Origin of the sequence: Pseudomonas sp. 22085 (genome assembly GCF_052045815.1) — a bacterium.
In the GTDB taxonomy this organism is placed as follows: Bacteria; Pseudomonadota; Gammaproteobacteria; order Pseudomonadales; family Pseudomonadaceae; genus Aquipseudomonas; species Aquipseudomonas glycinae.
In genome coordinates this window covers 1-111132 of the sequence record NZ_JBQEQA010000006.1, presented here as the reverse complement: position 1 = coordinate 111132, position 111132 = coordinate 1, and the positions used below count along the sequence as shown (strand labels likewise).

Below are 111132 nucleotides of genomic sequence, written 5' to 3'. Positions count from 1 at the left end.
CCTTCGCCCGTCGCTGGGCATCCATCAAACACAGTCTTTCTGTTTGCTCTCTAAGCCACCGATCAGAGCCCGTCATGGGGCCTGTGTGCTGGTCTGTGGGAGCGAACTCAGAGAGCAAACAAAAGGAAATCATGAAATGACAATCGACATCCAACACAAGCACGCCTCCCACGTCATCATCATCGAGGGTCAGGCCTTCAAGGCTAACGACTTCGGTATGTGGGATTTGACTGACATCTGGCAGACCTTGAAGCTACCCAAGGGTAAAGCACCAGCACAGTGGCGAACCAAGCAAGCTCAGCGGTTTTTAGACATGCAAAATTTGCAGGTCATCCAAGGCCGTGCTGCTCAGACCCTCGCGACCAAACGAGCAACCATTGAGTTCGCTGGCTGGGTCTCCGATGAATTTAAGGACATGGTCTATGACGCCTTCGAGGCGATCCTTGAGATGCCTGAGGTTGCCTTGCTGGTGGCCGACAAGATGCGCAGCATGGGAAATGACCATAGCGCTGCAATCCTTGATCGCCATGTATTCAATGATCGCTGTGACTGGAAGGCCCTTAAGGTTCCCCACAAGAACACCCAAAAGGGTCTGCATGCTGCTGTAGCAAAGGGCAACCTGACACCGGCACGAGCAGCTCAGCTTGGCCTCAAGGCCATCTAATCGAATCCCCCAAGGAGAACCTAATGGACAACCTACAGGCTGCCTACTGGGTCTGCGTTGTTGTTCATGTGGTCTACTGGCTGTACGGGCACTTCAAGGCCTCTTAATGAGAATCTGACAGAAAAATCTGAAAGACCACCTCATTCATACTGACTGCCAAGGTTCCCCCGTAGACCCTCGCACAGGCCCGCACAGGCGCCATAGAGACCCTCATAGGCGGACGATAGAGACCCCAGAGCTGGGACAAATATGGCGCAAAGCTGTTACAAAACGGGGTCTTAGCGTGCTAGGCTCAGGTCTCCTAACGTGCCTCATCTGGTCGGTGTAAGGATCGTATCCTTCGCCTCTGGCAGCATCTCTGGATAGTCCAGCGTGTAGTGCAGACCCCGAGATTCCTTGCGTTCCATCGCTGACTGGATCATCAGTTCAGCTACCTGAGCAAGGTTCCTCAGTTCAATCAAGTCTCTGCTTACTCGGTAGTTGCTGTAGAACTCGTCGATTTCATCCAGCAGCAAACGCACCCGATGCTGTGCCCGTTGCAGGCGCTTGTTGGTGCGCACGATGCCCACGTAGTCCCACATGAAGCGCCGTAATTCGTCCCAGTTGTGGGCGATGATCACGTCCTCATCGGAGTCGGTCACCTGGCTGGCGTCCCAAGCGGGCAGGGCACGCGGGATGGCGACGTCGGGCAGTTGCTCAAGAATGTCTGCTGCCGCCGAACGGGCGTAGACGAAGCATTCGAGCAGCGAGTTGCTGGCCATGCGGTTGGCGCCGTGCAGACCGGTGAAGCTGGTTTCGCCGATGGCGTACAGACCGGGCACGTCGGTGCGGCCCTGTTGATCGACCATCACGCCTCCGCAGGTGTAATGCGCAGCCGGTACGACCGGAATCGGTTGCTTGGTGATGTCGATGCCGAATCCGAGGCAGCGCTCGTAGACGGTCGGGAAGTGCGATTTGATGAAGGCTTCGGGTTTGTGACTGATGTCGAGGTAGACGCAATCGATACCCAGGCGCTTCATTTCATGGTCGATCGCACGGGCGACGATGTCCCGTGGCGCCAGTTCTGCGCGTGAGTCGAAACGTTGCATGAAGCGTTCGCCGTTCGGCAGCTTCAAATGAGCCCCCTCGCCGCGCAGTGCCTCGGTTACCAGGAAACTCTTGGCTTGCGGGTGGTAGAGGCAGGTAGGGTGGAACTGGTTGAATTCAAGGTTCGCCACCCGGCAGCCTGAACGCCAGGCCATGGCGATGCCATCACCGCAGGCACCGTCGGGGTTGCTTGTATAGAGATAGACTTTGGCGGCGCCGCCGGACGCCAGGATCACGAAGCGTGCGCCGAAGGTATCGACTTCCCCGGTTTTGCGGTTGAGTACGTAGGCGCCGAGGCAACGTTCGCCTTCCAGCCCCAGCCTGCGTTCGGTGATCAGATCGACCGCTACCCGCTGTTCGAGCAATTCGATGTTCCGGCGTTTTTTGGCTTGGGCCAGCAGGGTCGTGAATATTGCAGCGCCAGTGGCATCGGCTGCGTGGATGATCCGTCGATGGCTGTGACCGCCTTCTCGGGTCAGGTGGAATTCGAAGCCGCCGTCTTCGGTGCCGGACTGTTCGTCGCGAGTGAACGGCACGCCCTGGTCGATCAGCCACTGGATCGCCTCTTTGCTGTGCTCCACGGTGAAACGCACCGCGTCTTCATGGCACAGGCCGCCGCCAGCATTGAGGGTGTCATCGACATGGGATTCGACGGTGTCGGTGTCGTCCAGCACGGCCGCGACGCCACCCTGTGCCCAATAGGTCGAGCCGTTGGCAAGATCGCCTTTGCTCAGGACGGCGATACGCAAGTGACCGGGCAGGGTCAGCGCAAGACTCAAACCGGCAGCACCGCTGCCAATCACCAGGACATCGTGTTGAAACTGTTGGCTCATTTCAGGATTCCGCTCAAAGCGACCCGGGTCGGGGTTGGCGCAGGACAGGCGGATGGGCGAGTCGAGACAGCCACACAGCCCACTAGTATATAGAGGGGTGGGGCGGCACAATAGCCGGGCGGATATGGCATTGTGAGACTACTGCGACGGAAAAATTCTGACGCTTTGTCGGAAGTTTTTTTCAGCGACTTTGGAAAAAAGCGACTGTATCGCAGATGAAACACGCTTTTTCCGCTCCCGGTTGCACAATGTCGACGCGGCACGTCTATAAATATTTGGAACTTTTGCCAGAGGCCCAAGATCAATAGACAGTTGCCCGAAACAAGGGACAGTGTCGGCTTCAATGCGGAACCTGCGGTTGGGTTCTTGCCGGCGAGCCGATGACAAGATTATTCGCGCAGCCGGTTCATCCCGCGCTGCGTTTTTCGTGCGTGCCAAATCAGAGCCCGCAGGAAACTTGCTTGGAGGGGGAGAACTTTTGCGAAAAGCCCGAGTCTATGTTTGCAAGTCCGGTCGTTTGGCCATGCAAGACTCCTCCGAGTTTATCGAGGAGTGTTCATGCTAACCCAGGAAGAGGATCAGCAGCTGGTCGAACGCGTTCAGCGTGGCGACAAGCGAGCTTTCGATCTGCTGGTGCTGAAGTATCAGCACAAAATTCTCGGGTTGATCGTGCGTTTTGTGCACGACACCCATGAAGCCCAGGACGTCGCACAAGAAGCCTTCATCAAGGCTTATCGAGCGCTTGGAAACTTCCGCGGCGACAGTGCGTTTTATACGTGGCTGTACCGCATCGCCATTAACACGGCGAAAAACTATCTGGTTTCACGCGGCCGCCGGCCGCCGGATAGTGATGTAAGTTCCGAAGATGCAGAGTTCTACGACGGCGATCACGGCCTGAAGGATCTCGAGTCTCCTGAACGAGCATTGCTGCGGGATGAGATCGAAGGCACCGTCCATCGAACCATTCAGCAACTGCCAGAGGATTTGCGTACGGCATTAACTTTGCGCGAATTTGATGGTCTGAGTTACGAGGACATCGCGAGCGTCATGCAATGTCCGGTTGGTACCGTGCGCTCCCGGATTTTCCGCGCCCGGGAGGCCATCGATAAAGCCCTGCAGCCGTTGCTGCAGGAGAACTAAAGACAGCGGCGACAGCCAAGAGAGGAACGCCATGAGTCGTGAAGCCCTGCAGGAATCGCTGTCCGCAGTGATGGATAACGAAGCGGACGAACTGGAATTGCGTCGAGTGCTTAACGCACTGGACGATGTTGAAACCCGTGAAACCTGGGCTCGTTACCAGATCGCTCGGGCAGCCATGCACAAGGATCTGTTGCTTCCGCGTCTGGATCTCGCTGCGGCTGTTTCTGCTGCGCTGGAAGATGAAGCCACCCCTGCGAAAGTGTCTCGCGGCCCATGGCGCAGTCTCGGTCGTCTGGCCGTAGCCGCTTCGGTGACCGTTGCAGTTCTGGCGGGTGTTCGTCTGTATAACCAGGATGAAATCGCTGGCGTTGAACTCGCCCAGCAATCCAATCAGCCTGTCCTTGCAACTCCTCAGGTCAAAGGCCCGGCGGTATTGGCAGGTTACAACGAGAGCTCCGAAGCTACTGGCCCGATGGCCAATGGCGTACTGCAAGGTCAGCCAGGCTGGCATGATCAGCGTCTGCCGGGTTACCTGCGCCAACACGCTCAACAGGCTGCCCTGAAAGGCACCGAGAGCGCGCTGCCTTATGCACGTGCAGCAAGTCTGGAAAACCGTTAAGGGGGATCATGCGCGCCATACCTCTACTTACGCTTCTGCTTAGCGGCTGGTTCATTGTTCCAGCCCACGCCGACGAGGCTCAGGACTGGTTGACCCGCCTGGGCCAGGCCGAGCAGCAGCAAAGCTTTCACGGCACATTCGTTTACGAGCGTAACGGTAGTTTTTCTACCCACAACATCTGGCATCGCGTCCAGAATGGTCAGGTCCGCGAGCGTTTGCTTCAGCTCGACGGTTCGGCTCAGGAAGTTCTGCGCATTGATGGGCACACTCAATGCGTCAGCGGCACCCTGATTGCGGGTCTGGGGGATTCACCCAACTCTGCCGCCCGTCCGCTTGATCCTAAAAAGCTGAAGAACTGGTATGAGCTTGCCGTCATTGGCAAGTCGCGCGTGGCCGGGCGTGAAGCAGTGATTGTATCGCTGACGCCACGTGATCAGCACCGTTACGGCTTCGAACTGCATTTGGATAAGGAAACGGGTCTGCCGCTCAAGTCGCTGCTGTTGAACGACAAGGGGCAGTTACTCGAGAGATTTCAGTTTACGCGGCTGGATACCTCTGAAGTTCCCTCCGATAGGGACCTGCAAGCCAACTCCGATTGCAAGCCAGTCAATCTCGACAGCGACAAGGCTTCTGCGGTCAAGACCGCGCAGGTCTGGCGCTCTGACTGGTTGCCTCCTGGCTTCGAACTGACCAGTAGTTCCTCGCACAAGGATCCGGAAACCAAGACACAGGTCAACAGTCTGATGTATGACGATGGTTTGGCCCGATTTTCGGTGTTTCTCGAGCCGTTGAACGGTGCAACCGTCACCGATACCCGGACTCAGCTGGGCCCGACCGTTGCTGTATCCCGCCGCCTGACAACGCCTCAAGGCGAAATGATGGTGACGGTAGTCGGCGAGATTCCAATCGGGACCGCCGAACGGATTGCCCTGTCGATGCGCAATGATGGCGCTGCAACCAGCAAACAGTGAGCTGATTCCAGCTATCTCCACTTCGTCTTCGAGACGTGAAATGTTTGCTGAGCATTTTCATTTGCAAAACACCCGAAAATTTTTTATAGGTCAGAGCCTCTCGGCTCTGGCCTTGTTTGTTGTTCCCGGAACAAAAATGCCGGCCTGTGGTTTCCGGTGTTCCTTGCTCCATATCGCTTAACCCTGCTCGTCGTAACGGGAGCTGTATGTCGATACCAAGCTTGAAGTCTTATCTCTCCATTTTCGCCACGGTGCTGGTGCTCGGTCAGGCTGTTCCTGCAGTCAATGCGGCTGAGGCGGCCAGCCCGGCCAACCTGCCGGATTTCACCCAGCTGGTCGAACAGGCCTCGCCTGCGGTGGTGAACATCAGTACCACGCAAAAGCTGCCGGATCGCAAAGTGAACCAGCAAATGCCCGACCTGGAAGGCTTGCCGCCGATGCTGCGCGAGTTCTTCGAGCGCGGCATGCCGCCGCAACAGCGTTCTCCGCGTGGTGATCGCCAGCGTGAAGCGCAGTCGCTGGGGTCGGGCTTTATCATTTCGCCGGATGGCTACATCCTGACCAATAACCATGTGATCGCCGACGCCGACGAAATCCTCGTCCGTCTGGCTGATCGCAGTGAAATGAAAGCCAAGCTGATCGGCACCGACCCACGTTCCGACGTGGCGCTGCTGAAAATCGAAGGCAAGGATCTGCCAGTGCTGAAGCTGGGCAAATCCCAGGACTTGAAAGCTGGTCAGTGGGTGGTGGCAATCGGTTCGCCATTCGGCTTTGACCACACCGTGACCCAAGGCATCGTCAGTGCCGTCGGCCGCAGCCTGCCGAACGAAAACTACGTGCCATTCATCCAGACCGACGTGCCGATCAACCCGGGTAACTCCGGTGGCCCGCTGTTCAATCTGAACGGTGAAGTGGTCGGGATCAACTCGCAGATCTACACCCGTTCCGGTGGCTTCATGGGCGTGTCGTTCGCCATCCCGATCGACGTGGCCATGGACGTTTCCAATCAACTGAAAAGCGGCGGCAAGGTCAGCCGTGGCTGGTTGGGCGTCGTCATCCAGGAAGTGAACAAGGATCTGGCCGAGTCGTTCGGTCTGGACAAACCGGCCGGTGCGCTGGTTGCGCAGATTCAGGATGACGGCCCGGCTGCCAAGGGCGGCCTGCAAGTGGGTGACGTGATCCTGAGCATGAACGGTCAACCGATCGTCATGTCTGCTGATCTGCCACATCTGGTGGGTGCATTGAAAGCTGGTGCCAAAGCCAATCTCGAAGTGATTCGTGACGGTAAGCGCAAGAATGTCGAGCTGACCGTAGGCGCCATTCCGGACGAAGACAAGGAGCTGGATGCCCTGCCTAAATCCGGTGCTGAAACCAACAGCAATCGTCTGGGTGTTTCGGTTGCCGAGCTGAGCGCCGAGCAGAAGAAAACCTACGACCTCAAAGGTGGTGTGGTGATCAAGGAAGTGCAGGATGGTCCTGCGGCCCTGATCGGTCTGCAACCGGGCGACATCATCACGCACCTGAACAATCAGGCCATTGGTTCTTCCAAGGAGTTCGCCGAGATCGCCAAGGCGCTACCGAAAAACCGTTCGGTGTCGATGCGCGTTCTGCGTCAGGGCCGTGCCAGCTTCATCACCTTCAAACTGGCTGAATGATCCAGTTGTCCAGGCAGTAAAAAAAACCGCCTCGAAAGAGGCGGTTTTTTTGTATCCGGAATTTGTCTTGGCGCGGGCTTAACCCATCATGTCCTTGACCATACGCTCTTGCTCCATCAGCTCGCGCTGACGGGCATCGATACGCGACGACAGCGGGAAGTTGCTGCCAGCCTTGCGCTTGGCGAAGTCCAGTTGCTGGATTGCCTGGCGATAATCGCCGACCAGCGCGAAATACTCGGCACGGGCCTGATGCAAGCCAATGATGTTGCCGGACAGTCCGCGGGTTTCTGCAACCTGGTACCAAACGTCTGGATCGTCCGGACGCGATTTCAACAAGCCCTCGAGTGCCTTCTCTGCATCGGCGGTGCGGTTCTGTTTCAGCAGCAGATCGACGCGTACCTGGTTCAGCGGATAGTTGCCTGGGTACTGACTGAGCATCCGGTCAACGCGGGACTGGGCATCGGCCAGCTTGTTGTTGGTGATGTCCAGATCGACCTGCGCGAGGTTGTAGATGATCTCGTTCGGCGATTTGGCCAGCAGTTGCTTGAGATTCTCTCGTGCCTCGTTCAGCTGACCGCCCTTGATCTGGGCGATCGCCAATCCGTAACGGGCCACATCGTTATTCGGATTATCGTCCAGTTGCGCGCGAAAGCGCTTGGCACCAAGGCCCGGCGTTTCTTCATAGGTCAACTGCACCCGCGCCCGGATCAGTTGGTAGCGCTTGCTGTCTTCGATACCGCCGGGTTTAGCCTGTTCGGCGCGGTTGCGGGTGTCGGCGATCCGCGATTCGGTGACCGGGTGGGTCAGCAGGAATTCCGGCGGTTTGCCATCGAAACGATACTGGCGCATCAAACGCTCGAACATGGTCGGCATCGAGCGCGGATCGTAGCCGGCCTTTTCCAGGTTAAGGATGCCGATGCGGTCGGCTTCCTGCTCGTTCTGACGCGAGAAGCGTCGTTGTTCCTGAATCGCTGCCGCTTGGGTGCCGGCAATCGCTGCAATCCCGGCATCGCCTGCGCCTGCCGCAGCGATCACGATACCAGCCAGCAGCGCTGCCATCATCGGTACCTGCATGCGCTGCGACGCCTCGACGCCACGAGCGAAGTGGCGCTGGGACAAGTGAGCCAGTTCGTGAGCCAGTACCGAGGCATATTCGCCTTCGGTCTGTGCATTGAGGAAAAGACCGCCGTTGACCCCGACAATCCCGCCCGGTGCGGCGAAGGCGTTCAGCTGCGGGCTGTTGATCAGGATGAACTCCAGGCGTCGGTCATTGACCTGGCTGGTTTCCACCAGCTTATAGACGCTGGACTCTACGTAGTCTTTGAGCTGTGGATCGTTGAGCTGCGAAACCTGGCTGCGCAGCAACGCCAGCCAGGCGCGACCCAATTGATATTCCTGTTGTGGCGAGACGATGGCAGAGCTGGCGTCACCGAGTGACGGCAGGTCGTCGGCGAAGCCCGGTGAGGCGAGCAGGCAAGCGAGCGTCAGCAGGGTAGGGCGCAGAAATGTCATGCACAAAGCCTTAGTCGACAAAGACCTTACTGTAGCCGGACACCGGGCCTGCGACCAGATATTCTAGGCAGCCTGACCACCTGATTCGGAGTGACGCATGACCGACGCTGTAGCCCATGACTGTGAACTGGACGCCAGTGGCCTGAATTGTCCGTTACCGTTGCTCAAGGCCAAGATGGAACTGAACAAGTTGCCCAGCGGTGCAATACTCAAGGTGATTGCCACGGATGCTGGCTCGCAACGCGACTTTCGCACCTTTGCCAAGTTGGCCGGTCATACGCTGCTGCGTGAAGAAGACGAGGCGGGTGTCTACCGTTACTGGCTGAAAAAAGCCTGAAACCGACCGCGTAAATGACCTAAGGAAAATTGATGTTCAAAGTGTTGCGCGACTGGATTCAGCGCTACTTCTCCGATGAAGAAGCGGTGGTGCTGGCGGTGCTGTTGTTTCTCGCCTTCACCGCTGTGCTCACGCTTGGCGGAATGCTTGCGCCGGTGCTGGCCGGCATGGTGCTGGCGTATCTGATGCAGGGGTTGGTGCTCACGCTCGAGCGCCTGCGTGTGCCCGGTGGCGCGGCGGTCGGTCTGGTGTTTGCGTTGTTCATGGGCGTGCTGATGGTGTTCATCGTCGTGGTGCTGCCGCTGCTCTGGCACCAGTTGATCACCTTGTTCAACGAGTTGCCGGGCATGCTCGCCAAGTGGCAATCGCTGCTGTTGCTGCTGCCCGAGCGCTATCCGCACCTGGTTTCCGACGAGCAGGTGCTGCAAGCGATCGAAGCGGCGCGGGGCGAGATCGGCAAGTTCGGCCAGTGGGCGCTGACGTTCTCGTTGTCGAGCTTGCCGCTGCTGGTGAACATCATGATCTATCTGGTGCTGGTGCCGATCCTGGTGTTCTTCTTCCTCAAGGACCGGGCAATGATCGGCGAGTGGGTGCGCGGCTATTTGCCGCGCGAACGGGCGCTGATCACCCGGGTTGCCGAGGAAATGAACCGGCAGATCGCCAACTACATTCGCGGCAAGGTCATCGAGATCGTGATTTGTGGTGGCGTGACCTACATCGCGTTCGTCGCGCTGGGGCTCAATTATGCGGCGCTGCTGGCCCTGTTGGTGGGCGTGTCGGTGGTGGTGCCGTATGTCGGTGCGGTGGTGGTGACCGTACCGGTGCTGCTGATTGCGCTGTTCCAGTGGGGCTGGAGCGATCAGTTTATCTATCTGATGGCGGTTTACGGGATCATCCAGACGCTGGATGGCAACGTGCTGGTGCCGTTGCTGTTCTCCGAAGCGGTCAACCTGCACCCGGTGGCGATCATTTGTGCGGTGCTGTTGTTCGGCGGGTTGTGGGGATTCTGGGGAGTGTTCTTCGCGATTCCGCTGGCGACGCTGTTCAAGGCTGTGCTGGATGCCTGGCCGCGCAAGGAGCCGGCGGTAGCGCCGCTGCTTTGAAAATGGAGCGGCGCCCGCGAGGGCGCCGACAGCATCAGGCCTTGTTCAGCGCCTGAGCAGCAGCCAGCACTGCATCCACATGTCCTGGCACTTTCACGCCGCGCCATTCCTGACGCAGTACGCCGTCCCTGTCGATCAGGAACGTGCTGCGATCAACACCCAGGTATTCCTTGCCGTAGAGTTTCTTCAGCTTGATCACGTCGAACAGCTGGCAGACGGCTTCGTCCTTGTCGCTGATCAGCTCAAACGGAAATTCCTGCTTGCACTTGAAGTTCTCGTGGGACTTCAGGCTGTCGCGGGAAATCCCGAAGATTTCCGTGTTGGCAGCCTTGAATGCCGCGTATTGATCGCGAAAGCCCTGGCCTTCAGTGGTGCAGCCCGGGGTGCTGTCCTTCGGATAGAAGTAGATCACCACTTGCTTGCCCTTGAGGGCCGAAAGGCTGACGGTCTGCCCGCTGGTGGCAAGTGCTTCGAAATCCGTAACCGGTTGGTCGATGACAACGGCCATGAAAGCTTCCTTACATTGGGTTCTGTGGGCGCCACGGTTCGATCAGTGCATCCAGGTTCATGGCGTCGGCGAAATCCAGGAACTGGTCGCGCAGCCAGCTGATCTGGGTGCCGGCGGGCAGGGTCACGGTGAACGTGGCGTTGAGCATGGTGCCGCCGGTCTGCGGTGCCTGATAGGTATCGCACGTCAGGTTTTCCAGCTCGACGTTGTGATCCATGAAGAACTGGCACAGCTCGTTGATGATGTCCGGACGGTACGCCGAAGACACGTAAGCCACGTACGGCAGGGCTTGCGGACGGTTTTCCAGGGCGGCGCTGCGCACCACGTTGACGGTGAACGCATGACGCTTGGCCAGCACCGGCAGGCTGCCTTCAAGGCGTGCCAGGGCGTCCCAGCTGCCGGAGACTTCGAGCACCAGCGCGCTGCACTCGCCGTGGCGGGTCAGGCGCGAGGTAACCACCGCGCAGCGGTTTTCATGGCTGGCGCGGCACAGGACGTTGGTCAGCTCCATGGGATTGGCGCCGAGGGCACTGATGACAAGGAATTGTTCGCGAACTGTGGGGGTGGACATGCAGCATTCCTAAAGCGATGAGCGGTCGGTAGGGAGAGGGCGTTGATTGCCGGGGCAATGCCTGTCCGGAAGGCCCGGTTCGTGTGGCGCTACGGCTTCATGAACAAGCAAGCGTACGGCAACGATACTGGAACGGGGCCCGGGAGGCCGAAACGGGAGGCTGGAACCCGGCGTACAAGCTGATCAGTACCGATCAAAGTCTGAAGGGTAGCGAAAAGCGGCGCCAAGGGGAATGGCGGCACAGTACTTCGCTTGTGCAAGCATCTTGGCGCCAGTACCATTACCGCTCTCTTTTTCCGGCAGGAGCGGTTTCATGATTGCGGGCAGTATGGTGGCACTGGTCACTCCCATGGATGCACAAGGGCGTCTTGACTGGGACAGCCTCAGCAAACTCGTGGACTTCCATCTCAAGAACGGCACCCATGCCATTGTCGCGGTCGGCACCACCGGCGAGTCGGCAACCCTTGATGTAGAAGAACACATCGCCGTCATCAAAGCCGTGGTCAAACAGGTCGCCGGTCGTATTCCGGTGATCGCCGGTACTGGCGCCAACTCGACCCGCGAAGCGGTCGAGCTCACCCGCAACGCTAAAGAAGCCGGCGCCGATGCCTGCCTGCTGGTCGTCCCGTACTACAACAAGCCGACCCAGGAAGGCCTGTACCAGCACTTCAAGCATATCGCCGAAGCGGTCGACATCCCACAGATTCTCTACAACGTTCCCGGCCGCACCTCCTGCGACATGCAGGCCGAGACCGTGATCCGCCTGTCCACCGTGCCGAACATCATCGGCATCAAGGAAGCGACCGGCGACCTGAAACGTGCCAAGGCGATCATCGACGGCGTGAGCAAGGACTTCATCGTGCTGTCCGGTGATGATCCGACCGCAGTCGAGCTGATCCTGCTGGGCGGCAAGGGCAACATCTCTGTTACCGCCAACGTCGCCCCGCGCGAAATGGCCGACCTGTGCGAGGCCGCGCTCAAGGGCGACGCCGAGACCGCACGGGCCATCAACGAAAAACTGATGCCGCTGCACAAGGACCTGTTCATCGAAGCCAACCCGATTCCGGTGAAGTGGGCTTTGGTCGAAATGGGCCTGATGCACCAAGGCATCCGCCTGCCGCTGACCTGGCTGAGCGCTCCTTGTCATGAAACGCTGCGCTCGGCCCTGCGCCAGTGCAACGTCCTGGTTTAATTGAGGAAGTACAACGCATGAAGCGAATGGCCGGACTTTCCGCACTTGCCTTGATTATCTCCAGCACCAGTGGCTGCGGATGGGTCTGGGGCCCGGAAGGTTATTTCCGTGACCGTGGTAGCGATTACCTGGAAGCGCAACAGACTGCACCGATGCAACTGCCACCGGACGTCAGCACCTCCAAGCGCCTGGATCCGCTGCTGCCGATCCCGCGCAACGTGGCCGACGACACCGCCAAGGGTGAATACATCGTCCCGCGTCCTCAACCGCTGTCGACCGTTGCCGATGCCAGCGACTACTCGCTGCAGAAGAGCGGTGATTCCCGTTGGGTCATGGCCCAGCATCCACCGGCCGAAGTCTGGCCAGTGGCGGTGCAGTACTTCCAGGACAACGGTTTCCGTCTGGATGAACAGCGCCCGCAAACCGGCGAATTCACCACCACCTGGCAGCATTCCGACGAACTGTCCGCCGCCATGGCCAAGCGCCTGAGCGCCGCGGGCGTCAGCACCGACAGTGAAACCCGCGTGCGGGTGCGCATCGAGCCGGGCGTGCAGCGCAACACCAGTGAAGTCTACGTGGTCAGCGCCGAGCGTCCTGCCGGCAGCACCGCCAATGTCGATTTCACCAACCGTTCGGTCAACACCGGCCTCGACGCCGCGCTGGTCGACGACATGCTCGCGAGCATGAGCCGTACCTCCGAGAAGGGTGGTTCGGTGTCGATGCTGGCTTCGCGTGATTTCGATACCCCGAGCCGTGTCAGCCTGAGCGAAGACGGCAGCGGCAACCCGGTACTGAACGTCGGTACGGACCTGGATCGTGCCTGGTCGAGCGTCGGTCGTGCGCTGGAACAGGGTGAATGGCGCGTTGAAGACATCAACCGCAGCCTGGGTCTTTACTACATCAACTTGTCCGAAAAGGCCGAGAAGAAAGACGAGAAACCTGGTTTCTTCAGCAGCCTGTTCGGCAGCGCGCCGACCAAGGAAGAAGTTGAAGCCCGTGCCGAGCGTTATCAAGTTCGCCTGAGCAAGGTCGGCGAAAACGTTCAGGTGACCGTCGAGAAAAACATCAATACCGTTGCGCCGGCCGATGTGGCCCGCAAAGTGTTGAGCGTGATTCAGGACAACCTGGGCTGATCCAATGCGTTTTGCCGTTCTCGGCAGCGGTAGCCAAGGGAACGGCACGCTGATCGCCAGTGCTGATACGTATGTGCTGGTGGATTGTGGTTTTTCCCTGCGGGAAACCGAAAAACGCCTGTTGCGCCTGGGTGTGAACCCGGCGCAACTGAGCGCGATACTCGTAACCCACGAACATGCCGACCACGTGCATGGCGTGGGTTTGCTGTCTCGGCGCTACAATCTGCCTGTCTACCTCAGTCGCGGCACACTGCGCGGGATGCGCAAACCGATTGAACCTGCCGGTTTCGTGACCGGTGGCGAGCAACTGCAGATCGGTGCTCTGAGCATCGGGGTCATTGCCGTGGCCCATGATGCGCAGGAGCCGACCCAGTACGTATTCAGCGATCAAGAGCAGCGGCGCTTCGGCCTGCTGACCGACCTGGGTTCCTACTGCGAGCGGGTGCTGGACGGTTATCGGGACCTCGATGCGTTGATGATCGAGTCCAATCACTGTCGCGACATGCTGGCCCGTGGTCATTACCCGTACTTTCTCAAGCAGCGGGTGGGCGGTGAGCTGGGACATTTGAACAACCATCAGGCGGCATTCCTGGTGGCCGAGTTGGGCTGGCAAGGCCTGCAACACCTGGTCCTGGCCCATCTGAGCAGCAAGAACAACCTGCCGCAGCTGGCCCGGCAATGTTTTGTCGACACCCTCGGGTGCGACCCGGACTGGCTGCAACTGGCCGATCAAGATTCAGGGCTCGACTGGCGCCACATCGCCTAGCCCATCTACTTAGCAAGCGGAGCCCATCATGGAAAAACGTGAAGAACTCTACCGCGGCAAAGCCAAATCGGTTTACAAGACCGACGACGCTGACCGCTTGATCCTGCTGTTTCGCAACGACACTTCGGCGTTCGACGGCAAGCGCATCGAGCAGCTCGACCGCAAAGGCATGGTGAACAACAAGTTCAACGCCTTCATCATGCAGAAACTCGAAGCGGCCGGTATTCCGACCCAGTTCGACAAGCTGCTGGCCGACAACGAAGTGCTGGTGAAAAAACTCGACATGATCCCGGTCGAGTGCGTCGTGCGTAACTACGCCGCCGGCAGCCTGGTCAAGCGTCTGGGCGTCGAGGAGGGCATGAAGCTCAACCCGTACACCTTCGAACTGTTCCTGAAGGACGACGCCAAGGGCGACCCGTTCATCAACGAATCCCACGTCGTGGCCTTCGGCTGGGGCACCGCCGAGCAACTGGCGCGCATGAAAGAACTGTCGCTCAAGGTCAACGAAGTCCTGAGCAAACTGTTCGACGACGCCGGCTTGCTGCTGGTGGACTTCAAGCTTGAATTCGGCGTATTCAGTGACGGCTCGATCGTCTTGGGCGACGAGTTCAGCCCGGACGGCTGCCGTCTGTGGGACAAGGACACCAAGAAGAAGATGGACAAGGACCGCTTCCGCCAGGGCCTCGGTGACGTCATCGAAGCCTACGAAGAAGTCGCCAACCGTCTGGGCGTACCGCTTTAATCGACGCAAGCATCTGATAGCACGGAAAAAATTTCGTCTGGGGGTTTCCCATTCAGCGAAAGTGTTGTTATGATGCGCGCCGTTGGAGAGATGCCAGAGTGGCCGAATGGGACGGATTCGAAATCCGTTGTACCTTCACCGGTACCTAGGGTTCGAATCCCTATCTCTCCGCCATACATAGAAAAAGCCCCGTAGCTGAGAAGCTACGGGGCTTTTTCGTTTCTGAGGTTTTTTACCTGGATCGTTTATTTACGCATCAGAACTGGATCTCTAGCTCAATTCTGATTGGTAAAAACTTAGCGATCCAGTCATTCGCGCCCTCGGAGAGATGACCCTACCTTGGCGCGATCCTTTCCAGAGAGGTTGAGTTGGCGCCGAGAGTGCCAAGACCCTTTGTCGCCTGAGCTTTCGAAGTGATTTCATTGAGCTATCATCGTTGGAAAAATGGAGGTCTGTATGAAAGAGGTTTTTTCTGTAGCGGTTATAGCAATCACCGTGGCGCTATCAGGGAGTGTTCACGCACGCGGGAGCGGCTTCGGCAGTCATTCTTCGTTCAAGTCCAGTTACTCCTACGGAAGTCGTTCCGACCATTCGGTTAGTGGATATACGCGAAGCAATGGAACGTATGTTCGCCCCTCTCATGCTACAAACCCAGACTCCACCAGAAACAATAACTACAGCACCAAAGGTAATGTGAATCCGTACACAGGAAAGTTCGGCACTAAACCTCGTGATGGCATGTAGTTATGAGGCTGCCAGAGAAGGTATTTTATTCAATTATGCTATTTGTCTTGATGCAGGGGAGTACAACAACTCTCGCAGCCACATTTGATGGCTACGAATGTACGGATGATTGCTCAGGACATCAGGCCGGTTATGAATGGGCCGAGGAAAAGGGAATTTACGATGAAAATTCCTGTAGTACCCCATCTGAGTCCTTTAACGAAGGCTGTCAGTCGTTTATCGAAGGAGGCGCAGGCGTTGTTTCAACGGACGATGATGATGGTGATGAAGAAAGCGACGATGACGAATGACGGCTCACCAAAACGGCCCCGTAGCTGAGAAGCTACGGGGCTTTTTCGTTTCTGATCCAACGCAATTCGACACCCCAACTACTTCTGCCCCAAATCCACCACCTCCCAACTATCATCCGGATCAAACCGCTTCATCGCCTTCGCCACTTTCTCCCCATCCGGCCCGAGGTCCTTCTGAAACACTTGGCCCTCATGGCTGATCATGAAACTCATCACCCCGGTGTCGGCATATTTCGCTGGCCACGCGATCAAGGCGAATCCGCGACTCATCTTGTCTCCAATCAGATAGCTATAGGCGCCGCCCGGGGCTGACGGGCCTTGGGCGTCGAGGATGCGGAAGTGGTAGCCGTGCCAGTCTTCGTCGTTGATAGCCTGGCCGAAGGCGGGGCCGAGGGGGCTGATCTGGCCGCTGTCGTCTTCTGGCCAATAGAGGCCGTCGTGTTTGCCGGGGGAGCTGAAGATTTTCTGTGCGTATTCGAGGGCGCCGTCGCCGTCGCGGTCTTCCGAGGCGTAGTCCATTTGCGCGTCGTGGTAGGCCAGCGCCGATTGCACTGCCGCCAGTTCGTTGCGGCCGATGCGACGGGCACGGATTTCGACCTGCGCAGCTTTCATGTCGAAGCGCCAACCGGTTTTGTCTTTGATGAGCGGGATGGGCAGCGTCCAGTGATCGGGCCCGACGGAGAGTACGGCCTTGTTGTCGCCGGTCTTTTCCAGGGTGTGCTGTTCGCGGTATTGCTGGAGGAAGGCATCGACATCGCTGCGCTGCACGCCTTCACGGGGAATGAAGCTGTGCCATTCCTCGCCCAGCAATTCAGTCAGGCGTTTCTGATCGGCGTGTTGCGTACCGAGGGCTTCGACAAAGGCGTCAGCGGCTTTTTCCGGGGTTGGAAACACTTGCTGGGCCGAGGCGATACTCGAAAATGCGAGGCCGGCCGCGAGGGTCAGGCAGTTTTTGACCAGAGAATGGATGTTCATCGACGGCCACCTCCTCTCTGACGCATGCCCCCGCCGGATGGCCGGCTGATCTGATGTCCGGCGGCGCGTGAGGGGTTGGGACGTTGCGCAGAAATCTGGCTGGCCCGGCCGCGATCAGCCTGGACGCGGGTCTGTGACGGGGAGCGCGCGCCTGCGAAGGCGTTGTTCCGCGCACTGCCCGCGGCGGTTCGGGCATGGGACGCACGGTTGTCACGTTGATTAACGCCCGGTTGCCGCGCCTCCCGCGTGTTGCCTTGAGCGCGGTCGGCGGCTCTAGGCCTGTCCGCGCCGCCTTGCATGCGATTGCCAACATTGGCGGATTGCGCTTCGCGGACTTGATTCCGGGCTTCCCGATTGCTGGTGGCGGGACGCTCGATACCGGCTTTGTCCATCGAGTTGCGAGCTCGCTCCCGGGCTTGTGCCCGCTGCGCGTTGTCGCCGCGATAGGCGTCACGCTGAGCCGCGCCGTCCAGCTGCCGGCCATACTGCGCGCGACTGCGGTTGTCACGATAAGGCACGCCATCGCGATGCACGGTGTTGTGCTGCCACTTGTTCTGGTTGTTGGTGATGCGGTTATTGCCGTTGATGTTGTTGTAACGGTTTACATCGATGTCGATATCGTTATTGCCCCAATCGCAGTCGCCCCACAACGACGCGACAACCGCCACGCCCGTACCGAAGGCCAGCCCGGCCACGAGTGCCTGACCCGGGTAGTAAGCGGGCGGCGGCGGGTAATACACCGGCGGCGAGGCCGGATAAGGCCAGGTGCCATAAGTGGTGGTCGGGTTATAGGTCGGAACGTAGACCACCTGCGGATCGGCGGGCTGAATGATGATGGTCGTGTTGTCGGCCGGCTTGGTTGTCCCGGCAGAGATGGGCGGCGTTACGTTCTGCACTGTCACATTCTGATATTGATTGCTCTGCAGATTGCCCGCCGCCTGGGCCTGACGCCGCAAGCGCTGAACGCCGGCCATGAGTTCGTCAGGCTGGGCCAGAAAGGCATCCCCCAGACGTTGTACCCAGACCGGGTCCTGCCCCAGAGTCGCCAAGACTTGCGGGAACGCCACCAAGGCCTGCACGCTCGGATCCCACGTCTGGCTGGCCACTTGCTTGACCGCATCATCGCCCTTGGCGTCTGGATGCGCCTTGGACCAGCCCGCGGCTTCGGCAACTTCTCCCGGATAAGTGGCGGCCATCAGCACTTGAGCGAGCAGTGGGTCGGGATACAGGGCAATCGACGCGAGCATCTGGTCGAGCTGCTCTGTGGTAAACACGGCATCTTTGGCAGAAGCGGTGGCCGCCGCCGGAGCCGCAGGCGCAGGCGCATCGGCGGCCTGCAACAAGAGCGGTGCAGCGCTCAAGGCGAGCAGGAGCGACGCGGCGCGCAAGAGCGAACTGTGCATGACCTCTTCCCCACATCCAGATGGCAGGTTTGCAACACGCCAGGCATCAACGGCCGACATCGGACGTTGCGCCGTGATGGAGAATGGTTGGCGATTGGCATTCCGTCAAAAGTTGTACAGGCTTTTTCGAAATAAGCACGTTGCCTGTGAGTTACCGCACGTTTGCTTGCGTTTTGCGATAAATGACTAAACTTTCCGGTTCCAGGCCATGCAATGCCAACGAGCCTGGCTGTCGCTCCAACCCGAGAGGTCTGGTCATGGCAAAGGGAAAGAAGAAAGACTCGCCCCGAGAAAAACCTGACGAACATACAAAGCTGTCAAACAAGGACTACCTTGCCGAGCTGCGCCGCCTGCATATCGAACTGGTGAAAATGCAGGAATGGGTGAAGGCCGAATGCATCAAGATCTGCATCATCTTCGAAGGCCGTGACGGTGCGGGCAAGGGCGGCACCATCAAGGCGCTGACCGAGCGGGTCAGCCCGCGCGTGTTTCGCGTCATCGCGTTGCCGGCCCCGACTGATCGCGAGAAGAGCCAGATGTACCTGCAGCGCTATCTGCCGCATTTGCCGGCCGCTGGCGAAGTGGTGATCTTCGATCGCAGTTGGTACAACCGCGCCGGTGTCGAGCGGGTAATGGGCTTTTGCACGGACAAACAGGTCGAAAAGTTTCTCAAGACCGTGCCGCTGGTGGAGCGCGCAGTTGTCGGTTCGGGGGTGATCCTGCTCAAGTACTGGCTCAATGTCAGCCAGGAAGAACAGACCCGGCGCCTGGAGGCGCGGATTGTCGACGGGCGCAAGATCTGGAAACTGTCGCCGATGGACCTCAAGTCCTACAGCCGCTGGTATGACTACTCCCGGGCGCGGGACGACATGATCGAAGCGACCGATACCGATTACGCACCATGGCTGGTGGCCAACTCGAACGACAAGCGTCGGGCGCGGCTCAATATCATTTCCGACCTGCTCAGTCGCATCCCCTACAAAGAGGTGCCGCGAGAGAAGGTGAGATTGCCCAAGCGGCAGAAACCGGGGGGATACAAAGAGTCGGATTATCCCTTCAGGCACATTCCCGAAAGGTTCTGAAGCTACTTCAGAAGTCGCCGGAGCTGCCAACTCAGGCAGCCCGGCGTCCTGGACAGTCCTCAGATCTCCTTGACCGGCGTATCCCCCTGCACACCCTTGATCAATTCGATCACGTGCAGACAATCCGCCTTGTTCACATACGATTCGCCACTGGCGACCGTCTCGTGGTTGCCCGCGCGTAGCCTCCAGCGCCATTGGCCTTTGCCGGTGCTCGGGGTGCCTTTGGATTGCCTGTAAATCTCGAAATACATTCAGTTCGCTCCATGCGATTTATGTGCGACAGCCTGTGTGACGCCTCGACGCAAGCCTAGCGGAGCGCGGTTTTTTGGCTATCGGGGATTTGTTTCCAATCGTTCGTGAATGTTTCTGGAAGGCGCGGGCCAGAGCGCAGGGAACGTCCTCCGGATTGGCCGGAACGCCCTCGTTTCACCCTTGCATGACATTCCGGGCTGCTGCTTAATACGGTGCGGCTCATGGCGTCGAACAGCGTTCGGCGACCGACAATCACTATAAGAAAGAGCAGTCCATTGACCCATCCGCACGGAACGCAACACGCGGGCCCGGTGAAGTTGTCGCTGGTGATCCCCGTATTCAATGAAGAGGACAGCCTCGACGGCTTTCTCCTGCGCATTCGTCAGGTGTTCGCGCAAGAGACGCTGGTCGAACTGGAACTGGTGTTCGTCAATGACGGCAGTTCCGATGCAACGCTGGAACGTTTGCTGCATTGCCAGCAGAGCGATTCGCGCATCCGCATCGTCGATCTGAGCCGCAATTTCGGCAAGGAGGCGGCGCTTTCCGCGGGTTTGCAGATGGCCACCGGGCAAATCGTGGTGCCGATCGATGTCGATCTGCAGGATCCGCCCGAGGTCATCCTGCAAATGATCGAGCGCTGGCGCGAAGGTTTTGAAGTGGTGCTTGGCCACCGCATCAGCCGGCGCAACGACTCCTGGGCCAAGCAGACCTCTGCCAGTTGGTTCTATCGCCTGCACAACAAAATTGCCGAACAGTCATTGCCGGAAAACGTCGGTGATTTCCGACTGATGGATCGCTGCGTGGTCGACGCGCTGCTGACATTGCCCGAATCCCGGCGCTTCATGAAAGGCCTGTTCGCCTGGGTCGGATTTCGCACCACCCAGGTCGAGTACGAACGCCCGGAGCGGGCGGCGGGGCAGAGCAAGTTCAATGGCTGGCGACTGTGGAATTTCGCCCTGGAGGGCATCACCAGTTTCAGCACCGAACCGCTGCGGATCTGGACGTATCTGGGGGCGCTGGTCTCTCTGGTGTCGTTCGCCTTTGCGATGTTCATTGTGCTGCGCACGCTCATTCATGGCGTTGACTTGCCCGGTTACGCCTCGCTGATGGTTGCCGTGACGTTTCTCGGCGGCTTGCAATTGATCGGTATCGGCGTGCTCGGCGAGTATCTGGGCCGCACTTATATCGAAGCGAAGCGCCGGCCGGTTTTCCTGGTGCGCCGCATTTACGAATCCAAGGACTGACAGATGGATCTCAAGGAAACCGACATCCTCGGCGACAGCATCGGCGAGCATTGGTATTACTGCTCCAAAGCGGCCGCCACCCACCGCTTGCTGGGTGAAGCGCCGATCAAACGAATTCTCGACGTCGGCGCCGGTTCAGGATTTTTCTCCCATCACTTGTTGACCCACACGGCGGCGCGCGAAGCGTGGTGCGTGGACATCAGCTACCCGGCCGATTCAAGCGCCACCACCGTCGGCAAACCGGTGCATTACCGTCGCTCGATCGACAACGTCGACGCTGATCTGGTGTTGCTGATGGATGTACTGGAACACGTTGATGACGACCTCGGTCTGCTCAAGTCGTACGTCGACAAAGTGCCGTCCGGCAGTCGCTTTCTGATGACCGTGCCGGCGTTCCAATTCATGTGGAGCGGGCACGATGATTTCCTCGAACACAAGCGTCGCTACACCTTGAAGCAATTCGAGGCTCTGGCGGGTAACGCCGGATTGACGGTGGAGCGGGGCGCCTATTACTTCGCAGTGGTATTCCCGCTTGCGCTGGCGTCGCGCCTGTTACCCCGCGGCGCTCGGGGGGCGGCCCCGCGTTCGCAGCTGAAAAAACACCATCCGCTGGTCAATATGCTGCTGAAAACCCTGTGCAGTCTTGAGTTGCCGTTGATGGGCATCAACCGTGTGGGCGGTCTGAGTGTGTTCGTGCTGGCGCGCAAGCCGTGACGATACCCCAGAGATCCGCTTTGATTCAGCGCGGCCTGCGCTTCGCCGTAACCGGTCTGTTCGTTACGGCGCTGCATGCTTTGGTGGCGGTGCTGTTCATCAACTTCGTCAGTCCACAGCCTCCGTTGGCCAACGGCGTGGCTTTTGCCGTGGCAACGGTGGTGTCCTACGTGATCAACACCACCTGGAGTTTTTCCGCCCGGTTGCACGGCAAGACCCTGCTGCGTTTTCTGATGGTTTCGGCGGGCGGCTTTCTGTTGGCGATGTTCGTGGCTTGGGCGGCGCAGATGGCCGGGCTGCATTATCTGGCGGGTATCGGTGCGGTGGCGCTGACGATTCCGGCGTTCACGTTCGTACTGCATAACTTCTGGACGTATCGATGAAGGATTCACGCGAGCAGCCGGCTCTATTTCTATTGCCCTTGTTATTGGGTGTTCTGGTGTTTTTTCTGGTGGTCGGGCCGCAGGCGCTGAACCCCCAGAACATCGCCTGGCTGGAGCAGGGCGATCCGGCGACGCATTATCTGGGCTGGGCTTTTTTCCGGCATTCGCCGTGGACTTTTCCGCTCGGGCTCAATCCTTCTTACGGTTTGGAACTGGGTAGCGCGGTCATTTTTTCCGACTCCATTCCACTGCTGGCGCTGTTGTTCAAACCATTCAATGCCTGGTTGCCGGACACCTTTCAGTATTTCGGTTTGTGGCTGTTGGCGTGTTGCGTGTTGCAAGCCTGGTTTGGCTGGAAACTGATTGGGCTGATGACGGCCAATCCCTTGATTCGACTCCTGGGCGCAGGGCTGCTGGCGTTCTCGCCAGCAATGTTCTTGCGCATGGGCGGGCACCTTTCATTGGCCGGCCATTTCCTGATCCTGGCCGCGCTGTACCTGACGCTGTTGCCAAATCTGCGCCGACGGCGCCTCGCCTGGGGAGCCTTGCTGGCGGTGACGGCATGGGTACACGCCTACCTGCTGGCCATGGTTGCGCTGATCTGGGTGGCGGATCTGCTGGGCAAGACTTTCAATCAGTCTTTGAGTCGGCGTCAGGGGGTGATCGAGGGCGGTACGCTTTTCGCTCTGGTGAGCGTGTGTTGCTGGCAGGCCGGTTATTTCAGCATTGCCGATGGTGCGGCCTCCGGCGGTTTTGGTTTGTACCGGATGAATCTGTTGTCGCCCGTCGACCCGGCTGGCTGGTCATTGATCCTGCCCGATCTGCCGAAGGGAGGCGGGGACTACGAAGGTTTCAACTACCTTGGCCTGGGCGTTCTCTTATTGGTGCCGCTGGCGCTGATGGCCTGGTTTCGAAATCGCCACCCCTTGCGGGATCAGGTGCGCGCACGTCCATGGCTGTTGCTGGCCCTGTTCGGTTTATGGCTGTTCGCGCTGTCGAATCAGATCGGCATCGGGGCGTGGAACCTCGATTATCCGCTGCCGAAAAGTCTTGTCGCGCTGGCCAATATCTTTCGTGCCTCGGGCCGGATGTTCTGGCCGGTTCTGTACGTCTGCATCCTGGCTGCGATTTTTCTGGTGGTGCGCGGTTATCGACCGCGTATCGCCATTGGTCTGCTCGCGGTGGCGCTGTTGATCCAGGTCGCCGACAGCCGCAACGGCTGGATGGGCCTGCGGCAGGGAAAATTGGTGGCGCCTTCGTCGGTCTGGGCCAGCCCGATGACGGATCCTTTCTGGGCAAGTGCCGCTGCGCGTTATGCCAATGTCCGCAGCCTGATGCCACAGAACCAGGGTGAGCGCTGGCAGATGATCGCCGGTTTCGCAGCGACCCACGGGATGAAAACCGATGCGGTCTATCTGGGACGCATGAGCACTTCGGCGCTGGCGCGGGCACAGCAGAAAGCACGCGCGATGCTCGATTCGGGGCAATACGACGCGGACTCTCTGTACCTGCTGGACGACGATGCGCTGGTCGATGCCGCCAGAACCATCAACAGTGAAACCGATCTGCTGACGCGCGTGGATGGGGTCGCGGTGCTGGCGCCGGGCTGGAAACGGTGTGTGCAGTGTCTGCCCGTGCAGGATGAGGGGCGGCGGATGTCACTGATCCCCCTCACTCGCCCGGGACAAACGCTCACCTTCAATTATCGAAACCGACAACTGGTCAGCGGCTGGTCGACGCCGGAAAACTGGGGGACGTGGACGGAAGGGCAGCAGGCGAAGATGGAGTTGCGGGTCTTGCCTCCAGTGAGTTCGATCGTGATCGACGCATTGGCATTCATCCAGCCCCGGCACCCCGGCCAGCGGGTAATCGTCAGTCTGAACGGTCAACAGGTACTGGAGACCCGTTTGACGCAGTTTCAAGGCAATCGCCTGGAAGTTCCGATCAGCGCCGCGCTCAACCAGCGCCTCGGCAATGATGACCGGCTCGATATCGAATTACAGTTGCCGGATGCCGTCAGCCCGCGGCAACTGGGTATCAACGACGATTCGCGGATGATGGGCCTGGGGCTGAAGACGTTGACGGTGCAATGACGCAGCGTTTCGATGGACGCCGCCCCCGCGGCCTTTCTACACTGCGCCCAATCTGGGGATCGGGGGGCAATGGATGAACCGCAATGAACTACGCAAGGCCGACATCAACCTGATGGTGGTGTTCGAGACCTTGATGCTCGAACGCAACGTGACCCGGGCCGCCGAGAAGCTGTTTCTCGGCCAGCCGACCATCAGCTCGGCGCTCAACCGTCTGCGCACCATGCTTAACGATCCTTTGTTCATCCGCGTCGGTCATCGCATGGAGCCGACCGCCCGTGCCGAAGACATCTATCGCCATCTCAAGCCTGCGCTCGACTCGTTGTCGGTGGCCCTTAGCCTGACTCGGGATTTCGATCCCGCCGTCAGCACCATGACCTTTCGCATCGGGCTGTCGGACGACGTTGAATTCGGGCTGCTGCCACCGCTGCTGCGCGCTTTGCGCCAGGAAGCGCCGAGCGTGGTGTTTGTGGTGCAGCACGTCGATTACTGGCGGATTCCCGATCTGCTGGCCGCCGGCGACATCACCGTCGGCATCAGCCAGACCCGTGGTCTGCCGGCCAATGCCAAGCGCAAATTGCTGCGACACATTCAGCCGAGCATCCTGCGCGCCGACAAGTCCGACACGCCGCTGACCCTCGATGAATATTGCGCACGTCCCCACGTGCTGGTTTCCCACACCGCCAATGTCAGCGGCTATGCCGATGAGTGGCTGGCGGACATCGGTCGCACCCGTCAGGTGGTGCTGTCGGTGCCGCAGTACAGTTCGTTGCCGGCGCTGCTGGCCGGCACCGATCTGATCGCCAGCCTGCCGGACTACACCGCCGACGCCATGGCCGCGTCCGGCCTGCTGTTCAAGGAGCCGTTCCCCTTCAAGACTCCGACCCTCGATCTGTCGATGGTCTGGCTCAGCCACGTTGACAGCGACCCGGGCGAGCGCTGGCTGCGTTCGCGGCTGGAGCAATTCATGAGTGAGCGGCCGGTGATGTCGTCGCTGGAGTGAGTCAGGCATTGCTGTGTTATATGTACGACCTTTCCGCCGAACCACTGGAGCACCGAAATGCCGCACCTGCACCTGGAATACACCGCCAACCTGCCGCAACTGAACGCCGATGTTGCGTTGATCCGGCTCAACAACACCCTGGTGGGTTCCGGTCAATTCGGGGCGGAATTCGATATCAAGAGCCGTGCGCTCAAAGTTGAAACCTTCAAGGTCGGCACCGCCATGAACGAGCGCGCCTTTGTCGCGGTCAGGCTGGCGCTGCTCAGCGGTCGATCTTCGGAGATCAAGAAACAACTGTCGCAGAACCTGTTGGCGGTGTTGCAGGACCTGTGCGAATGGCCGGTCGGGGTCGAGGTGCAGTTGAGTGTGGAACTGCTCGATATCGACCGCGAGTCCTACAGCAAAGTCGCCATCGGCGTGTAGGACTCAGGCCGCTTCCAGCTCCGCGCAGGTCTTGATGACCTGCTCGCGCAACCAGAGGTTGGCGCTGTCCTGATCGACGTTGTGGCTCCACTGCATGTCGAGGGTGAAGCCCGGCAGACCATTGGGCGCCTCGCAGTGCTGGAACACCGCGTCGTTGGTCAGCAAACGCTGAATGCGCCGGGGCAGGGTCAGGATGAAGTCGGTGCCGGTGATCATCTTCAGCGCCGCGCTGTAACTGTTGGAACGGGCGACGATCTGGCGTTTCTGCGCCTGCCGCGCCAGCCAGCCATCGACCATGTTGGTGGTCGACGTCCACGGTGTCGGGAACACATGCCGGCGTTCGGTGAAGGCTTGCAGGCTCAGGCGCGGTTCCAGCGGCGTGGCGCGTTTGTCGAAGACGCAGACCAGGTCATCTTCCAGCAGCATGCGTGATTTCAGGTCGGCGTGACTGCGATGGAAGTTCGGACCGAAACAGATCACCAGATCGAGACTGCCGTCGCGCAACTCTTCGACCGGCACGTCGGTCTCGAACTTGTGCATGTTGATCATCACCGGCAAGTCATCGAAGTCGAAGCGTTTCAACATTCGCGGCAGGATCAGTTGTTCGAAGTATTCCGGTGCGCAGATGTTGAAGGTCACCGCTTGTGCCATCGGGTCGAAGGTCGGGGCGCCGGCGTGGCACAGGTTGATGCTTTCGAGGATTTTCTGCACATGGCCGTACATGCTGCTGGCCTTGTAGGTCGGGCGCATGCCCGTGCGGGTGTTGACGAACAACTCGTCCTCAAAACTGGTGCGCAGTTTTTTCAGGCAGTAACTGACGGTGGACTGGCTGACGAACAGCGCCTCCGACACATCGGTGACGCTGCTTTGCTCATACACGGCGACAAACACCATGAGATCCTGCATGTCGAGCTTTCTAAGCAAGTTACTGTTCAGCATCCGTTCCGTCTCGCTGTGCTCCTTGCGCCGAATCCGCGCAAACGTGTGCGCATGATCGTAACGGAACGATGGTGCCAGGAGAAAGCCCTGTAGGACGTTTCACGGTCAGTTGTGGGACAGAAAGTTTTAGTAACACGACGTGCCAACTTAAAGCCGGTGAAGATGGCCAGAAGCCTTTATCCAGACGGGTCGGCCAGATTATTCCATGTGTTGCGCGTAATGCCGTGGGTTGAAGCGCAGCACCATCAGCAGCATAAGCACCATCACTGCCGTCAGTGACCACCAGGCCCACTCGAAGCTGCCCAGTCGATCGCGAACCACCCCGGCCATCAGCGGCGACAGCCCGGCAATCAGGTAACCGATTCCTTGTACGAATGCGGTCAGCCCGCCGGCACGTTGCGGTTCGTCGAGGTGATCGAGGGACACGATCAGGCTCATCGGGAATAGCCCGCCGATGCCGAGTCCGAGCAGGCAGGGCCACAGCAGGCTCAGGTGCTGCGGGCTGAGGATCAGCCCCAGGAATCCGGCGATGATCAGGCCGAGCAGGGTGCCAAGCACCAGGCGTCGGTCACGGCTGCGATTGGCGATGGCGGGCACTACCAGCCCGGAAATCACCTCCATGGCCGTCAGAAAACCCAGCATCAGGCCGGCGTTTTGTTCGCTCCAGCCCTTTTCCACGTAGTACGGCGCCAGCCAGGCCAGCACGCAGGTGTAGGACGCGGTGCCCAGACCGAAGAAGATCGCGAGCAACCAGGCGCGGGAATTCGTGAAGAAAGATTCTTTTCTGACTACGGCCCGGGTGGTGTCCGGTGACGTGGCGCGGGTTGCCCACCACACAGGAATGGCGAGCAGTGCCAAAACCGCCCAGACGGCAAGCCCTGCCCGCCAGTTACCGGTTTGCATCAGCACCCATGGTGCGAACGAAGCGGCCAGCGCCGCGCCGCCCATGATCGAAGTGACGTAAAGCCCCATGCACAGCGCCACGTTGTCAGGAAACCGCGATTTGATCAGCGCGGGCATCAAGGCCTGGATCAGGGCAATGCCGATCCCGGCCAGCACGGCGCTGGCGATCAATCCTCCCGCCGAGTCGAGAAACAACCGTGACAGCGTCGCCAAGCCAATGATCAGCAACGACAGCAGTACCGTGCGGTGTTCACCGAGGCGCCGACTGACCGTCATGCCGAAAAACATCGCCAGCCCCATCGCCATCACCGGCAGCAGGGTCAGCAATGCTGCGAGACTGAAACTCAGCGCCATATCGCCGCGAATGGCCGAGAGCAAGGGCCCGACCGCCGCCATCGACGGGCGCAGGTTGAGGGCGACCAGGATGATGCCGAGCATCAGCCAGACAGCGGGGCGGGCAGTGGCGCGTACGTTTTCCATCGTCAGACCTTTGAACCAGAGGCTGCCGATTAGGCGGGCAGGCGAGCGGGGCGGCAAATCAGAAAGTCGGGAGCGCTATCGAGAAATTCGATACCGCGTTTTCGTTGCCCACGACTGAACCACAGCTGAACCATTCTCAAATACTCCAAAAGTTTCATGGTTATTTCATGGGCCAACTAATCGTTGGCTTCTTTTTCACAAAAAATTGATGGTTGCGTGCTTAAAGTTTGTGTGGTCTGAGTCAATGAAATTTTCACAATTGACGACGGCACTTCTTTCAAGGAAATCGCCCCTCGCCATGCTCAAGTTAAAAGCCGTGCGCCCGGAATGGGTGACGTTGTTTGCCAGCGCCTTTCTTTTGGCCGGATTCAATTTCGTTCTCTGGCAGCACCTGTTCGATATTACCGCTGCGGACGGCAAGGGCATTGCCATGCGCATTGCGTTCGGGGTGATGATCTTCGCGGCGTATAACATCGTGCTGACGTTGCTGGCGTTTCGACCCGTGTTGAAACCGGTGTTGACGTTGTTGTTCATGGTCAGTGCCGGCGTGGCTTATTTCATGAGCCAATACGGGGTCATGATCGATGCCGGCATGTTTCGCAACTTTGCCGAAACCAATGCCACTGAAGTGCGCGACCTGCTGTCTTTGAAGTTGCTGGCTTATATTGTTTTTCTAGGTGTCTTGCCGTCCTGGTTGTTGTGGAAAGTTCCAGTCAACTATCGTCGTTGGCATCGCGAGTTATTAAGTAAAGTTGTGGTGAGTGTGGCGTCGGTTGCAGTCATTGGCGGCGTGGCGCTGGCCAATTATCAAGGGCTGTCGTCGCTGTTTCGCAATCACCACGAAATTCGCTTGATGCTGGTGCCGAGCAACTACATTGGCGCCTCGGCCGGTTATCTGCGTGAGCAGGTGGCCTCGGTGCATCAACCGTTCGTCACAATCGGTGAAGACGCCCAGCGCAACGCCGCCGTGCAGAACCATCCGCGCAAATCCCTGACGGTGCTGGTGGTGGGGGAGAGTGCCCGGGCGGAAAACTTCGGCATCCTCGGTTATGGCCGCGACACCACACCGAAACTGGACAAGGAAGCCGGCCTGATCGCTTTCACCGACGTGCATTCCTGCGGCACGGAAACTGCCGTGTCGGTGCCGTGCATGTTCTCCAACATGGGCCGCAAGAATTACGACGCCAGCAAGGCAAAGAATGAGGAAGGGTTGCTGGACGTGCTTAAACGGGCCGGGATCGACGTGATCTGGCGCGACAACCAGTCGGGCTGCAAAGGCACCTGCGATCGTGTCACCCTGCAGGATGTCAGCAATCTGAAAGATCCGGCGCTGTGCGCCAACAGCGAATGCCGCGACGAAATCCTGTTGCAGGGCCTGCAAAGCTTCATCGATCACCTGGACAAGGACACCGTGCTGGTCCTGCATCAGATGGGCAGCCACGGCCCGGAGTATTTCAAGCGTTATCCAAAGGAATACGAACACTTCACTCCGGTATGTGAGAGCAACGCGCTGAACAATTGCAGCCGCGAGAGCATCGTCAACGGTTACGACAACACGCTGGTGTACACCGACCATGTGCTGTCGAGCCTGATCGATGTGTTGCGCAGCAATCAGGACAAGGTCGATACCGCCATGCTGTACCTGTCCGACCACGGCGAGTCGTTGGGTGAGTACAACCTGTTCCTCCACGGTACGCCGTACATGCTGGCGCCGGAGCAGCAGAAACACGTGGCGATGCTGGCCTGGTTCTCCGACAGCTATCAGAAGTCCTACTCAGTCGACACCCATTGCCTGCAAATGAGCCGCGACAAGCCATTGAGTCAGGACAACCTGTTTCACTCGATGCTCGGTCTGCTGGAAGTCCAGAGCAAGGTCTACCAGCCCGATCTGGACATGTTTGCCGGCTGCCGGGGCGCGGTGATCGACGGGGTGTTGGCCAAGGACTGAGCCGGCAGACTCACTCTGTAAGACTATTCTTTCCCACAGGCAGGAGATTTCATCAAGCTCTTGCCCTGTAGAGGCGCGGAAAGCGCCGGTGGCGATATATACTGCGCGCCATTCTTGAAGGGAGAGCCGTGTGGCCATCGATATTCACTGGATTCGCGACAACGATAGCCTCGCGCAGTTTTGCGCCGAGTGGCAGCAGCTGCCGTTCGTTGCCCTCGACACCGAATTCATGCGGGTCGACACCTTCTATCCGATTGCCGGCCTGTTGCAGGTTGGCGACGGCAAACGCGCCTACCTGATCGACCCGCTGACCATCAACGCCTGGCAACCCTTGGCCGCGCTGCTGGAAAACCCGGCGGTGCTCAAAGTCCTGCACGCTTGCAGCGAAGACCTCGAAGTCCTGCTGCGCCTGACCGGCAGCCTGCCGGCGCCGCTGTTCGACACCCAACTGGCCGCTGCCTACCTGAACCTCGGGTTCTCGATGGGTTATTCGCGTCTGGTGCAGGAAGTGCTGGGCATCGAACTGCCGAAGGGCGAAACCCGTTCCGACTGGTTGCAGCGTCCGTTGTCCGACACGCAAATCAGCTATGCCGCCGAAGACGCCGTGCATCTGGCGGAGGTTTTCGTACAACTGCGCCCGAAATTGTCCGACGACAAATTCGCCTGGGTGCTGGAGGACGGCGCCGAACTGGTCGCCAACCTGCGCCGCGAGACCGATCCGTACGAGGTGTATCGCGAGGCCAAACTGGCGTGGAAGCTGTCTCGCGCCCAACTGGCTGTGCTGCGCGAATTGTGCGCCTGGCGTGAGCGCGAGGCCCGCGCCCGCGACCTGCCGCGCAATCGCATCGTCCGTGAACACTCGCTGTGGCCGCTGGCCCGGACCCAACCGGACAACCTCAGCGCGCTGGGCAAGATCGAAGACATGCACCCGCGTACCGTGCGTCAGGACGGCGAGTTTCTGCTTGATCTGATCAAGCGCTCTGGCAGTGTGGGGCCTGATCAATGGCCGCCAGCCGTGCCGGAGCCGTTGCCGATCGAAGCCGCCGCGCTGATCAAACAGCTGCGGGCGCTCGGTCAGGCCGAAGCTGAACGTCTGGGCATCGCGCCGGAACTGATGCTGCGCAAGAAAACCCTCGAAGCGCTGGTCAAAAGCGGCTTCCCCGAGGGCCCTTACCAATTGCCTGATTCGCTGCGTGGCTGGCGCCGCGAATTGATGGGCCAGAAGCTGCTCGACAGCCTGGCCACCGCCGGAGAACAGCCTTGAAACGTATTTGTTCCATTTATCAAAGTTCGAAGAAAAGCGGCATGTACCTGTACGTGCTCAAGAGCGATGCGCTGGAGCGCGTGCCGGAAGGCCTGATGGCGGCGTTCGGCAAGGCCAGGCATTCCTTCGATCTGGTACTGACCCCCGAGCGCAAGCTGGCCAGCGAAGACATCGCCGTGGTCCTGGAAAACCTCGAAAAGCAGGGCTATCACCTGCAAATGCCACCGGCCGAGGAAGAGTACATCGAGCACTTGCCCGAAGAGTTGCTGCGACGCAACGATCCGGTCTGATCCGCGAGGCCCTGTCCTGGGCCTCTGGTAACCCCTGGAACGGTTTTTACGGCGACGGCTGCCACGAAGTGGACGGCCGCCTGCACGGTTTGCGAAAGGTTTGAAGATGCGCGTTCTGATTGCTGAACACGACCACGCGATATACGCCCGACTGCTGCGTCAGGCGGCCCCGGAGCTTGAAGTACTGACCAGCGGCGACTCCGCCGAACTGGCCCGCCAGGCCGTCGATTGCCCGGTGTGGCTGGGCCAGCCGGATCTGCTGGCGACCCTGCTGCGTCAGGGCCATCAGCCCCAATGGCTGCAATCGACCTGGGCCGGGATCACGCCGCTGCTGGCCGACGGCCTGCGCCGGGATTACCGCCTGACCCGGGCGGTCGGCATTTTCGGCCAGGTGATGGCTGAATACGTGCTGACCTACATGCTCGGCCACGAGCGCGAAGTGCTGGCGCGGCTGGTCAGCCAGGTCGAGCGCAAGTGGGACAACCGCACCGGCCAGAGTCTGGTCGGGCGCAAGGTGCTGATCGTCGGCACCGGTGACATCGGCCAGAGCGTGGCGCAGTTCCTGCTGCCGTTCGGCGTCGAGTTGTACGGCATCGCCAGCAGCGCCCGCGAGCAGGCGCCGTTTGTCGAAGTCGGTTCGATGGCGGACTTGCCGCGGCTGGTCGGCGAGGCGGATTACGTGGTCAACCTGCTGCCCAACACCGAGCACACCCACGACATTTACGATGCGGCGCTGTTCAAGCAATTCAAGCCGACCGGTTTGTTCATCAACGCCGGACGCGGTGTCGCGGTGGTCGATGCGGATCTGGTCGAAGCGTTGAAGGAAGGTCATCTGGCGGGCGCGGTGATCGATGTCTGCCGTCAGGAACCGTTGCCGCAACGGCATCCGTTCTGGACTGCATGGGGCTTGTTGCTGACGGGGCACAGCTCGGCGCCGACCTCGCCGCCGATGATGGTGCAGTTGTTTCTGGATAACGTGCGGGCGTATCAGGCGGGCGAAGCGTTGCGTGGGGAAGTGGATTTCGCACGCGGTTACTGACTAGAGATCGTTCCCACGCTCCGCGTGGGAATGCAGCCCGTGACGCTCCGCGTCACTGGACGCGGAGCGTCCCTTGAGGCATTCCCACGCAGAGCGTGGGAACGATCAAACGGGGCTTAGAGGGTGAAATCGCCTTCAGCCGCCAGTTCGCTCAGCGGACGACGCGGGCTCGGCGTTTCCCGTGCTTGCAGGTAATCCGCCAGGGTTGCCTTGTCACCCAGCTTGCCCACCGCTACGGCGGCATGCAGCGCATAACCTTCTGGAATGTTCAGCTCCTTGCGGGTCAGCTCCTGATCGAAGCCGGCCATGCCGTGGGTGTGCCAGCCGCTCAGGCTCGCTTGCAGCGCCAGATGGCCCCAGGCGGAACCTGTGTCGAAGGTGTGCCACAGCGCCGGTGTTTCCTCGGTCGCGCCCGGTGCGGTGAAGGTGGTTTTCGAAATCACGATCACCAGCGCCGACGCGTGCTGCGCCCAGCTGCGGTTGAATTCATTGAGCAGGCCCAGGTAACGCTCCCAGTTCGGCGTGTCGCGACGGGCGTAGAGAAAACGCCACGGCTGCGAGTTGTACGCCGACGGCGCCCAGCGTGCGGCTTCGAAGAAGCTCAGCAGGGTTTCTTCCGGGATCGCTTCGCCGGTGAAGGCGCGGGGCGACCAGCGATCAGTGAACTGCGGGTGAATGGCGTATTCGGCAACGCGAGGGTTGGCACTCATCGAAAGATTCCTTGCTACGTTTGAGGACAGGTTGGAAGCGAAACCCGGCGGGATCAGTTGGGCTGAACGATGGGGTTGTGGCGCAAGCCTGCAGATCACCGGATGCAACGCGGTCGAGCGTTTATGGCATCCGGCAAAGGCCTGGTGTGACCGGCAAAGCTACTTGGCCGCGCAAAAACTGACAAGCCCCGCACAACCGGCAGTCGCCAGCGCTTGGATCACGGGGCCTTGGGCACTAGACTGGCGGCCTTTTCACCACCTGATGTTGATGCTTGAGCCATGGCCGCCAAAGTCGAACCGTTCTGGATACGCAAAACCCTCGATCAACTCGATCACGAGGAATGGGAATCGCTGTGCGACGGTTGCGGCCTGTGCTGCCTGCAAAAGCTCGAGGATGAGGAAGACAACAGCGTCTATTACACGCGCATCGCCTGCAAACTGCTGGACCTGAAAACCTGCCAGTGCAGCGATTACCCGAACCGCATGAAGTTTGTCCCGGACTGCATCCAGCTCACCCCGGGCCAGGCGGAAGAATTCAAATGGCTGCCGCCGACCTGCGGTTATCGGCTGGTCAGCGAAGGCAAGGATCTGCCGCTGTGGCATCACCTGGTCTGCGGTGATCGCGACGCTGTACACCACGAACGGATTTCCCAGTCCGGGCGCATGCTCGCCGAAGGCAGCGTGCCGGAAGACGACTGGGAAGATCACCTGATTTTTCGCGCAGGCTGACGATTGACCCAGGAGCAGGTATGGCGACGGGATTGCGCCGGGCGCTGATCGTCACGCTGCTGGCGCTGAGTGCGCCGGTGTGGGCGGCGAAGAAAGTCGATCTGGATTATCAGGTACGCCTGCTGCCGCAGAGCGATCAGGCCGAAGTGCGCCTGACCCTGGCCAAGGGCGAAGTCGTGCGCAGCCTGGATTTCGACCTCGGCGACGGCAGCCACTACAGCGACTTCAAGGCCGACGGCCAGTGGCAACTGACGCCGGGCAAAGCGGCGCACGGGGTCTGGCGCCCGACGGCGGACAAGGCCAGCCTGACCTACCGCGTACGCATCAGCCACGGCCGCAAGAACGGCAGCTTCGACACGCGCATGACCCCGACCTGGGCGCTGATGCGCGGCGATGAACTGGTGCCGCCGGCCAGGCTTGATCAGCAGGATGGCATCGAGCTGGTCGCGCGCCTGCACTTCGAATTGCCCGACGGCTGGAAAAGCGTCGAAACCGCCTGGCCGCGCATCGGCAAGAACAAATTCCGTATCGACAATCCGTCACGCCTGTTCGACCGCCCGACCGGCTGGATGCTCGCCGGCCACCTCGGCAGCCGCCGCACGCGGTTGGGGGAAACCGAAGTCACGGTGGCCTCGCCGCAAGGGCAGGGCATGCGCCGGATGGATGTGCTGACGCTGCTGACGTTTGTCTGGCCGCAGGTGCAGGCGGTGTTTCCGCGCCATCCGAGCAAACTGCTGATTGTCGGCGCCAACGACCCGATGTGGCGTGGCAGCCTCGCGGCGCGAGAGTCGATCTACCTCAACACGCGGTTGCCGCTGGTCAGCGAAAACGGCAGCAGCGCCCTGATGCGCGAGCTGGTGCAGGTGTTCGGACGGATCAACGACGAGCAGCGCAGCGACTGGATCAGCGAGGGTTTTGCCGAGTATTACGCCATCGAACTGGTGCGCCGTGCCGGGGGCATGAGCGACGAGCGTTATCAGGCGTTGCAGGCGAAACTGGCCAAGGACAGCCAGAAAGTCACGACCCTGCGCGGCGAGCAGATTAGCCCCGCGCAGCTGTCGAAAGCGGTGCTGTTGTTGCAGGAGCTGGATGGCGAGATTCGCCTGAAGACCCGCAACAAGCGCTCGCTGGATGATGTCCTGCGCGGGGCGATGCACCTGGGGACTGTCGATACAAAAGAATTCGTGCAACTCGCCGAAAGCATTCTCGGCGAGTCGTCCAAAGTCCTTGATACCGGGTTACTGCAGTAAAACCGCCTTCGCGAGCAAGCCCGCTCCCACAGGTTCTAGCGGTGAGCACTGATTTTTTGTCCCGCCCAAATCGGTTTGTGGGTTGGGCACTGATTTGTGCCCAACTCAAAACAGTGTGGGAGCTGGCTTGCCAGCGATGAGGCCATCAGCCTCAAGGCAAATCCAGGATCAAACCCCGGCTTTCGGCGATTTCACCGAGTCATTGCCGGTCACGGTGGCGGTCTTGGTCGCCGCCTCGGCATTGGCCTTGAGCTTGCTCAGTTCTTCACCGGCCCGCTCGATCTTCGCCCGCACGTTGTTCATGTCCTGACGGCTTTTCTCCAGCAGGCTTTTCACCGAACTGTGACCGGTAATGCCGCGGGCCATGGCCACGCCGCCAATCGCCACCTGAATCAGCCCGAATACCCCGCCACGGCGCAGGCCCTTACCGACCATGATCACGCCGCCGGCCAGCGAGCCGATGCGCTCCCAGCCTTCGACGTTCTGCTCAGGACGGCTCTGAAACGGGGTGGATTCGATACGTTCGACGCGTTTGAGCTCGGTCATGATCTTTCTCCAGGCAATGAGTAATGGATAAACAAGCTGACTGCGCAGGCGGTCAGCTCGTTCCATCGGATGTGCGGCGTTTCAGCGGAATTTCGGCCCGGAGCGGGTATTCAGGCCTTTGGCCATGCGGTCGTAGAGCACAACGTTGACCGTGGCGGCGAGGTTCATGCAGCCGGTGGTCGGGATGTACACGACATCTTCGCACCAGTCGCGGATCTCCTGATCCAGCGAGCCGTCTTCGGGGCCGAAGATGTACAGGGCGCGATCCGGGTGGGTGTATTCCGGCAGCGGGCGGGCGCCATCGACCAGTTCCACGGCGACCGGGACGCAATTGAGCGGCAGGATCTTTTTCAGGTCGTCGATGCCGATCAGCGGGATGTCGTAGTGCACGCGCTTGGTGTCGGTGACGAAGTCGGCGGCGCGTTCATAGCGCTTGCCGGTATAGAACACGGTCGACACGCCGTAGCAGCCTGCGGCGCGCATCACCGAACCGACGTTTTCCGGTGATTTGGGGTTATACAAACCAATGCAGCTGTACCGTTTGTCTGCCACGAGCGGGGTGCCTTCGGGAAAAAGAGGGCGATTATACGGGGATTGGGGGAGGGCGGGCAGATTCAGGATCTGCGGTGCTGATCGTTCCCACGCTCTGCGTGGGAATGCCTCAATGGACGCTCTGCGTCCGCTTTGGGACGCGGAGCGTCCCGGACTGCATTCCCACGCGGAGCGTGGGAACGATCGGAGTGGTGGCTCAGTCTTCTTTCTTCATCAACCCGGCCAAGGCAGCAAAAGGGTTATGCGTAGCCTTGGCGATTTTCGGCGTGCTCAGCGAGCCTTCGCCGAAGTACTGCTGGTCGGTGTAGCGCGAGTGTTCGTTGTCGTGGCAGTACAGGCACAGCAGTTCCCAGTTGGAACCGTCCTGCGGGTTGTTGTCATGGTTGTGGTCACGGTGGTGCACAGTCAGCTCGCTCAGGCGCTTGCCGGAAAACTCACGGGCGCAGCGGCCGCACACGTGCGGGTACATCTTCAGGGCCTTGTCGCGGTAGCCCATTTCCTTGTCGCGCTGGTTGTCGGCGAGGATGCGATCCAGCTTCGAAGTGTTGGTCGGGGTGGACGAACTCATGGGTTCACCTTTGCAGAAGACTAATGACGGTTAGGGGGCAAGTTTAGCTCAGCCCTTGAGCTTCTCGGCAATCCAGATCGTGTGGCGCGTGCCCTTGTTGCCGTGGGCGAAGACCTGCACTTCCTCGGCCTTGAAACCGGCTTTCTTCAATTTGTCGGAAAACTGCCGGTCGGCGCTGGCCGACCACACCGCGAGCACGCCTTTGGGCCGCATCGCTTTGGCGCACGCGGCCAGGCCTGCGGCGGAATACAGCCAGCTGTTGGCCTTCTGGGTCAGGCCTTCGGGGCCGTTGTCGACGTCGAGCATGATCGCGTCGAAGCCGTTCGGCTCGCTTTGCAGCACCTTGGCCACGTCTTCCTGACGGATCACCGTGCGCGGATCGAGCAACGGACGTCCGGACTTTTCACCGAGCGGACCACGGTTCCACTCGACCACGCCGGGCACCAGTTCGGCGACCACCACTTCGGCGCTCTTGCCCAGATGCTTGAGCGCGGAGGCGAGGGTGAAGCCCATGCCCAGCCCGCCGATCAGCACCCGCGAGTCCGGCCGACCGGCGACCTTGCGGCACGGGATCTCGGCTAGCGCATCTTCGGAACCGTGCATGCGGGTGTTCATCAATTGGCCGCCGTCGCCGCCCTGAATCTTGATGACGAAGTCCTCGCCATACTCGAACAGGCACAGGGCGCCGCCGTTGTCAGGGATCGGCGTGGTGTCGAGCAGAACGAAACGTTTCATGGAAATCTCTACAGGGGGGAAGGCAAGCCGGCGCGTTGGGAGTAGCCTGAAGGCAGACTTCAGGCCAACGGAGCCCTTGATGAAGCGCACCATTCTAACGGTCATTACCCTGGCCGCGCTCTCGATAACTGCCGTACAGGCGCAACAGACGATTCCCGTCAGCCCGACACCGCAACCGGGCTCGCCCGGCACGGCGACGCCAACCCCGTATCCGCAGATCAGTCCTGTGCCGATTCCCAAGGCCGGCCCCGGCAGTGGCGGCCCGCCGCTGGTGCCGATCGAAATGCCCAGCCCGCCGACCAAGGATCAGCCCTTGCCGGGCCTGGAACAGAACGACAGCAAACCGAAATCCCCGGGAGGCTAGATCTGCTGGGCGGCGAGCTGGCCGTCGGCCATGCGCAGGCGTTTGGACAGGGAGACGGCGAGGGCGCGGATTATCTTGGCGGCGATCTTCGGCGCGTCATTGAGCATTTTTTCCAGTGAATCCTTGCCGAGGTTGAGCAACTGACAGTTGCTCGCCGCCACGCAGGTCGCCGAGCGGCGTTCGCCGTCGAGTACGGCCATTTCGCCGAACGCCCAGCCGCTGCGCAGGGTGGCCATGGTCACGACCTGACCGTCGCCACCGGTTTTCTGCACGGCCACCTGGCCGGTGTGGATGATGCACATGAAACTGCCGGCATCGCCTTCGCGAAAGATCGCTTCGCCTTCAGCCACGGTGCTGATGCTGAAGTAGCCCGAGGCAGCGGCAAAATCCGCCAGTTGCAATTGATCGAACAGGCCGCAGTCCATCAGCCAGTCGCGGATTTCGTTGTTCAGTAGGGTTGGTTCTGACATGTCGTCACAGTCTTTTTGTTTTCACGGTTTCCGCGCGTTACACATTCCTTGTGGGAGCGGGCTTGTCCGCTCCCACAGGGTTCTATGTGTATCGGCTCTTAATGTCTGGAATTAAGACCCAAGTGACCGGCGGAGTTCCTCAGGCGATGCCCAGAACCTTGAAAACAAATGCATATTCGAGCGCTACGTCACGTAATCCCTGATAACGACCACTCATGCCGCCGTGGCCGGCGCCCAGTTCGGTCTTGAGCAGCAATGGATTGTCATCGGTCTTGGTCGCGCGCAATTTCGCCACCCACTTGGCCGCTTCCCAATACTGCACGCGGCTGTCGTTGTAGCCGGCGATCACCAGTGTTGCGGGATACGCCTGCGCGGTGACGTTTTCGTACGGCGCATAGGCCTTGATCCGCTCGTAGACCTCCGGTTCTTCCGGGTTGCCCCACTCGTCGTATTCGGTGACGGTCAGCGGCAGATCCGGGTCGAGCATGGTGTTGAGCACGTCGACGAACGGCACTTCGGCAATCGCCACGCCGAACAGATCCGGACGCTGGTTGAGCACCGCGCCGATCAACAAACCACCGGCGCTGCCACCGCTGATCGCCAGTTGTGGCGCGGTGGTGATGCCGTTGAGGATCAGGAATTCGGCACAGGCAATGAAGTCGCTGAAGGTGTTGTGCTTGTGCTCCTGCTTGCCGGCGCGGTACCAGGCTTCGCCCAGTTCACCACCGCCGCGAACGTGGGCGATGGCGAACGCCATGCCGCGATCCAGCAGGCTCAGCCGCGCGTGGGAGAACCACGGGTCGAGGCTTGAGCCGTAGGCGCCGTAACCGTACAGGTACAGCGGCACCGCTTTGCCGACCATTTCCCGTTTCATCACCAGACTGATCGGCACCTGGGTGCCATCCGGCGCAGTCGCCCACAGGCGCTGGCTGACGTAGGCGTCGGCGTCGAACGGGCCGAGCACCGGGGTTTCCTTGAGGACGGTCTGTTCACCGGTGGCGAGGATCAGTTGCCGAACCTGAGCCGGACGATTCAGCGCTTCATAGCGCAGGCGAATGCGGTCGCTTTCGAATTCAAGGCTGTTTTGCACGTAGAGGCTGTAGGCCGCGTCCGGCAATTGCACGCGATAAGGCGCCAGACCGTGTGGGCGAACTTCGATGATCGGCAGACCACCTTCACGCAGGCTCAGGGTCAGGGCTTCGGCGTTGAGGGTCACGCCATCGAGCATCACCGAATCACTGTGCGGAATCAGGTTCTGCCAGTCGGCTTCGCTCGGTGCAATACCGGTGTCCGGCGCTTGATACAGGGCGAAGTTGATGCCGTCGCGGTTGGTGCGGATGAACCAGGTCCACTCGCCATCGAGCTTGCCGTGATCGACGTCGTATTCGTGATCCTCGACCCGTGGCGCCAGGCAAGTGAACGGCTGCTGCGGCTGATTGGCGTCCAGTGCCCAGACTTCGCTGGTGGTCTTGCTGCCCAGCGACAACAGCAATTGCTGCTCGGAGCTGGCGCGGTAGCAATGCAGGAAGAAACGCCCGTCCGGTTCGTGGAATACCTCTTCGGCGGCGGTGCCGTCCAGGCGGTAGCGGAACAGTTTGTGCGGGCGATGGGTGTCGTCGAGCACGCCGAAGAACAGGGTCAGGCTGTCATTGGCCCAGGTCATGCTGCCGTCGCAGTCCTGGAATTCCAGTTCGCTCACACGCTCGCTGGATAATTCCTTCACGAACAGCGTGTAAATCTCGTCGCCCGAGGCATCAACGCTGTAGGCCAGGCGCTGGTGATCCGGGCTGATGCTGAACGCGCCGAGGGAGAAAAAGCCGCCATTGGCCAGAGCATTCGGGTCGAGCAGCAGCTGTTCGCGGCTTTCGTCGAGGGTCAGACTGTCGTCGGCCGGACGCGGGCAGCGGTAGTGGCGGGCGTATTCGTCGCCTGCGGTGGTGCGGGTGTAATACAGGTACGGGCCCCATGGCGAGGGCAGGGACAGATCGGTTTCGAGGATCCGGCCCTTGATCTCTTCGAACAGGGTTTCGCGCAGTTCGGCCTGATCGGCGGTCTGCGCCTGCTGGTAGTCGTTTTCAGCCTTGAGGTAGTCGAGCACCGCGTCGGTGTCGCGTTCCTGCAGCCAGGCGTACGGGTCGTGACCGGCGGCCTTGTGGGCAATCGGGGCGCTGATGACGTTGGCGGATACGGGCATGGAAAGCTCTCGGACATGACAAATAAGGGCCGCACGGACGGCGGGGAAGCCTGACGTGCGAAAAGTCGTTACTATAAGCGTCTCTGTGCGACACGCGTAGCGTGTCTTCAAGACTTCGAGGTGGATGGTCATCTTGAAGGGCTGTTTGATTACAGCCAAGGCTGGAGTACCCAATCTCCGGAATAAAAATCCATCAAAGAAGTCCATTGCCGTCAAGGACTTACCGTTGCGGCGGGGCATCCCCACAGTCGATCAGCATTCGACACAATCGACTGGGAAAGGATCTTTTTCTTTCTAGAATGCATCCTCATCTTCGGTTCTCACAGAACCTCACCCCAGCGGGAAAGAATCCCCGCAAGGGTTTTCTCCTGCTTCCGAAACAGGAGGAAGCACTTTTCTAAGCATGCTGACTCTGTCAGTTCCTGCTTATCCCTTTGAAGACTCGAGCGAAAGCTTTGTCTGTCATTGTCCATCCAGCTTGCTTGCAAGTTGGCAGCGGACTCGTTGTACGACCAACGATAGCCTAGGAAGACATGCGTCATTGGCAACGATGAGGTGTGAAGCTTTTCTAACAACGTAGCCCCTGAAAAGGTCTGCAGCCGCCGTGAGGGGATGTAGAGATGCTCGGAGCTGAACCGGGTTGAGGCGCCAGGCTGGTTGGCATGGGCAACATATGTGAACTGCTGATAAACGTCGTAATTATAAACAAGCCAAAACAGCTGTCAGGCTTGAGCCAAAAGGTAAAGTGATCGGATATCTCTGTAGAGGCTGGAGATACGTCGTCATCAGGATCACCGGCGAAAAGGCAGGCCCTAAACCAATCGTGTGACAGGCAGGGAACGTGGTAAGCCCGTATGGCTGCCTTCGGGCAGGTGAACCGCGAGGGGATCTGTTGGCTGTGCGGGTATGGGATCGCAGAGAAAGCGAAAGTCGATCTGTAATGGGTCGAATAGGGGTTGGAACATCACCCCACGGGAAACCGGGCAGACTTCTGCGTGGTCTTTCGTCGCATGAACTCTGACTGAGTCTGTCTCAATAATTCAGAAACCTGCGGTTGAGGTTTCCCATTAATCCAGCCCTGACGGGACGTCCATTCCCGTCAGGGGATGCGTACGTCTTCAGCTCAGGCAACTTGAGAGGAAGGCAGCATGAAAGTACACAGCCCCACGGCCGTGTCTGCGCCTTCCGGCGCTCCGCAACAATGGCATGACATCGACTGGTGGCGTGTTCAGCGGAATGTCCGGGCAATGCAGTTACGGATTGCGAAGGCTTGTCGGGAAGGCAATTGGCGCAGGGTTAATTCCCTGCAACGAATGCTGACCCGCTCTCGATCGGCCAGATATTTGGCCGTTCGGCGAGTCACTGAAAACCAGGGCAAGCGCACGGCGGGAGTCGACCGCGTGCTCTGGGATACACCCGATGCCAAATGGAAAGCGGCAAACGGGTTGAAGCGCCACGGATACAAACCACGGCCTCTAAGGCGTGTGTTCATTCCGAAGTCAAACGGGAAGGAGCGCCCACTAGGCATCCCGACCATGACTGACAGGGCCATGCAGGCTCTATACCTGCTAGCTCTGGCGCCCATTGCAGAAACCACCGGAGATCCGAACAGCTACGGCTTCAGGATCGAGCGCTCTACCGCAGACGCAATGGGACAGCTGTTCATCTGCTTATCCAAGAAGGTTTCGGCCGAATGGGTACTGGAGGCGGACATCAAAGGCTGCTTTGACCATATCAACCATGACTGGCTGATCGCCAATGTTCCTACGGACAAAACGATCCTCCGGAAATGGTTGAAGGCTGGAGTGATTCATAAAGGCCAGCTTCAGGCAACGGATGCCGGTACGCCACAAGGCGGGATCATCTCGCCGACTTTGGCAAATATGGTGCTGGATGGATTGGAGTCACAGCTCAAGCGACACTTGGGCGTGACGAAGGCCAAGAAGCTGAAAATCAATGTGGTGCGCTATGCGGATGACTTTGTGATTACCGGAAACTCGAAAGAGATGCTGGAAAGCGAAATCAGACCTTGGGTGGAGCAATTCCTCGCTGTGCGAGGATTGCAGCTGTCACTCGAGAAAACCCGCGTGGTTCACATAGACGAAGGCTTTGACTTTCTGGGATGGAATTTCCGTAAGTACGATGGAAAGCTCCTGATCAAGCCAAGCAAGAAAAACGTGAAAGCGTTCTATCGCAAGGTGAAGGACGTCATCAGTACCAACAAAACGGCAAAGCAAGAGGATCTGATCCAACGGCTGAACCCGATACTGCGTGGCTGGGCGATGTACCACCAGCCAGTGGTTGCCAAGAAGGCGTTTAGCAGAATGGATAACTCTGTTTTCCATGCTCTTTGGCGTTGGGCGAAAAGGCGACATCCAAATAAATCGCTGGAATGGGTTAGAAGGGGTTATTTCCAACCCCATGAAGGCAGAAGTTGGGTATTCGCCACCACGACGATGAGGACGGACGGGACGAAAGCAATAGCTCCCCTGTACTCAATAGCGAGCACTGCGATCGAGCGGCATAGAAAGGTGAGCGGGGAATACAACCCCTTCGATCCCTCCATGGAGGAAATGGGAGAGAAATTGCGAATGGTGCGAATGCTTAAAAAGCTGAAGTATCGGAAACAGATCGTAAGTCTCTTTCAAAGCCAAAAAGGTCTATGTCCGCTGTGCAAGCAGCCGATTACCAAGGAAAGCGGGTGGCACGACCATCATGTAATCCACCGCTCCCAAGGCGGTGGAGACACCTTGGATAACCGAGTACTATTGCATCCAGTTTGTCATCAGCAGCTACACAGCCGTGGATTGACAGTAAACAAGCCGGCTCCAACCGGGGCTTTCTAAAGACTTGAGCCGTATGCGTTGAAAGGCGCACGTACGGTTCTTAGGGGGAGGCAGACCAGTAATGGTCTGTCTCTACCCGACTTGCCTGCCTTGCCATGGACACCATGACCGAGAACGACTATCTGATCGCCTGGGGCCTTTACGCCTTTGCCGCCGTGGGCTGCCTGCTGGTGTGGATGCGCATGACCCGCTGGATGTGGCGCTGGCTGCGCGAGCCGCTGCGTGTGCTGATGGCGGTGTTGCTGTTCAGCCCGACCATCATTGACCCGGTGAAGGAAAAATTCGCCCCGGCCATCGCCATCACCGCGCTGGATCTGGCGTTCAAGGTTGGCAACAACGCCTGGCGCGCCATTTCCGAACTGCTCATGTATGCCATGATCGCGTTCGGCCTGTACCTGATTTTCGTGCTGATCCGTTTCCCGATCGAGCGCGCTTCGAACGCTCGCAAGGAACAGGCCGAAGCGGCTCGCGCAGCCGCCCGTGCCGAAGACGAGCGTGACGCCGATCAACCGTTCGGCGGCGCCGGCGATGACCGCTACGGTCGCCCGCCGGTACCGAGCAATCCGCAGCGCATGCGGGTCGAGCCGCGCCTGTAATCACGAGAGTCCGCACATGTGTGAATTACTGGGCATGAGTGCCAACGTGCCGACCGACATCGTGTTCAGCTTCACCGGGTTGATGCAGCGCGGTGGTCGCACCGGGCCACACCGCGACGGCTGGGGCATTGCCTTCTACGAAGGGCGCGGCTTGCGCCTGTTCCAGGACCCGGCGGCCAGCAGCGAGTCGGAAGTCGCCAATCTGGTGCAGCGCTATCCGATCAAGAGTGAAGTGGTCATCGGTCATATCCGTCAGGCCAACGTCGGCAAGGTCTGTCTGTCCAACACCCACCCGTTCGTCCGCGAACTGTGGGGGCGCAACTGGTGCTTCGCGCACAACGGCCAGCTCGCCGATTTCACCCCGATCAAGAGTTTTTACCGCCCGGTCGGCGATACCGACAGCGAAGCGGCGTTCTGCGATTTGCTCAACCGCGTACGTGCAGCGTTTCCGGAACCGGTCGATATAGAAGTGCTGCTGCCGGATCTGGTCGCGGCCTGCGCCGAATATCGCAGCAAGGGCGTGTTCAACTGCCTGCTGAGCGACGGCGACTGGCTGTTCTGCTATTGCTCGACCAAACTGGCGCAGATCACCCGTCGTGCACCGTTTGGCCCGGCGCGGCTCAAGGACGTCGATGTGATCGTCGACTTCCAGGCCGAAACCACGCCCAACGACGTGGTGACGGTGATTGCCACCGAACCCTTGACCGAAAACGAAACCTGGACCCGCTACGAACCGGGCCAATGGAGCCTGTGGCGACGCGGCGAATGCGTCAGCCAAGGCACGACCGAATAAGGATTGCACCCCCATGTTGCTCAGTTATCTACGGCTGGTGTTGTTTGCGGCGGGCCTGTTGATCGGTGTCCAGGTGCCGGGCTTCATCAACGATTACGCCAAGCGGGTCGAAGCGCACCTGATCGAGGCGCAGACCGGTCTGCGCGGCTTCCAGGGCACCGCCGAGCAGTTCTTCAAGGGTGATATCCAGGCGCTGGTCGCCCATTACCGGGCCAGCGAAGATCCGGTGTTTCGCAGCGATGCCGACAGCTTGAGCACTTTGCTCAACCGTCAGCTGGCGCTGGACAAGCAATTCCAGGCGATGCAGGGCCCGTGGTACATCCGCTTCCTGCAGGTGGTGCTGGCCGCCGATCCGGACATCCGCAAGGAAACCTGGAATGGCTACAGCTACCAGATCCTGCTGACGCCTGAGGCGATGATCTGGGGCATGAGCGGCGCGTTGCTGCTGTCGTTCGGCCTGGAGTGCCTGTTCCGTCTGATCGACTGGGTGGTGCTGGGCGGCAAGCGCCTGCGCCAGAGCCGGCCGATCGAAGACCGGGATGTGCGCGGGCTCTGAGCCTTATGAAGATCGTTCCCACGTCGAGGCGTCGAACCGTTTGCGTGGGAATGCCTCAACGGACGCTCCGCGTTCGGCTTGCGAGGGACGCGGAGCGTCCCGGGCTGCATTCCCACGCAGAGCGTGGGAACGATCAAGGGGCGAGCACGATGTAGTTCTCGCCCACTTTCTGTGTATACCCCTCCAGCACCTGCTGACACAGCGTCACAATCTCCTCGACCCATTCCACACCGACCCGCCACGACACCACGACCTGCAGGTTCGGCGGGCGTTGTTCGATGTCGAGCAGGGTCAGTTCGCCCCGCGCCAGCTCCTCGGCCACCAGCACCGGCGGCAACGCGCCAATGCCGAACCCGTCGCGTAACAGCCGGGTAATCGCCGACACCGAATTCACACAGTTCAACCGTGGCGCCAACACACCTTGGGCCTGCATCAACGCCAGGATGTCCTGGTGCGGCCGGGAGTTTTTCGAGTAGGTGATGATCCGTTCCTGGGCCAGGTCGGCGAGGCTTTGGTAATCGCGGTTGTAGATCGAGTTGCTGGCGACGATCCAGCCGATGGGGTGGCTGGCCAGCTCCAGGCTGCGCACGCTTTCCTGGCGCACCAGATCGGTTTGCAGGATCAGATCGAGAAAGCCTTTTTGCAGCTGATCGCAGAGGTTCAGCGAGGTATCCGCCACCAGCTCGATTTCCACCCGTGGGTACAGATCAGTCATCTGCGCCACCAGCGGGCTGAGCCAGGTGTGGATCACCGTATCCATCACCCCGATCCGTACCCGGCCGACCTTGCTCGATCGGGTCTCGATCGACTGCTTCAGCGCCTGCATCGTGTCGAGCATCTGCTCGGCATAGTCCAGCACTTTCAAACCTTCGGGCGTCAGGCTGACGCCGCGTGAATCACGCAGGAACAGCTTCACCCCGAGCTCGCCTTCGAGCACCGCGATCCGGCTGGAGATCGAGGCCTGGGTGGTGAACAGCTTGTCGGCGGTCAGGCGAAAACTTTTCAGCCGGGCGACCCAGACGAAGGTTTCGAGAAACTTCAGGTTCATGGCAACAAATTTTTCTTATGTCTTGGGCGGGTTTTTATTCGTTGGACGCGACCGGGTGACGCACCCAAGAATCGACGCATCCGGTTCCCACGATAGGCGTCGTCGGAGCTTCGAACAAGACCAATAAAAGCCTGCGGAGACATGCCATGAGTGCGCCCGACACCCTCGACCTCCCCAAGACTGCGGCCCGTCCCGGCCCGTTCGACTGGTATCGCAACATCAATCAGCAGGAGCGCCGGACCTTCTGGAGCTGCAAGATCGGCTACGGTCTGGACGGCATGGACACCCAGATGCTCAGCTTCGTGGTGCCGACCCTGATCGCGATGTGGGGCATCACCACTGGCGAAGCCGGCCTGATCCACACCAGCACCCTGATCGCTTCGGCCATCGGCGGTTGGGTGGCGGGAATTCTCTCCGACCGCATCGGCCGCGTGCGCACCCTGCAACTGACGGTTCTGTGGTTTGCCTTCTTCACTTTCCTCTGCGGCTTAGCTCAAAACTACGAACAGCTGCTGATCGCCCGCACACTGATGGGCTTCGGTTTCGGTGGTGAATGGACCGCCGGCGCCGTGCTGATCGGTGAAGTGATCCGCGCCAAGGACCGCGGCAAGGCGGTGGGCATGGTGCAATCCGGCTGGGCGCTGGGTTGGGGGCTGACGGCAATTCTCTATGCGCTGCTGTTCTCGGTGCTGCCACCGGAAGATGCCTGGCGCGCACTGTTCATCCTCGGCATCGTGCCGGCGGTGTTCGTGATTTTCGTCCGCCGTCTGGTGAAGGACCCGGAGATTTATCGTGAAGCCAAAGCCAAACAAACCCCGGAAAGCCCGTCGAAGTTCTACGAGATCTTCGCCCCCGGCATGCTCTTCACCACGATTCGCGCCTCTTTGCTGACCACCGGCGCCCTCGGCGGTTATTACGCGATTACCTCCTGGCTGCCGACTTTTCTGAAGAACGAACGCGGTTTGAGCGTACTCGGCACCGGCGGTTATCTGGCGATGGTGATCATCGGTTCCTACGCCGGTTATGTGATCAGCGCCTATTTGACCGACCTGCTGGGCCGCAAGAAGAACTTCATCCTGTTCGCGGTCGGCTCGTTCACCATCGTTCTGCTCTACACCCAATTGCCGGTCAGCAACGGCGTGATGCTGTGGCTGGGTTTCCCGCTGGGCTTCTTCGCCTCTGGGATTTTCAGTGGCATGGGCGCGTTTCTGACTGAGTTGTTCCCTACGCGGATTCGCGGTTCGGGGCAGGGCTTCTGCTACAACATCGGCCGGGCGCTGGCGGCGTTGTTCCCGCTGCTGATCGGCCTGCTGAGCCAGAAAGTGCCACTGAGCGTAGGTATCGGTGCCTTTGCGGCGGTGTCCTACGGCGTGGTCATTCTCGCGGCGTTGAGCCTGCCGGAAACCCGTGGCAAGCAACTGGACGCGCAGTAACTGATAACCTGCGACAACTGTCCTACAGCACAAAAAGATAACAGCTACAGGAGTGTTCACCGTGAGCCGCCTGCTATTGAACTGTGACATCGGCGAGAGCTTCGGCAGCTGGACCATGGGTCTGGACGCGGAAGTCATGCCTTTCATCGATTGCGCCAACATTGCCTGCGGTTTTCACGCCGGCGACCCGGGCATCATGCGCAAGACCGTCAGCCTGGCCCTGAGCCACGGCGTGCAGATCGGCGCGCATCCGGCCTATCAGGATCTGGTGGGGTTCGGCCGGCGCTCCATGGCGTACACCGCCCAGGAACTGCAAGACATCCTGCATTACCAGATCGGCGCCCTCGACGGCATTTGCCGTGCCCAGGGTGGCAAAGTCAGTTACGTCAAACCCCACGGCGCGATGTACAACGACATGATGGCGAACCCGGCGCAGTTGCGCGCGGTGATTCAGGCCATCGCGGCTTACGATCGCAGCTTGCCGTTGATGCTGATGGCCACCCGCGACAACACGGCAGCCCAGCAACTCGGTGACGAATACGGTGTGACGCTGTGGTTCGAAGCCTTCGCCGACCGCGCCTACGACAGCGCCGGCCGACTGGTCTCGCGACAACTGCCGGGCGCGGTGCACCACGATTGCGAAACCATCATCGGGCAAGCGCTGACCATCGCCCGTGGCGACAACCTCACCGCCAGTGACGGCAGCGCGCTGCACCTGCAAGCCAACACTTTGTGCGTGCACGGCGACAACGCCAGTTCAGTGGCGGCCGTGCAGCGCATTCGTCAGGCCTTGAACGAGCAGAGCGCACCATGAATCCGCGGGTGGAAGTGGTGGCGCTGGATTGCCTGATGCTGCGCCTGTTCGATGAAATCGCCGAAGCCAACATGCCGTGGATGCTCGCCGCCAGCGAGCGGCTGCGCGCGGTGTTCGCCGGGCATCTGATCGATCTGGTGCCGTCGTACACCACGTTGATGGTGCATTACGACCTGACCGAATTGAGTCCGAGTCAGGCCCGGGAATTGATCGCCGAAGCGCTGATCGACCTGTCGCCGAATGCGCGCACCGGCGGCCAGTGTCATGTGCTGCCGGTGTGGTACGACCTGAGCGTCGGCCCGGAATTGAGTTTGCTGTCTCAACGCAGCGGCTTGGCAGTAGAGGAGGTGATCCGCCGCCACAGTGCCCGTGAATATCAGGTGTTCGCGCTCGGATTCGCACCGGGGTTTGCCTTCATGGGCCTGGTGGAAGAAGTCCTCGCGGCACCGCGTCTGAATACCCCACGCAAGAAAGTCGCCGCCGGCAGCGTCGGCATCGCCGAACGGCAGACAGCGGCGTATCCGGTGGTCTCTCCCGGTGGCTGGAATCTGATCGGTCGCACGCCGGCAAAACTGTTCGACCGTGAACGCGATGGCTACAGCCTCATGCAGCCCGGCGATACCGTGCGTTTCGAAGCGGTGAGCCATGCCGAATTCATCCGCCTCGGCGGTGACGACACGCCTCTGGAGGCCCTCGCATGAGCCGACTGACGATTGAAGCGAGTACGCCGTTGTGCCTGTTGCAGGATGCCGGACGGTTTGGCGTGCGCCATCTGGGCGTGACCCAGGGCGGCGCGGCGGACTGGCGGTCGATGGCCTGGGCAAACTGGCTGCTGGGCAATGGCCTGGACTTGCCGGTAATCGAAATTACCCTCGGCGGGTTTACGGTGGTGGCTGAAGAAGATTGCTTGCTGGCATTGGCCGGCGCCGATCTTGGCGCGCAGATCGATGGCGAGGCATTGGCGCCGTGGCGCAGTTTCAAGCTGCGCAAAGGGCAGACCTTGAAGTTCACCCAGCCGTTGCTGGGCGCGCGGGCCTATCTGGCGGCGCCCGGCGGTTTCAGTGCGCCGCAAGTGTTGGGCAGCAGTGCCACGGTCGTGCGCGAAGAACTCGGCGGGCTCGATGGTTTTGGCCTGCCGCTGGCCAAGGGCGCTTCGCTGAGTTATCAGGGTGAAACCCTGTTGGTGCGCGAGGTGCCGGCGGAGCATCGACCGGATCTGCACCTCGACGCGCCGCTCGATCTGGTGCTCGGCGCGCAGATCGGTCAGTTCAGCGGGCAGAGCCTGTTCGATGCATTCAACAGTGCCTGGACGCTGGACAGTCGTGCTGATCGCATGGGCATTCGGTTGCTGGGGACGGCGTTGCAGTATCAGGGTAAACCAATGATTTCCGAGGGCATTCCGCTGGGCGCGGTGCAGGTGCCGCCGGACGGGCAGCCGATCGTATTGCTCAATGATCGGCAGACCATTGGCGGCTATCCACGATTGGGCGCATTGACACCGTTGGCGCTGGCCCGCCTGGCACAGTGTCTGCCGGGGGCGAAGGTCAGGTTGCGCCCGGTGGTACAGGACGTCGCACACCGGGAACACGTCGAATATCTGCGCCAGTTCAAACAACGCTAAAAGCATCGCTGGCAAGCCAGCTCCCACAGTGTTCGGCGGTGCTCACAAGATTTGTGTTCACCTCGATCCCTGTGGGAGCTGGCTTGCCAGCGATGGCGTCAGTCCAGACAACGAATTACTTGGACAGAAACCGCATCCCTTCTTCCAGCCCGCGCAGGGTCAACGGATACATCTGGTCCTCGATCAAATCCCGCACGATATTCGTCGACGAGGTGTAGCCCCACGTATCTTTCGGGTACGGATTGATCCAGATGAGCTTCTTGTATTTCTCCATGAAGCGCTGCATCCACACGTAACCCGGCTCTTCGTTCCAGTGCTCGACGCTGCCGCCGGCCTGGGTGATTTCATAAGGCGCCATGGCGGCGTCACCGATGAAGATCACTTTGTAGTCGGCGCCGTACTTGTGCAGCAGGTCCTGGGTCGAGGTGCGCTCGGAGGTGCGGCGCATGTTGTTCTTCCACACCGACTCATAAATGAAGTTGTGGAAATAGAAGTACTCCAGATGCTTGAACTCGGTCTTGCAGGCCGAGAACAGCTCCTCGCAGATCTTCACGTGGGCGTCCATCGAGCCGCCGATGTCGAACAGCAGCAACAGCTTCACCGTGTTGCGCCGTTCCGGGCGCATCTGGATGTTCAGCAGGCCGGCGTCCTTGGCGGTGTGGTCGATGGTGCCGTCGATGTCCAGTTCTTCCGCCGCGCCCTGACGCGCGAATTTGCGCAGGCGGCGCAGGGCGACCTTGATGTTGCGGGTGCCCAGTTCCACGGAGTCGTCGAGGTTCTTGTACTCGCGCTGATCCCAGACTTTCACCGCTTTGCCCTGGCGTTTGCCGGCATCGCCGACCCGAATGCCTTCCGGGTTGAAACCGCCGGAGCCGAACGGGCTGGTGCCGCCGGTGCCGATCCATTTGTTGCCGCCGGCGTGGCGTTCCTTCTGTTCTTCCAGGCGTTTCTTGAACTCTTCGATCAGCTTGTCCAGACCGCCGAGGGACTGGATCTGCGCGCGTTCCTCATCGGTCAGCGAGCGCTCGAATTCCTTGCGCAGCCAGTCTTCGGGGATCAGCGCCTGCAAGTGGTCGTCGAGTTTTTCCAGGCCGTTGAAGTAGGCGCCGAACGCACGATCGAACTTGTCGAAATGCCGTTCGTCCTTCACCAGAATCGCCCGGGACAAGTAGTAGAACTCGTCCATGTCGGCGAAGGTCACGCGCTGTTTCAGCGCGTTGATCAGGTCGAGCAGCTCGCGCACCGACACCGGCACCTTGGCTGCACGCATTTCATTGAACAGGTTGAGCAACATGGCGTCAGCCTCTTAGCGGGTGCCGCGACGGCTCATGAACGCCAGGCGCTCAAGCAGTTGCACGTCCTGTTCGTTCTTCACCAGCGCACCGGCCAGCGGCGGGATGGCTTTGGTCGGATCGCGTTCGCGCAGCACCGCTTCGCCGATGTTGTCGGCCATCAGCAGCTTCAGCCAGTCCACCAGTTCCGAGGTCGAAGGCTTCTTCTTCAGGCCCGGCACCTTGCGCACGTCGAAGAACACGTCCAGCGCTTCGCTGACCAGATCCTTCTTGATGTCCGGGTAGTGCACGTCGACGATTTTCTGCAGGGTGGTGCGGTCGGGGAAGGCGATGTAGTGGAAGAAGCAGCGGCGCAGGAAGGCGTCCGGCAGCTCTTTCTCGTTGTTGGAAGTAATGATGATGATCGGACGCTTTTTGGCCTTGATGGTCTCGTCGATCTCGTAAACGTAGAACTCCATCTTGTCGAGTTCTTGCAGCAGATCGTTGGGAAACTCGATGTCGGCCTTGTCGATTTCGTCGATCAGCAGAATGACCCGCTCTTCGGACTCGAACGCTTCCCAGAGCTTGCCCTTCTTCAGGTAGTTGCGCACGTCGTGGACTTTTTCATTGCCCAGTTGCGAGTCGCGCAGACGGCTGACCGCATCGTACTCGTACAGGCCCTGATGGGCCTTGGTGGTGGACTTGATGTGCCAGGTGATCAATTTGGCGCCGAACGATTCGGCCAGTTGCTCGGCGAGCATGGTCTTGCCGGTGCCCGGTTCGCCCTTGACCAGCAGCGGCCGCTCCAGGGTGATGGCGGCGTTGACCGCCAGCTTCAGGTCATCGGTGGCGACGTAGGCCTGGGTGCCTTCGAACTTCATCTGCTAATCCTCGAACGGTAACGCCGACCTGAACGGGCAGGGCGGGGGCGAAATAATCGGATGCCCGACTATAACGCGCGGCCCGGTCGACTGTGAACGCAGACGGCTTATTCAGTCTCTGAATGGGGCGTCACATGTTGACTCAGTTTCGGCACGAGGCCAGTATTCAGGTATCGCCGATTTGGCGATAGCCTTCGGGCATGACTACCAAATACCGATTTCGCGATAAATACCGCATTCAGTTGCGCGAGACGGATCACCCGCCACCCCATGTTCACCTGACCGGTGGCGGAGTGGATGTGATGCTGAGCCTGGAAACCGTCGAGGTCATGATGGGCAAGGCACCGCCACTGATCGTCAAGGAAGCGTTGGCGTGGGTTTCGGCCCATCAGACGCAATTGCTGGAGGACTGGAAACGATGTTACCCATGAAGCGGCCTAGATTGGCGGCGGTGCAGGCTATTGGCGATGCTTGTCTGTCGTTGACCTTTATTGATGGCCAACGGCTGAACCTGGACTTGAGCCGCGATCTGCAAACCTATCCGGGGCTCGCTCCGCTACTGGACGCTGAAGTGTTCGCAAGCGCTGAGTTGGGTGACGACGGCTGGAGCGTGGAGTGGCTGGAGCCGGATATCCAGATTGGTGCCGATACCTTGTACCGGGACGCGCTCGCGCAAAATGCGCCCGACGAAAACACACGGATTTTCATGGATTGGCGCGCTCGCACCGGTCTACCGTTGAATGAGGCGGCCGAAGCGCTGGGTGTCAGCGCCCGCAGCATCAGTCGCTACAGTAATGGTCGGGAAGCGGTGCCGCGATCATTGGCCCTGGCCTGTCTGGGTTGGGATTCGTTGCAGGAGAAGCCTGCACTGATCGCGGCAGAGGATACCGGGCACTACATCGTCAACCGAAAAACTTAGCCCGCATCCGGCTTCGGCCGTTCATACCGGGCATTGAAGGCCTGGATGAACCCATTGCGCAAAATCTGCAAAAACGCTTCGAACGCGTTGATATCTTGCTGGTGCACGCTGCCGCTGAGTTCGACTCGGGTGGCAAACTGGTTCTTGCCCTGGTTTTTCAGCACGGTTTCCGTGCCGCCGACCAGTGCTTCCCAGATCGAGCGGAAGATCCCCTTGTTCTTGTTCTCGACATCTTGCTGCCAGTTGAACACGTCCACGTCGCGCAGCAGCGGTTTGATGTAGCCCTTGAGCTGGCCCTTGTTGGCGGCGGCTTCGATGACCACGTCGCCGTGGCCGGCGTTGAAGTCGAATTTGCCGTAGGCCGAGGCGAAGTCGTTCATGCGCTTGAGTTCGATGTCGCGGGCCCGCAGGCGAAATTCGAAGTCTTCGAAATCGCTCAAGGGGTCGAAGGTGGCTGTGGTTTCCAGCGGGGCATGCCCCAGCAGCAGGGCCTTGCCTTCGAAGCGAGCGTCGCGTTTGCCCTCCTTGTCGACCACGTTGGTCAGGTTGTAAATGCTGGCGTCGACGTTGGTTGCATTCATGTTTACCGGTGGTTTGGAGTTGAAGTTGCGAAAGCTGATCCGCCCATCGCTGATCTGCACTTCGTCGAGCGTGATAGGCAACAGTTTGCCCAGTTGCTCACGCCAGTCGGTGCCCTGACCGGTCTGGGAGTTCTGCTTGTTGGCACCACCATCGACGAAGTTAACCTGAGGTTTAAAGAATTTAACCTGTGCCACGACAGCATGGTCGTACCAAAGCGAGTGCCAACTGACAGACAGGTCGATAACCGGCGCATCGACGAATGGCACCGGCACCTTGCCGTCGGCCTTGACGATTTTCAGGCCATTGATCTTGTAGGCCCCGCGCCAGAGCGCCAGGTCCACGTCGGTGATCTGGCCGCGGTAATCGCCCATGTTGGCCAGTTTGTCATTCAGATAGTCGCGCACCAGATAGGGCAGGGCGATGTGCAGGGCGATCAGCAGAACAACGGTGGTGGCAAGAGTCCACAACGGCCAGCGGTAGCGACGCTTCATGGCAATAGATCCCGAACGGTATAAGGCGGTTGACTGCCGCCTGCCGCAGACGTTCGACCGAACTGGACTGACAAAGGCAACAGGCTTACCTTGGAGAGCTGAATTCAACGCTGCACAAGGACCCAGCCATGAGCCGTATTTTTGCTGACAATGCCCATTCCATCGGCAACACGCCGCTGGTGCAGATCAACCGCATCGCGCCCCGTGGCGTGACCATTCTGGCCAAGATCGAAGGTCGCAACCCGGGCTACTCGGTCAAGTGCCGGATCGGTGCCAACATGATCTGGGACGCCGAAAGCAGCGGCAAACTCAAGCCGGGCATGACCATCGTCGAGCCGACCTCCGGTAACACCGGCATCGGCCTGGCCTTCGTGGCGGCCGCTCGCGGTTACAAATTGCTGCTGACCATGCCGGCCTCGATGAGCATCGAACGGCGCAAGGTGCTCAAGGCGCTGGGTGCGGAACTGGTGTTGACCGAGCCAGCCAAAGGCATGAAGGGCGCGATCGAAAAGGCCGCGGAGATCGTCGCCAGCGATGCCGGCAAATATTTTATGCCGGCCCAGTTCGATAACCCGGCCAACCCGGCCATTCACGAAAAAACCACCGGTCCGGAAATCTGGAACGACACCGACGGTGCAGTCGATGTGCTGGTAGCGGGCGTCGGCACTGGAGGAACCATCACTGGCGTGTCGCGGTATATCAAGAATACCGCAGGCAAACCGATTCTGTCGGTGGCGGTGGAGCCGGTGTCTTCGCCGGTGATTACCCAGGCGCTGGCCGGCGAAGAGATCAAGCCGAGCCCGCACAAGATTCAGGGCATCGGTGCCGGTTTCGTGCCGAAGAACCTTGATCTGTCGATGGTTGACCGGGTCGAGCTGGTGACGGATGACGAGTCCAAGGCCATGGCGCTGCGCCTGATGCAGGAAGAAGGGATCCTGTGCGGCATTTCCTGCGGTGCGGCCATGTCGGTGGCGGTGCGTCTGGCGGAGACCCCGGAAATGCAGGGCAAGACCATTGTGGTGGTGCTGCCCGACTCCGGTGAGCGTTATCTGTCGAGCATGCTTTTCAGTGATCTGTTCACCGATCAGGAGAACCAGCAGTAAGGGGCGCGTTGATTCAGGTCAGCCAGGGTTCAGGATCGTTATGTTAATAAGTGCTTTGTTGCGCAATTCTTAACACTGAATCTTGAGTCGGGCGGGTTTTTCCCGGAGCCGGTAGTGTTTATCATGGCCGGCCGCCATCTCGGGCAAATGACGTGGCGTGGCGTTGTCTTATTTCAAGGAGTTGTTGATGACCTTTTCGTTAGCCGCCAAGGTGTCGGTGTTGCTGCTGTTTGTGGGCAGCATCCTCTACGTGCATTTGCGCGGCAAGGCGCGTTTGCCGGTGCTGCGGCAGTTCGTCAACCATTCGGCGCTATTTGCCCCGTACAACGCCTTGATGTACTTGTTCTCGGGCGTGCCATCCAAACCGTATCTGGATCGCAGCAAATTCCCTGAACTGGACGTGTTGCGCGATAACTGGGAAACCATTCGCGACGAAGCCATGCATCTGTTCGACGAGGGCTACATCCGCGCGGCCGAGAAGAACAATGACGCCGGTTTCGGCTCGTTCTTCAAGAAAGGCTGGAAGCGTTTCTACCTCAAGTGGTACGACAAACCGCTGCCTTCGGCCGAAACCCTATGCCCGAAAACCGTGGCGTTGGTCAGTGCCATTCCCAACGTCAAAGGCGCGATGTTCGCGCTGTTGCCGGGTGGCAGTCATTTGAACCCGCACCGCGATCCGTTCGCCGGTTCCCTGCGTTATCACCTGGGCCTTTCGACGCCGAACTCCGACGACTGCCGGATTTTCGTCGACGGTCAGGTCTACGCCTGGCGCGACGGTGAAGACGTGATGTTCGACGAGACTTACGTGCACTGGGTTAAAAACGAAACCGAACAAACCCGCGTCATCCTGTTCTGCGACATCGAGCGGCCGTTGAGCAACCGCCTGATGACCCGCATCAACCGCTTCATCAGCGCCTGGCTGGGCCGCGCCACGGCACCGCAGAACCTCGACGACGAACGTGTTGGCGGGATCAACCAGGCTTATGCGTGGAGCAAGAGTTTCAGCGACAAGTTCAGTGGTGCGGTCAAACAGTGGAAACGCCGCAATCCAAAGACCTACCGCGTAATGCGGCCGGTGCTGGCGGTGGTGGTGTTGACGTTGCTGGGGTATTGGCTATTTGGTTGAGGCTGGATTTAAAAGCATAAAAAACCGCTCGTTTGAGCGGTTTTTTTGTTTTCGGAATCAGGGACGGCCAGCAAGTAAGCTTGGTTCATCGATAGCGGTGCCGGTAGCAATGATCTGTAAGAGCCGTCGTTGACTGGCTGTCAGAACCGTTGGATCAGATTCACCCCTTATTGCATGCACTTTTTTCTTTCTGGGGGACTTTTTTATTTCTTTGCGCATATTCCCACCTTGGTTGATCAATATTTGAGCGTTTTTCACAATACTAGGCTCCCTACTGTTTTGACAAGGCGACCCTCGTTATCCAAACCGAAGCCGAGCTGTTAGTAAATTGGTAGTGCTCCCTGGAATGGTTCTTGAGCCTCGATCAAGCTACTGCCAATGATGCGGGCGTATTGCTCAATTGCCAGAACGGATAGCGGTGCAACACGGTTCTTCAATGGATGTGTTTCTCTTGGCCGCCCCTCCAGTCGTACGATTCGGATGCGTTGTCGACTTTTATTCGGGTTGGCAAAGCAAAGTCCGCACAGTTCAGATTCAAACCAGATTGCGATGTCGAGAGCGAGAGGTTCGCGCGCTTTCCATCCAATGACTTCTTCCCATGAAAAATGCGGGCTCTCCCAACACTCAAAAGCACTCAGCGCCAACGAGTCGATGGGTTCGAAACGTACTTTCGAAAGGTCAAGCGTTGTGGGACCAGCCATCTCCAGGTCAATCTGGAGTTGAGTCGTGGCAAGGCGGGCAAGCTTCCTGGCTTGCGATTTGTACAACTGATACCGCAGATGATTACGTTCCCTTGGCATATGATCTCGCGCATTCCATGTCCCCCATCAATGGTCGTTGCAATTGCAAACGAGCCTATGCGCCTGCCTCCTGCCTGTCGCTACTGGCCCTTTGTCCAATTCATTGCAATCCATGTCGCGGGCTGGTTATAGTCGGCGCTCGTGGGTCCCACGACTCACCTTTCAACCCTTCAAAAAAGATCAGCCCAGATGCCTGCATCCCTCATCAACGCGGTAGTCGATTCAGCGGTCAACGCTGGCGTCGTGCCGTGCGGGAATCAGCAGCCTGTGCAGATCAGTCATTACCCTCCACCTGTCAGTAGCACGCCGGTGTGCGCAGTCGTATCACCGCCGGGCGTTGGTGTTTCGGGCTGATCAGCGTTTCCTGCTGACCCCTGTGCCCGCCTGAAAAAAACTACTGAATTTCAGCTTCGGCTGAGTTGGCTATTTGCCTGACTACAGGTGGTATTCATGTTTGTCCTTTCGAAAAAGTCCGCGCTCGCGGCGGCGTCCACAAGCCTGTTCGTTCTGCTGTGGAGCAGCGGGGCGATCTTCTCCAAGTGGGGGCTGGCCCACGCTTCGCCCTTTGCCTTTTTGCTGATCCGTTTTGTGATTGCCCTGTGCGGGCTGGCGCTGCTGGTGCCGTTGCTCAAGTTGAAGTTGCCCAAGGGCGGCAAGCCGATGCTGTATGCGATGGCCACCGGCGTGGTGCTGTTGGGGGCTTATCAGATCTTTTATCTGCTGGCGCTGGACCTGAAGGTCACCCCCGGAGTGATGGCGACCATCATGGGCGTGCAGCCGATCCTTACGGTGGTGATCATGGAGCGGCAGCGCTCGGCGAGCCGGATCTTTGGTCTGGCGTTGGGATTGGCCGGTCTGATCATGGTGGTTTATCAGGGCATCGGTCTGGCCGGGATGTCGCTGGCGGGGATGTTGTTCGGGCTGCTGGCGCTGGCGAGCATGACCTTCGGCTCGATCATGCAAAAACGCATCACCGACAATCCCCTCGGCACGCTGCCGGTGCAGTACCTGGCCGGTCTGCTGCTGTGCGGGATTTTCGTGCCGTTCCAGCCGTTTCACTTCGAGCACAGCGCCGGTTTCATCGTGCCGGTGTTGTGGATGGGGCTGGTGGTTTCCGTGCTGGCGACGTTGCTGCTGTATCGACTGATCGCGCGGGGCAATCTGGTAAATGTCACCAGTTTGTTCTATCTGGTGCCGGCCGTGACGGCGGTGATGGACTACCTGATCTTCGGCAATCGCCTGGCGGCGTTGAGCGTGCTGGGGATGCTGTTGATCATCGTCGGTCTGGTGTTTGTGTTCCGTAAGTCGGCGTAGACCGCCGCGCATGAAAAAGGCCCGGGAGGAAACTCCCGGGCCTTCGTGCATCTGCAAATCAGCGAGTGGCGATTTCTGCCGGTTTCAACACCAGCCACAGCGCAATGGCGATCAACACCCCGCCATACACGTGGGCCATCGACAGCGGCTCATCGAGAAACAGCGCTCCCCACAACACGCCGAACGGCGGAATCATGAAGGTCACGGTCATCGACTTCACCGGCCCGATGGAGCTCAGCAGGCGGAAGTAAATGATGTACGCAAACGCGGTGCAGCCCAGACCCAGGCCCAACAGCGACAGCCAGACATTCCAGCCACCCCAGCTCACCGGCGGCGCAGTGATGACGCTGTACCCGAAAAGCGGCAACAGAAACAGGGTCGCTCCGAGCATGCTGCCCAGCGCCGACAGACGGCTGTCGAGCCCGCCGGCCTGATCCAGCCAGCGTCGGGCGAGGAACCCGGCGAAGCCGTAGCAGGTGGTTGCGAGCAGACAGGCAACCGCACCCATCAGCAGCTGCAGATCGAAGGCGACCGGCCCGGCGCGAGTCAGCACGCCCACCCCGAGCAGGCCGAGGAACACCCCGGCCAGTTTGGCCAGCGTGAGTTTTTCACTGAAGAACAAACCGCCGATCAACACGCCCATCAACGGGGTGGTGGCGTTGAAGATTGCCGAATAACCGGCGGGCAGCACCTGAGCGGCGACGGAGTACAGCGTCGCCGGCACGCCGGAGTTGATCACGCCCAGCAGCATCACGGTCTTGAGCTTGCCTTTGAAATCCCAGCTGATACGCATCAGCCCGAGGATCACCAGCAGGCCGACGGCGGCAATCGAAACACGGAAAAATCCGGTGGGAATCGTACCGATCGCCGGAGCGATGATGCGCATGAACAGGAAGCTCGCGCCCCAGATGGCGGCCAGCGACAGCATGCGGAATATATCGACAGGGCTCACGGGCCACTCCTTCCTTCATCGGGACGAGAGTGTTGCCGAGGGCCCCGGCGATGGCAACCGCTAATCGGGCATTTAATCTTCTGATCAGATCACGAAGCGCGTCACCAGAGCGTTCAGGTCGACGGCCAGCCGCGACAGTTCCTGACTGGCGGCAGACGTCTGGGTGGCGCCGGCAGCAGTCTGGGTCGACAGGTCGCGGATGGTCACCAGATTCTGATCGACTTCCCGCGCCACCAGCGCCTGCTGCTCGGCGGCGCTGGCGATCACCAGGTTGCGCTGGTTGATCTGCGAGATCGACGCGGTGATTTTCTCCAACGCCTGACCGGCGCTGTTCGCCCGACGCAGTGTGTGGCTCGCCTGTTCGGCACTGCTTTGCAAAGCCCCGACAGTGGCACCGGTGCCTTGCTGGATGCTGCTGATCATCAGCTCGATTTCTTCGGTAGAGTTCTGCGTGCGCTGGGCCAGCGAGCGGACTTCATCGGCGACCACCGCAAACCCTCGTCCGGCCTCGCCGGCCCGCGCGGCCTCAATGGCCGCGTTAAGCGCGAGCAGATTGGTCTGCCCGGCGATGCCGCGAATCACCTCCAGCACCTTGCTGATGTCCTGGGCCTGAGTCGCCAGGCCCTCGGCCTGTTCGGAGGCGCCGAGCACGGCGCTGACCAGTTCCTGAATCGAACTGATGGTCTCGCTGACCTGTACATGCCCGTGCTTGCTGTCCTCGTTCGAGGCTTCGGACGCTTCGGCACTGGACACCGCATTGGCGGCCACTTCATCGACCGCCGTGCTCATCTCGGTGACCGCCGTGGCAGCCTGTTCGATCTGGTCATTCTGCTGTTGCAGGCCGCGGGTGCTCTGTTCCATCACCGAACTCATTTCCTCGGCAGCGGAGGCCAGTTGCTGGGCCGACTCGCTGATGCCGCGAATGGTCGAGCGCAGATTGCCCTGCATCTCGGCCAGAGCCGTGAGCAACTGCGCCGCTTCATCGCGCCCCGCGCTTTCGATACGACCACTGAGGTCTCCCGAAGCAATCCGTCGTGCCACGTTCAGCGCCTGATTGATCGGCGCGGTGATGCTGCGGGTCAGCAACCAGGCCAGCAGCAACGTGGCAATCAGCGCGACGACGATGATTGTGGCGACGATCCACAGCGCCTGCTGGTACATCGCCGCCGCGGACTTGGCGGCGGTATCCGCGCCTTGTTGGTTGAGCGTGATCATTTGCTCCAGAGTCTTGTCGAGCACCGTGCCCTGGGGCGCCAGTTCATTGGTGAGGCGCGCGTAGGCCTGATCGTTTTGTCCAGCGTCGATCTGTTTGATGATCTGGTCGAGGATGCTCAGGTACTTGGCGGTGTCTGCGCTCAGGCCTTCCAGCATCGCCCGCTCTTGATCACTGGCAATCAGGCCTTTGTGGTCGTCGAGGCGCTTGAGCAATTCCTGGCGTTGCGCCGTGAGAAGGCCTTTGCTGCGTTCGCGCACGGCAGCCTGGGTGCTGGTGATCAGGCGCAGGGACTCAAGACGGATGCTGGCGATGTTCGCCGCCGCGTCATGGATGCTTTCGATGCTGGGCATCCACGATTCCTCGATCACCGCCGCGCTCTCGCGCAGGGTTTTCATCTGGCCCAGACCGAACAGGCCGACCACTACCAGCAGACTGGCCAGAACGGCAAAACACAAACTGGCGCGCAAACCGATGCGCAGATTCCGGATAGACATCAATGTGCTCCTTGGGCTTTGGGGGAGAGAGGTCGTCCTCGTGGGCCGAGGATCTTGTTGTGAGGCGGGTGATGGCGGGCTGTATATCAAAGTGCCACTATCTTGGTAAGACCAATCATTGGCTATTGGCAGATGGAAAGGACAGGGATGAACAAGCCGGGCAAAAGTGCGAGCTAGAGATGTCGCCGTTGAATTGGATCCGAAACCCCGACAAATCGCGGGCTGACGCCCAGTGGCGGGGAGAACCCCAAGGGGCGTTTACTGACCGAACGGTCGATTAAAAAAACTTTGATAAAAACTGTGTCGTTGTACAACCCGCAAGAGGATCTGGCCGAAATTGCTCTTCTCCTGCAGCCGCTTCCGTGGCTAAGCTCAGGCCTTCGAGCACAGATTCTCCAATTCCCGCAGAGGTCTCATCCATGCCGCAGCAATGGCCAGCCACCGACATCGCCCGCCTGATCCTCGATGGCTTTGACGATTACCGCGAGCATTTCCGGCGGATCACCGACGGCGCCCGGGAGCGCTTCGAGCAGGCCCGCTGGCAGGACACGCAAACCGCGTCGGCGGCCCGGATCAACCTCTACGAAGAAAAGGTCGGTGAAACCGTCGCCCGCCTGCGCGAGTATTTCGAGCCGGACACCTTGATGGACGTCACCTGCTGGCCGCTGGTGAAAAGTGCCTACATCAGCATCATCGACCTGCGCTTCGACGATGAACTGTCCGAGACCTGGTACAACTCGATTTTCTGCGGCCTGTTCAGCCACGACCTGATCAGCGACGGCTGCATGTTCATCCACACCACGCGCCCGAGCCTGCGCCGCGCGCGGGCCGCACAGACCCGCACCTACAAGCCCCATGGACAGATCTCGAGCATGCTCGCGAGCATCTTTGCCGATTATCGCTTCAGCGAGGCCTACGCCGATTTGCCCGGCGACTTGCAGCGCCTGGAAGCGCAACTGCGCGAGAACCTGCCGGACTGGGTGTGCAAGGATCCGGAGCTGAGTGTCGAGCTGTTTTCCTCGGTGCTCTACCGTAACAAGGGGGCGTACCTGGTCGGGCGCATCTACACCAGTGACGATCAATGGCCGCTGGTGATTCCGCTGCTGCACCGCGAAGGGCGGGGGATTCAGATCGACGCGTTGATCACCGACGAAGCGGAGGTGTCGATCATCTTCTCCTTCACCCGTTCGTATTTCATGGTGGATGTGCCGGTGCCGGCGGAGTTTATCGGCTTCCTCAAGCGCATCCTGCCGGGCAAGCACATCGCCGAGCTGTACACCTCGATCGGTTTCTACAAGCACGGCAAGTCCGAGTTCTACCGCGCCCTGATCAATCACCTGGCCAACACCGATGACCAGTTCATCATGGCGCCGGGCGTGCGCGGCATGGTCATGAGCGTGTTCACGCTGCCGGGCTTCAACACCGTGTTCAAGATCATCAAGGACCGTTTCTCGCCGTCGAAAAACGTTGACCGTGCCACGGTGATCGAGAAGTACCGATTGGTGAAAAGCGTCGATCGGGTCGGGCGCATGGCCGATACCCAGGAATTCGCCGACTTTCGTTTTCCCCTGAGCAAGTTCGAGCCGGCGTGCCTGGCGGAACTGCTGGAGGTTGCGCCGTCCACGGTGTCGCTGGAAGGTGAAACCGTGCTGATCCGCCACTGCTGGACCGAGCGCCGGATGACCCCGCTCAATCTCTATCTGGATAACGCCAACGAAGCCCAGGTGCGCGAAGCACTGGAGGATTACGGCCTGGCGATCAAGCAACTGGCGGCGGCCAACATCTTTCCCGGCGACATGCTGCTGAAGAACTTCGGCGTCACCCGCCATGGCCGGGTGGTGTTCTACGACTATGACGAGATCTGCTTCCTCACCGAAGCGAATTTCCGCCACATACCGGCACCGCGCACGCCGGAGGACGAAATGGCCTCCGAACCGTGGTACTCGATCGGTCCGCTGGATGTGTTCCCCGAGGAGTTTCCGCCGTTCCTGTTTGCCGATGCGGCGCAGCGCAAATTGTTCGATCAGTTGCATGGCGAGTTGTATAACGCCGATTACTGGAAGGGGCTACAGGAGGCGATTCGGGCGGGGAAAGTGATTGATGTTTTCCCGTATCGGCGCAAGGGCCTGGATAACGAATAACCCGTTAATGATCGTTCCCATGCTCTGCGTGGGAATGCCTCACCGGACGCTCCGCGTCCGCTTTTGGGACGCGGAGCGTCCTTGGCTGCATTCCCACGCAGAGCATGGGAACGATCACAGTCAGGCGTAAATCTGCGACAATCGCGTCCTTGCGCCACTAGACGACCGAATTGCGTACCCGATGACCGACGAATCGCCCTCCATCGACAAACTGCTGAAAAACCTCGATCACGCCATGCTCGCCGACCGCCACCGGCTGCGGCGGCAGTTGCTTGAGCTGCGCAAGAAACCCGACGAAGCCAAACTGGTCCAGTGGGTGGCGCGGATGCAGGCGTCCTGCGATCAGGTGCTGGCGCGCAAGGCCAGCCTGCCGGTGATCCGTTACGACGACAGCCTGCCGATTGCGGCCAAGCGTGACGAAATCAAGAAGGCCCTGGAAAAGCATCAGGTGCTGATCATCGCCGGCGAAACCGGCTCGGGTAAAACCACCCAGTTGCCGAAAATCTGTCTGGAGATCGGTCGCGGCCAGCATGGTCTGATCGGCCACACCCAGCCTCGGCGAATTGCCGCGCGCAGTGTGGCCAGCCGGGTCGCCGAAGAACTCGGTACGCCGCTGGGCGCGCTGGTCGGCTATCAGGTGCGCTTCGAAGACCAGAGTGATTCCAACACCTTGATCAAACTGATGACCGACGGCATCCTGCTGGCGGAAACCCAGAACGATCGCTACCTCGAACGCTACGACACGATCATCGTCGACGAAGCCCACGAACGCAGCCTCAACATCGACTTCCTGCTCGGTTACCTGAAAACCCTGCTGCCGCGTCGTCCGGATCTGAAAGTCATCATCACCTCGGCGACCATCGATCTGGAGCGTTTCTCCAGGCATTTCGACGATGCGCCGATTGTCGAAGTGTCTGGCCGTACTTTCCCGGTGGACACCTGGTATCGCCCGCTGACGCTTGAGCAGGACGAAGAGGGCAACCGTGTCGAAGACGACCTGACTGTGGATCAGGCGATCCTCGCCACCCTCGACGAAATCGCCGCTTACGAGCGCAGCGAACGTCGCAGCCCCGGCGATGTGCTGGTGTTCCTGCCCGGCGAGCGTGAGATCCGCGACGCCGCCGACATGCTGCGCAAGGCCCAGCTCAAACACACCGAAATCCTGCCGTTGTACGCGCGCCTGTCGCCGGCCGAGCAGCAGCGGATCTTCCAGTCGCATCCGGGCCGTCGCGTGGTGCTGGCAACCAACGTCGCCGAAACCTCGCTGACCGTGCCGGGCATCCGTTACGTGATCGACAGCGGCACCGCGCGCATCAGTCGCTACAGCTACCGCGCCAAGGTTCAGCGGCTGCCGATCGAAGCGATTTCCCAGGCCAGCGCCAACCAGCGTAAAGGTCGCTGCGGCCGGGTCGAGCCGGGTATCTGCGTGCGCTTGTACAGCGAAGAGGATTTCCTCGGTCGCCCGGAATTTACCGATCCGGAAATCCTGCGTACCAACCTCGCTGCGGTCATCCTGCAGATGCTCCATCTGCGCCTCGGCGAGATCACCGATTTCCCGTTCATCGAGCCGCCGGACGGCAAGGCGATCAGCGATGGTTTCAACCTGCTGCAAGAACTCTCGGCGGTGGATCGCAACAGTCAGCTGACCCCGCTCGGCCGCCAGTTGGCGCGCCTGCCGGTGGATCCGCGCATGGGCCGCATGCTGCTGGAAGCAGCCAAGCTCGGCAGCTTGCAGGAAGTGCTGATCGTCGCCAGTGCCATGTCGATTCAGGACCCGCGCGAGCGTCCGCCGGAGCGTCAGCAAGCCGCTGATCAGGCCCACGCGCAGTGGAAGGACGCCGATTCGGACTTCGCCGGGCTGGTCAATCTGTGGCGTGGCTTCGAAGAACAGCGCCAAGCGTTGACCGCCAGTCCGCTGCGCAACTGGTGCCGGAAGAATTTCCTCAATTATCTGCGCCTGCGCGAGTGGCGTGATTCCCACCGTCAGTTGAGCCTGATCTGTCGCGACTTGCAGCTGAGCCTGAACAAAGAGCCAGCGGATTATCCGAAGCTGCACAAAGCGGTGCTGGTCGGCCTGCTCAGCCAGATCGGCCAGAAAACCGAGGACGGCGACTATCTTGGCGCCCGTCAGCGGCGGTTCTGGATTCACCCGTCGTCGGGCATCGGCAAGAAGCGCCCGCAGTGGGTGATGACCGCCGAACTGGTGGAAACCACCAAGCTCTACGCGCGGATGGTGGCGAAGATCGACGCCGACTGGATCGAGCCGCTGGCCGGGCACCTGATCAAGAAGAACCACTTCGAACCGCACTGGGAGAAGAAGCGCGGCCAGGTCGTGGCGTTCGAGCAGATCACCCTGTTCGGCCTGATCGTGGTCGGTCGCCGGCCAGTGCATTACGGCCCGGTGGATCCTGTGGTTTCGCGGGAGCTGTTCATCCGCGAAGGTCTGGTGCGGGGCGAGATTCAGTCCCGGGCCAAGTGCCTGACCGCCAACAAGCAATTGCTCGAACAGCTCGACGAACTGGAAGCCAAGGCCCGGCGTCGGGACATTCTGGCCGACGAGGAAACCCTCTTCGGGTTCTATGACGCGCGACTGCCGGCGGAGATTCACCAGACCGCGACGTTCGATAGCTGGTATCGGGTCAACAGCCAGAAAGATCCGCAACTGCTGATCATGCGCGAGGAAGACGTGCTGGCCCGCGAAGCCAGCGAAGTCACCGCCCAGCATTATCCGGACACGCTGCACATCGGCGATCTGGAACTGGCTCTGAGTTATCACTTCGAACCGAATCACCCGCGCGACGGTGTGACCCTGCGTGTGCCGGCGCCGTTGCTGCCGATGCTGCCGCCGGAGCGCCTGGAGTGGCTGGTGCCGGGGCTGATCGAAGCCAAATGCATTGCGCTGGTGCGCAACCTGCCCAAGGCATTGCGCAAAAACTTCGTGCCGGTGCCGGACTTCATCAAGGCCGCGCTGCAACGCATGACCTTTGCCGAAGGTTCGTTGCCGCAAGCGCTGGGCCGCGAGCTGCTGCGCATGACCGGTGCGCGGGTCAGCGATGAGGCTTGGGCCGAAGCGGCGCAGCAGGTTGAAAGCCACCTGCGGATGAACCTGGAAATCGTCGACGGCCAAGGCAAGTTCCTCGGCGAAGGCCGGGATCTGGCCGAGCTGACCGCGCGTTTCGCCGAAGCCAGCCAGGCTGCGTTGGCCGTGCCGCAAAGTGCGAAGAGCCAGCAACCGGTGGAGGCCAAGGTCTTCGCGCCGGTGGCGGAAAAGACTCAGCAGAAGATCGCCGGGCTGTCGATGACGGTCTATCCGGCGCTGGTGGAAGAGGGCGGCACGGTCAAGGAAGGTCGTTTCTCGACCCCGGCCGAAGCCGAGTTCCAACACCGCCGCGCCTTGCAACGCCTGCTGATGCATCAACTGGCGGAACCGGCCAAATTCCTGCGCGGCAAGTTGCCGGGCCTGACCGAACTGGGGTTGTTGTATCGCGAACTGGGTCGTGTCGATGCGCTGGTCGAAGACATTCTGCTGGCCAGCCTCGACAGCTGCATTCTCGAGGGCGAAGACCCGTTGCCGCGTGACGGCGCAGGTCTGGCGGCGCTGGCCGAGCGCAAGCGCGGAAGCTGGACCGAACACGCCGAGCGCGTGGCACGCCTGACGCTGGAAATCCTCAAGCTCTGGCACGGTCTGCAAAAACGCTTCAAGGGCAAGATCGATCTGGCTCAGGCCGTGGCGCTCAACGACATCAAGCAGCAGCTCAGCCATCTGGTGTATCCGGGCTTCGTCCGCGAAACGCCGATGCTCTGGCTCAAGGAGTTACCGCGCTATCTGAAAGCGCTCGAGCAGCGTTTCGAGAAGCTGGGCGCGCAGGTGCAGAAGGATCGGGTCTGGAGCGGCGAACTCGCCGGGCTCTGGACGCAATACCAGACCCGCGCCGCCAAACATGCTCAGGAAGGCAAACGCGATCCGCAACTCGAGCTGTATCGCTGGTGGCTGGAGGAGTATCGGGTTTCGCTGTTCGCCCAGCAGTTGGGGACGAAAGTGCCGATCTCCGACAAGCGGCTGAACAAACAATGGACGCAGGTCGAACCCTAGCGAGTGCCTGATCGCTCCCACGCTCTGCGTGGTAGCGCTTCCCCGGACGCTCTGCGTTCGCTTTTGGGACGCGGAGCGTCCCTGGCTGCATTCCCACGCGGAGCGTGGGAACGATCAGCAAACTTGAGAATGGGGCCAAAACCTTGGGTTTATGGCAAACTTCGCCACCATAAATGCCGTTTTCGCGTCCCAGAGCCTTTGCCGGGCCGCGCAGCGGAATAAAGCGATGCCTGGTTTTTGCGTCCCTTGATACGGGAATGGACCCTTTGCGTGTTGGCACGTCGGTGCCAGCACTTTCTGCCTGAACAGATTAGAGAAACGACCATGCATAACGTCGTCATCAGCGGCACCGGCCTGTACACCCCGGCCAACAGCATCTCCAACGAAGAGCTGGTGCAGTCCTTCAATACCTACGTCGCCCAGTTCAATGCGGACAACGCCGAAGCCATCGCCAGCGGCGAAGTCCAGGCCCTGACCGAGTCCAGCGCCGCGTTCATCGAAAAAGCTTCCGGCATCAAGAGCCGCTTTGTCATGGACAAGGATGGCATCCTCGACCCTGCGCGCATGGCGCCACGCCTGCCGGAGCGTTCCAACGACGAATGGTCGGTGCTTTGCCAGATGGCCATCGGCGCTGCCGAGCAAGCCCTGCAACGTGCCGGCAAGACTGCCGCCGACATCGATGGCGTGATCGTCGCCTGCTCCAACCTGCAGCGCGCCTACCCGGCCATCGCCATCGAAGTCCAGGAAGCGCTGGGCATCCAGGGTTTCGGTTTCGACATGAACGTTGCCTGCTCGTCGGCCACCTTCGGCATCCAGCAAGCCGCCAACACCGTGCAACTGGGCCAGGCCCGGGCAATCCTGATGGTCAACCCGGAAGTCTGCACCGGCCACCTGAACTTCCGTGACCGCGACAGCCACTTCATCTTCGGTGACGCGGCCACCGCCGTAATTATCGAGCGCGCCGATCTGGCAACCTCCAAGCACCAGTTCGACGTGGTCAGCACCAAACTGCTGACCAAGTTCTCCAACAACATCCGCAACAACTTCGGCTTCCTCAACCGCGCAGCGGAAGAGGGCATCGGCGCCCGCGACAAACTGTTCGTGCAGGAAGGCCGCAAGGTGTTCAAGGATGTTTGCCCGATGGTGGCCGAACTGATTGGCGAGCATCTGGAAGAGAACAAGCTCAATGTCGGTGACGTAAAACGCTTCTGGCTGCACCAGGCCAACCTGAGCATGAACCACCTGATCGTGCGCAAGCTGCTGGGCCGCGAAGCCACCGAAGAAGAAGCCCCGGTAATTCTCGACACCTACGCCAACACCAGCTCCGCCGGTTCCGTGATTGCGTTCCACAAATATCAGGACGATCTGGCGGCCGGTTCGCTGGCGGTGCTGAGTTCGTTCGGTGCCGGTTACTCGATTGGTAGCGTGATTCTGCGTAAACGTTAAGAGCGAGTTCATTTCCTCTTAATCGCGCTGACGTTTCCTACATCCGAATCGGCGCGAACGCTGTAATTTTCGAACGTGGCGGCAGGCGAATAGTCCTGCCGCTATTCTTTCGAAGACAGAAAAAGGGGAATGATGGATGGCGGTAGACGACACCCGACTGCTTGAGCGCCTGCTCGCCGGTGAGCAAAAGGCATTCAAGGAACTGGTCAGTACCTATCAAAGCCCTATGCGCGCGGTCGCGTACGCGATTGTCGGCCAGCGCCATGTCGAAGAAGTGGTGCAGGATGCCTGGCTGTCGGTGGTGCGTCATATCAGTCGCTTCGAAGGGCGCTCCAGCCTCAAGACCTGGCTGCTGACCATCACTGCCAACTCGGCCAAGAGCCGCTACAAACTCAATCGTCGCGAAGTATTGCTGGATGATCTGCCGTCCCCCCACGGCACCATCGACGACGATCGTTTTTCTCCCGGCGACGGCCACTGGCTGGTCGCACCGTTCGCCTGGCACCAGGACACCCCCGAGGCATTGCTGACCGAAGGCGAGCTGCGTGAATGCCTGGAGCATACGTTGCTCAGTCTCTCCGAACTTCAGAGCAGTGTGCTCACGCTGCGCGAGCGCCAGGGCCTGGAGCTGGAGGAGATCTGTAATCTTCTGGAGATCTCGCTCTCCAATGTCCGCGTGCTGCTGCATCGGGCGCGTTTGAAGGTCTTTGCGACCGTGGAGCATTTTGAGGAGACGGGAGAATGTTGACCTGCAAGGAGCAAGTGGCGCGATCCAGCGATTATCTTGATGGCCAGTTGAGCTTTCGCGAGAAACTGATGGTGCGTCATCACCTGATGTTCTGCCGCAATTGCCGGCGATTCATTCGCCAGATGCGTTTGATGCAGGCGACTTTGCGAGCGATACCGCAAAAGCCTGAAGAGGGCGTGGACGCCTTGGCCGAGCAGCTGGCAGAGCTGCGGCGCAAGGATCGATCCTGAAAACACAGACTGGCGCGGCCGCAGCGAACGGATGATNGGATCGCTGCGGCCGCGCCAGTCTGTTGAACAAAAGCTGCTTCAAGCTGCAAGTGAGGCATTCACTTGCAGCTTGAAACTTGCAGCTTGTCGCTGATTTTTTAGAACTTCGCTTCCGCATCCAGCTGCAGGGTGTTGGTGTCTGCATCACGCTGGGTACGGCTGGAGAAGTCGGCCTTGGTCAGGAAGTAAGTCGCGCCAATGGCGAAGTTCTTGTCGATGTCGTAACCGACCTTGAACTTGTGGCCACGGGAACCGGTGGTGCCGTTGGCGAAGTCCGAATCGGTGAAGGCGCCGACCACAGCGTTACGCTGCACGTCACGATAGTTGTAGTCGAGGTTCAGGCCGAAGACTTTCGATTTGGCACCGACCAGCCACGCGGTGTCCTGATCGGTCACTGCATCGTTGTTCTTCACGTACTGGCCATAGAACGAAAGCGGCATTGGCAGGCCGCCGATGTCTACCTGGCTGAAGCCTTCATACAGACGGAATTCGTTGTTCGCCGAGTTGCCGTTGACGGCCAGGGCGCACGGCGTGGAGGTGCCGGTGCAACGGCTGTCTTCGTCGTTCTGGTAGGCGTAGACGCTGCCGCCCAGGGTCAGTTTCAGGTTGTCGGTGATGGCGAAGCGGCTGCCCAACTGACCGGCGGTCAGACGCAGGTCATGACGGAATTGCACGCCGTCGCCGTCCACGTTGTCCTTGAGATTGTAGTTACCCAGGCTGCCGAACAGCTCGACGCTGCTGCCCAATGGATACTTGTAGGTAACGGCCAGACCTTCCGGGTTGATGTCGCTGTCCCAGATCACGTCGCCCATGCTCACCCACGGTTGCAGCATCTTGCCGCCGATGATGTGCAGGTTCTTGATCTGATCCGGGTGGTAGTCGATGTAGCCCAGGTCGAGCCAGATCTGCTTCTTGTCGAAGTAGTTGTCCTGGTCCTGGTTGGTCGAACGGGCGTCGTCGCCGCCGCCGGTGGCGATGCGGATGCCGGTGTCGACTTGCGGGTTGATCTCGGTGTAGGCACCCAGACGGGCACGGATGCGCTGGCGATCCTTGTCGCGGCCGCCGTTATTCGGCTCGCCATCGATCTTGATGGTTTCCTGACGGATACGCACGTCGCCCTTGAACTGGGTCTTGGCGGCCCAGGCCAGTTTCTGGTCGAAACTGCTGAGCTCGTTGGTTTTCTTCGCGGTCGCCGCGATTTGCTCGTTGGTCTCTTGCTGCGCCTGCTGCGCGATTTGCTGGGCCTTCTGATCCTTGGCCAGTTCAGTTTGCAGTTCAACGTACTGCGCCTGGGAAATCGAACCGTTAGCCTTGAGCATGTCGAGCAGTTTGGCGTCGACTGCGGCACTGGCCGGTACACTCATGGCCAGCAACAGGCCACCGCACAGGGCCGCCGCAGTTTTCGTGGAAGCAAGACGCATAGCAATCTCCGAAGATGAAAAGGGGATGGCTGAACCATCCTGGGCACAACCGACGGTTTGACGGTCGGAAAACAGTGTCCGGGGTAGAACCCGGCGCTCTAAAAACAGGCGCCAGTATCGCGATGGTTTATGACAGAGCAGTGGCACGATGATGGCAGGTTGATGACGATACAAAATGGCCGTGAACTATTGATCCAGAGCGCTGTCGCGCAATCTGACGTGGGCAACGCCCGGCCGATCAGCGATACTCGCCGGGCGTTCACGCCCGAAAGTGGAGAGGAAAATGCCGCTGCAACGTCTGCACAAACTGTCGGAAATTCCAGCGTCCGACTGGGATGTTCTGGTCCCGCAAAACCAGCCGTTTCTGCGCCATGCGTTTCTTTCTGCGCTGGAGGACAGCGGCAGCGTCGGCCCGCACACCGGTTGGCAAGCGGAGCATTTGCTGCACGTCGAAGCGGGGCGGGTGATCGCGGCGTTGCCCGGTTATCGCAAATGGCATTCCTACGGCGAATACGTGTTCGACCACGGCTGGGCCGATGCCTGCGCCCGGGCCGGCATCGATTACTACCCCAAATTCTTGAGCGCGGTGCCCTTCAGCCCTGTCAGTGGTCCACGGTTGCTGGCAGCGAATGTCGAGGACGGATTCGAACTGCTCAAGAGCCTGCCGGGGTATCTGGAAGTCGAAGAGCTCTCCAGTGCTCACATCAACTTCACCGACGCGTTCACCGATGCCGCCATGGCCGAGCAGCCGGGCTGGCTGCAACGCATCGGCTGTCAGTACCACTGGCAGAATCGCGGCTACCGCGACTTTCAGGATTTCCTCGACGTGCTCGCCTCGCGCAAGCGCAAGCAGATGCGCAAGGAGCGCGAACAAGTGGCGGGGCAGGGCTTCGAGTTCGAATGGCTGGAAGGCCGCGAGCTGGACGAGGCGCAGTGGGATTTCGTCTACGCCTGTTACGCCAATACTTACGCGGTACGCCGGCAGGCGCCGTACCTGACCCGGGAATTCTTCAGCCTGCTGGCCGAGCGCATGCCGGAATCGATTCGCGTGGTCCTGGCCCGACAGGGCTCACGGCCGGTGGCGATGGCGTTCAGCCTGGTGGGCGGCGACAGTTTTTACGGACGCTATTGGGGATGCCTGGCCGAGTTCGACCGGCTGCACTTCGAGACCTGTTTCTATCAGGGCATGGACTATGCGATTGCCAATGGATTTAAACGTTTCGATGCCGGTGCCCAGGGTGAGCACAAACTGATTCGCGGTTTCGAACCGGTGATCACCCATTCCTGGCATTACCTGCGCCATCCCGGTTTGAAAGCCGCGGTCAAAGACTTCCTGCACCAGGAGCGCGCCGGTGTACTGGCCTATGCCGAAGAGGCGAGGAGCGCCTTGCCGTATCGGCAAGCCTGATCCTCGCCGGCTCCTTCAGCTGTCTTCCTTGCCCAGCCAGCGATAGAGCACGCCGCCGACCACCGCACCGAGCAGCGGCGCGACCCAGAACATCCACAACTGGGCGATGGCCCAGCCACCGACCATTAGCGCCGGGCCCGTGCTGCGGGCCGGGTTGACCGAGGTGTTGGTGACCGGGATAGAGATCAGGTGGATCAGCGTCAGGGCCAGGCCGATGGCGATCGGTGCCAGACCTGCCGGGGCGCGTTTGTCGGTGGCGCCGAGGATGATCACCACGAACATGGCGGTCATCACCAGCTCGGTGACGAACCCGGATGCCATCGAGTATTTGCCCGGCGAGTGTTCGCCATAACCGTTGGAGGCAAGGCCTGCGGCGATGTCGAAACCTTCCTTGCCGCTGGCGATGTGGTAGAGCAGGGCCGCTGCCAGAATCCCGCCGATCACCTGGGCGATGACGTAGGCAGGCAGTTCTTTGGCCGGAAACCGACCGCCGACGACCAGACCGACCGACACGGCCGGGTTGAGGTGACAGCCGCTGATGTGGCCGATGGCAAACGCCATCGTCAGCACCGTCAGACCAAACGCCAGGGCGACCCCCAGCACTCCGATTCCCAAGGGTGAAGACGCGGCAATGACCGCACTGCCGCACCCGCCCAACACCAACCAGAACGTACCCAACAACTCAGTGACTGAACGTTTGAACAGAGACATGACAGAGTCCTTGATAGGCGTGCTATCGAGACTGCATCCAGTGGTGCGTCCCTGCAGACTTACGACAGGCTCCGTTCCGGAGCCTTCGCTGATTACAGCAGGGTTTCAGGGGATTTCCAGCAGGCGATAAAAAACCGCCAGAGCCCGTGGTTAAAGGGCTCTGGCGGTTTTATCTCACGTTGATCGTTCCCACGCAGAGCGTGGGAACGATCAGAAGCGCGGTTCAGTCGATGCCGACAAACCCTCCGGTCTGGTGCGCCCACAACCGCGCATACAATCCGCCGTGGGCCAGCAGTTCGGCATGGTTGCCGCTTTCGGCGATCTTGCCGTTTTCCAGCACCACCAGCCGGTCCATGCGGGCAATGGTCGAGAGGCGGTGGGCGATGGCGATCACGGTCTTGCCCTGCATCAGGGTTTCCAGGCTTTCCTGAATCGCCGCTTCAACTTCCGAGTCCAGGGCCGAGGTCGCTTCGTCCATGATCAGGATCGGTGCGTCCTTGAGCAGCACCCGCGCGATCGCGATCCGCTGCCGCTGACCACCGGACAGTTTCACCCCGCGTTCGCCGACATGCGCATCGAATCCTGTGCGCCCCTCGGCGTCCGACAGCAGCGGAATGAACTCATCGGCACGGGCCTTGCGCACCGCTTCCCAGAGTTCGGCGTCAGTGGCGTCGGGCTTGCCGTACAGCAAGTTGTCGCGGATCGAGCGGTGCAGCAGCGAGGTGTCCTGAGTGATCATGCCGATCCGCGCGCGCAGGCTTTCCTGGCCGACTTCGGCGATGTTCTGGCCGTCGATCAGGATCCGCCCGCCTTCGACGTCGTAGAGACGCAGCAGCAGGTTGACCAGGGTCGATTTGCCGGCGCCGGACGGGCCGATCAGACCGATTTTCTCGCCGGGTTTGATGGTCAGGTTGAGGTCGCCGATGATGCCTTTCTTCTTGCCGTAGTGAAAATCCACGTGCTCGAAACGCACTTCACCACGGGCCACGGACAGTGGTTTGGCTTGCTCCCGGTCGGTGACGCTGACCGGTTGCGAGATAGTCTGCAGACCGTCCTGGACCATGCCGATGTTTTCGAAAATGCCGGTGACCACCCACATGATCCAGCCGGACATGTTGACGATGCGGATGACAAGGCCGGTGGCCAGGGCGATGGCGCCGACGCTGATCAGCGATTGCGTCCACAGCCACAGGGCCAGCGCGGTGGTGCCGACGATCAACAGGCCGTTCATGGTGGTGATGGCCACGTCCATGCTGGTGACCACGCGGCCGGCCAGTTGGGCTTTTTCGGTCTGTTCCTGGATCGCTTCGCGGGCGTAGTGCTGCTCGAAGTTGGTGTGGGCGAACAGCTTCAGGGTGGCGATGTTGGTGTAGCCGTCGACAATCCGGCCCATCAGCTTCGAGCGCGCGTCGGAGGCTTCCACCGAACGGTCCTTGACCCGTGGCACGAAGTAATAGAGCGCGCCGATGTAGGCGGCGATCCACGTCAGCAACGGGATCATCAGGCGCCAGTCGGCCTCGGCGAACAGCACCAGCGAACTGATCGCGTAGATCAGCACATGCCACAACGCGTCCACCGCTTGCACGGCGGAATCGCGCAGCGAGTTGCCGGTCTGCATGATGCGCTGGGCGATGCGCCCGGCGAAGTCGTTCTGGAAGAAGTTCAAGCTCTGCTTGAGCACGTAACTGTGGTTCTGCCAGCGAATCAGGCTGGTCATGCTCGGGCTAAGGGTCTGGTGTACCAGCATGTCGTGCAGCGCCAGAAACAGCGGGCGTAGCAGTAACGCTACCACCGCCATCCACGCCAGTTCGACGCCGTGCACCTTGAAGAAGTCGACGTTCGGCGTGCCCTGGGCGAGGTCGATGATGCGGCTCAGATAACTGAACAGCGCCACTTCGATCAGGGCTCCAAACAGGCCAACGATCAGCAGGGCGACGAAACTCGGCCAGACCTGCTTCAGGTAATAGGTGTAGAAGGGCAGAACGCGGTCCGGCGGGGATGCCGTAGGCGCATCGCGGAATATGTCGATCAGTTGTTCGAAACGGCGATAGAGCATCAGATAACCGCCCGGAGCACGGGCTCTCCTTTTATCAGTGTGAGCGGCGTGACATCAGCCAGCGCCGCTCGATATGCCCTGTAAAGCTTAGTCGATGCGCTTGGCCGACTTGATGATCACAGGGTCGATCGGCACGTTTTGCATGCCCTGTTTGGTGGTGGTCTGGGAGTTGACGATGATGTCGACTACGTCCATGCCCTTGACCACTTTGGCGAACACCGCGTAACCGGCGTCACGGCCCGGATCGAGGAAGGCGTTGTCGGCCACGTTGATGAAGAACTGGCTGGTGGCCGAGTCCGGGTTGGAGGTACGGGCCATCGACAGGGTGCCGCGAACGTTATGCAGGCCGTTGCTGGCCTCGTTCTTGATCGGGGTCTTGGTGTCTTTCTGTTGCATCTGCTGGGTGAAGCCGCCGCCCTGGGCCATGAAACCCGGGATCACGCGGTGGAAAATGGTGTTGTTGTAGAAACCGCTGTCGACGTACTCGAGGAAGTTCTTGGTACTGATCGGCGCCTTGACCGGGTCCAGTTCGATTTCGATCTGGCCGTTGGTAGTGTCCAGCAGCACGTGCGGCGCTTTCGCCGGCGTGGCAGCCATCAGGTTGGCGGCAAACAGCACGGTGCCGGCGGCGAGGGCGAGTTTTTTCAGCATGGGTCAGTGATCCTGAGGGTGATTATCGGCTGTGGCGAGGAACTCCAGCAGCGTTTGATTGAAGCGTTCGGGCTGGTCGAGCGGGGTGGCGTGGCGTGAATCGGCGATCACCACCAGCCGCGCATCGGGCAGCAGTCTGACATAGGTTTCTTTCAGCGAAACGGGGGTGTAGTCCCGGTCGGCGCTGACGACGAGGGTTGGACAGGTGACCCGGGAAAGGTGTTCCTGAACCCCCCAGCCAACAATCGCATCGAAGCTGGCGAGATAAGCACGTTTGTCGTTTTTTGCCCAGCGCTCTGCCATCTTCTGGCACAAATCCGCCTGCTCCGGTTTGGGGAACAGCCTGGCGCCAAGGGCCTTGCCGATGGTGGCGAGGCTGAGCAGGCGCATCAGGCTCCAGCGCTTGAACCACTGCCAGTAATCGTCGCGGCTGCGCAACTTGACCTCGGGGGCACTGTTGACGATGGTCAGGCTCTTGAGCATCCGCGGCTGATCGACAGCGAACTGGAAGCCGATCATGCCGCCCATGGACAGCCCGACGTAGTGCACCGGGCCAAGCTTCAGGTGTTCGATCAGGGCAACGATGTCGGCGCTGAAGCCGGCGATGCTGTAGCGCTCGCGGGGCTTGTCGGAGCGACCGTGACCGCGCACATCCGGGACGATCACCCGGTAATGCGCGGCCAGTACCGGGATCTGCATTTCCCAGTCCAGGGTGCTGGAGCCCAGACCGTGAACCAGCAGCAACGGAACGCCGTGGCCATATTCCTCGTAGTGCAGGTTGCAACCTTCATGCTCGAAATACGCCATCGGTGAACTCCGTGTCAGGCTTGTTCGGGGGCGGCGAACGGTGCGTCCAGCGGCAGGGTGTCGAAGGTGCGCAGCAGTTCGATCAGGATTTGCGTGGCTGGGCCCAAGGGTTTGTCCTTGTTCGAATACAGATAGAAACTGGAGTTGCGATTGCCGCCTCTGTCCAACGGTAGCAGCTTGAGCGAGCCGTCTTTCAGTTCCCGCTCGATCATGTGGCGTGGCAGCCAGGCGAATCCCAGGCCGCTGCTGACGAACGTCGCGGCCGTGGCGAGGCTGCCGACGGTCCAGCGCTGCTCGGCGCCGAGCCAGCCGACGTCCCGGGGTTGCTGGCGGCCGGAGTCGCGGATCACCACTTGCATCTGGGTTTCCAGGTCCTGAAAGCTCAGCTCGCGGTTGAGCCGGTGCAGCGCATGGTCAGGATGGGCGACGGCGACAAATTCGACATCGCTCAATTCCGCGCCGAGGTAACCGGGAATGCTCAGGCCGGTGATGGCCAGATCGGCCACACCTTCAAGCAGCACTTCTTCGACGCCCGACAGCACTTCCTCACGCAGACGCACCCGGCAGCCACGGCTCTGCGGCATGAAAGCGGTCAATGCGCGCACGATACGGGCGCTGGGGTAGGCGGCGTCCACCACCAACCGCACTTCGGCTTCCCAACCCTGCTCCATGTGATGGGCAAGGTCTTCCAGCTGGCTGGCCTGTTTCACCAGCTGTCGCGAGCGGCGCAGCAGCACGCCGCCGGCTTCAGTCAGCACAGCCTTGCGCCCGTCGATGCGCAACAACGGCACGCCGAGCTGATCCTGCATGCGGGCGACGGTGTAGCTCACCGACGATTGCGAGCGGTGCAGGGCCTCGGCGGCCTGGGCGAATCCGCCGTGGTCGACCACGGCCTGCAACGTTCGCCATTGATCAAGGGTCACGCGGGGCGCTTTCATCAATAGCTCCTCTTGTCCTAAGCTGGCGGTCCCTCATGGAGACTGCCGAATGAAAAAATTCTGTTGTGTGTTGCTGGCGCTGCTTCCGCTGACTGCGTTCGCGTACCCGATCGATGTGGAGAAAGATCTCAACGGCCTGAAGATCGACTACAACGCGTTTGACACCGATAACGACATCGGCTCCATCCAGGTCAACAACTACGGCGACGTCGACGCGACCTGTAAGGTGGTGTTCACCAACGGCCCGGAAGCGCCGCGTACCCGCAACATCGAAGTGGCTGCGGGTAAGCATAAGAACGCCACGGCCAAGTTCACCCGGACCATCATCAAGCTGCGCATCAAGCTGAGCTGCACCCCGAAATAGCGTCATGGGCCTGTGGGAGCGGGCTTCCACAGGCTAAGGCTTGCATCTAAACGAATTTTTCGATGCTTTGCAGCAATTATTTGCGCTTTTTCATCGATACGACACTGTTTAACCTTCACTCCATCGACTTACAACATTCTCGGATGGAGGCTACACAACATGTCCCGCGTTCTGATCATCGAAAGCAGCGCCCGCCAGCAAGACTCGGTTTCCCGTCAACTGACCCAGACCTTTATCGGTCAATGGAAAGCGGCGCATCCGGCCGATCAGATCACCGTACGTGACCTCGCCGTGAACCCGGTGCCGCACCTGGACATCAACCTGCTGGGCGGCTGGATGAAGTCCGCCGAGCAGCGCAACGACAGCGAGCAGGCCTCGCTGGACCGTTCCAACGAATTGACCGATGAATTGCTGGCCGCCGACGTGCTGGTGATGGCTGCGCCGATGTACAACTTCGCCATCCCGAGCACCCTGAAAGCCTGGCTCGACCACGTCTTGCGTGCCGGCGTGACCTTCAAGTACACCGAAACCGGCCCGCAAGGCCTGCTCAGCGGCAAGCGTGCCTACGTGCTGACCGCTCGCGGCGGCATCTACGCCGGCGGCCCGGCGGATCATCAGGAACCGTACCTGCGTCAGGTGATGGGCTTCATCGGCATTAATGACGTGACCTTCATCCACGCCGAAGGCATGAACCTGGGCGGCGACTTCCAGGAGAAAGGCCTCAACCAGGCCAACGCCAAACTGTCCCAGGTCGCCTGATATGTTAATCGCCAGATAATCGCCGATTGTTCTAGTGACCTGGCGCAACCCCTTCAAGGCTCTACGCGCATCGAACCTCCCTTTGCACTTGTTGCTCCTGAGTGCTGTAGCCCGATTGAACGCTTTAGCGAGATCGGGCTTTTTTTTGCCCGGGATTTAGCGATGGCCGGCAAAAACCGCTATCGTCGCCGCCATTCGAAATCGAGGCGAGCATGGGCTATCTACTTTTTGTCACGCTGATCCAGGCGTTTTCCTTCAGTCTGATCGGCGAATACCTGGCCGGTCATGTCGACAGCTACTTCGCGGTGCTGGTGCGTGTGGTACTGGCCGGGCTGGTGTTCATTCCGCTGACCCGCTGGCGCTCGGTGGAGCCGGCGTTCATGCGCGGCATGTTGCTGATCGGCGCGTTGCAGTTCGGCGTGACTTACGTCTGCCTGTACTTGAGCTTCCGGGTGCTGACGGTGCCGGAAGTTTTGCTGTTCACCATTCTCACGCCGTTGCACGTGACGCTGATCGAAGATGCGCTCAACCGACGCTTCAATCCGTGGGCGCTGATCGCCGCACTGGTGGCGGTCGCCGGCGCGGCGGTGATTCGCTACGACCGGATCAACCCGGACTTCTTCATGGGCTTTCTGCTGCTGCAACTGGCCAACTTCACCTACGCCGCCGGGCAAGTGCTGTACAAGCATCTGGTGGCGAAGCACCCGAGCGATCTGCCGCATTACCGTCGTTTCGGTTTCTTCTACCTCGGCGCACTCGCGGTGGCGCTGCCGGCGTTCCTGCTGTTCGGTAAATCCAACTTCCTGCCGGAAGCGCCGCTGCAATGGGGCGTGCTGGTGTTCCTCGGCCTGGTCTCCACCGCACTCGGTTTGTACTGGTGGAACAAGGGTGCGTGCCTGGTCAACGGCGGCACCCTGGCGGTGATGAACAACCTGCACGTGCCGGTGGGGCTGCTGCTGAACCTGCTGATCTGGAATCAGCATGAAGAACTCGGGCGGTTGTTCCTCGGTGGCAGCGTGATTCTGGCGGCGGTGTGGATCAGCCGCTTGGGGATTCGCCAGTCGGCGCCAATTGCTCCACCAGAAACGCGATAAACGCCCGAGTCTTCTGCGGCACTCGTCGCGCTGACGAGTACACCGCGTTGATGGTGATCGCCGGCGCCTGCCATTCGCACAGCACCGGCACCAGCCGCCCGGCCGCCAGTGCCTCTTCGACGATGAAGTCCGGCAGCAGCGCAATGCCCATCCCGGCCTCGGCCGCTTGCGCCAGCAGGTCGCCGTTGTTGGCGTGCAACGGCCCGGTGACGTTGACTCGCTGGGTCTCCTTGCCGTTGCACAGTTGCAGGCTGACCCCGCTCTGCAGATAGCCGTAGTTCAAGCATTGATGTGAGCGCAGATCCTGCGGCGACTGCGGCGTGCCCGCGCGTTCGAGATAAGCGGGAGACGCGACCATGATCCGCGGCGCCGGCGCCAGTTGCCGGGCGATCATGGTCGAGTCGGGCAGGCTGGCGATGCGGATGGTCACGTCGAAGCCGCTGCGCACCGGATCGACCTGCTGGTCGCTGAGCACCAGTTGCAGCTCGATGTTCGGGTGCTGCTCGTGGAACAGCGGAATCAGTTTGCCCAGCCGCCGCAGGCCGAACGACATCGGTGCGTTCACCCGCAACACCCCGCGCAATTCGCCAACTCCGTCCCGAGCTCGCTGCTCGGCCTCGTCCAGCGCCGCAATCACTTCCCGCGCCGCTTCGAAATACTCCGCTCCGGCCTCGGTCAGGTGCAGGCTGCGGGTGGTGCGTTGCAGCAGTTGCACGCCGATGGCTTCTTCCAGCGCCTGAATCTGTTTGCTGACTTTCGAGCGTGGCACGTCCATGGCACGGGCGGCGGCCGCGAAGCCGTTCTCGCCGACCGTCACCACGAAGGCGCGCATGCATTCGATGCGATCCATGATTGTCCCTGTTTTAGAATCAATGATTCTCGATTTTAGGGAATTGTCCCTTTATCGGCCAGCCCCTAAAGTGACATCCAAGCCGAGACAACAACGCCGCAGACGGCAAAGCGCCTCGACTCACCAATACCTAATCGAAACTTTGAATCGACATCAAAAGGAACGCGCCATGTCTATCCGTGAACTGCTGAACCCAACCAACTCCGCCCTGATCCTGATCGACCACCAGCCACAAATGGCTTTCGGCGTACAGTCGATCGACCGTCAGACCCTGAAGAACAACACCGTTGGCCTGGCCAAGGCAGCCAAGATCTTCAACGTGCCGACCATCTACACCTCGGTCGAAACCGAAAGCTTCAGCGGCTACATCTGGCCGGAACTGCTGGCGGTGCACCCGGAGCAGAAGCCGATCGAGCGCACCTCGATGAACTCCTGGGAAGACAAGGCGCTGGTTGACGCGGTGAAGGCCACCGGTCGCAAGAAACTGATCATCGCCGCACTGTGGACCGAGGTCTGCCTGACCTTCCCGGCCCTGGAAGCCCTGGCTGAAGGCTACGAGGTGTACATCGTCACTGACGCGTCCGGCGGCACTACCAAAGAAGCCCACGACATGTCGGTACAGCGGATGATTCAGGCCGGCGCAGTACCGGTGACCTGGCAGCAAGTGCTGCTCGAGTACCAGCGTGACTGGGCGCACAAAGACACGTATCAGGCAGTGATGGACCTGGTGCTGGAACACAGCGGCGCATACGGCATGGGCGTCGACTACGCCTACACCATGGTGCACAAGGCACCGCAGCGGCAGGCCTGATAAATCGGCGGGAAAAAAAAGACGCAACCAAGGTTGCGTCTTTTTTTGCATTTGAAGAAAGCGCTACATCAGATGTTTTTCGGCTTCTGGAATGTGGCTCGCGCCAAGGACTGCCGGCAATAACCCCGACCGCAAATCCCCACCACTGGGCTGCTGATACAGGCTCAGCCCGAACTCCGGCAGCACCGCCAGCAGGTAATCGAAAATATCCCCCTGGATCCGCTCGTAATCGGCCCACACCGTGGTGGTGGTAAAGCAGTAGATTTCCAGCGGAATGCCCTGGGCGGTGGTTTGCATCTGGCGGACCATGCAGGTCATGTTCGGCTGGATTTCCGGATGGCTCTTCAGGTAAGCCAAGGCATAGGCGCGGAAGGTGCCGATGTTGGTCATGCGCCGGCGGTTGGCCGACATCGCCGCGACGTTGCCCTGGGCTTCGTTCCAGGCCTTGAGCTCGGCTTTCTTGCGGCCCATGTAGGCGGTCAGCAGATGCACCTGGGAGAGTTTTTCTTCTTCATCGTCGCGGATGAAGCGCACACCGCTGGCGTCGATGAACAGGCTGCGCTTGATCCGTCGCCCGCCGGACTGCTGCATGCCGCGCCAGTTTCTGAACGACTCGGACATCAGGCGCCAGGTCGGGATGGAAACGATGGTCTTGTCGAAATTCTGCACCTTGACCGTGTGCAAAGTGATGTCGACCACGTCGCCATCGGCGCCGACTTGCGGCATTTCGATCCAGTCGCCGACCCGCAGCATGTCGTTGCTGGTCAGTTGCACGCTGGCGACGAACGACAGCAGGGTGTCCTTGTAGACCAACAGGATCACCGCCGACATCGCACCGAGACCGGACAGCAGCAACAGCGGCGAACGGTCGATCAGGGTGGCGACGATGATGATCGCGCCGAACACGTACAGGACCATTTTCGCCAGTTGCACATACCCCTTGATCGAGCGGGTGCGGGCGTGTTCGGTGCGGGCGTAGATGTCCAGCAGCGCATTGAGCAGGGCGCTGACCGACAGCAACAGGAACAGAATGGTGAACGCCAGCGCCACGTTGCCGAGGAACACCGTGGCGGTCTTGCTCAGTTCCGGCACCAGGTGCAGGCCGAACTGGATCACCAGCGATGGCGTCATCTGCGCCAGACGCTGAAACACCTTGTTATGGCGAAAGTCGTTGATCCAGTGCAACGCGGGCTGGCGACCGAGCATGCGGCTGGCATGCAGGATCAGATAACGCGCCACTCGTCCGAGTACCAGCGCGATCACCAATAACAGGAGCAGTGCCAGGCCGGCGTGCAGGAGCGGGTGCTGTTCGAGGGCACCCCAGAGGTCTTGGGCATTGAGCCAGAGCTGTTTGAAATCCATGAGTGAAACGATTCTTCTGTAAGACGCGACGGGCGATTAGAGCATTTAAGACGCTGTGTATTACCGTTGGAGACAAATCGAGCAACAAAAAAGCCACTGATTACGGCGGATTTCACAAAGAAACTCGGCCTGAGCGCTCGAAACCGGTAACCTATGCAGCTGATTTTTTGCATATCTTCGAGGTAGCACCCGTGTTTTCCCAATTCGCCCTGCACGAACGCCTGCTCAAAGCCGTGGCCGAGCTGAAATTTGTCGAGCCAACGCCTGTGCAAGCCGCGGCCATTCCGCTGGCGCTTCAAGGGCGTGACCTGCGGGTGACGGCGCAAACCGGTAGCGGCAAGACCGCCGCTTTCGTCCTGCCGATCCTCAACCGCCTGATCGGCCCGGCCAAGGTTCGCGTCAGCATCAAGACCCTGATCCTGCTGCCGACCCGCGAGCTGGCCCAGCAGACCCTGAAGGAAGTCGAGCGCTTTTCGCAGTTCACTTTCATCAAATCCGGCCTGATCACCGGCGGTGAAGACTTCAAGGTCCAGGCCGCCATGCTGCGCAAGGTGCCGGACATCCTGATCGGCACCCCGGGCCGGATGATCGAGCAACTGAACGCCGGCAACCTCGACCTGAAAGAAGTCGAAGTGCTGGTGCTCGACGAAGCCGACCGCATGCTCGACATGGGTTTCGCCGAAGACGTGCAGCGTCTGGTCGACGAATGCCCGAACCGTCAGCAGACCATGCTGTTTTCCGCCACCACTGGTGGTTCCGGCCTGCGCGAGATGATCGCCAAGGTGCTGAACAACCCTGAGCACCTGCAGCTCAATGCGGTCAGCCAACTGAACGACACCACCCGTCAGCAGATCATCACCGCCGACCACAACCAGCACAAAGAACAGATCGTCAACTGGCTGCTGGCCAACGAGACCTATCAGAAGGCCATCGTTTTCACCAATACCCGGGCCATGGCCGACCGCATCTACGGTCGCCTCGTCGCCCAGGAATACAAGGCGTTCGTGCTGCACGGCGAGAAAGACCAGAAGGATCGCAAGCTGGCGATCGACCGTCTGAAGCAGGGCGGCGTGAAGATCCTGGTGGCCACCGACGTGGCGGCCCGTGGTCTGGACGTTGACGGCCTGGATCTGGTGATCAACTTCGACATGCCGCGCAGCGGCGACGAATACGTGCACCGCATCGGTCGTACCGGCCGTGCCGGCAACGACGGTCTGGCGATCTCGCTGATCTGCCACGGCGACTGGAACCTGATGTCGAGCATCGAGCGTTATCTGAAGCAGAGCTTCGAGCGCCGCACCATCAAGGAAGTCAAAGGCACCTACGGCGGACCGAAAAAGGTCAAGGCCTCGGGCAAGGCTGTCGGCGTGAAGAAGAAAAAGACCGATGCCAAGGGCGACAAGAAGAAAACCGCCGCCAAGACCCCGACCAAGCGCAAGAGCGCCAACCGTCCGAAGCCGGACGCTCTGGTGAGCAGCGATGGCATGGCCCCGCTGAAACGCCGCAAGCCGGCAGCGCCAGCGGCGGAATAAGCCGTTTCAGGCAGGCAAAGAAAAACCCGGACATGGTCCGGGTTTTTTATTGCCAGCGTTTATCAACTGCCCAGCAGGCCAGTGGTGTCGGCATCAAAACGCCGCTTGGCCTGATCGGCTGCCGGTTTGAGCTGTGCGAACAGGGCGGCCTCGCTGTACAGCCCGGTCAGTGCCAGTTCCTTGGGGGTTGGCTCGATCGGGATCAGCACGTCTTCACCCGCCGCGTGCAGCCAGATCGCCACAAGGTGCAGCGCCGACACAAACAGCATCCGCAGCTCAACGGTTTTGCCTTTCAGTTGCGGCGATTGCTCCGCCAGTTTCAGCGCATCGACCGTGGCGCTCGCCAGGTTGCCGTGGTTCAACGAGGCGAACTCGACGTGACCGCGTACTTCGGCCAATTGCGCATCGGCAATCGATACCCCGCCGGAAAACACCAGGTAATGCCAGTCGCCTACTCGGGCGTTTTTCAGGCCTTTGCCCTGGCTCAGGTCGTCCAGACTGAGCGAGTAGCCGCGATAGGCCTCGCTGAGGCTGATTCCGGCAGGCGCAGTACTGGCGAACTGGCGATTGACGCCGAAGCCCTGGGTCAGCAATGCGGCCTGCAGGGCCGGGCGCAAGGTCTGTACGCCGTTGGAAGGCGCTTTTGGATAAGTCAGTTTCATGATGCCGCCCCCTGGTTTTTCGCCGTGAAGTAAGTGTGGGTCCAGTTGCCGCCACCGTTGTAGGAGCCGGGGAAGGAATTCAGCGCGCGGGTCGAATAGCCGTAGATCGAATCCGCAACCAGCACGTAATTGCCGTTGGTGCCGTAGATCGCCAGAAAGTGCGCACCGCCGCCGTACCAGGCGCAACGCAGGCCGATCGGGCGGCCCATGTTGATCTGGTTCTGGATGGCCGACATCTGTAGCGAGCCCGAATTCATGCCGTTGAAACTGCGGGTGATCTTCAGCGCAACATCGAGATAGCCATACACGTTGCACGGCCCCGGTTGATTGCAGCAATTGCGATCCAGCGCGGCGCTGGCAACGGCGCATTGGGTCCAGGACCCGGTGCCGTAGTAATTGCCGACCGAGGCGGAAGCCGCAGCCCAGCACCAGTTGGTCTGTGTCTGTTGCTGCATGGTGAAGTTCAGGCTGGCGGCCGCCAAGGCACGGTTTTGTGCAGCCGCTTCGACCTCGACCAGTTGCGGGTCGAGCAGATGGCCGATCAGACATTCGGGCAGGGTATTGCCGGTGAATGCCGTTGTTTCAGTGGTTAACATTTTTCAATCCTCCATGAATGAAAACAAACGTTCCGCGTTTGCGGGATAACGGTATTGCCGAGTGATCGGTGTTCAAGGGTTGCCATCTCCGATGGCCGGTTCCGATCAGGCTCGGGGTAACCCTAGGTGTGAATATGCATTTGTGCAAATAACAAAATGCACTAATGCAAATTTCCGGACAAAAGAAAGCAGGCTCTGGTATCGATCCAGCCTGATCGATGCCAAAGCCTGCCGTTGTCTGCGCGGGTGCTATCCCTCGGTTTTCTTCTCGGCCGAACCCAGTTCCTTCAAGCGCTGATCGATCAACTGGCATTTGTCCGGCAGATCGGCGGAGGCCGTACCCAGATCCATTTTCTGCAACTCGGCGTTGATCTCCTTGGCCTTGGTCGGGTTTTGCTCAGTGAGCTTCGCGACTTCCTTGGCCAGTTGCTCGCGTTTGGCGGTGGCTTCTTCCGGCGTACAGGCCCAGACGGGCAAGGCGCAGGCAAGCGTGGCGGCGAGGGTGAGCTTGAGCAGGTTTTTCATGGGGGCAGGCCTCAGTTCCGGTTAAGGCGGGTTACCCGGTTGAGGGTTTTGGCCAGCGAAAAGTTCACTGCGACTAGCGTTGGGGTGATGCCTTTGTCAAATGTCGACCTCGGCAATTGAAATGCCTATGCATCGGTTGAATACATCGACAAGAAGATCGTCATCACCGTGGTAGGAGTGAATGCACGCCTTGATCCATTCGTCTTGATCGCATGGATAGATCGCTTCAAACAAGGTGCGGTGCACTCGTTTTAAAGTTGCAAGGCTGTAGGGAGGAGGAATGAATTCCAAACGCGCAGAGGCGACTTCATTGATGTAGCGTTCTGCTTCATCCAGGTCTTCGGCATTGCGCAAGTCGAGCAAATTGACAAGAACATCAGTGCCCGGATAACAATCCGGGGCTTGGTCAGAACCGTATTTATCGTTGCTCAAGCTTTCAAGAGCTGGACCGCTCTCAAGGCAGCGGCCCTTGTGGGAAGTTTGATATCGCCATCAGTGGGAGATGGAACAAAGCCTTCCAGGCGCAGGCTGGCCGCGAAATTGGCTCTGCGTTGCTTCGCGAACCAGGCTTTCTTGGTTTGCAGACTCAGCTTTTCCATATCGGCCTCTTGATGCGGGAATGTGCCAATTATAGTCGAACGAAGCCGTGTCGGCTCGTTCGACCTAGCATCGCACATCCTGCGGCACCATTGAACCCGTCCACGCTGACGGGCTACCCATCACGGCAGCAACTGGATTTTGCGGCGCCGTCGTAGCGATCATGATGCCGCACCCATTCCATGATCTCGTCCTCGTTCCGGCCCTTGGGCGTAAGGTCGAGAAAGTTGTACGCACCGACCAGCATGTCCAGACCTCGGGCGTACGTTGAGTAGGTGTGGAAAATGTCGCCGTTGTCGGCGCGATAAAACACGCTCAGCCCCGGCATTTCTTCCTCGGCGCTGTCGGTCTTTTCGTAGTTGTACGTAGCCTTGCCTGCTTCGACATCCTCAGCGCGGGCGCACACGCCAAAGTCGTAGTTGAAATCGCAGCCGTCCGACGACACCCAGTCGAATTTCCAGCCCATCCGCCGCTTGAAAGCCTGGAATTCGGCGAACGGTGCGTGGGACACCGCCACCAGTGAAATGTCGTGATGGGCCAAGTGCAGGTTGGCGCCGTCGATGTGGTCGCTGAGGAATGAACAGCCCGGGCAGCCTTCCTCCCAGCCCTTGGCGAACATGAAGTGGTAAACGACGAGTTGGCTGTGCTGACCGAACAGATCGACGAGTTTCAATTCGCCGTTCGGCCCCATGAAGCGGTAATCCTTGTCGACCTTCACCCAGGGCAGGGCGCGGCGTTTGGCGCTGAGGCGGTCGCGTTCCCTGGTGAAGGCCTTTTCATCGGCCAGATGCTGCTTGCGGGCGGCGAGCCATGCTTCGCGCGACACCACCCGATGATTCTCAACGTTCATGATGATTTCTCCTGCGGGGTTGAAACCGTCTGTCTCAGACTAGTCGCTCAACCCCCCGGAAAATCGACAGACCGCCGGTCGGTCGGGGCGCCGAATAATCCTGAACGGTGACGCCACGCTCCGGTCACAATCTGTGAACGCGCCAAAAAATCACGCGCACCGGAGGTTGAATCAGGATGACGAATTATAACTGGGATTTGATTGAGCGCCTGCTGCATGAAGTGCAGAACGGCGCGGGCCACAGCTTCGCGCCACGGTCTTTCGCCGAAGACTATGCGGCAGAGAAAGCGGCGGCGGGCGAGGCGATCGAGAATCTGGATCACCTGAAAACGCTGGCCTGCGACTATGAGCAATTGCTGCTGTTGCGCGGTTACATTCAGCCCCGTGGCGAAGACGAGGGCAGTACCGGCAACAACTTCAGCCTGACCCCGCGTGGCTCCAGCCTGTTGAGCCTGATCGACAGCAGCATTCCCGGCAACGATCATCCGCGTCAGGTGCTCGATGAGCAGGAAGATGCGCTGGATGAGCTGACATTCGATGAGGTGGCCTCCAAAGCGCAGATTGCCTGAGGCTTTGCACAAAAAATGTGGGAGCGATTTTGCTCGCTCCCACATGGGTTTTTCAGTGATCTCAGCTTTTTTGTGCGGCCTTCAGGCACTTCAAGTCATTGAAGTCCTTGCGCACCCCCTCAATCTTTTTCAACAGGCGCTGGCGTTGCTGCGGGGTGCTGTCAGCCATTAGATCAACGAACAGCGAACGGGCCTGCGCTTCGGTATTGGCGTAGGCCTTTTGGTAATCCGCTGTCCATAAACGTTCGCGATTGACCAGAAGCGTCTCGATCCGCTGTGGGAATTCAGGACTTTTGCGTTGCGCCACCGCCGCACTGAACTGCTTCTGCCAGTGAGCACGGTTGGCAATCCACTGGGTGTTCTGATCGCCCAGAGCGGTCGACCAGGCCATCACCCGCTGTTCCTGCTTCGCGCTCAACGGGCCGAGCCAATCGTTGAGACGCTTGTCCATGCGCGCGCCACGTTCGGCAATCTGCTGCGACAGCGGAGGCTTGAGGTATTCCTGCTCGCGCTTTTGCAGGTCTTTGGCAAAGGCGTCGTTCATTTCAGCGACCTGCCGATCATCCAGGCCTTGCAGCAATTCAATCGCCGACGGGGTGATTTCCCGGGCGGTTTCGGCGATTGCCTGCTTGGCCTCTGCGGTGCGGGCCTGAAGTGCGGCGTCGGTGACCTGATTGGTCTCGACCATGGTTTGCAGGCGATCGAGCCAGTCCAGATAACCCGGTAACTGTGTGGTGCAGTGCCAGCTCAGGTGTTCCCTGAGGCGTTCGTTGAACCAGCCTTTCTGCTCGCCGTTCATGTCCAGGTAGTCGCTGAGCGTCCACGGAATGATCACATCGAGATTGCGATAGGCCAGGCCGACGCGGCTGCAAGCGCCGAGGGCGAGGGTCAGGATCAGTAGAACGGCGAGGCGTTGGAACCAGCTAGACATGGGCGAATCCTTGCGAAAGCCAGCCTTGAGGGTCTGATTCTCATCTGAACACAGGAGGGGCCCGGCAGTTCAGCCAATCAAAAGAACGGGCGTTCGGCCTTGAGTGTGACCAGTCCGTCGCACTGACTGTTATGCCCGGAATAGGCCGAGCAATCGCTGCCGCTGAGGCTCGAATTGCTGTAGATCAGGTCAAGATCGATGCCCATGAACGGCCGGGAAAGTTTCACCGACCAATCGGTAAAACTGCTCACATAACCGCCGTCCACCGAGACCGGCGTGTTGAGCTGATGGGTGGTGTATTTCATGCTGATCCCGATGCCGAACGGCTGATTGCCGCCCAGGTCGGCAAACAGGGTGTTGTTCTGTTTATCCGGATCGTTGCTCAGGGCGATGCCGATCCGGCTGCCGAGCAGGGTCAGGCCACCGAACAGTTCCTGGCTGTCGAGGGTGTCGACCTTGGGATAGCTGTAATGGATCATCCCGACTTCGTAGCCGAGGGTCTGATCGAAAGGTTGTTTGAAGCCGACGTAGGAATCGATTTCGAGATTCTTCCCCGGCGTGAGGCCCATGCTCGGTGCGTACTGGCCGACATACAGGCCGCTGTCGTGGCTCAGGTCCAGGCCGCCGTGGAACGAACCGACCGCCGAAGGCTTGACCAGCCCTTGGGCCATGCTGCGGCTGGGCGTGGTGCCGAGTTTGAGGTCGAAGTCACCGAGCTCACGCTGGAAAATCTGCGCATGCGCCGCTGGGCTCGCCAGCAGGCCTACAAGTAATAAACAGAAGGGTTTGAGCATGCGTCACTCCTTGAATAGCGAGCGCAGGCTGGTAAACCTGCTGAAACGCTTGATCCAGACGCGTGCAAGGATACCGGCGAATGATCGGCATCGAGGGCCGTTCGTCGATTTCTGCGGTTTTGAATGTTTAATCAAACGCGAGAAGGGGCTTGCGAAGGATCCGGTCCAGACGCTTCGAAGCTCAAAGCGCCTTTGGACAGGTGTGCTGCGGGGGTTACTTCTTGCCCAGGCTGATCTGCTTGGACGGGCCGAACGTCTGGCCGCTGACGCCCTTGGCAATTTGCTGAATCTCGCCGCCGGACTTGAGGAATGCCGCGATTTGATCGTTGATCGATTCGCTGGTTTCAACGGCTGGAGCTGGCTTTGCTTTGCTGGTGGATGCTTTTACACGCATGGCGGCCATTAACCTGTAGAAAAGTAACTCGGCCAGGCATCGTACAGGAATAACTTGACAATTGCTTGGTAAATATCCCCCGGAATAACCCGGCTTGCAGGTGGATTATTCTCGATTAATTATTCGAAATATCTCGCTAACCTGCTGTTTTAACTAACAACATTTAGGCGATTCCATGATGTTCGGCGGTGTCGGGAATGCGTGAAAGCCATCACGCTGGCCTGACGAGCGGCGCCCATCCAACGCGAAATCCAGGAAAATCAAGGCTTCCCGCAGATTTTTGCGCGGCCGGCCGATCGGACGGCCAACCAGCACGGCAAAACCGGGTAGAATGCCGCCCACGCAATGAGGGTATTGGAAATGGCTTTAGTCGGGCGTTACAACAGTTTGCAAGTGGTTAAACACACTAACTTCGGTTTATATCTGGACGGCGGTGCGGACGGCGAAATTCTTTTGCCCAACCGTTATATCCCCAAAGATATTCCCAGTGAAGATGAAGACTGGCTCAATGTTTTCATTTATCTGGACAGCGATGACAAACTTATTGCCACCACTGAAAAACCAAAAGTTCAGGTCGGTGAATTTGCCAGTTTGAAAGTTGTTGAAGTCAACAGCATCGGCGTGTTCCTCGACTGGGGCCTGCCGAAGGATCTGCTGCTGCCTTACTCCGAAGAAAAACGCCAGATGACTGCCGGCGAGTACTGCGTGGTGCATGTCTACCTCGACAAGCACACCCGCCGCATCACCGCCACCGCGCGTCTGGATCGTTATCTGGACAAGACCCCGGCCAACTACAGCGCGGGCCAGGAAGTCGATCTGCTGGTCGCCGAAGCCACTGACATGGGCTTCAAGGCGATCATCAACAACAAGCACTGGGGTTTGATTCACAAGAATGAAATCTTCAAGTTCATGCGGGCCGGCATGCGCGAGAAAGGCTTTATCAAGGAAGTGCGCGCCGACGGCAAGATCAGCCTGAGCCTGCAACCGGTAGGGCAGGAAGCAGCCAGCAGCCTGAACTCGAAGATCCTCGCCAAGTTGCGCGAAAACGATGGCACCCTGGCCGTCAGCGACAAGAGCGATCCGGCACTGATCAGCAGCCTGTTCGGTGTCAGCAAGGGCAACTTCAAGAAGGCCATCGGTTCGTTGTACAAGAACGGCCAGATTGTCATTCACGCCGATCGCATTGAACTAACCTGAGCCTGACGTGGCCCATGTTGCATGGGCTTACTTGAGGTCGGGCAGATGAAAAAAGCGCTGATTGCCTACGTTGCCACATTGCTGGCGTTTCTTTTGCTCGACGGGCTCTGGCTCGGCGTGTTGATGGCGCCGACCTATCGCGAACTGCTTGGTTCGTTGATGCTTGAAAAACCGTTGCTGGTGCCGGCAGCGGTTTTTTATTGCCTGTACGTCCTCGGCTGTGTGGTGTTTGTGGTGTTGCCGTCGCTGACCTGGCAACGCGCCGCTCGTTTTGGAGCGCTGCTCGGGCTGGTCGCTTATGGCACTTATGACCTGACCAACTGGGCGACCTTGCGCGGCTGGCCAGCACAGGTGTCGCTGATGGATTGGGCTTGGGGGACGTTTGCCACGGCGCTGGCCTGTATGGTCGGATTTTTTGTGACCAGCCGGGTTGTTAGATCAGTCCGTTGATTTCGGTCGCCTGAACTGACGCCATCGCTGGCAAGCCAGCTCCCACAAGTGATATGGAGTTTCTGCAAACCTGAGCACGACAAGGACTTTGTGGGAGCTGGCTTGCCAGCGATTGACGGCGCAGCCGTCAGCCATTCAGCTCTGACGCTCCATGAGAATCAAATGTCTTTTCCAGACGGCTTTTTCGAGCTGACTGGTTAATAATCCCCTCACTATTTTTTTTCGCCCCGGACAAAGAGCCGGGGCTTTGTTTGACCATTGGAAAAACTGCCATGTCGTGTGTGTTCGAGGTGTCGAGGTGAGCGTCAGTCGGCGCAGTGCCGACGGGTTCGCCCTGCAAGTGATGATCGGCCTGTGCCTGATCTGGGGCGTGCAGCAGGTGATGATCAAGTGGGCGGCGACCGACATTGCGCCGGTAATGCAGGCGGCGGGGCGGTCGGGAATTTCCGCGTTGCTGGTAGGGTTGCTCATCTGCTGGAAGGGCGGTTGGGAGCAGGTCGGTGCTACCTGGCGCGGCGGTTTGCTGGCCGGTGCCTTGTTCGGTCTGGAGTTCCTGTTCATCTCCGAAGGCTTGCAGTTGACCACGGCGGCGCACATGTCGGTGTTCCTCTACACCGCGCCGATTTTCACCGCGCTGGGCGTGCATTTCCTGTTGCCGAGTGAGCGCTTGCGGCCGGTGCAATGGTTGGGGATCTTCATGGCATTCGTCGGGATCGCCGTGGCGTTTGCCGGCGGCGTGTCGTGGGACAACCTCGACCGCCGGATGTTGATGGGCGATGCCCTCGGCGTGCTGGCCGGTGCCAGTTGGGGCGCGACCACCGTGGTGGTGCGCGCTTCGCGTCTGTCGGAAGCTCCGGTGACGCTGACGCTTTTTTACCAGCTGATTGTCGGCTTCATCGGCCTGCTGCTGATCGCGCTGCTCAGCGGCCAGATCACCCACGTCAGCCTGACCGTCGTGGCGGTGGGCAGCGTGCTGTTCCAGGGGCTGGTGGTGTCGTTCTTCAGTTACCTGACCTGGTTCTGGCTGCTGCGCCGTTATCTGGCGGCCAACCTCGCGGTGTTTTCCTTCATGACGCCGTTGTTCGGCGTCACGTTTGGTGTGGTGTTGCTCGGCGAAGAACTGAGCCTGAACTTCATCATCGGCGCCGTGCTGGTGTTACTCGGCATCACCTTCGTCAGCGCGGAACAGTGGGTGCGTCGGCGCCTGCGCAAAGCCCTCGGTCAGCCGTAACGGATTTGCACGCCAGACCGCCGGCAATCAGCAGGCCGCTGCCGGCGATCACCAGCGCCGGTTGCAGGCCACCGCTGAAATGGCTGCTGACCGCCGCCAGCAACGGCCCGCTGAGCTGACCGACGGCGAAGCACGCGGTGAGCAGGCCGGCGTTGCGCTGGGTGGCGTGGGGCGCCAGTTCCCGGGAGCGTTGCATCACCAGTTGCATGCAGGCCAGGAACGGCGTGCCGCACAGGATCACACCGAGTGCCAGGCCGAGGCCGCTGCCCAGCAGGCAAGCGAACACCCCGGCGGCTTGCAGCCATAACGTCGCCATCAGCCAGTGCCGGGTGGTATCCGAATCGTGCCGACGCAAACTCACCAGAAACACGCCAATGGCGGCGCCGAGGCCGAAGCACGGCCAGAACAGATCCGCCTGCCACTGTCCGTGAAACTGCGCGTTAGCCATCTGCGACAGAAACGTGGCCGGGATGATGTAGCCCACGCCATACAAGGCATACACCACCGCCAAACGCCCAATGCCGCGATTCGACGAACTCACGGCAGTCGGTGTGGCCGGCACACCGACACCCGGTTGCGGCAGGATCCGTACGATCCCCAGCAACATCAGCAGTGCCACGGCGGCATAGATCAGCCACAGGGTAGCGGAAGTCTGCTGCGCCAGATGTGAGAACAGCGCCAGCAACCCCGTCAGAAAAATTCCCAACCCCGGTCCGGCAAACACCAGCGCGCCCAACCGTGGACGACCTGCCGCCGCCGCCAGCGGCTGACTCAGCGCAGTAATCATCACCAGCACCCAGGCGCTCGCGACACCGGTGCCGAAACGCAGCAGCAAGTGCGACCAGAAACCGTTGGCCCAGAACGACGCCAGCGTCAGCAGCACACACAACCACAGGCCGCCGTGCAGGCGCCGCTGCACCTGATCGGGCCGGCGGGAAAACATCGCATCCACCGCGCCGAGCAGGTAACCGAGGTAGTTGGCCGCCGCAATCAGACCGGCGGCGGTCAGGTCGATCTGGCCTTCGCTGAGCAGGTGCGGCAGTTGCGGGGTGAGGGCGAAACGCCCGATGCCCATGGCCATCATCAGGGCAATGAAACTGGCGGATAAGCGAATCAGCGGCGACATGGTCTGGATTCCGTTGGAGGTTCAATGACCGTCAGGCTAGGACTGATTGACTTTCTTTAAAATTGAATAATAGTGAGTAACTTGTTCAGTTCAGGAGAATGGTTGTGGAGTTCAGCCAATTGCGGATCTTCCAGGCCGTGGCGGAGGAGGGCTCGATCACCCGCGCCGCCGAACGTTTGCATCGCGTGCCGTCGAACCTGTCGACCCGGCTTAAACAGCTGGAGGAGCAACTGGGTGTCGAACTGTTCGTCCGTGAACGTCAGCGTTTGCAGTTGTCGCCTGCGGGAAAAGTCCTGCTGGACTACACCGGCAAACTGTTCGCCTTGCGCGATCAGGCCAGTGCGGCGGTGATGGGCGGGCAACCGGCGGGGGATTTCGTGCTCGGCACGCTGTACAGCACCGCCGCGATCCATTTGCCGGCGCTGCTGGCGCGTTATCACAAGCAATATCCAGCGGTGAATCTTCAGGTGCAGTCCGGGCCCAGTGGTGAACTGCTTGAAGGCCTGCTCACCGGTCGCCTCGATGCGGCGCTGGTGGACGGCCCGCCGCAACTGGCCGGGATCGACGGGGTGCCGCTGTGCAACGAGCGGCTGGTGCTGATCAGCGAGGCCGATCACCCGCCGATACGCAGCGCCAGGGATGTCGAAGGTCGGGCGGTGTTCACCTTCCGCCATGGCTGCGCCTATCGCGCGCGGCTGGAAGCGTGGTTCGCGCATTATCAGGCGGCAATGGGCCGGGCGATGGAGATCGAGTCCTATCAGGGCATGCTCGCCTGCGTGATTGCCGGCAGCGGCGTGGCGCTGATGTCGGAGTCGATGCTCGCCAGCCTGCCGGGTCGCGAAAGCGTGGCGGTGCATCCGCTGGCCGAGCCTTTTGCCAGTGCGACAACATGGCTCATGTGGCGCCGGGGCATGGTCGGCGCCAACCTCAATGCGTGGATCGAACAGCAGCAGGCGCTCTATCCCGTGGCTGGCGAAGACGTGCAGGAAACGGCTTGAACGAACGGTCAGGGATTTGGATCAATTCAGTAACAGATCATTGCGGATTTGGCCGAGCATTACGTAGGACTTCGGACTATTATCAGTGCGAAGCGGCCTCAGAATTCCGGACGCTCAGCACCACCCTGAAGGGGGCATGACGATGAAAGAGAAAATTCAAAACTGGCTGCACGATTTGGGTGTTGCCCTCGGCTTGATCGAACCGCCTCTGCAACCGGTCCCGATTCGCACCGATGACGAACAGCGTCGGCGTCAGCCACGTCGGCGGTAATGCCCCGCTTTGAAGGGTCAAAGGTTTTAAACGACAAAAGATCGCACCCGGTCGTGACTCCATGGAGTGGCGGTCGGGTGCGATTTTTTTCAATGAGTCCGATGTTGATCGGCCTTCATCAAAGTGTATCAACGCGACCATTTGCCATTAATCTCGCACAGAAACTTTGCGGTAAAAGCAATAAAGAGCGCTCATCCGTAATGAGACCGGATGAGCGAATTCACACTCAGGTGTTGCCTGGATACTGAACGTCGGCGTTGCCCAGGTGTGCTTCGGGGAAATAGGGGCTGCCCGCAGCAAATCTTACGTAATAACTTACGTTGCCCGAGACGTGTTCGACTATAAAAGAAAACGTGTTTGGCGAACTTCGCCAGAATTTCATGTCCCTCGTTCCTTCTGGATGTGGAGCATACACACTGACAGCACCATTACTGGATTCAGCCATAGGCCCATTGATCATTACAGTGTCTCCAATTTCGAGCTTGGCAGGGACTGTCCCAGCAGGCGGATGTACAGTAGCCATCTTTTTCACCTTTCAATTTGTTTATGTGGTGGGAAACCTCTCTCAGTGAGAGGCTTCCACGACTGAAAGGTAGAGTCAGCTTGTACTCGGCAGCTACTGTCAGAAATATCAGTTTCGACGAGCGGTCGCCTGAGCGCTCAGCAAGAAAAAAGCGTACGACAACCGATCGCAATTTCATGGAGTGGCAGTCGGGTGCGATCTTTTGTTTTCAGTGACGCCCGATTTCCATCAGAAACCGGCTCAGATCATTCGCGGTTTTCGCGGTCTTGAGCATCCGGTCCTCTTCGGCGGTGAAGGCCGTCAGTCCGAATTCATCTTCCAGGTGGAAGATCAGATCTTCAATATCCGCTTTTTCCAGTCCCAGTTGCGCAAGGTTGGTGTGGTCGTCGAATTCACGATTTTCCAGCAGGCGCAGGATGAATCGGTGCACGGCAGCACGTACGGCAGCTCTTCTCATGGCAGATGTTCAAAAGTGGTTGGGCTGACCTGAGTACAGCAGGCCTCAGGCGTGCCGGCGCAACCATTCGTCAATCATCCCGCGCAGGTGCTCTCCGGAAAAACTGCCGAAGTGCCCGCCATGCACGGTGCGAATCTTCAGAGCCTGCAAGCGACGCAGGCTGGCGGCGTAATCTTCAAGATTCGAGTGGTAGGCGTCTTCGATCAACGGCCCGTCGTAGATGATGTCACCACTGAACAGTGTCTCTGTGGCCGCTTCGTAAAGGCTGATCCCGCCCGGTGAATGCCCCGGCGTGTGCAGCACCTGCAACGTGCGGTTGCCCAGGTCCAGCACATCGCCATCCTCGACAAACCCGGTGGCCGGCGCCGCCTTGACCCGGTATTCGGCGTAGCACAACGGGCAATCCGGGTGCGCTTCGAACATGTCGTCGCCGACGAAGGCCCGGCTCAGATCATTCTCACCATCCGGCGCCGCCAGAATGTCCGCCTCGGCCGGATGTACCAGCCGTTCGGCAAATTCGTGATGTCCGGCGATGTGATCGAAATGGCAATGACTGGCTACTGCCACCAGCGGCCGCTCGGTTAGCCACGGCAGTTGCTCGCGCAGGCTGACCAGTCCGGAACCGCTGTCGAGCAGCAAATCCTTGTCCCGCCCCTGAACGTGCCACAGGTTGCAGCGGTAGAACGGGCGGATGAACGGCTCGTGAATCAGCCGAATGCCGTCGCTCAGGTGCTGCACTTCGAACCACTGATCGCGAGAAACAATCTTCATAAGCACTTTCCTTGAGACGAAAAAAACGGGTGTGGCAACCGACGCCACACCCGCCGAAGAAAGCATCAAGTCGTTGTGTTCAGCTTAGATCGCGCTGGCCACCACGTTTGGGCGACGCGACATCAGGCTGACCACCACAAAACTCACCAGACCCACAGCCAGGCTGTAGTAGATCGGCGTGTTGGCATCCAGACCGTCCTTGAACATGAACAGCAGGGCGGTGGCGAAACCCAGGCCCATGCTGGCGATAGCGCCGGCGGTGGTCGCGCGTTTCCAGAAGATCGCACCGATCAGCGGGATCAGCATGCCGCCCACCAGCAGGTTGTAAGCGAGGGTCAGGGCGCTGATCACGTCGTTGACCACCAGCGCGATGCCCAGCACCACCACACCGGTCAGCAGGGTGAACAGACGGTTCACCCCCAGGCTCGACTGTTTGCCGCCACGCAGTTTCGGCAGCAGGTCTTCGGTCAGGGTGGTGGCGGCGGCGAGCAGGCCGGCGCTGGCGGTGGACATCATCGCGGCCAGGGCAGCGGCGATCACCAGACCACGGATGCCGTCCGGCAGCGACAGTTTGACGATGGCGGCGAAGGCGTTGTTGACGTTGTCCAGATCCGGGATCAGCACGTGTGCAGCCATGCCGATCAGGGCGCAGGCCAGACCGTAAAGGATGCAGTAAATGCCCGCGAAGCTACCGGCGTACTGAGCCACTTTTCCGTTCTTGACGGTGAACACCCGTTGCCAGATGTCCTGACCGATCAGAATGCCGAAGAAGTAGATCATGAAGTAGGTAATGATCGTGTCCCAGCCGATGGTGGTGAAATTGAATGCCGCAGCCGGCAGCTTCAGCACCAGTTCGTCCCAGCCGCCGACACGGTACAGGCAGATCGGCAACAGGATGAACATCAGGCCAACGGTCTTGATGATGAACTGGACGATGTCGGTCAGGGTCAGCGACCACATGCCGCCGATGGCCGAGTACACCACCACCACGCCACCGCCGAGCAGTACCGAGACCCAGAACGGCAGGCCGAACAGCACTTGCAGCACGGTGCCGATGGCGAGAATCGAGGTCACGCCGATCATCAGTGCATAGGCCAGCATGATTGCCGCGCTCGCCGAGCGGGCCATCGGGTTGTAGCGTTTTTCCAGCACTTGGGTAACGGTGTAGATCTTCAGTTTCAGCAGCGGCTTGGCCAGGAACAGGTTCAGCGCCACGATGCCGCAACCCAGTGCCGCGCACAGCCAGAAACCGGAAATGCCGTGCACGTAGCCCAGACGCACGGTGCCGACGGTGGACGCGCCACCGAGAACGGTCGCCGCCATGGTGCCCATGTACAGGCTTGGCCCGAGGTTACGCCCGGCCACCAGGAAGTCCTCGTTGGTCTTGGCCTTGCGCATGCCGAAGTAGCCGAGCAAGAGCATGCCGGCGGCGTAGATGAGGACGACGAATAAATCCAAAGCCATGATGGCGTGTCTCCGATTGTCTTTTTTATGGTGAAACAAAATTGGTTCTATGAGGCTGCCCTTGTGGGAGCGGGCTTGCTCCCACAGGGTTGATCAGGCAGCCTGACGCAGCGCCGCTTCAGCCGGCGCATGCGCGCCTTTGCTGCGGGGATCCTTCGGGCCGTAGACCAGCGCCGGTTCCGGGAACAGGCTCAGCAGCATCAGGTACATCACCGAGGCCAGACCGAGGGTCACCAGCAGGCTGATGTCGATGCCGCCGGCCAGTTCACCGAGCGGGCCGACAAACTGCCCCGGCAGGTTGACGAAGCACAGGCCGACCGCCGCGCTCGGGATCCACGCACCCAGGCCGCGCCAGTTCCAGCCGTGGCTGAACCAGTAGCGTCCGCCTTGCTCGCCGCGAGTGAACACTTGCAGGTCGTCCGGGCAGTAGAAGCCGCGACGCACCACCAGGCCGATGATCATGATCACCATCCACGGGGTGGTGCAGGTGATGATCAGCACCGCGAAGGTCGACACGCTCTGCACCAGATTCGCCGCAAAGCGCCCGATGAAGATGAAGGCAATCGACAGCACGCCGATCAGCAACGTCGCCTTGACCCGCGACAGCAGGCGCGGGAACACGCTGGACATGTCCAGCCCGGTGCCATACAGCGATGTGGTGCCGGTGGACATGCCGCCGATCACCGCAATCAGGCACACCGGCAGGAAGAACCAGCTCGGCGACACCGCCAGCAGACCGCCGACGTAGTTGTTGGCCGCGATGTAGTCCGGTGCCTGGATCGCCACGATGGTCGCGGTGGTCAGGCCGAACAGGAACGGGATGAAGGTAGCGATCTGCGAGAAAATCACCGCCGCCATGATCCGCTGACGCGAGGTTTCACGCGGGATGTAGCGGGCCCAGTCGCCGAGGAACGCACCGAAGGAAATCGGGTTGCTCATGGCCACCAGCGCGGCGCCGATGAACGCGGCCCAGAAGCCCGGCTGGCCGAGGCTGACGGTACCGGCGTAGTGCGAATCGAAAGGACCGGCGAAGGCGAAGATGCCCAGCAGGAACAGCAGGCTCGCGCTCCACACCGCGACCTTGTTCACCCACAGCAGGAAGCGGAAGCCGTAGATGCACACGGTCAGGACCAGAATCGCGAACAGACCGTAGGCCAGTCCCAGGGTCAGGTCGGTTTCCGGCAGGCCGATCAGGCGTTTCGCACCACCGATCAACGCATCCCCCGAACTCCACACCGAAAGCGAGAAGAAGGCGATGGCGGTCAGCAGCGACAGGAACGAACCGACGATCCGCCCGTGCACGCCGAAGTGCGCACCGGACGACACGGCATTGTTGGTGCCGTTGAGCGGACCGAACAGGCCCATCGGTGCGAGGATCAGCGAGCCGAGCAGCACGCCCGAGACAATCGCCCAGACGCCCGCCTGAAAGGACAGGCCGAACAGCACCGGGAAACTGCCGAGCACGGCGGTGGCAAAGGTATTCGCGCCGCCAAAGATCATGCGGAACAAGTCCACGGGACCGGCGGTGCGTTCGTTGTCCGGGATCTGTTCGACCCCGTGGGTTTCAATCTGCGTAAGGCTTTGGTCGTTGTTGTTGTTATTCATGATCTGCTCCGATCATAAAGGCGCGCTCATCGTGCGTGAGCGTCACCTGTCTTGGCTAAGGGGATGGCAGCCCTTCCGGCATTGCGGACAAATGTTCGTGGCAGGCCAGCCAATGGCCTTGTTGTTCTAGGCTCGACGCTTGTTTTCTGAAAACAATCGTCTCGCGCTCCTGGCTGAAGTGTTGCTCCCCTTGCATGCGCAGCTCGGTGGCCACGTCATGGATGAAAATCGCCACGTCACCCTGCAGGCTGACGAAGGCGTTGCTCGAGGTGCAGGACAGCACCTCGAAGCCATCCTCGGCGCGCCAGCTGTCCCACAACGCCTGATAGGCATCGCGCGACAGCAGGGGCTGTTCGAGGGTGTAGAACACGAAGCTCGCATCGGCGCTGAACGCGCCGAAGTAGGCTTCGCGATCGTTGCGGGCGAAGGCGGACACCAGATCGGCGGCCGCTTTCAGAACCTGATCACGTTCGTTCATGACCCGACCCTCAGCGGTGGACCACGCCCGGCAGTACGCAGAGCATTTCGTACAGCAGGTTGGCGGCCAGCAGCGAGGTGTTGCCGGTGGTGTCATAAGCGGGCGAGACTTCTACCAGATCGCAGCCGATCAGGTCGAGGCCCTGGCAGCCGCGAACGATTTCAATCGCCTGAATGGTCGTCAGACCACCGATTTCCGGGGTGCCGGTGCCAGGCGCCCAGGCCGGGTCGATGCCGTCGATGTCGAAGCTCAGGTACACCGGGCCGCCACCGACTTTCTCGCGCACTTCGGCCATCAGCGGTGCCAGCGACTTGTGCCAGCACTCTTCGGCCTGCACCACGCGGAAGCCCTGATCGCGGCTCCAGTTGAAGTCGTCAGCGGTGTAGCCCTGCGCGCGCAGACCGATCTGCACCACGCGGTCACAGTCCAGAAGGCCTTCTTCGACCGCACGACGGAAGGTCGTACCGTGGGCGATCTTCTCGCCGAACATGTGATCGTTGACGTCAGCGTGGGCATCGATGTGCACCAGACCGACCTTGCCGTGCTTTTTGTGGATCGCACGCAGGATCGGCAGGGTGATGGTGTGGTCGCCACCCAGGGTCATCGGGATCACGTTGTGCTCAAGGATGTTGTCGTAGGCCTCTTCGATGATGCGCACGGCGTCGAGCAGGTTGAAGGTGTTGATCGCCACGTCACCGATGTCGGCAACCGACAGCGAGTCGAACGGCGCTGCGCCGGTGGCCATGTTGTACGGGCGGATCATCACCGATTCGGTGCGGATGTCGCGCGGCCCGAAGCGGGTGCCGGGGCGCAGCGAAGTACCGATGTCCAGCGGCACGCCAACGAAGGCAGCGTCCAGGCCGGCAGCGGTCGGTACATGGGGGAGTCGGAGCATGGTGGCGATGCCGCCGAAGCGCGGCATTTCGTTGCCGCCCAGTGGTTGGTGAAGAATCTTGTCCACGGGTAGGGCCTCATCGTCTTTGTTTTATTTATGTCGGCGCACCGCATTCGCAAGGTCACGGGCACCGCTGTGGGCCGATTCTGCGAAATGTAGTGGGGCGGAAGAATCGCTACGGGCAAATACTTAGTTCAGAAATTTCTAAACTAATGCCAGACTTCCCCCGTGCGCTCGTCACTGATCGTTCCCACGCTCCGCGTGGGAATGCCGCCCAGGACGCTCTGCGTCCGCTTCACGGCTGTGACGCGGAGCGTCACGGGATGCATTCCCACGCAGAGCGTGGGAACGATCTATGGAGAACGATCCTTGGAGTAGACATGGTCAACGCTTTACCCGACCTGAAACTGTTGCGCATCTTCGTCAGCGTCGTGCGTCATCAGGGGTTTGCCAACGCGCAGCAGGAACTCAACCTGTCGACCTCGGCGATCAGCACCTACATGAGCCAGCTCGAAGCCGCGCTGGGTCTGGTGCTGTGCCATCGCGGGCGCGGTGGTTTCAGCCTGACCAGCAAGGGCGAACTGTTCCATCAGGAAACCCTGCGCCTGCTCGCCGAGCTCGAAGGTTTCGAGCAATACGCGGCAGCACTCAAGGGAGAACTGCGTGGCACGCTCAACCTCGGGGTGATCGACTCGACGGTCAGCGACAAGGCCCTGCCGTTCGCCGAAGCCATCGGTGCCTACAGCCAGGAACACCCGGCGGTGCATTTGCACTTGTCGGTGATGAGCCCGTATGAACTGCAACTCGGCGTGCAGGACAACCGCCTCGATCTGGCCATCGGTGCATTCTCCACGCGCATGAGCGGTCTGGTGTACATGCCGCTGTACCGCGAACAGCACTGGCTGTATTGCAGCAACCGGCACCCGCTGTTCAACGAACGGCGGATTCCCGAACAGGTCATTACCCAGCAACGCATGGTCGGGCGCGGTTACTGGAGCCAGGCCGAACTGGCGCGCCACGGCTTCAAACACAGCGCCGCGACCGTGGAAAGTATGGAAGCGCAGCTGATTCTGGTGTTGTCCGGCGCCTACATCGGTTACCTGCCGGAGCACTACGCCCAGGCCTGGGCCGACAAGGGCGACCTGCGGGTGCTGCTGCCGGCGACCTTCGGCTATCAGGCACCGTTTTCCATGATCATGCGCCGTGGCCGCAGCCGCGAGCCGCTGATCCAGACTTTCCGCGATCTGCTCAAAGCGCAGCTCAATCAGGCATAAGAACATGTCCAGACCCCAATGCCCGCGCTGCCTGCGCCCACAAACCCATTGCCTGTGCCCGCTGATCCCCAGCCTCGACAGCCGCACTCGGGTGTTGCTGTTGCAGCACCCGAGCGAGGTCAATCACGCACTCAACACCGCACGGCTGGCGGCGCTCGGTTTGAACAATGCCGAGCTGATCGTCGGTGAGGTTTTCGAGGATTTGCCCGCGCTGCTGAACCGACCGGGGTATCGGGCACGGTTGTTGTTTCCGGCGGACAATGCGCAACCGATGCAGGCTTACGCCGCGTCCGATGAACCGCTGTTGCTGGTGGTGCCGGACGGCACGTGGCGCAAGGCGCGCAAGATGTTGCACCTCAATCCGTTGCTGGCGGCGTTGCCACGGGTGACGCTGGCCGAGGGCGGAGTTTCACGGTATCGGCTGCGCAAGGCACCGGAGCCGGGGGCGCTGTCGACGATTGAGGCGATTGTTCAGGCGTTGCAGACGCTGGAAGCGCCGGCGTCGTTCGAGCCGCTGCTCAAGCCGTTCGAGGCGCTGATCGAGGGGCAGATTGCGGCGATGGGGGAGGAGACTTTCCAGAAGAATCACGGAGGCTGATCGGACGGGTACTGATCGCCTGATCGTTCCCACGCTCCGCGTGGGAATGCCGCCCGGGACGCTCCGCGTCCCTTCGCGACGGTGACGCAGAGCCTCACTGGATGCATTCCCACGCAGAGCGTGGGAACGATCAGATGAGGCTAGCGCTCGCGCATCGCCTCGGTCCGGGCTTTCAACACCGGTTTGAGCAGGTAATCCAGCACGCTTTTCTCCCCGGTAATAATGTCCACCGTCGCCACCATCCCCGGAATGATCAACAGCGGTTTCACATCCCCGCCCAAATGGTTTTTGTCGGTACGCACCTGGATCAGGTAGAAGCTGTTGCCCTTGTCGTCGGTGATGGTGTCGGCGCCGATCAGCTCAAGCTTGGCGCTGAGCCCGCCGTAGATCGTGTAGTCGTAGGCGCTGAACTTGACCATGGCTTTCTGGCCCGGGTGCAGGAACGCCACGTCCTGCGGCCGGACTTTGGCTTCGATCAGCAGGTTGTCTTCCAGCGGCACGATTTCCACCATGTCGCTGCCCGGCTGCACCACGCCGCCGATGGTGTTGACCTTCATTTGCTTGATCACCCCATGCACCGGCGAGGTCACCGTGGTGCGGCTGACGCGGTCGTCGATGGCGATGCTCGAAGCAGTGATTTTTGACAGGTCGGTACGTTTCTCGTTGAGCTCCTTGGCCGCTTCCGAGCGGAAGGTCTGTTCCGATTCGTCGATCTTGCTGCGGATCTCGGCGATGGCCGATTCGGCGCGGGGAATGGCCAGGGTCGTGGCGTTCAGGGAACCGCGGATTTCCACGGCACTGCGCTTGAGCCGCAGGATTTCCACCGGCGACACGGCACCGGTCTTGACCAGCGGTTCGGACATGTTCATTTCCTGATTGACCAGCGCCAGGCTCGAACTGTATTGCCCCTGTTTCGAGCGAAACTCCGCCAGCTCCTGAGTCTTCTGCCGCAGCTGTTCGCTGAGGGTTCTCTGTTCGCTGGCCAGCCGCCGCTGCCGTTGCTCGTACAGCGAACGCTCGTCCTCGGCCACTTGCGGCGCCTTGGCGATCACTTCGTCCGAGAGCTTGAATGGCCGGCCTTCGGCTTCGGCGGACAGGCGTTCGACCTGCGCGGTCAAGGCATAACGATCGGCCTCGCTCTCACCCTTGTTCGACAGAAACCGCGTGTCGTCCAGGCGCAGCAGTTTGTCGCCCTTGTCGACCATCTGCCCTTCGCGCACGAAGATCTCGGTGACGATCCCGCCCTCGAGGTTCTGGATCACCTGAACCTTGCTCGACGGAATGGCCTTGCCTTCGCCCATGGTCACTTCCTGCAGCACCGCGAACTTGGCCCAGACCAGCGCACTGATCAGCAGCGCCGCCGCCAGCCACACGGTGATGCGCGACCAGCGTGGCGAATCCTGCAGCGAGGCACCGGCGGTTTCCGGCATGAATTCAGCCTCGGCGCTTTTGCCGAAACTGTCGAAGTAACCGCGCGGTTTTGAAGAGGAAGAAGCAGACATGGGGCAACTCCTAGACCGCTGCCGAGCCGACCCGGCCCTTGCGCAGCGCATCGATGACCGCTTCTTTCGGACCGTCGGCGACGATCCGGCCGTTGTCCAGCACCAGCAACCGGTCCACCAGGCTCAGCATCGAGGTGCGGTGGGTGACTAGCAGCAAGGTTTTGCCCTGCACCCAGCCGTGCAGCTTCTGGCGCAGGACGTCTTCGCTGCTGTTGTCCATGGCGCTGGTGGGTTCGTCGAGCAGCATGATCGGCGGGTCTAGCAGCAGCGCCCGCGCCAGTAACACCGCTTGGCGCTGGCCGCCGGAGAGCAATTGCCCGCGCTCGCCCACCGGCCGGTCGAAGCCTTGCGGGTGTTGCCGTGCAAGCTCGGTAACGCCGGTCAGTTCGGCCACTTCAAGCATCCGCGAATCGCTGATGTAGCGGGCGCCGAGGGTCAGGTTGTCGCGCAGACTGCCGGCCAGCAGCGGCAGGTCATGGGCGACGTAACCGATCTGCTGGCGCAGGTCGGCGACATCCAGTTGCCGCAGGTCGAGGCCATCGAGCAGCAACTGGCCTTCTTCCGGTTCGTAGAAGCCCATCACCAGCCGCGCCAGGGTGCTTTTGCCCGAGCCGCTGCGGCCGATGATGCCGATCCGTTCGCCGGGTTTGACGCTGAAACTGACGTTGCTCAGGGCCGGGGTGTTCTGGCCGTTGTAGTGGAAGGTCACGGCGTTGGCGTCCAGCGCACCTTGCAGTTGCGTGCGCTCCAGTGGCCGCTGTTTGCCGTCGCGTTCCTGAGGCAGGGACATCAGCGCATCGGTGCTTTTCATGGTCAGTTGCGCTTGCTGGTAGCGGGTGATCAGCCCGGCGATCTGGCCCAGCGGCGCGAGCACGCGGCTGCCGAGCATGTAAGTCGCCACCAGTGCGCCGACGCTGAGATTGCCGGCGATGATGCTGTAGACCCCGGCCACAATCGTCGCCATCCCCGAAAACTGCTGGATGAACAGCGTGCCGTTGGTGGCCAGCGCGGAGAGATTACGGGCGTGGCTGTCGAGGCGGGTGAGGGCGCCGTGGGTGCTTTCCCATTTGTGCTGGCGCTCGCTTTCGGCGCTGCACGCCTTGAGGGTTTCCAGTCCGCCGAGGGTTTCGATCAGCAACGCCTGACGCTCGGCGCCGAGGCTCAGGATTTTCTGCACGGTGTCGCGCAGGCGGGCCTGAATGATCATCGCGAACACGATCGTGATCGGAAACGCCAGCAGCGGAATCACCACCAGCCAGCCACCGAGCAGGCCGATCACCACCAGCATCAGCACCACAAAAGGCAGGTCGATCAGGCTGGTCAGGGTGACGGCGGTGAGGAATTCGCGCAGGCCCTGAAAGTCGTGAATGCTCTGGGCGAAGCCGCCGATGGTCGCTGGCCGGGCCTTCATCGCCATGCCGGTGATGCGCTCGAATAAAGTCGCGGAAAGGATCACGTCGGTCTTCTTGCCGGCGGTGTCCAGCAAGTGCGCGCGCACCACCCGCAGCACCAGTTCGAAACCGGTGCCGATCAGCAGCCCGATCGACAGCACCCACAACGTTGAGGTGGCCTGGTTCGGCACCACGCGGTCGTAGGTCTGCATGACGAACAGCGGCACCATCAGGCCCAGCAGGTTGATCAGGAAACTGGCGAGGATCGCGTCGCTGTACAGCCATTTCGATAGCTTCAACGTGTCGCGAAACCACGCCTGCACCCGTGGCACCAATGGCGAGCGCAGGTCTTCCAGTTCATGCCGTGGCCGGGCGAACAGGGCCTGGCCGCTGTAGTGTTCGGTTAGTTCTTCACGGCTGACCCATTGCTCGCCGCCGTCGGCTTCGCTGGGCAGGATCAGCGCCTTGCCATCTTCGCTAAAACGCCGCAGCACTGCCGTGCGCCCGTTGCCCAGCAGCAACAGCACCGGCAGGTTCAGCGGTGAAATGTCCTTGAGTTCCCGGCGCAGCAAGCGCGCCTGCAACCCGGCCCGGGCTGCGGCGCGGGGCAGCAGGTCCAGGCTCAGGCGTTGTTTGTCCAGGGGCAGCCCGGCGCTCAGGCTGGCGCGACTGACGGTCGCGCCATGGAGTTTGCAGAGGATCAACAGACCGTCGAGCAACGGGTCATCGAAGCTCAGCCGCGGATCGATCCCGGTGTTACCGGGTTGCATGCTGGTCATATTGATCGCTCCCGTTGAGCTGGCTCGGCTATCCACATCAACCCTGTGTTACTGCGAGGCGTTCAACCGTACTGATCGTTCCCACGCTCTGCGTGGGAATGCCTCTAGGGACGCGGAGCGTCCAGTGACGCGGAGCGTCACGGGCTGCATTCCCACGCGGAGCGTGGGAACGATCAGATCACAGCTTTCGGCAGCTCCGGCAGAGTGGTTATTTCAGTTCAGGCAAGCGCGCTTCGTTCTTCACCTCGGTCGCGGCAATCGCATCGGCCGGCAGCACCACGCGCTGCTTGCTCAACAACTGGCCCATGTTCGCCAGCACGCGGTACATCGAGTATTCCTCGGTGTAGCGGATTTCGGTGTAGCGACGGTTGGCGTTGTACAGCTCGTTTTCACTGTCGAGCACGTCCAGCAGGGTGCGCTGACCGAGGCCGAACTGATCCTGATACGCAGCCCGCACACGCTTGGTGGTTTCGGCGTATTCGCGGGCGGTCGGGGTTTGCTTCTTGGCGTTGAGCATGGCGTTCCACGCCAGGTGAATGTTCTCGTTGAGCTGACGCAGGGCGTTGTTGCGGATGTCCATCGCCTGGTTGATCTGGTGCGCATCGGAGGCCAGTCGCGCCTTGTCGCTGCCGCCACGGAACAGGTTGTAGTTCATCACCACGCCGACCCGCCATTCGTTGTCGTGACCTTCGTCGCCCTGCACGTTGTTGTTGGCGCCGACGGCGGCTTCTGCGTCGAAGCGTGGATAGAACGGCGACTTGGCAACTTCATACTGGCTCTCGGCCGATTGCACGTCGGCCTGGGCGGATTTCAGGTACGGGTTGTTCTCGACCATGCTCTGCTGGGCTTCGGGTAGCGTGGCGGGCAACTCGCCGCGGGTCGAAGCCGGCGTTTCCAGCTCATCGGGCATGCGTCCGACCACGCTGTAGAAGTTGGATTCGGCGTCGGCCAGATCGACTTCGGCGGTGTCGAGGTTGTTCTGGGCCAGCGCCTTACGGGCCACCGATTGATCGGAGTCGGCGGTGCTGCCCACGCCGCGCTCGGTGCGCAGGCCGATCTGGTCGTTGACCCGCAAGTGCGCCTGCAGGTTGTTCTTGGCCAGGGTCACCAGTTCACGGCGCTTGAGCACTTCGAGGTAGACCTCGATGGTGCGCAGGGCCAGGTCCTGGGCGGTGCCTTGCGCGTAATAGGCGCGCGAGTTGGAAACGCCCTTGGTGCGCTCGACTTCGTTGGCGGTGTTGAAACCGTCGAACAGCATCTGCCGCAGCCGCAGTTCGGACTGGGTGTAATTGAGGATTTCGGTGTGGTGGTTACCGAAGGCCCGGGTGTTGGTGTTGTCGCTGTAGCCGCGCCCGTAAGCAGCGTTCAGATCCACCGACGGATAGAAGCCGCCCTTGGCGACCTTCACCTGTTCATCAGCCGACAGGCGCGCATCCACGCGCGAGGCCAGTTCCGGGTGGGTAGCGATGGTGCTCTGAATCGCTTCGGTGAGGTTCATGGCCTGGGCTTGGGAAGTGCAAGCCATGGCCAGCAAAACCGCGCTGCAGAGGGGGGTTAGTACGCGCATGGGTGCATCTCCCTGAGTCCTGATGGTGTTTCGCTGTCGCCAATTTATTGACGATATTTTTAGTAAAAAGCGTTTCATGCCTGTAACAACAGAGCTAAGAACATCCTGAAGCGTAGCTAAGAAAAAATTTTCATAAGGGTTATGCCAAAAAAAACTTATGCGCTTCGCCAAATCCAGCACATTGTTCCACTCGAAAGCCTTTGTTTTATGCGCTTTAGGGAGCACAGAAAGGCTTGAGGAAAGTTCCACTCACTTTGCGACATACGGCGAAGTACTGCTAAAGGGGAGGGACGCGTAGCGGCTGATGAGCGACAGTTTTTTGTCACTCGGGTGATTCACCACCGTTACGTAGCGTTAGTGGGCCTGCTGCATCGAACAGAGATTCCAAGTGCTTGATGGCGCTGGCGTTTCTGGATTTGCGCAACCTGCGAAACGAACTGTCGAGGTGCGAGCGTCGCCCCGACAACCCGCTTGAGCCATGGGCTGCTTCGCGAACCAGCGCCGACGGTGGTCGGCAGCGGAGGAATGCACATGGCAACGCTCATCGGGATCGTCACTAAAGTCATTGGTCAGGTTTTCGCTCAATCGGCAGACGGCAGTCGGCGCCCATTGGTCGAAGGCGATCGGCTGTTTGCAGGGGATCAACTGATCACTGGAGCGGAGGGGGCGGTTGCCGTCCATCTGCAAAATGGCCAGGAACTGACCCTCGGTCGCGACAGCAGCCTGACCATGACCGGCCAGTTGCTCGCCGATCAGGCGGCACACGTCAATGCACCGGAAGCGGTGACCCCGAGCGAGTCGCAACTGACCGACGTCGAACAGATCCAGAAAGCCATTGCCGCCGGCGATGACCCGACCCAATCCGCCGAAGCGACCGCGGCCGGCCCCGGAGCCACCGGTGGTGCGCCGGGCGCACTGGGTGGTGGTCACAGTTTCGTGTTGTTGACCGAAGTGGCGGGCCGGGTCGATCCGGTCATTGGTTTCCCCACCGCCGGTTTCAACGGCATTCCCGAGTTTCCCGAAGAGCGGCATAACGCCGTGATCGACAACGGTGACGGCCAGGCCACCCCGATTGTTCCGCCTCCACCCCCAGTCAACAATCCGGTCACACTCACCGGGCTGTCTGTTGCCGGTGGCGAATTGAATCTCAACGAAGCCAATCTGCCCGACGGTTCCGCAGCCAACCCTGGCGCGCTGACCCAGACCGGCAGCTTCACGGTGTCGGCGCCGGACGGTCTGAGCAGCTTGAGCATTGGCGGTATCAACGTGATCGTCGGCGGCGTGCCGATCGGTTTCCCGCAATCGATCACCACACAACTGGGCAATACCCTGACCATCACCGGCTACAACCCGGCCACCGGCACGGTCAGTTACAGCTACACCCTCAACGGCAACGAGACCCACGCAGCGGGCGACGGCGCCAACAACCTCAGCGAACAATTCACCGTGATCGCCGGCGACAGCAATGGCGACACCGCCACCGGCACGCTGGACGTCAACATCACCGACGACGTGCCGAAAGCGTTCGATGACAGCAATGGCACGGCCTCAGAGACCCAACTGACGCTGACCGGCAACGTCCTGACCAACGATGTGCAGGGCGCCGACCGCGTACCAACCGGCCCGAATGCCGGCCCGATCACGGCGGGCACTTTCACCGGGACTTACGGCACCCTGGTGCTGAACGCCAACGGCACTTACACCTACACGCTCAATACCAGCGACGCCGATTTCAAAGCCCTGCACGGCGGTGGCAACGGCACTGAAACCTTCACCTACACCATCACCGATGCCGACGGCGATACCAGCACCGCGAACCTCGTCTTGCAGATCCACAACAACGACGACCCGGTGATCATCAACGGCCTCGACGTGAACGGCGGTGAACTCACCGTTTACGAGAA

The 111132-nt window shown here is 60.2% G+C and carries 109 protein-coding genes and 1 tRNA gene; 60 read left to right on the top strand and 50 right to left on the bottom strand.

From position 1 onward, the window contains the following. The first annotated feature begins 136 nt into the window (after window positions 1-136). Window positions 137-664, top strand: coding sequence for a hypothetical protein (locus tag ACTJK7_RS08885; RefSeq protein WP_108560034.1), 528 nt, complete (start codon window positions 137-139; stop codon window positions 662-664). Window positions 665-975: 311 nt separating this feature from the next. Here the strand turns inward: ACTJK7_RS08885 and nadB are convergent, their stop codons facing one another. After that, complete coding sequence (nadB, locus tag ACTJK7_RS08880) at window positions 976-2583, bottom strand: L-aspartate oxidase (protein ID WP_108560036.1); 1608 nt, start codon at window positions 2581-2583, stop codon at window positions 976-978. Between the two features lie 558 nt (window positions 2584-3141). Here nadB and rpoE point away from each other — a divergent pair. From rpoE to ACTJK7_RS08860, 4 genes are all read left to right on the top strand, one after another. After that, window positions 3142-3723 (top strand): RNA polymerase sigma factor RpoE, encoded by a 582-nt coding sequence (gene rpoE, locus ACTJK7_RS08875; protein WP_003172477.1) that lies wholly within the window; start codon window positions 3142-3144, stop codon window positions 3721-3723. A 31-nt stretch (window positions 3724-3754) separates the two neighbouring features. Continuing rightward, window positions 3755-4342 carry a sigma-E factor negative regulatory protein gene (locus ACTJK7_RS08870; protein ID WP_011332903.1) on the top strand — a complete coding sequence of 196 codons (588 nt, stop codon included), beginning with the start codon at window positions 3755-3757 and terminating at the stop codon, window positions 4340-4342. Window positions 4343-4350: 8 nt separating this feature from the next. Then, on the top strand, window positions 4351-5313 hold the full coding sequence (locus tag ACTJK7_RS08865; protein ID WP_323150929.1) for a MucB/RseB C-terminal domain-containing protein: 963 nt from the start codon (window positions 4351-4353) through the stop codon (window positions 5311-5313). 206 nt (window positions 5314-5519) lie between these two features. Then, the gene (locus ACTJK7_RS08860; RefSeq protein WP_064383097.1) at window positions 5520-6968 is read left to right on the top strand and encodes a DegQ family serine endoprotease; all 1449 of its coding nucleotides are present in this window, start codon (window positions 5520-5522) and stop codon (window positions 6966-6968) included. Window positions 6969-7046: 78 nt separating this feature from the next. On the opposite strand, the gene ACTJK7_RS08855 is transcribed toward ACTJK7_RS08860, so the two are convergent. Next, a complete protein-coding gene (locus tag ACTJK7_RS08855) occupies window positions 7047-8480 on the bottom strand; it encodes a M48 family metalloprotease (protein ID WP_108560040.1) in 1434 nt (477 codons plus the stop codon). 97 nt (window positions 8481-8577) lie between these two features. Here ACTJK7_RS08855 and ACTJK7_RS08850 point away from each other — a divergent pair, with 97 nt between their 5' ends. Together ACTJK7_RS08850 and ACTJK7_RS08845 are read left to right on the top strand one after the other, a co-directional pair. Further along, window positions 8578-8817, top strand: coding sequence for a sulfurtransferase TusA family protein (locus ACTJK7_RS08850; protein ID WP_011332907.1), 240 nt, complete (start codon window positions 8578-8580; stop codon window positions 8815-8817). A 32-nt stretch (window positions 8818-8849) separates the two neighbouring features. Continuing rightward, entirely contained in the window at window positions 8850-9920 is a 1071-nt protein-coding gene (locus tag ACTJK7_RS08845; protein WP_064383099.1) for an AI-2E family transporter, read from the top strand. A 34-nt stretch (window positions 9921-9954) separates the two neighbouring features. On the opposite strand, the gene ACTJK7_RS08840 is transcribed toward ACTJK7_RS08845, so the two are convergent. After that, window positions 9955-10428 (bottom strand): peroxiredoxin, encoded by a 474-nt coding sequence (locus ACTJK7_RS08840; RefSeq protein WP_108560042.1) that lies wholly within the window; start codon window positions 10426-10428, stop codon window positions 9955-9957. A gap of 10 nt (window positions 10429-10438) precedes the next feature. After that, window positions 10439-10999, bottom strand: coding sequence for a glycine cleavage system protein R (locus ACTJK7_RS08835; protein WP_007958014.1), 561 nt, complete (start codon window positions 10997-10999; stop codon window positions 10439-10441). A gap of 313 nt (window positions 11000-11312) precedes the next feature. Between ACTJK7_RS08835 and dapA the strand changes: the two genes are divergently transcribed. From dapA to ACTJK7_RS08805, 6 genes are all read left to right on the top strand, one after another. Then, window positions 11313-12191: a 4-hydroxy-tetrahydrodipicolinate synthase gene (dapA, locus tag ACTJK7_RS08830; RefSeq protein ID WP_007958015.1), complete on the top strand. Its 879-nt coding sequence runs from the start codon at window positions 11313-11315 to the stop codon at window positions 12189-12191. Window positions 12192-12208: 17 nt separating this feature from the next. Then, window positions 12209-13324, top strand: a complete 1116-nt coding sequence (gene bamC, locus ACTJK7_RS08825) for an outer membrane protein assembly factor BamC (protein WP_064383102.1) — start codon at window positions 12209-12211, stop codon at window positions 13322-13324. Between the two features lie 4 nt (window positions 13325-13328). Then, entirely contained in the window at window positions 13329-14090 is a 762-nt protein-coding gene (locus ACTJK7_RS08820) for an MBL fold metallo-hydrolase (RefSeq protein ID WP_064383105.1), read from the top strand. 28 nt (window positions 14091-14118) lie between these two features. Then, window positions 14119-14832 carry a phosphoribosylaminoimidazolesuccinocarboxamide synthase gene (gene purC, locus ACTJK7_RS08815; RefSeq protein ID WP_007958019.1) on the top strand — a complete coding sequence of 238 codons (714 nt, stop codon included), beginning with the start codon at window positions 14119-14121 and terminating at the stop codon, window positions 14830-14832. A gap of 84 nt (window positions 14833-14916) precedes the next feature. Continuing rightward, window positions 14917-15006: transfer RNA gene (locus ACTJK7_RS08810), tRNA-Ser, on the top strand. Window positions 15007-15578: 572 nt separating this feature from the next. Further along, window positions 15579-15866, top strand: a complete 288-nt coding sequence (locus ACTJK7_RS08805) for a hypothetical protein (protein ID WP_199913006.1) — start codon at window positions 15579-15581, stop codon at window positions 15864-15866. A 78-nt stretch (window positions 15867-15944) separates the two neighbouring features. On the opposite strand, the gene ACTJK7_RS08800 is transcribed toward ACTJK7_RS08805, so the two are convergent. Further along, window positions 15945-16841 (bottom strand): DUF2950 domain-containing protein, encoded by an 897-nt coding sequence (locus ACTJK7_RS08800; protein ID WP_440780626.1) that lies wholly within the window; start codon window positions 16839-16841, stop codon window positions 15945-15947. Then, window positions 16838-18244 (bottom strand): DUF3300 domain-containing protein, encoded by a 1407-nt coding sequence (locus ACTJK7_RS08795; RefSeq protein ID WP_440780624.1) that lies wholly within the window; start codon window positions 18242-18244, stop codon window positions 16838-16840. The genes ACTJK7_RS08800 and ACTJK7_RS08795 overlap by 4 nt, the downstream gene beginning before the upstream one ends. A gap of 257 nt (window positions 18245-18501) precedes the next feature. Between ACTJK7_RS08795 and ppk2 the strand changes: the two genes are divergently transcribed. After that, the gene (gene ppk2 / locus ACTJK7_RS08790; protein ID WP_440780622.1) at window positions 18502-19326 is read left to right on the top strand and encodes a polyphosphate kinase 2; all 825 of its coding nucleotides are present in this window, start codon (window positions 18502-18504) and stop codon (window positions 19324-19326) included. 59 nt (window positions 19327-19385) lie between these two features. Here the strand turns inward: ppk2 and ACTJK7_RS08785 are convergent, their stop codons facing one another. Beyond that, window positions 19386-19577 (bottom strand): YegP family protein, encoded by a 192-nt coding sequence (locus ACTJK7_RS08785; protein ID WP_064383113.1) that lies wholly within the window; start codon window positions 19575-19577, stop codon window positions 19386-19388. Window positions 19578-19853: 276 nt separating this feature from the next. Here ACTJK7_RS08785 and ACTJK7_RS08780 point away from each other — a divergent pair, with 276 nt between their 5' ends. The 6 genes from ACTJK7_RS08780 (at window position 19854) to ACTJK7_RS08755 (ending at window position 25435) form a co-directional block, all read left to right on the top strand. Continuing rightward, window positions 19854-20822 (top strand): glycosyltransferase family 2 protein, encoded by a 969-nt coding sequence (locus tag ACTJK7_RS08780; RefSeq protein WP_064383115.1) that lies wholly within the window; start codon window positions 19854-19856, stop codon window positions 20820-20822. Between the two features lie 3 nt (window positions 20823-20825). Next, entirely contained in the window at window positions 20826-21536 is a 711-nt protein-coding gene (locus ACTJK7_RS08775) for a class I SAM-dependent methyltransferase (RefSeq protein WP_440780620.1), read from the top strand. 20 nt (window positions 21537-21556) lie between these two features. Further along, window positions 21557-21919: a GtrA family protein gene (locus ACTJK7_RS08770; RefSeq protein ID WP_011332918.1), complete on the top strand. Its 363-nt coding sequence runs from the start codon at window positions 21557-21559 to the stop codon at window positions 21917-21919. Beyond that, the gene (locus ACTJK7_RS08765; protein WP_440780619.1) at window positions 21916-24012 is read left to right on the top strand and encodes a DUF6311 domain-containing protein; all 2097 of its coding nucleotides are present in this window, start codon (window positions 21916-21918) and stop codon (window positions 24010-24012) included. The genes ACTJK7_RS08770 and ACTJK7_RS08765 overlap by 4 nt, the downstream gene beginning before the upstream one ends. A gap of 73 nt (window positions 24013-24085) precedes the next feature. Further along, window positions 24086-25012, top strand: coding sequence for a LysR family transcriptional regulator (locus ACTJK7_RS08760; RefSeq protein WP_011332920.1), 927 nt, complete (start codon window positions 24086-24088; stop codon window positions 25010-25012). Between the two features lie 57 nt (window positions 25013-25069). Then, complete coding sequence (locus tag ACTJK7_RS08755; protein ID WP_064383123.1) at window positions 25070-25435, top strand: 5-carboxymethyl-2-hydroxymuconate Delta-isomerase; 366 nt, start codon at window positions 25070-25072, stop codon at window positions 25433-25435. 3 nt (window positions 25436-25438) lie between these two features. Here the strand turns inward: ACTJK7_RS08755 and ACTJK7_RS08750 are convergent, their stop codons facing one another. Further along, entirely contained in the window at window positions 25439-26374 is a 936-nt protein-coding gene (locus tag ACTJK7_RS08750) for a LysR family transcriptional regulator (RefSeq protein WP_108560059.1), read from the bottom strand. Window positions 26375-26572: 198 nt separating this feature from the next. Further along, window positions 26573-27757 (bottom strand): cyanate transporter, encoded by a 1185-nt coding sequence (locus tag ACTJK7_RS08745; protein ID WP_440780618.1) that lies wholly within the window; start codon window positions 27755-27757, stop codon window positions 26573-26575. Between the two features lie 298 nt (window positions 27758-28055). Here ACTJK7_RS08745 and ACTJK7_RS08740 point away from each other — a divergent pair, with 298 nt between their 5' ends. The 4 genes from ACTJK7_RS08740 to ACTJK7_RS08725 all read left to right on the top strand — a co-directional run bounded on the left by ACTJK7_RS08740 (window position 28056) and on the right by ACTJK7_RS08725 (window position 32298). Continuing rightward, on the top strand, window positions 28056-29705 hold the full coding sequence (locus tag ACTJK7_RS08740) for a phosphoethanolamine transferase (protein WP_085655506.1): 1650 nt from the start codon (window positions 28056-28058) through the stop codon (window positions 29703-29705). A gap of 130 nt (window positions 29706-29835) precedes the next feature. Continuing rightward, window positions 29836-30969: a ribonuclease D gene (gene rnd / locus ACTJK7_RS08735; RefSeq protein WP_007958043.1), complete on the top strand. Its 1134-nt coding sequence runs from the start codon at window positions 29836-29838 to the stop codon at window positions 30967-30969. Next, the gene (locus ACTJK7_RS08730; RefSeq protein ID WP_039772642.1) at window positions 30966-31259 is read left to right on the top strand and encodes a YcgL domain-containing protein; all 294 of its coding nucleotides are present in this window, start codon (window positions 30966-30968) and stop codon (window positions 31257-31259) included. The genes rnd and ACTJK7_RS08730 overlap by 4 nt, the downstream gene beginning before the upstream one ends. 106 nt (window positions 31260-31365) lie before the next feature. Next, on the top strand, window positions 31366-32298 hold the full coding sequence (locus ACTJK7_RS08725; RefSeq protein ID WP_011332925.1) for a D-2-hydroxyacid dehydrogenase: 933 nt from the start codon (window positions 31366-31368) through the stop codon (window positions 32296-32298). A 116-nt stretch (window positions 32299-32414) separates the two neighbouring features. Here ACTJK7_RS08725 and ACTJK7_RS08720 read toward each other — a convergent pair whose 3' ends face one another. Then, entirely contained in the window at window positions 32415-33008 is a 594-nt protein-coding gene (locus tag ACTJK7_RS08720) for a nitroreductase family protein (RefSeq protein ID WP_011332926.1), read from the bottom strand. Window positions 33009-33287: 279 nt separating this feature from the next. On the opposite strand from ACTJK7_RS08720, the gene ACTJK7_RS08715 reads away from it, so the two are divergent. Together ACTJK7_RS08715 and ACTJK7_RS08710 are read left to right on the top strand one after the other, a co-directional pair. After that, window positions 33288-33737, top strand: coding sequence for a YcgN family cysteine cluster protein (locus tag ACTJK7_RS08715; protein ID WP_007958058.1), 450 nt, complete (start codon window positions 33288-33290; stop codon window positions 33735-33737). Between the two features lie 20 nt (window positions 33738-33757). Next, window positions 33758-34987 (top strand): hypothetical protein, encoded by a 1230-nt coding sequence (locus ACTJK7_RS08710; protein WP_323151558.1) that lies wholly within the window; start codon window positions 33758-33760, stop codon window positions 34985-34987. Between the two features lie 168 nt (window positions 34988-35155). On the opposite strand, the gene ACTJK7_RS08705 is transcribed toward ACTJK7_RS08710, so the two are convergent. The 4 genes from ACTJK7_RS08705 to ACTJK7_RS08690 all read right to left on the bottom strand — a co-directional run bounded on the left by ACTJK7_RS08705 (window position 35156) and on the right by ACTJK7_RS08690 (window position 37388). After that, on the bottom strand, window positions 35156-35533 hold the full coding sequence (locus ACTJK7_RS08705; RefSeq protein WP_064383132.1) for a YgaP family membrane protein: 378 nt from the start codon (window positions 35531-35533) through the stop codon (window positions 35156-35158). An 81-nt stretch (window positions 35534-35614) separates the two neighbouring features. Beyond that, window positions 35615-36085 carry an RNA methyltransferase gene (locus ACTJK7_RS08700; RefSeq protein WP_007958066.1) on the bottom strand — a complete coding sequence of 157 codons (471 nt, stop codon included), beginning with the start codon at window positions 36083-36085 and terminating at the stop codon, window positions 35615-35617. A 196-nt stretch (window positions 36086-36281) separates the two neighbouring features. Beyond that, window positions 36282-36653 carry a YajD family HNH nuclease gene (locus ACTJK7_RS08695; protein ID WP_007944009.1) on the bottom strand — a complete coding sequence of 124 codons (372 nt, stop codon included), beginning with the start codon at window positions 36651-36653 and terminating at the stop codon, window positions 36282-36284. 48 nt (window positions 36654-36701) lie between these two features. Next, a complete protein-coding gene (locus tag ACTJK7_RS08690; RefSeq protein WP_085605596.1) occupies window positions 36702-37388 on the bottom strand; it encodes a hypothetical protein in 687 nt (228 codons plus the stop codon). 79 nt (window positions 37389-37467) lie between these two features. Between ACTJK7_RS08690 and ACTJK7_RS08685 the strand changes: the two genes are divergently transcribed. Next, entirely contained in the window at window positions 37468-37752 is a 285-nt protein-coding gene (locus ACTJK7_RS08685) for a hypothetical protein (RefSeq protein WP_039772629.1), read from the top strand. Here ACTJK7_RS08685 and ACTJK7_RS08680 read toward each other — a convergent pair. Next, window positions 37749-38222 carry a Crp/Fnr family transcriptional regulator gene (locus ACTJK7_RS08680; protein WP_440780616.1) on the bottom strand — a complete coding sequence of 158 codons (474 nt, stop codon included), beginning with the start codon at window positions 38220-38222 and terminating at the stop codon, window positions 37749-37751. The genes ACTJK7_RS08685 and ACTJK7_RS08680 overlap by 4 nt on opposite strands. A 139-nt stretch (window positions 38223-38361) precedes the next feature. Beyond that, a complete protein-coding gene (locus ACTJK7_RS08675) occupies window positions 38362-40416 on the bottom strand; it encodes a S9 family peptidase (RefSeq protein WP_085605598.1) in 2055 nt (684 codons plus the stop codon). A gap of 1148 nt (window positions 40417-41564) precedes the next feature. On the opposite strand from ACTJK7_RS08675, the gene ltrA reads away from it, so the two are divergent. The 4 genes from ltrA to ACTJK7_RS08655 all read left to right on the top strand — a co-directional run bounded on the left by ltrA (window position 41565) and on the right by ACTJK7_RS08655 (window position 45207). After that, window positions 41565-43262: a group II intron reverse transcriptase/maturase gene (gene ltrA / locus ACTJK7_RS08670; protein ID WP_440780614.1), complete on the top strand. Its 1698-nt coding sequence runs from the start codon at window positions 41565-41567 to the stop codon at window positions 43260-43262. 95 nt (window positions 43263-43357) lie between these two features. Next, entirely contained in the window at window positions 43358-43858 is a 501-nt protein-coding gene (locus ACTJK7_RS08665) for a hypothetical protein (RefSeq protein WP_064383140.1), read from the top strand. A 16-nt stretch (window positions 43859-43874) separates the two neighbouring features. After that, a complete protein-coding gene (locus ACTJK7_RS08660) occupies window positions 43875-44651 on the top strand; it encodes a class II glutamine amidotransferase (protein ID WP_025110635.1) in 777 nt (258 codons plus the stop codon). A gap of 13 nt (window positions 44652-44664) precedes the next feature. After that, window positions 44665-45207, top strand: coding sequence for a DUF2937 family protein (locus ACTJK7_RS08655; protein ID WP_007956487.1), 543 nt, complete (start codon window positions 44665-44667; stop codon window positions 45205-45207). A 133-nt stretch (window positions 45208-45340) separates the two neighbouring features. On the opposite strand, the gene ACTJK7_RS08650 is transcribed toward ACTJK7_RS08655, so the two are convergent. Further along, window positions 45341-46255 (bottom strand): LysR family transcriptional regulator, encoded by a 915-nt coding sequence (locus ACTJK7_RS08650; RefSeq protein WP_108560071.1) that lies wholly within the window; start codon window positions 46253-46255, stop codon window positions 45341-45343. A 146-nt stretch (window positions 46256-46401) separates the two neighbouring features. Here ACTJK7_RS08650 and ACTJK7_RS08645 point away from each other — a divergent pair, with 146 nt between their 5' ends. The 4 genes from ACTJK7_RS08645 to ACTJK7_RS08630 all read left to right on the top strand — a co-directional run bounded on the left by ACTJK7_RS08645 (window position 46402) and on the right by ACTJK7_RS08630 (window position 50123). Then, the gene (locus tag ACTJK7_RS08645; protein ID WP_108560073.1) at window positions 46402-47688 is read left to right on the top strand and encodes an MFS transporter; all 1287 of its coding nucleotides are present in this window, start codon (window positions 46402-46404) and stop codon (window positions 47686-47688) included. Between the two features lie 61 nt (window positions 47689-47749). Continuing rightward, entirely contained in the window at window positions 47750-48502 is a 753-nt protein-coding gene (locus tag ACTJK7_RS08640) for a 5-oxoprolinase subunit PxpA (protein WP_064383145.1), read from the top strand. After that, entirely contained in the window at window positions 48499-49203 is a 705-nt protein-coding gene (locus tag ACTJK7_RS08635; RefSeq protein ID WP_108560075.1) for a 5-oxoprolinase subunit B family protein, read from the top strand. Before ACTJK7_RS08640 ends, ACTJK7_RS08635 begins: the two co-directional genes overlap by 4 nt. Beyond that, on the top strand, window positions 49200-50123 hold the full coding sequence (locus tag ACTJK7_RS08630) for a biotin-dependent carboxyltransferase family protein (RefSeq protein ID WP_440780613.1): 924 nt from the start codon (window positions 49200-49202) through the stop codon (window positions 50121-50123). Before ACTJK7_RS08635 ends, ACTJK7_RS08630 begins: the two co-directional genes overlap by 4 nt. A 115-nt stretch (window positions 50124-50238) precedes the next feature. Here ACTJK7_RS08630 and ACTJK7_RS08625 read toward each other — a convergent pair whose 3' ends face one another. Beyond that, window positions 50239-51417 (bottom strand): vWA domain-containing protein, encoded by a 1179-nt coding sequence (locus ACTJK7_RS08625; protein ID WP_007956512.1) that lies wholly within the window; start codon window positions 51415-51417, stop codon window positions 50239-50241. A gap of 12 nt (window positions 51418-51429) precedes the next feature. Then, window positions 51430-52275, bottom strand: coding sequence for an AAA family ATPase (locus ACTJK7_RS08620; protein ID WP_007911294.1), 846 nt, complete (start codon window positions 52273-52275; stop codon window positions 51430-51432). A 200-nt stretch (window positions 52276-52475) separates the two neighbouring features. Here ACTJK7_RS08620 and ACTJK7_RS08615 point away from each other — a divergent pair, with 200 nt between their 5' ends. Together ACTJK7_RS08615 and ACTJK7_RS08610 are read left to right on the top strand one after the other, a co-directional pair. Next, window positions 52476-52706 carry a DUF4160 domain-containing protein gene (locus tag ACTJK7_RS08615; protein ID WP_108560079.1) on the top strand — a complete coding sequence of 77 codons (231 nt, stop codon included), beginning with the start codon at window positions 52476-52478 and terminating at the stop codon, window positions 52704-52706. After that, window positions 52694-53194, top strand: a complete 501-nt coding sequence (locus ACTJK7_RS08610) for a helix-turn-helix domain-containing protein (RefSeq protein ID WP_064383152.1) — start codon at window positions 52694-52696, stop codon at window positions 53192-53194. Before ACTJK7_RS08615 ends, ACTJK7_RS08610 begins: the two co-directional genes overlap by 13 nt. Here the strand turns inward: ACTJK7_RS08610 and ACTJK7_RS08605 are convergent. Then, on the bottom strand, window positions 53191-54267 hold the full coding sequence (locus tag ACTJK7_RS08605) for a DUF748 domain-containing protein (protein WP_064383154.1): 1077 nt from the start codon (window positions 54265-54267) through the stop codon (window positions 53191-53193). The genes ACTJK7_RS08610 and ACTJK7_RS08605 overlap by 4 nt on opposite strands. A gap of 128 nt (window positions 54268-54395) precedes the next feature. Between ACTJK7_RS08605 and cysK the strand changes: the two genes are divergently transcribed. Together cysK and ACTJK7_RS08595 are read left to right on the top strand one after the other, a co-directional pair. Further along, complete coding sequence (gene cysK / locus ACTJK7_RS08600; protein ID WP_064383157.1) at window positions 54396-55370, top strand: cysteine synthase A; 975 nt, start codon at window positions 54396-54398, stop codon at window positions 55368-55370. Window positions 55371-55557: 187 nt separating this feature from the next. Beyond that, the gene (locus ACTJK7_RS08595) at window positions 55558-56496 is read left to right on the top strand and encodes an aspartyl/asparaginyl beta-hydroxylase domain-containing protein (protein WP_064383158.1); all 939 of its coding nucleotides are present in this window, start codon (window positions 55558-55560) and stop codon (window positions 56494-56496) included. 320 nt (window positions 56497-56816) lie between these two features. Here the strand turns inward: ACTJK7_RS08595 and ACTJK7_RS08590 are convergent, their stop codons facing one another. Further along, window positions 56817-57296: a hypothetical protein gene (locus tag ACTJK7_RS08590; protein WP_108560080.1), complete on the bottom strand. Its 480-nt coding sequence runs from the start codon at window positions 57294-57296 to the stop codon at window positions 56817-56819. A gap of 450 nt (window positions 57297-57746) precedes the next feature. Here ACTJK7_RS08590 and ACTJK7_RS08585 point away from each other — a divergent pair, with 450 nt between their 5' ends. Continuing rightward, entirely contained in the window at window positions 57747-58610 is an 864-nt protein-coding gene (locus tag ACTJK7_RS08585) for a DMT family transporter (protein ID WP_440780611.1), read from the top strand. A 58-nt stretch (window positions 58611-58668) separates the two neighbouring features. Here ACTJK7_RS08585 and ACTJK7_RS08580 read toward each other — a convergent pair whose 3' ends face one another. After that, window positions 58669-59562 carry a DMT family transporter gene (locus ACTJK7_RS08580; protein WP_440780610.1) on the bottom strand — a complete coding sequence of 298 codons (894 nt, stop codon included), beginning with the start codon at window positions 59560-59562 and terminating at the stop codon, window positions 58669-58671. 84 nt (window positions 59563-59646) lie between these two features. Next, window positions 59647-61272 (bottom strand): methyl-accepting chemotaxis protein, encoded by a 1626-nt coding sequence (locus tag ACTJK7_RS08575; protein WP_064383165.1) that lies wholly within the window; start codon window positions 61270-61272, stop codon window positions 59647-59649. Window positions 61273-61691: 419 nt separating this feature from the next. On the opposite strand from ACTJK7_RS08575, the gene aceK reads away from it, so the two are divergent. The 5 genes from aceK to ACTJK7_RS08550 all read left to right on the top strand — a co-directional run bounded on the left by aceK (window position 61692) and on the right by ACTJK7_RS08550 (window position 69930). Further along, window positions 61692-63413 carry a bifunctional isocitrate dehydrogenase kinase/phosphatase gene (gene aceK, locus ACTJK7_RS08570; protein WP_064383167.1) on the top strand — a complete coding sequence of 574 codons (1722 nt, stop codon included), beginning with the start codon at window positions 61692-61694 and terminating at the stop codon, window positions 63411-63413. A 181-nt stretch (window positions 63414-63594) separates the two neighbouring features. Continuing rightward, window positions 63595-67506, top strand: a complete 3912-nt coding sequence (gene hrpA, locus ACTJK7_RS08565; protein ID WP_440780608.1) for an ATP-dependent RNA helicase HrpA — start codon at window positions 63595-63597, stop codon at window positions 67504-67506. 324 nt (window positions 67507-67830) lie between these two features. Beyond that, window positions 67831-68952, top strand: a complete 1122-nt coding sequence (locus tag ACTJK7_RS08560) for a beta-ketoacyl-ACP synthase III (protein WP_011332951.1) — start codon at window positions 67831-67833, stop codon at window positions 68950-68952. A 136-nt stretch (window positions 68953-69088) separates the two neighbouring features. Then, window positions 69089-69700, top strand: coding sequence for an RNA polymerase sigma factor (locus ACTJK7_RS08555; protein WP_064383171.1), 612 nt, complete (start codon window positions 69089-69091; stop codon window positions 69698-69700). Further along, complete coding sequence (locus ACTJK7_RS08550; protein WP_108560089.1) at window positions 69694-69930, top strand: anti-sigma factor family protein; 237 nt, start codon at window positions 69694-69696, stop codon at window positions 69928-69930. Before ACTJK7_RS08555 ends, ACTJK7_RS08550 begins: the two co-directional genes overlap by 7 nt. Window positions 69931-70067: 137 nt before the next feature. Here ACTJK7_RS08550 and ACTJK7_RS08545 read toward each other — a convergent pair whose 3' ends face one another. Then, window positions 70068-71390: a putative porin gene (locus ACTJK7_RS08545; RefSeq protein ID WP_011332954.1), complete on the bottom strand. Its 1323-nt coding sequence runs from the start codon at window positions 71388-71390 to the stop codon at window positions 70068-70070. Between the two features lie 283 nt (window positions 71391-71673). Between ACTJK7_RS08545 and ACTJK7_RS08540 the strand changes: the two genes are divergently transcribed. Continuing rightward, window positions 71674-72798, top strand: a complete 1125-nt coding sequence (locus ACTJK7_RS08540; protein ID WP_108560091.1) for a GNAT family N-acetyltransferase — start codon at window positions 71674-71676, stop codon at window positions 72796-72798. A gap of 15 nt (window positions 72799-72813) precedes the next feature. Here the strand turns inward: ACTJK7_RS08540 and aqpZ are convergent, their stop codons facing one another. The 5 genes from aqpZ to ACTJK7_RS08515 form a co-directional block, all read right to left on the bottom strand. Then, window positions 72814-73509, bottom strand: coding sequence for an aquaporin Z (aqpZ, locus tag ACTJK7_RS08535; protein ID WP_064383176.1), 696 nt, complete (start codon window positions 73507-73509; stop codon window positions 72814-72816). 223 nt (window positions 73510-73732) lie between these two features. Then, the gene (locus ACTJK7_RS08530) at window positions 73733-75565 is read right to left on the bottom strand and encodes an ABC transporter ATP-binding protein (RefSeq protein ID WP_323151561.1); all 1833 of its coding nucleotides are present in this window, start codon (window positions 75563-75565) and stop codon (window positions 73733-73735) included. Window positions 75566-75652: 87 nt separating this feature from the next. Next, the gene (locus ACTJK7_RS08525; protein WP_323151562.1) at window positions 75653-76216 is read right to left on the bottom strand and encodes a peptidylprolyl isomerase; all 564 of its coding nucleotides are present in this window, start codon (window positions 76214-76216) and stop codon (window positions 75653-75655) included. Window positions 76217-76219: 3 nt separating this feature from the next. Then, window positions 76220-77023 carry an alpha/beta fold hydrolase gene (locus tag ACTJK7_RS08520; protein ID WP_064383183.1) on the bottom strand — a complete coding sequence of 268 codons (804 nt, stop codon included), beginning with the start codon at window positions 77021-77023 and terminating at the stop codon, window positions 76220-76222. Between the two features lie 14 nt (window positions 77024-77037). Next, the gene (locus ACTJK7_RS08515) at window positions 77038-77961 is read right to left on the bottom strand and encodes a LysR family transcriptional regulator (RefSeq protein WP_011332960.1); all 924 of its coding nucleotides are present in this window, start codon (window positions 77959-77961) and stop codon (window positions 77038-77040) included. A 49-nt stretch (window positions 77962-78010) separates the two neighbouring features. Between ACTJK7_RS08515 and ACTJK7_RS08510 the strand changes: the two genes are divergently transcribed. The 3 genes from ACTJK7_RS08510 to ACTJK7_RS08500 all read left to right on the top strand — a co-directional run bounded on the left by ACTJK7_RS08510 (window position 78011) and on the right by ACTJK7_RS08500 (window position 80178). Beyond that, window positions 78011-78325 (top strand): hypothetical protein, encoded by a 315-nt coding sequence (locus tag ACTJK7_RS08510; RefSeq protein WP_011332961.1) that lies wholly within the window; start codon window positions 78011-78013, stop codon window positions 78323-78325. 159 nt (window positions 78326-78484) lie between these two features. Then, window positions 78485-79084: an FMN-dependent NADH-azoreductase gene (locus ACTJK7_RS08505; RefSeq protein WP_064383187.1), complete on the top strand. Its 600-nt coding sequence runs from the start codon at window positions 78485-78487 to the stop codon at window positions 79082-79084. 212 nt (window positions 79085-79296) lie between these two features. Further along, window positions 79297-80178: a carboxylate/amino acid/amine transporter gene (locus tag ACTJK7_RS08500; protein WP_102685997.1), complete on the top strand. Its 882-nt coding sequence runs from the start codon at window positions 79297-79299 to the stop codon at window positions 80176-80178. Here ACTJK7_RS08500 and ACTJK7_RS08495 read toward each other — a convergent pair. Then, entirely contained in the window at window positions 80123-81028 is a 906-nt protein-coding gene (locus ACTJK7_RS08495) for a LysR substrate-binding domain-containing protein (protein WP_440780604.1), read from the bottom strand. The genes ACTJK7_RS08500 and ACTJK7_RS08495 overlap by 56 nt on opposite strands. 169 nt (window positions 81029-81197) lie before the next feature. Here ACTJK7_RS08495 and ACTJK7_RS08490 point away from each other — a divergent pair, with 169 nt between their 5' ends. Continuing rightward, complete coding sequence (locus ACTJK7_RS08490; protein ID WP_007956548.1) at window positions 81198-81839, top strand: hydrolase; 642 nt, start codon at window positions 81198-81200, stop codon at window positions 81837-81839. Between the two features lie 63 nt (window positions 81840-81902). Here ACTJK7_RS08490 and ACTJK7_RS08485 read toward each other — a convergent pair whose 3' ends face one another. Then, complete coding sequence (locus ACTJK7_RS08485; RefSeq protein ID WP_011332965.1) at window positions 81903-83201, bottom strand: mechanosensitive ion channel family protein; 1299 nt, start codon at window positions 83199-83201, stop codon at window positions 81903-81905. Between the two features lie 191 nt (window positions 83202-83392). Between ACTJK7_RS08485 and ACTJK7_RS08480 the strand changes: the two genes are divergently transcribed. After that, a complete protein-coding gene (locus ACTJK7_RS08480) occupies window positions 83393-84733 on the top strand; it encodes a DEAD/DEAH box helicase (RefSeq protein WP_011332966.1) in 1341 nt (446 codons plus the stop codon). Between the two features lie 62 nt (window positions 84734-84795). Here the strand turns inward: ACTJK7_RS08480 and ACTJK7_RS08475 are convergent, their stop codons facing one another. The 6 genes from ACTJK7_RS08475 to ACTJK7_RS08450 all read right to left on the bottom strand — a co-directional run bounded on the left by ACTJK7_RS08475 (window position 84796) and on the right by ACTJK7_RS08450 (window position 87963). Further along, complete coding sequence (locus tag ACTJK7_RS08475; RefSeq protein ID WP_440780602.1) at window positions 84796-85395, bottom strand: hypothetical protein; 600 nt, start codon at window positions 85393-85395, stop codon at window positions 84796-84798. Beyond that, window positions 85392-85991 carry a papain-like cysteine protease family protein gene (locus ACTJK7_RS08470; protein WP_440780601.1) on the bottom strand — a complete coding sequence of 200 codons (600 nt, stop codon included), beginning with the start codon at window positions 85989-85991 and terminating at the stop codon, window positions 85392-85394. The genes ACTJK7_RS08475 and ACTJK7_RS08470 overlap by 4 nt, the downstream gene beginning before the upstream one ends. A 249-nt stretch (window positions 85992-86240) precedes the next feature. Beyond that, window positions 86241-86516 (bottom strand): hypothetical protein, encoded by a 276-nt coding sequence (locus ACTJK7_RS08465; RefSeq protein WP_011332969.1) that lies wholly within the window; start codon window positions 86514-86516, stop codon window positions 86241-86243. Window positions 86517-86612: 96 nt separating this feature from the next. After that, window positions 86613-86948 (bottom strand): hypothetical protein, encoded by a 336-nt coding sequence (locus tag ACTJK7_RS08460; RefSeq protein ID WP_440780599.1) that lies wholly within the window; start codon window positions 86946-86948, stop codon window positions 86613-86615. Then, window positions 86945-87115 carry a YhfG family protein gene (locus ACTJK7_RS08455; RefSeq protein ID WP_007956564.1) on the bottom strand — a complete coding sequence of 57 codons (171 nt, stop codon included), beginning with the start codon at window positions 87113-87115 and terminating at the stop codon, window positions 86945-86947. Before ACTJK7_RS08455 ends, ACTJK7_RS08460 begins: the two co-directional genes overlap by 4 nt. Before the next feature lie 113 nt (window positions 87116-87228). Further along, window positions 87229-87963, bottom strand: a complete 735-nt coding sequence (locus ACTJK7_RS08450; protein WP_108560167.1) for a DUF899 domain-containing protein — start codon at window positions 87961-87963, stop codon at window positions 87229-87231. A 176-nt stretch (window positions 87964-88139) separates the two neighbouring features. On the opposite strand from ACTJK7_RS08450, the gene ACTJK7_RS08445 reads away from it, so the two are divergent. Then, on the top strand, window positions 88140-88532 hold the full coding sequence (locus ACTJK7_RS08445; protein WP_108560169.1) for a transcriptional regulator: 393 nt from the start codon (window positions 88140-88142) through the stop codon (window positions 88530-88532). 61 nt (window positions 88533-88593) lie between these two features. Here the strand turns inward: ACTJK7_RS08445 and ACTJK7_RS08440 are convergent, their stop codons facing one another. The 3 genes from ACTJK7_RS08440 to ACTJK7_RS08430 form a co-directional block, all read right to left on the bottom strand. Further along, the gene (locus ACTJK7_RS08440; protein ID WP_064383199.1) at window positions 88594-89463 is read right to left on the bottom strand and encodes a DUF6279 family lipoprotein; all 870 of its coding nucleotides are present in this window, start codon (window positions 89461-89463) and stop codon (window positions 88594-88596) included. A 77-nt stretch (window positions 89464-89540) separates the two neighbouring features. Further along, complete coding sequence (locus ACTJK7_RS08435; RefSeq protein WP_064383203.1) at window positions 89541-90257, bottom strand: TorF family putative porin; 717 nt, start codon at window positions 90255-90257, stop codon at window positions 89541-89543. A gap of 214 nt (window positions 90258-90471) precedes the next feature. Further along, entirely contained in the window at window positions 90472-90660 is a 189-nt protein-coding gene (locus ACTJK7_RS08430) for a hypothetical protein (RefSeq protein ID WP_016985943.1), read from the bottom strand. 351 nt (window positions 90661-91011) lie between these two features. On the opposite strand from ACTJK7_RS08430, the gene ACTJK7_RS08425 reads away from it, so the two are divergent. From ACTJK7_RS08425 to ACTJK7_RS08415, 3 genes are all read left to right on the top strand, one after another. Then, entirely contained in the window at window positions 91012-91848 is an 837-nt protein-coding gene (locus ACTJK7_RS08425) for a CvfB family protein (protein ID WP_064383204.1), read from the top strand. A gap of 45 nt (window positions 91849-91893) precedes the next feature. After that, window positions 91894-92298 carry a DUF2177 family protein gene (locus ACTJK7_RS08420; RefSeq protein ID WP_108560171.1) on the top strand — a complete coding sequence of 135 codons (405 nt, stop codon included), beginning with the start codon at window positions 91894-91896 and terminating at the stop codon, window positions 92296-92298. Between the two features lie 298 nt (window positions 92299-92596). Continuing rightward, window positions 92597-93529 (top strand): DMT family transporter, encoded by a 933-nt coding sequence (locus ACTJK7_RS08415; RefSeq protein ID WP_108560173.1) that lies wholly within the window; start codon window positions 92597-92599, stop codon window positions 93527-93529. On the opposite strand, the gene ACTJK7_RS08410 is transcribed toward ACTJK7_RS08415, so the two are convergent. Next, complete coding sequence (locus ACTJK7_RS08410; protein ID WP_440780596.1) at window positions 93474-94655, bottom strand: MFS transporter; 1182 nt, start codon at window positions 94653-94655, stop codon at window positions 93474-93476. The two genes, ACTJK7_RS08415 and ACTJK7_RS08410, sit on opposite strands and share 56 nt — an antisense overlap. Window positions 94656-94759: 104 nt before the next feature. On the opposite strand from ACTJK7_RS08410, the gene ptrR reads away from it, so the two are divergent. Together ptrR and ACTJK7_RS08400 are read left to right on the top strand one after the other, a co-directional pair. Continuing rightward, entirely contained in the window at window positions 94760-95653 is an 894-nt protein-coding gene (gene ptrR, locus ACTJK7_RS08405) for a putrescine utilization regulator PtrR (RefSeq protein WP_064383213.1), read from the top strand. A gap of 142 nt (window positions 95654-95795) precedes the next feature. Further along, the gene (locus tag ACTJK7_RS08400; protein WP_003184145.1) at window positions 95796-95924 is read left to right on the top strand and encodes a PA1414 family protein; all 129 of its coding nucleotides are present in this window, start codon (window positions 95796-95798) and stop codon (window positions 95922-95924) included. A gap of 731 nt (window positions 95925-96655) precedes the next feature. On the opposite strand, the gene ACTJK7_RS08395 is transcribed toward ACTJK7_RS08400, so the two are convergent. From ACTJK7_RS08395 to speB, 6 genes are all read right to left on the bottom strand, one after another. Continuing rightward, window positions 96656-96904, bottom strand: coding sequence for an acyl carrier protein (locus ACTJK7_RS08395; RefSeq protein WP_440780594.1), 249 nt, complete (start codon window positions 96902-96904; stop codon window positions 96656-96658). A gap of 45 nt (window positions 96905-96949) precedes the next feature. Then, window positions 96950-97675, bottom strand: a complete 726-nt coding sequence (locus ACTJK7_RS08390; protein ID WP_108560179.1) for an MBL fold metallo-hydrolase — start codon at window positions 97673-97675, stop codon at window positions 96950-96952. An 84-nt stretch (window positions 97676-97759) separates the two neighbouring features. Continuing rightward, a complete protein-coding gene (locus ACTJK7_RS08385; RefSeq protein WP_440780593.1) occupies window positions 97760-99139 on the bottom strand; it encodes a sodium:solute symporter in 1380 nt (459 codons plus the stop codon). A gap of 93 nt (window positions 99140-99232) precedes the next feature. Then, a complete protein-coding gene (locus ACTJK7_RS08380; RefSeq protein WP_108560181.1) occupies window positions 99233-100744 on the bottom strand; it encodes a purine-cytosine permease family protein in 1512 nt (503 codons plus the stop codon). Between the two features lie 55 nt (window positions 100745-100799). After that, complete coding sequence (locus ACTJK7_RS08375; protein ID WP_007956584.1) at window positions 100800-101222, bottom strand: YybH family protein; 423 nt, start codon at window positions 101220-101222, stop codon at window positions 100800-100802. 10 nt (window positions 101223-101232) lie between these two features. Continuing rightward, complete coding sequence (gene speB / locus ACTJK7_RS08370) at window positions 101233-102183, bottom strand: agmatinase (protein ID WP_003222717.1); 951 nt, start codon at window positions 102181-102183, stop codon at window positions 101233-101235. A 314-nt stretch (window positions 102184-102497) separates the two neighbouring features. Here speB and ACTJK7_RS08365 point away from each other — a divergent pair, with 314 nt between their 5' ends. Both ACTJK7_RS08365 and ACTJK7_RS08360 read left to right on the top strand, forming a co-directional pair. Continuing rightward, window positions 102498-103391 carry a LysR family transcriptional regulator gene (locus tag ACTJK7_RS08365; RefSeq protein WP_440780591.1) on the top strand — a complete coding sequence of 298 codons (894 nt, stop codon included), beginning with the start codon at window positions 102498-102500 and terminating at the stop codon, window positions 103389-103391. A gap of 4 nt (window positions 103392-103395) precedes the next feature. Next, a complete protein-coding gene (locus ACTJK7_RS08360; RefSeq protein WP_323151591.1) occupies window positions 103396-103989 on the top strand; it encodes a tRNA-uridine aminocarboxypropyltransferase in 594 nt (197 codons plus the stop codon). 140 nt (window positions 103990-104129) lie between these two features. Here the strand turns inward: ACTJK7_RS08360 and ACTJK7_RS08355 are convergent, their stop codons facing one another. From ACTJK7_RS08355 to ACTJK7_RS08345, 3 genes are all read right to left on the bottom strand, one after another. Beyond that, complete coding sequence (locus ACTJK7_RS08355; RefSeq protein WP_011332984.1) at window positions 104130-105491, bottom strand: HlyD family type I secretion periplasmic adaptor subunit; 1362 nt, start codon at window positions 105489-105491, stop codon at window positions 104130-104132. 10 nt (window positions 105492-105501) lie between these two features. After that, a complete protein-coding gene (locus tag ACTJK7_RS08350) occupies window positions 105502-107661 on the bottom strand; it encodes a type I secretion system permease/ATPase (RefSeq protein WP_108560185.1) in 2160 nt (719 codons plus the stop codon). Between the two features lie 208 nt (window positions 107662-107869). Then, entirely contained in the window at window positions 107870-109228 is a 1359-nt protein-coding gene (locus ACTJK7_RS08345; protein ID WP_064383226.1) for a TolC family outer membrane protein, read from the bottom strand. Between the two features lie 531 nt (window positions 109229-109759). Between ACTJK7_RS08345 and ACTJK7_RS08340 the strand changes: the two genes are divergently transcribed. Then, the coding region (locus ACTJK7_RS08340; RefSeq protein WP_440819226.1) for a retention module-containing protein at window positions 109760-111132 on the top strand (1373 nt) is incomplete at its 3' end.

What these genes read in the sequence shown, in the direction of transcription:
- ACTJK7_RS08800 (WP_440780626.1), bottom strand. Translation starts at nt 16,841, where the DNA reads ATGAACATCCATTCTCTGGTCAAAAACTGCCTGACCCTCGCGGCCGGC.
- ppk2 (WP_440780622.1), top strand. Translation starts at nt 18,502, where the DNA reads ATGGCAAAGGGAAAGAAGAAAGACTCGCCCCGAGAAAAACCTGACGAA.
- ACTJK7_RS08620 (WP_007911294.1), bottom strand. Translation starts at nt 52,275, where the DNA reads ATGAAGTTCGAAGGCACCCAGGCCTACGTCGCCACCGATGACCTGAAG.
- ACTJK7_RS08630 (WP_440780613.1), top strand. Translation starts at nt 49,200, where the DNA reads ATGAGCCGACTGACGATTGAAGCGAGTACGCCGTTGTGCCTGTTGCAG.
- ACTJK7_RS08870 (WP_011332903.1), top strand. Translation starts at nt 3,755, where the DNA reads ATGAGTCGTGAAGCCCTGCAGGAATCGCTGTCCGCAGTGATGGATAAC.
- ACTJK7_RS08530 (WP_323151561.1), bottom strand. Translation starts at nt 75,565, where the DNA reads ATGCTCTATCGCCGTTTCGAACAACTGATCGACATATTCCGCGATGCG.
- ACTJK7_RS08860 (WP_064383097.1), top strand. Translation starts at nt 5,520, where the DNA reads ATGTCGATACCAAGCTTGAAGTCTTATCTCTCCATTTTCGCCACGGTG.
- rpoE (WP_003172477.1), top strand. Translation starts at nt 3,142, where the DNA reads ATGCTAACCCAGGAAGAGGATCAGCAGCTGGTCGAACGCGTTCAGCGT.
- ACTJK7_RS08595 (WP_064383158.1), top strand. Translation starts at nt 55,558, where the DNA reads ATGACCTTTTCGTTAGCCGCCAAGGTGTCGGTGTTGCTGCTGTTTGTG.
- ACTJK7_RS08400 (WP_003184145.1), top strand. Translation starts at nt 95,796, where the DNA reads ATGAAAGAGAAAATTCAAAACTGGCTGCACGATTTGGGTGTTGCCCTC.
- ACTJK7_RS08545 (WP_011332954.1), bottom strand. Translation starts at nt 71,390, where the DNA reads ATGCGTCTTGCTTCCACGAAAACTGCGGCGGCCCTGTGCGGTGGCCTG.
- ACTJK7_RS08840 (WP_108560042.1), bottom strand. Translation starts at nt 10,428, where the DNA reads ATGGCCGTTGTCATCGACCAACCGGTTACGGATTTCGAAGCACTTGCC.
- ACTJK7_RS08390 (WP_108560179.1), bottom strand. Translation starts at nt 97,675, where the DNA reads ATGAAGATTGTTTCTCGCGATCAGTGGTTCGAAGTGCAGCACCTGAGC.
- ACTJK7_RS08610 (WP_064383152.1), top strand. Translation starts at nt 52,694, where the DNA reads ATGTTACCCATGAAGCGGCCTAGATTGGCGGCGGTGCAGGCTATTGGC.
- ACTJK7_RS08350 (WP_108560185.1), bottom strand. Translation starts at nt 107,661, where the DNA reads ATGACCAGCATGCAACCCGGTAACACCGGGATCGATCCGCGGCTGAGC.
- ACTJK7_RS08635 (WP_108560075.1), top strand. Translation starts at nt 48,499, where the DNA reads ATGAATCCGCGGGTGGAAGTGGTGGCGCTGGATTGCCTGATGCTGCGC.
- ACTJK7_RS08715 (WP_007958058.1), top strand. Translation starts at nt 33,288, where the DNA reads ATGGCCGCCAAAGTCGAACCGTTCTGGATACGCAAAACCCTCGATCAA.
- ACTJK7_RS08425 (WP_064383204.1), top strand. Translation starts at nt 91,012, where the DNA reads ATGGCTTTAGTCGGGCGTTACAACAGTTTGCAAGTGGTTAAACACACT.
- purC (WP_007958019.1), top strand. Translation starts at nt 14,119, where the DNA reads ATGGAAAAACGTGAAGAACTCTACCGCGGCAAAGCCAAATCGGTTTAC.
- ACTJK7_RS08865 (WP_323150929.1), top strand. Translation starts at nt 4,351, where the DNA reads ATGCGCGCCATACCTCTACTTACGCTTCTGCTTAGCGGCTGGTTCATT.
- ACTJK7_RS08705 (WP_064383132.1), bottom strand. Translation starts at nt 35,533, where the DNA reads ATGACCGAGCTCAAACGCGTCGAACGTATCGAATCCACCCCGTTTCAG.
- ACTJK7_RS08750 (WP_108560059.1), bottom strand. Translation starts at nt 26,374, where the DNA reads ATGCTGAACAGTAACTTGCTTAGAAAGCTCGACATGCAGGATCTCATG.
- ACTJK7_RS08435 (WP_064383203.1), bottom strand. Translation starts at nt 90,257, where the DNA reads ATGCTCAAACCCTTCTGTTTATTACTTGTAGGCCTGCTGGCGAGCCCA.
- ACTJK7_RS08660 (WP_025110635.1), top strand. Translation starts at nt 43,875, where the DNA reads ATGTGTGAATTACTGGGCATGAGTGCCAACGTGCCGACCGACATCGTG.
- ACTJK7_RS08560 (WP_011332951.1), top strand. Translation starts at nt 67,831, where the DNA reads ATGCATAACGTCGTCATCAGCGGCACCGGCCTGTACACCCCGGCCAAC.
- aqpZ (WP_064383176.1), bottom strand. Translation starts at nt 73,509, where the DNA reads ATGTCTCTGTTCAAACGTTCAGTCACTGAGTTGTTGGGTACGTTCTGG.
- ACTJK7_RS08490 (WP_007956548.1), top strand. Translation starts at nt 81,198, where the DNA reads ATGTCTATCCGTGAACTGCTGAACCCAACCAACTCCGCCCTGATCCTG.
- ACTJK7_RS08380 (WP_108560181.1), bottom strand. Translation starts at nt 100,744, where the DNA reads ATGAATAACAACAACAACGACCAAAGCCTTACGCAGATTGAAACCCAC.
- ACTJK7_RS08475 (WP_440780602.1), bottom strand. Translation starts at nt 85,395, where the DNA reads ATGAAACTGACTTATCCAAAAGCGCCTTCCAACGGCGTACAGACCTTG.
- ACTJK7_RS08710 (WP_323151558.1), top strand. Translation starts at nt 33,758, where the DNA reads ATGGCGACGGGATTGCGCCGGGCGCTGATCGTCACGCTGCTGGCGCTG.
- ACTJK7_RS08740 (WP_085655506.1), top strand. Translation starts at nt 28,056, where the DNA reads ATGCTCAAGTTAAAAGCCGTGCGCCCGGAATGGGTGACGTTGTTTGCC.
- ACTJK7_RS08585 (WP_440780611.1), top strand. Translation starts at nt 57,747, where the DNA reads ATGTTTGTCCTTTCGAAAAAGTCCGCGCTCGCGGCGGCGTCCACAAGC.
- ACTJK7_RS08850 (WP_011332907.1), top strand. Translation starts at nt 8,578, where the DNA reads ATGACCGACGCTGTAGCCCATGACTGTGAACTGGACGCCAGTGGCCTG.
- ACTJK7_RS08555 (WP_064383171.1), top strand. Translation starts at nt 69,089, where the DNA reads ATGGCGGTAGACGACACCCGACTGCTTGAGCGCCTGCTCGCCGGTGAG.
- ACTJK7_RS08685 (WP_039772629.1), top strand. Translation starts at nt 37,468, where the DNA reads ATGAAGCGCACCATTCTAACGGTCATTACCCTGGCCGCGCTCTCGATA.
- ACTJK7_RS08590 (WP_108560080.1), bottom strand. Translation starts at nt 57,296, where the DNA reads ATGCCAAGGGAACGTAATCATCTGCGGTATCAGTTGTACAAATCGCAA.
- ACTJK7_RS08385 (WP_440780593.1), bottom strand. Translation starts at nt 99,139, where the DNA reads ATGGCTTTGGATTTATTCGTCGTCCTCATCTACGCCGCCGGCATGCTC.
- ACTJK7_RS08855 (WP_108560040.1), bottom strand. Translation starts at nt 8,480, where the DNA reads ATGACATTTCTGCGCCCTACCCTGCTGACGCTCGCTTGCCTGCTCGCC.
- ACTJK7_RS08360 (WP_323151591.1), top strand. Translation starts at nt 103,396, where the DNA reads ATGTCCAGACCCCAATGCCCGCGCTGCCTGCGCCCACAAACCCATTGC.
- ACTJK7_RS08745 (WP_440780618.1), bottom strand. Translation starts at nt 27,757, where the DNA reads ATGGAAAACGTACGCGCCACTGCCCGCCCCGCTGTCTGGCTGATGCTC.
- ACTJK7_RS08345 (WP_064383226.1), bottom strand. Translation starts at nt 109,228, where the DNA reads ATGCGCGTACTAACCCCCCTCTGCAGCGCGGTTTTGCTGGCCATGGCT.
- ACTJK7_RS08540 (WP_108560091.1), top strand. Translation starts at nt 71,674, where the DNA reads ATGCCGCTGCAACGTCTGCACAAACTGTCGGAAATTCCAGCGTCCGAC.
- ACTJK7_RS08820 (WP_064383105.1), top strand. Translation starts at nt 13,329, where the DNA reads ATGCGTTTTGCCGTTCTCGGCAGCGGTAGCCAAGGGAACGGCACGCTG.
- ACTJK7_RS08625 (WP_007956512.1), bottom strand. Translation starts at nt 51,417, where the DNA reads ATGTTGCTCAACCTGTTCAATGAAATGCGTGCAGCCAAGGTGCCGGTG.
- ACTJK7_RS08495 (WP_440780604.1), bottom strand. Translation starts at nt 81,028, where the DNA reads ATGGATCGCATCGAATGCATGCGCGCCTTCGTGGTGACGGTCGGCGAG.
- nadB (WP_108560036.1), bottom strand. Translation starts at nt 2,583, where the DNA reads ATGAGCCAACAGTTTCAACACGATGTCCTGGTGATTGGCAGCGGTGCT.
- ACTJK7_RS08690 (WP_085605596.1), bottom strand. Translation starts at nt 37,388, where the DNA reads ATGAAACGTTTCGTTCTGCTCGACACCACGCCGATCCCTGACAACGGC.
- ACTJK7_RS08455 (WP_007956564.1), bottom strand. Translation starts at nt 87,115, where the DNA reads ATGGAAAAGCTGAGTCTGCAAACCAAGAAAGCCTGGTTCGCGAAGCAA.
- ACTJK7_RS08365 (WP_440780591.1), top strand. Translation starts at nt 102,498, where the DNA reads ATGGTCAACGCTTTACCCGACCTGAAACTGTTGCGCATCTTCGTCAGC.
- dapA (WP_007958015.1), top strand. Translation starts at nt 11,313, where the DNA reads ATGATTGCGGGCAGTATGGTGGCACTGGTCACTCCCATGGATGCACAA.
- ACTJK7_RS08500 (WP_102685997.1), top strand. Translation starts at nt 79,297, where the DNA reads ATGGGCTATCTACTTTTTGTCACGCTGATCCAGGCGTTTTCCTTCAGT.
- ACTJK7_RS08395 (WP_440780594.1), bottom strand. Translation starts at nt 96,904, where the DNA reads ATGAGAAGAGCTGCCGTACGTGCTGCCGTGCACCGATTCATCCTGCGC.
- ACTJK7_RS08420 (WP_108560171.1), top strand. Translation starts at nt 91,894, where the DNA reads ATGAAAAAAGCGCTGATTGCCTACGTTGCCACATTGCTGGCGTTTCTT.
- bamC (WP_064383102.1), top strand. Translation starts at nt 12,209, where the DNA reads ATGAAGCGAATGGCCGGACTTTCCGCACTTGCCTTGATTATCTCCAGC.
- ACTJK7_RS08695 (WP_007944009.1), bottom strand. Translation starts at nt 36,653, where the DNA reads ATGAGTTCGTCCACCCCGACCAACACTTCGAAGCTGGATCGCATCCTC.
- cysK (WP_064383157.1), top strand. Translation starts at nt 54,396, where the DNA reads ATGAGCCGTATTTTTGCTGACAATGCCCATTCCATCGGCAACACGCCG.
- ACTJK7_RS08575 (WP_064383165.1), bottom strand. Translation starts at nt 61,272, where the DNA reads ATGTCTATCCGGAATCTGCGCATCGGTTTGCGCGCCAGTTTGTGTTTT.
- ACTJK7_RS08795 (WP_440780624.1), bottom strand. Translation starts at nt 18,244, where the DNA reads ATGCACAGTTCGCTCTTGCGCGCCGCGTCGCTCCTGCTCGCCTTGAGC.
- ACTJK7_RS08430 (WP_016985943.1), bottom strand. Translation starts at nt 90,660, where the DNA reads ATGGCCGCCATGCGTGTAAAAGCATCCACCAGCAAAGCAAAGCCAGCT.
- ACTJK7_RS08650 (WP_108560071.1), bottom strand. Translation starts at nt 46,255, where the DNA reads ATGAACCTGAAGTTTCTCGAAACCTTCGTCTGGGTCGCCCGGCTGAAA.
- ACTJK7_RS08470 (WP_440780601.1), bottom strand. Translation starts at nt 85,991, where the DNA reads ATGTTAACCACTGAAACAACGGCATTCACCGGCAATACCCTGCCCGAA.
- ACTJK7_RS08605 (WP_064383154.1), bottom strand. Translation starts at nt 54,267, where the DNA reads ATGAAGCGTCGCTACCGCTGGCCGTTGTGGACTCTTGCCACCACCGTT.
- ACTJK7_RS08665 (WP_064383140.1), top strand. Translation starts at nt 43,358, where the DNA reads ATGGACACCATGACCGAGAACGACTATCTGATCGCCTGGGGCCTTTAC.
- ACTJK7_RS08525 (WP_323151562.1), bottom strand. Translation starts at nt 76,216, where the DNA reads ATGCTGAAAAAACTCGCCCTCGCCGCCGGCACCGTGCTGTTTGCCGCC.
- ACTJK7_RS08465 (WP_011332969.1), bottom strand. Translation starts at nt 86,516, where the DNA reads ATGAAAAACCTGCTCAAGCTCACCCTCGCCGCCACGCTTGCCTGCGCC.
- ACTJK7_RS08655 (WP_007956487.1), top strand. Translation starts at nt 44,665, where the DNA reads ATGTTGCTCAGTTATCTACGGCTGGTGTTGTTTGCGGCGGGCCTGTTG.
- ACTJK7_RS08450 (WP_108560167.1), bottom strand. Translation starts at nt 87,963, where the DNA reads ATGAACGTTGAGAATCATCGGGTGGTGTCGCGCGAAGCATGGCTCGCC.
- ACTJK7_RS08755 (WP_064383123.1), top strand. Translation starts at nt 25,070, where the DNA reads ATGCCGCACCTGCACCTGGAATACACCGCCAACCTGCCGCAACTGAAC.
- ACTJK7_RS08720 (WP_011332926.1), bottom strand. Translation starts at nt 33,008, where the DNA reads ATGAGTGCCAACCCTCGCGTTGCCGAATACGCCATTCACCCGCAGTTC.
- ACTJK7_RS08885 (WP_108560034.1), top strand. Translation starts at nt 137, where the DNA reads ATGACAATCGACATCCAACACAAGCACGCCTCCCACGTCATCATCATC.
- ACTJK7_RS08845 (WP_064383099.1), top strand. Translation starts at nt 8,850, where the DNA reads ATGTTCAAAGTGTTGCGCGACTGGATTCAGCGCTACTTCTCCGATGAA.
- ltrA (WP_440780614.1), top strand. Translation starts at nt 41,565, where the DNA reads ATGAAAGTACACAGCCCCACGGCCGTGTCTGCGCCTTCCGGCGCTCCG.
- ACTJK7_RS08445 (WP_108560169.1), top strand. Translation starts at nt 88,140, where the DNA reads ATGACGAATTATAACTGGGATTTGATTGAGCGCCTGCTGCATGAAGTG.
- ACTJK7_RS08725 (WP_011332925.1), top strand. Translation starts at nt 31,366, where the DNA reads ATGCGCGTTCTGATTGCTGAACACGACCACGCGATATACGCCCGACTG.
- ACTJK7_RS08520 (WP_064383183.1), bottom strand. Translation starts at nt 77,023, where the DNA reads ATGGCGTATTTCGAGCATGAAGGTTGCAACCTGCACTACGAGGAATAT.
- aceK (WP_064383167.1), top strand. Translation starts at nt 61,692, where the DNA reads ATGCCGCAGCAATGGCCAGCCACCGACATCGCCCGCCTGATCCTCGAT.
- ACTJK7_RS08680 (WP_440780616.1), bottom strand. Translation starts at nt 38,222, where the DNA reads ATGTCAGAACCAACCCTACTGAACAACGAAATCCGCGACTGGCTGATG.
- ACTJK7_RS08485 (WP_011332965.1), bottom strand. Translation starts at nt 83,201, where the DNA reads ATGGATTTCAAACAGCTCTGGCTCAATGCCCAAGACCTCTGGGGTGCC.
- ACTJK7_RS08645 (WP_108560073.1), top strand. Translation starts at nt 46,402, where the DNA reads ATGAGTGCGCCCGACACCCTCGACCTCCCCAAGACTGCGGCCCGTCCC.
- ACTJK7_RS08515 (WP_011332960.1), bottom strand. Translation starts at nt 77,961, where the DNA reads ATGAAAGCGCCCCGCGTGACCCTTGATCAATGGCGAACGTTGCAGGCC.
- ACTJK7_RS08615 (WP_108560079.1), top strand. Translation starts at nt 52,476, where the DNA reads ATGACTACCAAATACCGATTTCGCGATAAATACCGCATTCAGTTGCGC.
- ACTJK7_RS08355 (WP_011332984.1), bottom strand. Translation starts at nt 105,491, where the DNA reads ATGTCTGCTTCTTCCTCTTCAAAACCGCGCGGTTACTTCGACAGTTTC.
- ACTJK7_RS08550 (WP_108560089.1), top strand. Translation starts at nt 69,694, where the DNA reads ATGTTGACCTGCAAGGAGCAAGTGGCGCGATCCAGCGATTATCTTGAT.
- ACTJK7_RS08505 (WP_064383187.1), top strand. Translation starts at nt 78,485, where the DNA reads ATGTCCCGCGTTCTGATCATCGAAAGCAGCGCCCGCCAGCAAGACTCG.
- ACTJK7_RS08440 (WP_064383199.1), bottom strand. Translation starts at nt 89,463, where the DNA reads ATGTCTAGCTGGTTCCAACGCCTCGCCGTTCTACTGATCCTGACCCTC.
- ACTJK7_RS08510 (WP_011332961.1), top strand. Translation starts at nt 78,011, where the DNA reads ATGAAAAAATTCTGTTGTGTGTTGCTGGCGCTGCTTCCGCTGACTGCG.
- ACTJK7_RS08785 (WP_064383113.1), bottom strand. Translation starts at nt 19,577, where the DNA reads ATGTATTTCGAGATTTACAGGCAATCCAAAGGCACCCCGAGCACCGGC.
- ACTJK7_RS08675 (WP_085605598.1), bottom strand. Translation starts at nt 40,416, where the DNA reads ATGCCCGTATCCGCCAACGTCATCAGCGCCCCGATTGCCCACAAGGCC.
- ACTJK7_RS08835 (WP_007958014.1), bottom strand. Translation starts at nt 10,999, where the DNA reads ATGTCCACCCCCACAGTTCGCGAACAATTCCTTGTCATCAGTGCCCTC.
- ACTJK7_RS08805 (WP_199913006.1), top strand. Translation starts at nt 15,579, where the DNA reads ATGAGGCTGCCAGAGAAGGTATTTTATTCAATTATGCTATTTGTCTTG.
- ACTJK7_RS08375 (WP_007956584.1), bottom strand. Translation starts at nt 101,222, where the DNA reads ATGAACGAACGTGATCAGGTTCTGAAAGCGGCCGCCGATCTGGTGTCC.
- ACTJK7_RS08765 (WP_440780619.1), top strand. Translation starts at nt 21,916, where the DNA reads ATGAAGGATTCACGCGAGCAGCCGGCTCTATTTCTATTGCCCTTGTTA.
- ACTJK7_RS08760 (WP_011332920.1), top strand. Translation starts at nt 24,086, where the DNA reads ATGAACCGCAATGAACTACGCAAGGCCGACATCAACCTGATGGTGGTG.
- ACTJK7_RS08410 (WP_440780596.1), bottom strand. Translation starts at nt 94,655, where the DNA reads ATGTCGCCGCTGATTCGCTTATCCGCCAGTTTCATTGCCCTGATGATG.
- hrpA (WP_440780608.1), top strand. Translation starts at nt 63,595, where the DNA reads ATGACCGACGAATCGCCCTCCATCGACAAACTGCTGAAAAACCTCGAT.
- ACTJK7_RS08775 (WP_440780620.1), top strand. Translation starts at nt 20,826, where the DNA reads ATGGATCTCAAGGAAACCGACATCCTCGGCGACAGCATCGGCGAGCAT.